At 38.1% G+C, this 106,599-nt stretch carries 87 protein-coding genes, 8 tRNA genes and 2 pseudogenes; 50 read left to right on the top strand and 47 right to left on the bottom strand.

Annotation, left to right across the window (positions count from 1 at the left end; translation table 11 throughout):
- Positions 1–64: 64 nt before the first annotated feature.
- Positions 65–1,221, top strand: a pseudogene (locus tag GQR44_RS13210) (IS3 family transposase).
- The gene (locus GQR44_RS20060; protein WP_166372220.1) at positions 1,214–2,497 is read left to right on the top strand and encodes a methyl-accepting chemotaxis protein; all 1,284 of its coding nucleotides are present in this window, start codon (positions 1,214–1,216) and stop codon (positions 2,495–2,497) included. Before GQR44_RS13210 ends, GQR44_RS20060 begins: the two are co-directional and overlap by 8 nt.
- 321 nt (positions 2,498–2,818) lie before the next feature.
- Here GQR44_RS20060 and GQR44_RS13200 read toward each other — a convergent pair whose 3' ends face one another.
- Complete coding sequence (locus GQR44_RS13200) at positions 2,819–3,136, bottom strand: hypothetical protein (RefSeq protein WP_166372219.1); 318 nt, start codon at positions 3,134–3,136, stop codon at positions 2,819–2,821.
- Positions 3,137–3,601: 465 nt separating this feature from the next.
- Between GQR44_RS13200 and GQR44_RS13195 the strand changes: the two genes are divergently transcribed.
- From GQR44_RS13195 to GQR44_RS13175, 5 genes are all read left to right on the top strand, one after another.
- Complete coding sequence (locus GQR44_RS13195; RefSeq protein ID WP_166372218.1) at positions 3,602–4,588, top strand: tripartite tricarboxylate transporter substrate-binding protein; 987 nt, start codon at positions 3,602–3,604, stop codon at positions 4,586–4,588.
- A gap of 279 nt (positions 4,589–4,867) precedes the next feature.
- Complete coding sequence (locus GQR44_RS13190; protein WP_166372217.1) at positions 4,868–5,356, top strand: tripartite tricarboxylate transporter TctB family protein; 489 nt, start codon at positions 4,868–4,870, stop codon at positions 5,354–5,356.
- A 14-nt stretch (positions 5,357–5,370) separates the two neighbouring features.
- The gene (locus GQR44_RS13185) at positions 5,371–6,879 is read left to right on the top strand and encodes a tripartite tricarboxylate transporter permease (RefSeq protein WP_166372216.1); all 1,509 of its coding nucleotides are present in this window, start codon (positions 5,371–5,373) and stop codon (positions 6,877–6,879) included.
- A 338-nt stretch (positions 6,880–7,217) separates the two neighbouring features.
- Positions 7,218–8,831: a sensor histidine kinase gene (locus tag GQR44_RS13180; RefSeq protein WP_166372215.1), complete on the top strand. Its 1,614-nt coding sequence runs from the start codon at positions 7,218–7,220 to the stop codon at positions 8,829–8,831.
- An 11-nt stretch (positions 8,832–8,842) separates the two neighbouring features.
- The gene (locus GQR44_RS13175) at positions 8,843–9,526 is read left to right on the top strand and encodes a response regulator (RefSeq protein ID WP_166372214.1); all 684 of its coding nucleotides are present in this window, start codon (positions 8,843–8,845) and stop codon (positions 9,524–9,526) included.
- A 166-nt stretch (positions 9,527–9,692) separates the two neighbouring features.
- Here the strand turns inward: GQR44_RS13175 and nfsA are convergent, their stop codons facing one another.
- Entirely contained in the window at positions 9,693–10,415 is a 723-nt protein-coding gene (gene nfsA, locus GQR44_RS13170; RefSeq protein WP_166372213.1) for an oxygen-insensitive NADPH nitroreductase, read from the bottom strand.
- Positions 10,416–10,697: 282 nt separating this feature from the next.
- Between nfsA and GQR44_RS13165 the strand changes: the two genes are divergently transcribed.
- Positions 10,698–11,621: an HPP family protein gene (locus GQR44_RS13165; RefSeq protein WP_166372212.1), complete on the top strand. Its 924-nt coding sequence runs from the start codon at positions 10,698–10,700 to the stop codon at positions 11,619–11,621.
- 181 nt (positions 11,622–11,802) lie between these two features.
- Here GQR44_RS13165 and GQR44_RS13160 read toward each other — a convergent pair whose 3' ends face one another.
- The 3 genes from GQR44_RS13160 to GQR44_RS13150 are packed head-to-tail and all read right to left on the bottom strand — an operon-like array spanning position 11,803 to position 14,961.
- Positions 11,803–13,881, bottom strand: coding sequence for an FUSC family protein (locus GQR44_RS13160; RefSeq protein ID WP_166372211.1), 2,079 nt, complete (start codon positions 13,879–13,881; stop codon positions 11,803–11,805).
- 10 nt (positions 13,882–13,891) lie between these two features.
- On the bottom strand, positions 13,892–14,752 hold the full coding sequence (locus GQR44_RS13155; protein ID WP_166372210.1) for an HlyD family secretion protein: 861 nt from the start codon (positions 14,750–14,752) through the stop codon (positions 13,892–13,894).
- A gap of 5 nt (positions 14,753–14,757) precedes the next feature.
- Entirely contained in the window at positions 14,758–14,961 is a 204-nt protein-coding gene (locus tag GQR44_RS13150; protein WP_166372209.1) for a DUF1656 domain-containing protein, read from the bottom strand.
- 592 nt (positions 14,962–15,553) lie between these two features.
- On the opposite strand from GQR44_RS13150, the gene GQR44_RS13145 reads away from it, so the two are divergent.
- Complete coding sequence (locus tag GQR44_RS13145; protein ID WP_205963072.1) at positions 15,554–16,330, top strand: haloacid dehalogenase type II; 777 nt, start codon at positions 15,554–15,556, stop codon at positions 16,328–16,330.
- 140 nt (positions 16,331–16,470) lie between these two features.
- On the opposite strand, the gene GQR44_RS13140 is transcribed toward GQR44_RS13145, so the two are convergent.
- On the bottom strand, positions 16,471–17,013 hold the full coding sequence (locus GQR44_RS13140; protein ID WP_166372208.1) for a carboxymuconolactone decarboxylase family protein: 543 nt from the start codon (positions 17,011–17,013) through the stop codon (positions 16,471–16,473).
- Between the two features lie 113 nt (positions 17,014–17,126).
- On the opposite strand from GQR44_RS13140, the gene GQR44_RS13135 reads away from it, so the two are divergent.
- From GQR44_RS13135 to GQR44_RS13110, 6 genes are all read left to right on the top strand, one after another.
- On the top strand, positions 17,127–17,714 hold the full coding sequence (locus tag GQR44_RS13135; RefSeq protein WP_166372207.1) for a TetR/AcrR family transcriptional regulator: 588 nt from the start codon (positions 17,127–17,129) through the stop codon (positions 17,712–17,714).
- A 566-nt stretch (positions 17,715–18,280) separates the two neighbouring features.
- Positions 18,281–19,465 (top strand): RNA-guided endonuclease IscB, encoded by a 1,185-nt coding sequence (gene iscB / locus GQR44_RS13130; RefSeq protein WP_166372206.1) that lies wholly within the window; start codon positions 18,281–18,283, stop codon positions 19,463–19,465.
- Positions 19,458–21,764, top strand: a complete 2,307-nt coding sequence (gene mrcB, locus GQR44_RS13125; protein WP_166372205.1) for a penicillin-binding protein 1B — start codon at positions 19,458–19,460, stop codon at positions 21,762–21,764. The genes iscB and mrcB overlap by 8 nt, the downstream gene beginning before the upstream one ends.
- Before the next feature lie 22 nt (positions 21,765–21,786).
- Entirely contained in the window at positions 21,787–22,191 is a 405-nt protein-coding gene (locus tag GQR44_RS13120; protein ID WP_166372204.1) for a tetratricopeptide repeat protein, read from the top strand.
- Positions 22,192–23,022: 831 nt separating this feature from the next.
- The gene (locus tag GQR44_RS13115) at positions 23,023–23,706 is read left to right on the top strand and encodes a DUF2982 domain-containing protein (RefSeq protein ID WP_166372203.1); all 684 of its coding nucleotides are present in this window, start codon (positions 23,023–23,025) and stop codon (positions 23,704–23,706) included.
- Between the two features lie 579 nt (positions 23,707–24,285).
- The gene (locus GQR44_RS13110; RefSeq protein WP_166372202.1) at positions 24,286–26,529 is read left to right on the top strand and encodes a phospholipase D-like domain-containing protein; all 2,244 of its coding nucleotides are present in this window, start codon (positions 24,286–24,288) and stop codon (positions 26,527–26,529) included.
- A gap of 305 nt (positions 26,530–26,834) precedes the next feature.
- Here the strand turns inward: GQR44_RS13110 and GQR44_RS13105 are convergent, their stop codons facing one another.
- The 8 genes and pseudogenes from GQR44_RS13105 to GQR44_RS13070 all read right to left on the bottom strand — a co-directional run bounded on the left by GQR44_RS13105 (position 26,835) and on the right by GQR44_RS13070 (position 35,396).
- Complete coding sequence (locus tag GQR44_RS13105; RefSeq protein WP_166372201.1) at positions 26,835–27,782, bottom strand: metal-dependent hydrolase; 948 nt, start codon at positions 27,780–27,782, stop codon at positions 26,835–26,837.
- A 188-nt stretch (positions 27,783–27,970) separates the two neighbouring features.
- Positions 27,971–28,183: a hypothetical protein gene (locus tag GQR44_RS13100; RefSeq protein WP_205963071.1), complete on the bottom strand. Its 213-nt coding sequence runs from the start codon at positions 28,181–28,183 to the stop codon at positions 27,971–27,973.
- A gap of 127 nt (positions 28,184–28,310) precedes the next feature.
- Positions 28,311–30,272, bottom strand: a complete 1,962-nt coding sequence (locus GQR44_RS13095; protein ID WP_166372200.1) for a MacB family efflux pump subunit — start codon at positions 30,270–30,272, stop codon at positions 28,311–28,313.
- Positions 30,272–31,474, bottom strand: a complete 1,203-nt coding sequence (locus tag GQR44_RS13090) for an efflux RND transporter periplasmic adaptor subunit (protein WP_166372199.1) — start codon at positions 31,472–31,474, stop codon at positions 30,272–30,274. Before GQR44_RS13090 ends, GQR44_RS13095 begins: the two co-directional genes overlap by 1 nt.
- Before the next feature lie 585 nt (positions 31,475–32,059).
- Positions 32,060–32,191, bottom strand: a pseudogene (locus GQR44_RS13085) (transposase); the annotation flags it as partial.
- A 157-nt stretch (positions 32,192–32,348) separates the two neighbouring features.
- Entirely contained in the window at positions 32,349–33,269 is a 921-nt protein-coding gene (locus GQR44_RS13080; RefSeq protein ID WP_166372198.1) for an FRG domain-containing protein, read from the bottom strand.
- A 124-nt stretch (positions 33,270–33,393) separates the two neighbouring features.
- Positions 33,394–33,723 carry a hypothetical protein gene (locus GQR44_RS13075; protein WP_166372197.1) on the bottom strand — a complete coding sequence of 110 codons (330 nt, stop codon included), beginning with the start codon at positions 33,721–33,723 and terminating at the stop codon, positions 33,394–33,396.
- A gap of 647 nt (positions 33,724–34,370) precedes the next feature.
- Positions 34,371–35,396, bottom strand: coding sequence for an IS110 family transposase (locus tag GQR44_RS13070; RefSeq protein WP_166372196.1), 1,026 nt, complete (start codon positions 35,394–35,396; stop codon positions 34,371–34,373).
- Positions 35,397–35,965: 569 nt separating this feature from the next.
- Here GQR44_RS13070 and GQR44_RS13065 point away from each other — a divergent pair.
- The gene (locus GQR44_RS13065) at positions 35,966–36,136 is read left to right on the top strand and encodes an acetyltransferase (RefSeq protein WP_166372195.1); all 171 of its coding nucleotides are present in this window, start codon (positions 35,966–35,968) and stop codon (positions 36,134–36,136) included.
- Positions 36,137–36,191: 55 nt separating this feature from the next.
- Positions 36,192–36,503: a type II toxin-antitoxin system death-on-curing family toxin gene (locus tag GQR44_RS13060; protein WP_166372230.1), complete on the top strand. Its 312-nt coding sequence runs from the start codon at positions 36,192–36,194 to the stop codon at positions 36,501–36,503.
- An 823-nt stretch (positions 36,504–37,326) separates the two neighbouring features.
- On the opposite strand, the gene pnp is transcribed toward GQR44_RS13060, so the two are convergent.
- Positions 37,327–39,435, bottom strand: a complete 2,109-nt coding sequence (pnp, locus tag GQR44_RS13055; RefSeq protein ID WP_166372194.1) for a polyribonucleotide nucleotidyltransferase — start codon at positions 39,433–39,435, stop codon at positions 37,327–37,329.
- A gap of 264 nt (positions 39,436–39,699) precedes the next feature.
- Between pnp and GQR44_RS13050 the strand changes: the two genes are divergently transcribed.
- Positions 39,700–40,386, top strand: a complete 687-nt coding sequence (locus GQR44_RS13050; RefSeq protein ID WP_166372193.1) for a glutathione S-transferase — start codon at positions 39,700–39,702, stop codon at positions 40,384–40,386.
- A 145-nt stretch (positions 40,387–40,531) separates the two neighbouring features.
- Here GQR44_RS13050 and GQR44_RS13045 read toward each other — a convergent pair whose 3' ends face one another.
- Entirely contained in the window at positions 40,532–41,197 is a 666-nt protein-coding gene (locus GQR44_RS13045) for a TenA family protein (protein ID WP_166372192.1), read from the bottom strand.
- A gap of 280 nt (positions 41,198–41,477) precedes the next feature.
- On the opposite strand from GQR44_RS13045, the gene GQR44_RS13040 reads away from it, so the two are divergent.
- Entirely contained in the window at positions 41,478–41,858 is a 381-nt protein-coding gene (locus GQR44_RS13040) for a VOC family protein (protein WP_166372191.1), read from the top strand.
- A gap of 96 nt (positions 41,859–41,954) precedes the next feature.
- Here the strand turns inward: GQR44_RS13040 and GQR44_RS13035 are convergent, their stop codons facing one another.
- From GQR44_RS13035 to GQR44_RS13010, 6 genes are all read right to left on the bottom strand, one after another.
- Positions 41,955–42,758 carry an ABC transporter ATP-binding protein gene (locus GQR44_RS13035; RefSeq protein WP_166372190.1) on the bottom strand — a complete coding sequence of 268 codons (804 nt, stop codon included), beginning with the start codon at positions 42,756–42,758 and terminating at the stop codon, positions 41,955–41,957.
- Complete coding sequence (locus GQR44_RS13030) at positions 42,755–43,660, bottom strand: ABC transporter permease (RefSeq protein ID WP_166372189.1); 906 nt, start codon at positions 43,658–43,660, stop codon at positions 42,755–42,757. Before GQR44_RS13030 ends, GQR44_RS13035 begins: the two co-directional genes overlap by 4 nt.
- Positions 43,661–43,672: 12 nt before the next feature.
- A complete protein-coding gene (locus tag GQR44_RS13025) occupies positions 43,673–44,632 on the bottom strand; it encodes an ABC transporter substrate-binding protein (protein WP_166372188.1) in 960 nt (319 codons plus the stop codon).
- Between the two features lie 443 nt (positions 44,633–45,075).
- The gene (gene rpsO, locus GQR44_RS13020) at positions 45,076–45,345 is read right to left on the bottom strand and encodes a 30S ribosomal protein S15 (protein WP_028870486.1); all 270 of its coding nucleotides are present in this window, start codon (positions 45,343–45,345) and stop codon (positions 45,076–45,078) included.
- 355 nt (positions 45,346–45,700) lie between these two features.
- Positions 45,701–48,118, bottom strand: coding sequence for an FtsX-like permease family protein (locus GQR44_RS13015; RefSeq protein WP_240923656.1), 2,418 nt, complete (start codon positions 48,116–48,118; stop codon positions 45,701–45,703).
- A complete protein-coding gene (locus GQR44_RS13010) occupies positions 48,115–48,801 on the bottom strand; it encodes an ABC transporter ATP-binding protein (protein WP_166372186.1) in 687 nt (228 codons plus the stop codon). The genes GQR44_RS13015 and GQR44_RS13010 overlap by 4 nt, the downstream gene beginning before the upstream one ends.
- Here GQR44_RS13010 and tesA point away from each other — a divergent pair.
- Positions 48,800–49,402, top strand: a complete 603-nt coding sequence (gene tesA / locus GQR44_RS13005; protein WP_166372185.1) for a multifunctional acyl-CoA thioesterase I/protease I/lysophospholipase L1 — start codon at positions 48,800–48,802, stop codon at positions 49,400–49,402. The two genes, GQR44_RS13010 and tesA, sit on opposite strands and share 2 nt — an antisense overlap.
- Before the next feature lie 363 nt (positions 49,403–49,765).
- Positions 49,766–50,641, top strand: coding sequence for a DMT family transporter (locus tag GQR44_RS13000; protein ID WP_205963069.1), 876 nt, complete (start codon positions 49,766–49,768; stop codon positions 50,639–50,641).
- 222 nt (positions 50,642–50,863) lie between these two features.
- Here the strand turns inward: GQR44_RS13000 and GQR44_RS12995 are convergent, their stop codons facing one another.
- The 10 genes from GQR44_RS12995 to grpE all read right to left on the bottom strand — a co-directional run bounded on the left by GQR44_RS12995 (position 50,864) and on the right by grpE (position 61,425).
- Positions 50,864–51,556 (bottom strand): PEP-CTERM sorting domain-containing protein, encoded by a 693-nt coding sequence (locus GQR44_RS12995; protein WP_166372228.1) that lies wholly within the window; start codon positions 51,554–51,556, stop codon positions 50,864–50,866.
- 972 nt (positions 51,557–52,528) lie between these two features.
- Positions 52,529–52,614, bottom strand: a tRNA-Leu gene (locus tag GQR44_RS12990).
- A gap of 11 nt (positions 52,615–52,625) precedes the next feature.
- Positions 52,626–52,699: transfer RNA gene (locus tag GQR44_RS12985), tRNA-Cys, on the bottom strand.
- 8 nt (positions 52,700–52,707) lie between these two features.
- Positions 52,708–52,783: transfer RNA gene (locus GQR44_RS12980), tRNA-Gly, on the bottom strand.
- Between the two features lie 161 nt (positions 52,784–52,944).
- Positions 52,945–53,499, bottom strand: coding sequence for a CDP-diacylglycerol--glycerol-3-phosphate 3-phosphatidyltransferase (gene pgsA, locus GQR44_RS12975; RefSeq protein WP_166372184.1), 555 nt, complete (start codon positions 53,497–53,499; stop codon positions 52,945–52,947).
- A gap of 540 nt (positions 53,500–54,039) precedes the next feature.
- Complete coding sequence (uvrC, locus tag GQR44_RS12965) at positions 54,040–55,872, bottom strand: excinuclease ABC subunit UvrC (RefSeq protein ID WP_166372182.1); 1,833 nt, start codon at positions 55,870–55,872, stop codon at positions 54,040–54,042.
- A 112-nt stretch (positions 55,873–55,984) separates the two neighbouring features.
- On the bottom strand, positions 55,985–56,629 hold the full coding sequence (uvrY, locus tag GQR44_RS12960; RefSeq protein ID WP_028868868.1) for a UvrY/SirA/GacA family response regulator transcription factor: 645 nt from the start codon (positions 56,627–56,629) through the stop codon (positions 55,985–55,987).
- Positions 56,630–57,259: 630 nt separating this feature from the next.
- Entirely contained in the window at positions 57,260–58,381 is a 1,122-nt protein-coding gene (gene dnaJ / locus GQR44_RS12955) for a molecular chaperone DnaJ (RefSeq protein ID WP_166372181.1), read from the bottom strand.
- 103 nt (positions 58,382–58,484) lie between these two features.
- Entirely contained in the window at positions 58,485–60,404 is a 1,920-nt protein-coding gene (gene dnaK / locus GQR44_RS12950) for a molecular chaperone DnaK (protein WP_166372180.1), read from the bottom strand.
- A gap of 412 nt (positions 60,405–60,816) precedes the next feature.
- A complete protein-coding gene (gene grpE, locus GQR44_RS12945) occupies positions 60,817–61,425 on the bottom strand; it encodes a nucleotide exchange factor GrpE (RefSeq protein WP_166372179.1) in 609 nt (202 codons plus the stop codon).
- A 140-nt stretch (positions 61,426–61,565) separates the two neighbouring features.
- Here grpE and nadK point away from each other — a divergent pair, with 140 nt between their 5' ends.
- The 8 genes from nadK to ychF all read left to right on the top strand — a co-directional run bounded on the left by nadK (position 61,566) and on the right by ychF (position 70,022).
- The gene (gene nadK / locus GQR44_RS12940) at positions 61,566–62,465 is read left to right on the top strand and encodes an NAD(+) kinase (protein WP_166372178.1); all 900 of its coding nucleotides are present in this window, start codon (positions 61,566–61,568) and stop codon (positions 62,463–62,465) included.
- A gap of 334 nt (positions 62,466–62,799) precedes the next feature.
- Positions 62,800–64,479, top strand: coding sequence for a DNA repair protein RecN (gene recN, locus GQR44_RS12935; RefSeq protein ID WP_166372177.1), 1,680 nt, complete (start codon positions 62,800–62,802; stop codon positions 64,477–64,479).
- 437 nt (positions 64,480–64,916) lie between these two features.
- Positions 64,917–65,531 carry a lipoprotein insertase outer membrane protein LolB gene (lolB, locus tag GQR44_RS12930; protein ID WP_166372176.1) on the top strand — a complete coding sequence of 205 codons (615 nt, stop codon included), beginning with the start codon at positions 64,917–64,919 and terminating at the stop codon, positions 65,529–65,531.
- An 8-nt stretch (positions 65,532–65,539) separates the two neighbouring features.
- Positions 65,540–66,400, top strand: a complete 861-nt coding sequence (gene ispE, locus GQR44_RS12925) for a 4-(cytidine 5'-diphospho)-2-C-methyl-D-erythritol kinase (RefSeq protein ID WP_346774355.1) — start codon at positions 65,540–65,542, stop codon at positions 66,398–66,400.
- Between the two features lie 81 nt (positions 66,401–66,481).
- The gene (locus tag GQR44_RS12920; protein WP_166372174.1) at positions 66,482–67,429 is read left to right on the top strand and encodes a ribose-phosphate pyrophosphokinase; all 948 of its coding nucleotides are present in this window, start codon (positions 66,482–66,484) and stop codon (positions 67,427–67,429) included.
- 258 nt (positions 67,430–67,687) lie between these two features.
- Positions 67,688–68,314 carry a 50S ribosomal protein L25/general stress protein Ctc gene (locus tag GQR44_RS12915; RefSeq protein ID WP_166372173.1) on the top strand — a complete coding sequence of 209 codons (627 nt, stop codon included), beginning with the start codon at positions 67,688–67,690 and terminating at the stop codon, positions 68,312–68,314.
- Between the two features lie 2 nt (positions 68,315–68,316).
- Complete coding sequence (pth, locus tag GQR44_RS12910) at positions 68,317–68,907, top strand: aminoacyl-tRNA hydrolase (protein WP_028866982.1); 591 nt, start codon at positions 68,317–68,319, stop codon at positions 68,905–68,907.
- A gap of 23 nt (positions 68,908–68,930) precedes the next feature.
- Complete coding sequence (gene ychF, locus GQR44_RS12905) at positions 68,931–70,022, top strand: redox-regulated ATPase YchF (RefSeq protein WP_166372172.1); 1,092 nt, start codon at positions 68,931–68,933, stop codon at positions 70,020–70,022.
- Positions 70,023–70,155: 133 nt separating this feature from the next.
- Here ychF and GQR44_RS12900 read toward each other — a convergent pair whose 3' ends face one another.
- From GQR44_RS12900 to sbcD, 4 genes are all read right to left on the bottom strand, one after another.
- A complete protein-coding gene (locus GQR44_RS12900) occupies positions 70,156–71,034 on the bottom strand; it encodes a diguanylate cyclase (RefSeq protein WP_166372171.1) in 879 nt (292 codons plus the stop codon).
- Between the two features lie 178 nt (positions 71,035–71,212).
- Positions 71,213–71,998 carry a DeoR/GlpR family DNA-binding transcription regulator gene (locus GQR44_RS12895; protein ID WP_240923655.1) on the bottom strand — a complete coding sequence of 262 codons (786 nt, stop codon included), beginning with the start codon at positions 71,996–71,998 and terminating at the stop codon, positions 71,213–71,215.
- Positions 71,999–72,160: 162 nt separating this feature from the next.
- On the bottom strand, positions 72,161–75,880 hold the full coding sequence (locus GQR44_RS12890; RefSeq protein ID WP_166372170.1) for an AAA family ATPase: 3,720 nt from the start codon (positions 75,878–75,880) through the stop codon (positions 72,161–72,163).
- Positions 75,877–77,085, bottom strand: a complete 1,209-nt coding sequence (gene sbcD / locus GQR44_RS12885; protein WP_166372169.1) for an exonuclease subunit SbcD — start codon at positions 77,083–77,085, stop codon at positions 75,877–75,879. Before sbcD ends, GQR44_RS12890 begins: the two co-directional genes overlap by 4 nt.
- Before the next feature lie 245 nt (positions 77,086–77,330).
- On the opposite strand from sbcD, the gene GQR44_RS12880 reads away from it, so the two are divergent.
- The 6 genes from GQR44_RS12880 to GQR44_RS12855 all read left to right on the top strand — a co-directional run bounded on the left by GQR44_RS12880 (position 77,331) and on the right by GQR44_RS12855 (position 79,109).
- Positions 77,331–77,407: transfer RNA gene (locus tag GQR44_RS12880), tRNA-Met, on the top strand.
- Positions 77,408–77,417: 10 nt separating this feature from the next.
- A tRNA-Leu gene (locus GQR44_RS12875) sits at positions 77,418–77,502 on the top strand.
- 184 nt (positions 77,503–77,686) lie between these two features.
- Positions 77,687–77,761 (top strand) — tRNA-Gln (locus GQR44_RS12870).
- Between the two features lie 83 nt (positions 77,762–77,844).
- Positions 77,845–77,919: transfer RNA gene (locus tag GQR44_RS12865), tRNA-Gln, on the top strand.
- A 6-nt stretch (positions 77,920–77,925) separates the two neighbouring features.
- Positions 77,926–78,010: transfer RNA gene (locus GQR44_RS12860), tRNA-Leu, on the top strand.
- Between the two features lie 721 nt (positions 78,011–78,731).
- Positions 78,732–79,109: a DUF2237 domain-containing protein gene (locus tag GQR44_RS12855; RefSeq protein WP_166372168.1), complete on the top strand. Its 378-nt coding sequence runs from the start codon at positions 78,732–78,734 to the stop codon at positions 79,107–79,109.
- A 183-nt stretch (positions 79,110–79,292) separates the two neighbouring features.
- Here the strand turns inward: GQR44_RS12855 and GQR44_RS12850 are convergent, their stop codons facing one another.
- The 4 genes from GQR44_RS12850 to GQR44_RS12835 form a co-directional block, all read right to left on the bottom strand.
- Positions 79,293–79,877 carry a DUF938 domain-containing protein gene (locus GQR44_RS12850; protein ID WP_205963066.1) on the bottom strand — a complete coding sequence of 195 codons (585 nt, stop codon included), beginning with the start codon at positions 79,875–79,877 and terminating at the stop codon, positions 79,293–79,295.
- 1,046 nt (positions 79,878–80,923) lie between these two features.
- Positions 80,924–81,961, bottom strand: coding sequence for a glycosyl hydrolase family 8 (locus GQR44_RS12845; RefSeq protein ID WP_166372167.1), 1,038 nt, complete (start codon positions 81,959–81,961; stop codon positions 80,924–80,926).
- A 747-nt stretch (positions 81,962–82,708) separates the two neighbouring features.
- Positions 82,709–83,626 carry a type II CAAX endopeptidase family protein gene (locus tag GQR44_RS12840; protein WP_166372166.1) on the bottom strand — a complete coding sequence of 306 codons (918 nt, stop codon included), beginning with the start codon at positions 83,624–83,626 and terminating at the stop codon, positions 82,709–82,711.
- Positions 83,627–83,788: 162 nt separating this feature from the next.
- Positions 83,789–84,967: a cystathionine beta-lyase gene (locus tag GQR44_RS12835; RefSeq protein WP_166372165.1), complete on the bottom strand. Its 1,179-nt coding sequence runs from the start codon at positions 84,965–84,967 to the stop codon at positions 83,789–83,791.
- 174 nt (positions 84,968–85,141) lie between these two features.
- Here GQR44_RS12835 and GQR44_RS12830 point away from each other — a divergent pair, with 174 nt between their 5' ends.
- Entirely contained in the window at positions 85,142–85,645 is a 504-nt protein-coding gene (locus GQR44_RS12830) for a YcxB family protein (RefSeq protein WP_166372164.1), read from the top strand.
- A 25-nt stretch (positions 85,646–85,670) separates the two neighbouring features.
- Here the strand turns inward: GQR44_RS12830 and GQR44_RS12825 are convergent, their stop codons facing one another.
- Positions 85,671–86,540 carry a LysR family transcriptional regulator gene (locus GQR44_RS12825; RefSeq protein ID WP_166372163.1) on the bottom strand — a complete coding sequence of 290 codons (870 nt, stop codon included), beginning with the start codon at positions 86,538–86,540 and terminating at the stop codon, positions 85,671–85,673.
- Positions 86,541–86,641: 101 nt separating this feature from the next.
- On the opposite strand from GQR44_RS12825, the gene GQR44_RS12820 reads away from it, so the two are divergent.
- Complete coding sequence (locus GQR44_RS12820) at positions 86,642–87,853, top strand: MFS transporter (RefSeq protein ID WP_166372162.1); 1,212 nt, start codon at positions 86,642–86,644, stop codon at positions 87,851–87,853.
- Between the two features lie 30 nt (positions 87,854–87,883).
- On the opposite strand, the gene GQR44_RS12815 is transcribed toward GQR44_RS12820, so the two are convergent.
- From GQR44_RS12815 to GQR44_RS12795, 5 genes are all read right to left on the bottom strand, one after another.
- Complete coding sequence (locus tag GQR44_RS12815; RefSeq protein ID WP_240923654.1) at positions 87,884–88,219, bottom strand: NGG1p interacting factor NIF3; 336 nt, start codon at positions 88,217–88,219, stop codon at positions 87,884–87,886.
- Positions 88,220–88,239: 20 nt separating this feature from the next.
- Positions 88,240–88,566 carry a hypothetical protein gene (locus GQR44_RS12810; RefSeq protein ID WP_166372161.1) on the bottom strand — a complete coding sequence of 109 codons (327 nt, stop codon included), beginning with the start codon at positions 88,564–88,566 and terminating at the stop codon, positions 88,240–88,242.
- A 148-nt stretch (positions 88,567–88,714) separates the two neighbouring features.
- Positions 88,715–89,548: a hypothetical protein gene (locus GQR44_RS12805; RefSeq protein ID WP_166372160.1), complete on the bottom strand. Its 834-nt coding sequence runs from the start codon at positions 89,546–89,548 to the stop codon at positions 88,715–88,717.
- 2 nt (positions 89,549–89,550) lie between these two features.
- Positions 89,551–90,483, bottom strand: a complete 933-nt coding sequence (gene truC / locus GQR44_RS12800; RefSeq protein ID WP_346774353.1) for a tRNA pseudouridine(65) synthase TruC — start codon at positions 90,481–90,483, stop codon at positions 89,551–89,553.
- A 1-nt stretch (position 90,484) separates the two neighbouring features.
- Complete coding sequence (locus tag GQR44_RS12795; protein WP_166372159.1) at positions 90,485–90,841, bottom strand: YqcC family protein; 357 nt, start codon at positions 90,839–90,841, stop codon at positions 90,485–90,487.
- Positions 90,842–91,206: 365 nt separating this feature from the next.
- Between GQR44_RS12795 and GQR44_RS12790 the strand changes: the two genes are divergently transcribed.
- The 13 genes from GQR44_RS12790 to GQR44_RS12730 all read left to right on the top strand — a co-directional run bounded on the left by GQR44_RS12790 (position 91,207) and on the right by GQR44_RS12730 (position 105,368).
- Positions 91,207–91,869, top strand: coding sequence for a GntR family transcriptional regulator (locus tag GQR44_RS12790; protein WP_166372158.1), 663 nt, complete (start codon positions 91,207–91,209; stop codon positions 91,867–91,869).
- Positions 91,870–91,873: 4 nt separating this feature from the next.
- Positions 91,874–92,746 (top strand): methylisocitrate lyase, encoded by an 873-nt coding sequence (gene prpB / locus GQR44_RS12785; RefSeq protein ID WP_166372157.1) that lies wholly within the window; start codon positions 91,874–91,876, stop codon positions 92,744–92,746.
- Between the two features lie 90 nt (positions 92,747–92,836).
- Positions 92,837–93,985, top strand: a complete 1,149-nt coding sequence (prpC, locus tag GQR44_RS12780) for a 2-methylcitrate synthase (protein WP_166372156.1) — start codon at positions 92,837–92,839, stop codon at positions 93,983–93,985.
- Complete coding sequence (gene acnD / locus GQR44_RS12775) at positions 93,982–96,618, top strand: Fe/S-dependent 2-methylisocitrate dehydratase AcnD (RefSeq protein ID WP_166372223.1); 2,637 nt, start codon at positions 93,982–93,984, stop codon at positions 96,616–96,618. The genes prpC and acnD overlap by 4 nt, the downstream gene beginning before the upstream one ends.
- Positions 96,611–97,816 carry a 2-methylaconitate cis-trans isomerase PrpF gene (gene prpF / locus GQR44_RS12770; RefSeq protein ID WP_166372155.1) on the top strand — a complete coding sequence of 402 codons (1,206 nt, stop codon included), beginning with the start codon at positions 96,611–96,613 and terminating at the stop codon, positions 97,814–97,816. Before acnD ends, prpF begins: the two co-directional genes overlap by 8 nt.
- Before the next feature lie 216 nt (positions 97,817–98,032).
- Positions 98,033–99,940 carry a propionyl-CoA synthetase gene (locus tag GQR44_RS12765; protein WP_346774354.1) on the top strand — a complete coding sequence of 636 codons (1,908 nt, stop codon included), beginning with the start codon at positions 98,033–98,035 and terminating at the stop codon, positions 99,938–99,940.
- A gap of 557 nt (positions 99,941–100,497) precedes the next feature.
- Positions 100,498–101,169: a PEP-CTERM sorting domain-containing protein gene (locus GQR44_RS12760; protein WP_166372153.1), complete on the top strand. Its 672-nt coding sequence runs from the start codon at positions 100,498–100,500 to the stop codon at positions 101,167–101,169.
- A gap of 335 nt (positions 101,170–101,504) precedes the next feature.
- Positions 101,505–101,909, top strand: coding sequence for a hypothetical protein (locus GQR44_RS12755; protein ID WP_166372152.1), 405 nt, complete (start codon positions 101,505–101,507; stop codon positions 101,907–101,909).
- Positions 101,910–102,249: 340 nt separating this feature from the next.
- A complete protein-coding gene (locus GQR44_RS12750; RefSeq protein ID WP_166372151.1) occupies positions 102,250–103,368 on the top strand; it encodes a DUF3549 family protein in 1,119 nt (372 codons plus the stop codon).
- A 13-nt stretch (positions 103,369–103,381) separates the two neighbouring features.
- Positions 103,382–103,702, top strand: coding sequence for a DUF3301 domain-containing protein (locus GQR44_RS12745; RefSeq protein WP_240923653.1), 321 nt, complete (start codon positions 103,382–103,384; stop codon positions 103,700–103,702).
- 12 nt (positions 103,703–103,714) lie between these two features.
- Entirely contained in the window at positions 103,715–104,059 is a 345-nt protein-coding gene (locus GQR44_RS12740) for a hypothetical protein (protein ID WP_166372150.1), read from the top strand.
- Positions 104,060–104,061: 2 nt separating this feature from the next.
- Positions 104,062–104,838 (top strand): Zn-ribbon-containing protein, encoded by a 777-nt coding sequence (locus GQR44_RS12735; protein WP_166372149.1) that lies wholly within the window; start codon positions 104,062–104,064, stop codon positions 104,836–104,838.
- A gap of 35 nt (positions 104,839–104,873) precedes the next feature.
- Positions 104,874–105,368: a CreA family protein gene (locus GQR44_RS12730; RefSeq protein WP_166372221.1), complete on the top strand. Its 495-nt coding sequence runs from the start codon at positions 104,874–104,876 to the stop codon at positions 105,366–105,368.
- A 215-nt stretch (positions 105,369–105,583) separates the two neighbouring features.
- On the opposite strand, the gene GQR44_RS12725 is transcribed toward GQR44_RS12730, so the two are convergent.
- On the bottom strand, positions 105,584–106,534 hold the full coding sequence (locus GQR44_RS12725) for an IS1595 family transposase (RefSeq protein WP_166372148.1): 951 nt from the start codon (positions 106,532–106,534) through the stop codon (positions 105,584–105,586).
- Between the last annotated feature and the right edge of the window lie 65 nt (positions 106,535–106,599).

The raw sequence follows: 106,599 nt of genomic DNA, 5'->3' as shown, positions 1-106,599 counted from the left end.
TATTCTGGTCTAATTGAACTGGACACTTTAATTTTGGATAATACTATCCACTAAAGAGGTGAACATGAATACGAGAAGACAATACAAAACTTATACCAGTGAATTTAAAACTGAAGCATTGGCATTAGTCAGTGAACAAGGCTATAGCGTTCAAGAAGCTGCTTCTGCTTTAAACATCACGACTAGCTTGCTTTACAGTTGGAAACAAAAAGCAGAGCAACATGCTAACTCAACTGTAGATTCAGATGAACGTGCTGAATTACTTGCCTTACGCAAAGAAGTTAAACGACTGCGTATGGAGAAAGAAATATTAAAAAAGGCCAGTGCCTTCTTCGCAAAAGAAATGAAGTAAAGTATCGGTATATTCGAGCGAGTCGCTCTAAATATCCCATAAAATTGCTTTGTAATGCATTACAAGTGAGTCGTAGTGCATTTTATGATTGGCTTGAACGCCCCGCTAAAGTCATCCGTGAAGAAGAGCTGAACATGTATCGAGCAGCACGACAGTTATTCAAGCGAAGTCGCGGTAGCCTGGGCTCTCGCCAGTTATGCAAGAAATTAAGAGAAGCGGGCTTTAAGGTGGGTCGTTATCGTACACGTAGTATCATGCGCAAGCTAAAGCTTGTCGTCGTACAGCGCCAAGCATATAAGGTAACAACAAAGCGTAAACATACAGATAGTGTTGCTGATAACCTATTGGGTCAGCAGTTTAACCCTAAACAAGAGAATCTAGTGTGGGCTGGCGACGTCACCTATTTGAGGACCAATCAAGGTTGGATGTATTTAGCCATTGTCATGGATTTATACTCTCGTCGGGTTATTGGCTGGTCTATATCTGGCCGCATGACGGTTGATTTAGTTGAACGCGCATTGCAAATGTCGATTAATATCAGGCAACCTAAAGCGGGTTTGATGTTCCACAGCGATCGTGGTTCTCAATATACTAGTGGGCGATTTAATCGATTATTGAGTAAGCATAAAATAATAGCCTCAATGAGTAGCGTGGGAGCTTGTTTAGATAATGCAGTTGTTGAGCGGTTCTTCGGCAGTCTTAAGAATGAATGGTTATTAAATATTGTTCACTTAACGCGTGAAACGATGAAGTTAGATGTTGAAGAATATATCCGCTATTACAACCATGAACGGCTTCATACAACACTCGGAGATCTAACTCCGATTAACTATGAAAAATTACAAAGTCAGGTGTCCAGTTGTGCTTGACCAGAATACTCCAATCAAAAATAAACAAGGCGAAGTTTTTGAGTATCAATCTATCAGAACGAAACCAGATCGAGAAGTTGTCGACCGTGCTGAGCAGGTTTATAAAAAAATTAATCAGGGTAAATTGCCTTTCCTTTTAAAATTCACTATTGACCTTACGCTATGGTTTCAAGTCTTTTTTATCGCCTTCTTCCTATACTCTTTATATATAGTCGCTTTAACTGAAATCAGCTCACTTATTAGCCTGCCAATGTTATGTATTTCAGGCATATTAACAGCGCTTTTTTATAATTGGCGTAAAAAATTCAAAAAGTTAATCCAACAAGCCAAAAGTGTTTTTGACAATCCCTTAATGAGCTACATTTATGCAGGCAATAATAATGCAATCAGTGCAATTACATTGGCATTAAACATGCGAGAAGCTGAACTGAAAGCGATTGTAGGAAGAGTTTGTGATGTTTCAGATGAAATTACTAAAACGGCCAAAGAATCAGAACAATCAGGCGCCAATATTTCAAAAATATTATCGCAGCAAAATAATGAAACAGAGCAAGTCGCTACGGCGATGAATGAAATGTCTGCAACGATACAAGATTTGGCTTTGGTCATAGATCATTCTGCTCAATCTGCAAAGCAAGGACTAGCAAGTAGTCATCAAGGGCAACAAATAGTTGAAGAAAATATCAATGCGAATGATTTGCTAGCGAAGCAGTTGAATGAAGTAGATCGAGCGATATTAAGGTTAGTTAATGCATCACAATCTATTGAAACAGTATTGAATGAAATTAGTGGCATTGCCGATCAAACAAATTTATTGGCACTCAATGCAGCAATTGAAGCTGCTCGAGCAGGTGAACACGGACGAGGTTTTGCAGTGGTGGCTGATGAAGTGAGAGCACTTGCAATGCGTACCCAACAATCAACATCTGAAATTAATAAATTGTTAGGACAATTACAATCAGAATCTAAACTTGCAAATACGGCAATGAAAAAAGGAGCCTTACTCTCAGATAATTGCGTGCAACTTTATGGTAAAACGGGCGAAGCATTAGAAAATATAACGTCGCAAGTCAATGAGCTATCTAACTTAAATATACAAATTGCAACAGCGATAGAAGAACAATCTTTAGTTTCTGAAGAAATAAATCGCAACATCGTGGCCATTTCTGACATGTCCAGAAATACCGAAATAGAAGGCCAAAAGTCTGTACAACTATCGACTAGACTATTACTTAAACTTGAGCAACAACAGGTTCTAGTGACTCAATTTATTTAAAACGGTAGCATTACGATCCAAATAAAAGTTTATTTTTATCATATGAATAAGCTTTTGCTAATTTAATATCTATCTCGTAAATGACATAGAATGGTTAGTTACAATTGAATTAACTGGGTTATGGTTGTGGGTTGTGGGTTGTGGGTTGTGGGTTATGGGTAAGGTTAAAGTGAAAATTAAGTGATATAAACTTGAACCTAATCACTCGTTTATTACACACCAGCATTAGCAAAATAAGTTTGATAATTATAATGTTATTCAAAACATTGTTTGAATAACATGATCAGGGTTAACGATCTCCATATACAACACAGCTCGTTATTAATAACTCTTTCTTTGGGGATCTGTTCCCTCACGAAATTCATCGGATAGTTCTGTTAATAACGTTTGGTCAGCAAGCCCTTCTGAACGAATCGCTAACAACTGTGGCCAAGCCCTTGAACGGCTATGTCCATCAAATAATGCAGCCATCTTCTCATCTCTTTTTTGTAGCAACTTATAGATCAACAAGTACTTGTTATGTGCACTTTCATCTTGCTTCGATATTACCGTTTGTGATTCCTCTAAGACTAAGTTGCAATATTTTTCAATAGCAATCTCTTTAATAGATTTGAATATTTCCCAGTCAGATTCTTTCAAATTACAGTCCCATATTATAAATATGCCGATTCAATAATTGTACAGAATAATTTCACCTTAACAGTAAAAATCCACAATAGAATAACTGTAATTTGAACTCGGTTATGACTTATTCAATTCCACTACAACAACTTACTCTCTATTTGATTAAACACTAAAAAAAATAAGTCATTGTTTTAAAGGGAAATAATAACTTAATTTAAAAATATTGTTAATTAACACCATAAAAACCATAAGCACCATTTATTCGTGACGTTAAATAGCTTCTGCTCACACTTACTTATTAAACCGATCAGTATGCTTACAACCTCAGTTAATTCAGTTAACAAATAACACACACTTTATTAACACAGAAATAAAGCAGAGGTTTTATAAACCCTGCTCTGAGAAAGAAAATAAAGCCGGAATGGGCAGCTACTAGCTCAATACTTATTCTATTTAAGAAGCAAGGAAGGATGTAAGTTAATGATGAAATTAAAAAAACTATTCACTGGCGCAGTAGTTGCGACCGCAGTACTTATCTCAACTAATTCTGCTATTGCAGCAGATTATCCACCTCATACTATTAATATGGTAGCGCCTTCAGGTGCAGGTGGTGGTTGGGATTTAACTATTCGTACCGTGGCTAAAACATTAAAAGATACCGGTATTGTAGAGTCCAACATGCCTGTAGTGAATCGCCCTGGTGGCGGTGGTGCTGTGAACTTAGCTTACATGCAAACGCAAAAAGGAAAAGGCGATCTTATTTCAGTTTATTCGCCACCTATTTTATTAACTAACTTAACGGGTTTAACTCAATACAGTTATAAAGATACAACCCCTATTGCACGTTTAATCACTGATTATGCGGCTTTTGTTGTGCCAGAAAATTCAAAATACAAATCGATTAAACAGATAATGGACGCACTTAAAGCAGATCCTAAATCAGTCAAAATTGGGGGTGCTTCTGCTGCGGGTTCAATGGACCACATTCAATTTTTATTAGTGGCTAAAGCTGCGGGTGTTGAGAACCTTCGTCAAATTGATTATATCTCTTTTCAGGATGGTAGCTTAATTGCGCAAGCTTTAGGTGGCCACGTTGACATCATTTCAACAGGTTTAGGCGATGTTGCAGGACTTGTTGAGAGTGGAAAATTACACGCATTAGCACAAACTGCCGACAAACGAATTGGCACTGGCTTAATCGCTGAGATTCCAACTGTGAAGGAAGAAGGCATTGATGTCACCTTTGAAAACTGGCGTGGTCTATTTGGTCCAAAAGATATGCCTGAAGAAGCTGTAAATTACTGGCGTGATGCGTTACAAAAAATGGTCGAAACGACAGAATGGAAAGCAGCATTAAAACGTAATGGTTGGGACAATGCTTATCAAGATAACCAACAATTCACTACCTTCTTAGCAGATACTAACGAGCAATATAAAACCTTAATTAAGGAAGTATTTGGTCGATAACTGCTGCACTTAAATTCTGTATTTTCAATTAGGTACTTAAGCACCGTGTTTAAGTGCCTAGTTTAAGTACCAAGTTTAGTTATTAAGCTTAAGTAATAAGTGAAAGCAATAAGTTTAAATACAGGGCTAAATCAATCGCAGCCTCGCTTTAAAATATAATGAAGCTTTGTGTAAAACGCAAAGCTTACTCCCTTAAGATTATGCACATAAACAAAACCATAATAGGCAACATTATTGGTTAAAAAGCATAACTTAATCACTCGATTTTTTAGGTGTCATATGTCAAATATAAAATACAATTGGGATGGCCTTACAGGGTTATTTAGCATCGTATTTGGGCTTGCCTACGGTGGGTATGCATATAGTTTACCTCAACCAATGTTTGGCAATCCATTAGAAGCCATCTTTCTACCACTTGCCGTTTCAGCTATTTCTATTTTTATTGGTGTACTACTTATCCTCACCAGTGGTTTCACGCCTTCACTATTAGCTATTAAAGCGTTATTAAATGAAAGCCCACAACGTAAAAGTGATCGCAGAAAAATAGCTATTACATGTATCATTTGTGTCCTTTATGCAATGTTATTTGAACATGCCGGATACGTAATCAGTACTTTCCTATTCATGTTTTCCATGCTGACAGTGACATGCGGTAAAACATTCTGGAAAAAAAGCGCTTTAATTTCAATCATTTTTGCGGGTGGTATTTTCATTACTTTTAATGAAATGCTGTCAGTTAATCTTCCTCCATTCCCATTTTTTAATTAAAAGAGCTCATTACCATGGATATTTTAACGAATTTAATGAATGGCTTTGGCGTCGCTCTTCAGCCTTATTACTTATTTTTAATCTTAGTTGGCGGTATTTTAGGGACGGTTATTGGCATGCTTCCCGGCCTAGGGCCTGCAACTGGAGTCGCCATTTTATTACCCATGACCTTTTCAATGGGCCCAACAGCGTCACTTATCATCATGATGGGGGTTTATATTGGCGCCATGTTTGGCGGATCACGTAGCTCAATTTTAATCAATACCCCAGGTGATGGTGCAGCACTTGCCGCCACTTTTGACGGCTACCCCATGGCAATGAAAGGCCGTGCTGAAGCGGCGCTCGCGATCTCTGCAATTGCTTCATTAATCGGCGGCACCATTGCTGCAGTATTAATGACATTAATGGCCGAGCCAGTTGCTGGGTTAGCAATCAAATTTGGTCCTGCTGAATACTTTCTATTAATGGTCGCAGCACTTTCTATGACCGTTTCTATGTCCAAAGGTAATATGCTAAAAGGCTTTTTATCGATGTGTATCGGTTTAGCGATATCGACCGTTGGAATTGATGGACAATCGGGCTTACAACGCTTTACTTTTGGTGTATTAGAACTGCAAACTGGAATCGATTTCTTAGTCGTCATTATCGGTATTTACGCATTAGGTGAAGTATTTAAAAGTTTCCGTACATTGAGTGAAGGCACTAAAAAAGCACAAACTAAATTTAAGAAGATTTGGATAAGTAAAGAAGATTGGCAACGTTCAAAATGGCCAATCCTTCGCAGTGCGCCAATTGGCTTTATCATTGGTGCACTTCCTGGCGCCGGTGGCACCATGGCATCGCTTATGTGTTATAACAATGAAAAGCAATTATCTAAAAATAAAAGTGAATTTGGGCATGGTGCCATTGAAGGATTAGCAGCACCAGAGTCAGCCAATAATGCAGCATCTATTGGCGCGATGATCCCAATGCTATCACTTGGTGTACCAGGGTCAGGTACTACAGCTGTAATGATGGGTGCGTTATTGATGCTAGGTATTCAACCAGGTCCTTTATTATTCGCTCAACACCCAGATACAGCTTGGGGCTTAATCGCGAGTATGTTTGTTGCCAATGTGGTACTTGCTATTGTTAATATTCCACTTGCTGGTGTGCTGGTGCGCTTATTAGCCATTCCGCCTAAAGTACTTTATCCAATTGTGCTTAGCTTAGCTTTTGTCGGTTGTTATGCGATAAGTGCTTCCGTTGTTGATTTCTATATATTGATAATTTTAGGTGTTGCAGGTGTGATCATGGCTCGTGTAGACATCCCTACTTCGCCAATGATTTTAGCGGCTATTGTCGGTGGACAAATGGAACAGTCATTCCGTCAGGGATATAGAATTTCGAATCAAGATTTAAGTACTTTTATGGATTCTAGTATCGCTCAAGGGTTACTAGTGGTTACATTACTGTCGGTACTGTTACCTATTATTGGTGCGATTCGCGCTAAAAGAATCGAAAAGAAAATCGTGACTCCTTAAATTAATCATTCAGCGCTCATCACTCATCTGTATAAAAGGTATAAGATAAAAGATGAGAGATGAGATATGTCTGTTATTAAATAATGCTCTATGAAAAAGAGTACTCTGCAGCATATTTCACCATCATGATTCTTTAATCCCAAATAATGTAAGTTACAATGGCTTGCGTTATTTGGGTTGTTTCATTATAGACTCCTAAATTATTGGCTACGTAACAAATTCAATGCCTTCTTTTACCAACAAAAAAGACCTAATGCTAATCAAGCGGATGCTCTCAATGCTTAATTTATAGGAAATAAAACACCATCAACTCTTTACACGCAAATCGACTAGCCTTTATGAAAAGAAACCTTTCTTCTTTATCTAAATTAACCTTTCGTATAAAAGTATTCTTATTACTGTTTGGGCTGTTAATGCTGCAAATGTCTGTCATGGTATGGCATTTCGACAGCACATTATACGAATCGATTAAGCATCAAGTTGGCACTCGGGCGCTCGTTCAGGCTAAAGAAATTGCCAGTGATCCCGTACTAATCAAACAAATTCAAGTAAAAGATCTTGCTTCCTTAAAAATAAATATCGATCGATTATCCACCATATCCGATGCCAGTTTTATTGTGATCGGTGATAAAAATGGCATTCGATTAACACATCCAGTAGAAGAACGTATCGGCCTGCCCATGACAGGCGGTGATAATGCCGGAGTATTAGAACGTGGCGAATCTTATGTCTCGTTAAGGGAAGGCAGCTTAGGTTATGGCGTGCGAGGCAAAACGCCTATTTTTGACAGTAATCATAATGTTATTGGGGTTGTCTCGGTTGGTTATTTATTGAATCGTTTTCAACAATGGCTTGATGTGTATATGACACCGCTTCTTATCGAAGTATTTAGTATTGTTGTACTGACTTTGTTTGCTGCATGGGGGTTCTCTCGCCATATTCAAAAACAAATGAATGACATGGAACCAGAGCAAATTGCACTTGCGCTTAACTTACAAAAATCGATTTTAAGTTCAGTTTACGAAGGCTTAATTGCCATCGACCGTGAAGGTTATTTTCTGACCATTAACAAATCGGCACTTCAACTATTAGGTATTGAACATCAAATTAAGTACCTAAAAACTAGGCAAATTATTGAATTTGTTTCAAACTCAGAGTTCTTTTTTCGCCACCCTCTGAATGAAAATATCAAAGATGAAATGATCCGTTTGAATGAACACGCTTTAATCGCCAATCGAATTGCTATTTTCAAAGAGGATCAACTCATTGGCTGGGTTGTTAGTTTTCGACAAAAAAGTGATATTGACTCCCTCACCACCGAGCTTACCCAAGTTCAACAACACAGCGAAAGCCTACGTGTATTACAGCATGAATTTTCTAATCGCTTAGCGACTATTTCGGGGCTAATTGAAATGGGCAGATTAGATGAAGTTAAACAACTTATTGCGCAAGAAAATAACAGCAAACAAGAATTATTAGATTTTATCCACCAGCATATTCACTTGTCTCAAATCGCGGGATTATTGCTGGGTAAATCTTTACGCGCCAAAGAGTTGAATATATCATTGCGTTTTGATCCTACTTGCCAGTTACATCGACTTAATTCAACACTAAGCGAAACTGAACTTTGTGCAATACTCGGCAATTTAATTGATAATGCCTTTGATGCAACTCAGCAGAACCTTTCTAGCAATCGTATTATTGAAGTTTTAATTACTGACTCAGGAGACGATTTAGTGATTGAAGTAACTGATAACGGCACCGGTATAAAGCCTCACTTAATCGATGACATATGGAAAAAAGGCATTACCAATAAACAAGACAGCCACAATCATGGTATTGGCTTATATTTAGTTCAGCGCTATGTCACTCATGCCAATGGCTTTATCATCGTCGATAATACTGAACCTCAAGGTTGTATTTTCTCTGTTTTTATCCCCAATAAACGTTAAAGGTAAATAAAATGGACTTAATTGATGTATTAATTGTTGAAGATGATGCAAAAATTGCACAGATTCACAGCCAAATTTTACGCCAAACTCCGCGTTTTAATCCCATTGGGATAGCAGAAAACCTGCAAATGGCTAGAACCATGGTAAAAGTACATAAACCAAAGCTAATCATTTTAGATAACTATCTACCAGATGGCACCGGTATCGATTTATTCCGAGAGATAATTGCCGATAAAACGAGCCACAAAACAAATGTTGTATTAATTACTGCTTCAGATGAAATTGAAACCGTTAAAACTGCAATGAAACTGGGATGTTTTGATTACCTACTTAAACCCGTTTCATACGAACGATTACAACAAACACTTAATCGTTATTTAACCCTTAATACAGCGATGAATGCATACGATAATCTTGAGCAAAAACACATTGATGAACTCTTTAATATTCAACTGCGTGACAAGTACCAGCAATTACTACCCAAAGGTATAGAGAGCATCACTTTAGAAACGATTAAACGTGTGTTTTCTCAAAATGTGGGTGTCAAATTTACTGTTGATCGTTTAGTCCAAGAGACAGGTATTAGCAAAACAACCGCTCGTCGCTATTTAGAATACTGCTCAGCCAATGGTCTATTAAGAGCAGAAAATGAATATGGAAAGGTCGGACGACCAGAAAGAGTGTATGTGAAGTGATTGACAGAGTGTGGATAATCATAATCACCAGCGCCACTTTCAACCTAACAGCCCTATTTCAGGGCCGCACTTAAAGCTGAAGGTTAAACCTTATATCAATTCACAATCTGCAATCACTTCAATCACTTCAATCACTGAAAACAACAACGTCCAATTACGTTAAAACCTAACGCTTTGTAAGCCCTTTTTTATTCAAATATGGCAGGATATGTGGGCGTGACTCTTTCGATAATTGTCCAGTGACTTGCTCAGACCAAGTACTTTGCTTTTGGTTACTCGAACGGCTTGCATAATAATCATGTATCACCTGGTCATAATCTTTAATATCATCCATCTTCAGTGGCTGATATTGATTTTCGTGCATAATAACATGAGCAGGTAAACGGGGTTTAATTTCAGGGTCTTGCGCTGGGTAACCTAAACACATGCCAAATAATACCGATGTATTTTGAGGTAATTCAAGTAACTCATCCACCAATTGTATTTGATTACGTAATCCACCAATATATACACCACCTAATCCTAATGATTCAGCGGCTAATAAACAGTTTTGTGCCATGATGCCACTATCAACTGCACCAATAAGCGTAAGCTCAGTAAAGTCGGCTTGCACATCTGGATTAATCGTCGCATGGCGTTGATAGTCAATACAAAATACTAAAAATTCAGGCGCGTTTTCAACGTAGGGTTGATTACCCGCATACTCAGCTAGTAATTTACGTTTACTTTTATCTGTCACCCTAATGATAGAGACAACCTGTAGCATACTCGAGGAAGAAGCGGCTAATCCAGCTTGAATAATACTGTCGAGTTGGTTTTTCTGTATCGGCTGTTGCGTATATTGACGAATCGAACGATGGTTTAACATCGTCTCAATAGTTTTGTTCATAAATCAGTAATCCTTGTCGCTATAATTGAAGTTATAAGATGCAATATAAGATTGTAATATGAGGTTGTAATAAAAGATGCAATGTACTCTTAATGGATCGAGTAAAACATTAAAATACAGATAATAGAATACCATTAAGTATCAAAACACTAACCGCCCATTAATAATTATTTTGCTGTAGGCAGCTTGAATGATTTACTTTATCATCTAGCATGAAATTTTTCGGCTTAATAATCGAGAAATAAAATGCTAAATTTACATAAATTGTATAAGCGATAAAAAATGATTCAAATAGTTATTCGATTTTTAGGCTTTCAAAGTAGCGTAGTTAATTCTGAAAAGACGGTGGCAACAATTGGTGGAATGTTAGCCATTTTTTGTTGTTTTTATACAACAATCTATTTTACTGGTGCCGCAGGTTCTGTGGCTATCTTACCCTCAATGGGTGCTGCAGCGGTATTGCTCTTTGCCGTTCCCCACGGTCAGCTTTCCACGCCTTGGGCTTTTTTAGCAGGAAACCTTTTCTCAGCGATTGTAGGTGTAACCTGTGCAAAATTTATAGACGCTACCTTTTTAGCTGCCTCATTAGCCGTCGCTTTATCTATTTTGGTCATGCATCTCACGCGAAGCTTACACCCTCCAGGTGGTGCAACAGCCTTAGCGGCTGTAATAGGAGGACCCGCCATACATGACTTAGGTTATTGGTATGTGATTACGCCAACATTAATTAATTGCGCTATATTGCTTTCCGTGGCGATGCTTTTTAATAATCTATTCCACTGGAGGCGTTACCCACAAAGCTTTATGCACTATCAAAGTGTGGGGTATCATCCAGATACTCGCCGTATCAAGATGCAGCATATCCATGAAGCAATAAGGCGTTCAGATCTGGTTATTGATGCAAGTGATGAAAAAATAAAGCATATTGTTGATTTAGCCGACGCTATTTATCACGAAGAATTAATCACGCAGTTTGTGCTCGAACTCGGTGCTTTCTATACAAATAGCAAACCAGGAAGACAGTGGTCTGTACGTCAAGTCATCGACCAACGTGAACATGCAGATCCTTCTCTGCATCTAGTCATATATCGCATTGCAGATGGTGAAAGAAAAGGCTCGACAGATAGTTGCACTTTACAAGAATTTGCAGAGTGGGCGAATGAAAAAATGCGACCTAAACAAAAAATACTCTCAAAGAATGTTTGAGAGCTATAGAACACAATAACACTTACCTACTAATTCCTTGTGAAGAGTAATATTTCAATAGTAGCTTTTGGCAGTACTGCTTTAGAAAATAGTACATTTAATAAAGGTAGCATTTAGAATTTTTGTATAAATGCTACTCAGACTTACACCACCAATGCGAGAAATGTTTAAATTTCTGCAACTACTTTATTTTACCGGCACTTCTTTCTAAGGTGAGATTAATACGTATAAACATGCCTTTAATCGCGTCTATTTGAGCAGAATCATGCCCTTCAGCAACAAGCTCTTGGTGCAATAAATCAGAAGCTTGTTTAAAATCGTCATTACACTTGCCTTGGCTCGCTAATAAAAAAGCATCTGCTAATTTGTATTGCCATTTTTTAAGATACTTTAATTTTTTGCCTACTAATCTTTCGTTCACTAAGTTTTTTCTGACTGATTTTTTGCCCACTAAGTTTTCACATATTGATTGCACTCGAACCATTGCATGACCTAAATTAAGCCCAGTTAAAGCAAGATCGGTAATGGCACGAGAATGAGATCCTTGATCGTAATTAATTAACCTTAACAATCTATCTGACATTCGACGGTTGTACCATATGGCTGGCATTTTCTGATTATCTATCTCCATTAAATCTTTATGCGTCGCTTTAAAAACTCGGCTAACTAATAACTGAATGCTCGGCCCTGTAAATAAGTGAAAAATCCAAAACAAAATACTAACACCAGCAAAAATAGCCATCGCAGCACTTAATGTATAATCGATTGTAAAAGCTAAGCTCATGTCAGTGCTGGGGCGAACTAAAATTGAAAATGGAATGCAAAACCCTAAACCGTAAGGTAGTGTTTCGCGATCAGCGATTAGCAAAAGCCCTAAAAAGTAGGGTCCAGCTAACACCAATAATAATATTTCTAACTGCCCACCGCTCTGCGCGAGTAAATTAAGAGCGTAAAAGATAGTGACCACAGAAGCGGCAACTACCCCAACTAACAAGCGTTTTATAACCACACGTAAAATAGCCAAAGGTATTCGCGCTAACATAATAGAAAATATGACGGGTAAAATCATGATCATCAATGCCGCCGATGAACCTGTACTTATCCAAATACAGGCACCAATCACAAACACTAATGAAGTTCTAAAGCCAACAATAATACCCGCTAATGGGTCTCGGTAAGTCAACATACTCGGCGCATTCAACAAGGTTTTATCACGCTCTTGTAAGGCTTTGTAGGCACGCAATAAAATGGTTAAGTCCCCTGTTATGTCTAAAGCAACATTAAACATGTGAGATTCAAAAGGGGCTTCAAAGGCATTATTTACTCGCCATTCTGTCAGTTCCCTACGAAAGGCTTTAACCTCCTCAGCACAAAACGCATAGTTGTCAGATGCAGCAATATTAGCTAGCACCTGTTTTAATCGGTTAAACAATTGTGCTAAATCAGCAGTGATGAGATCAGAGTGATTACGTTGCAAACGACCAAATATTTGAATTAAAGCCAGTAACGACAATACTTTTTGCGCAAGTTGATTTGCCGCTCTTGATCGCCCTGGACCTTTTGGGCCTTCGTAACGCACAGCACTTGAATCATCATTGATAACCCCTAAGGTAACCATTACGCCATCTATTTGTGTATGGCGTTTTTCATGTGTTCCTTTAGTGTCTAGCTCAGACACTAAATAATCTAAGGTTTGGTTGATCACCGATCTAGCTTGAATTTGTAACGAGTTTTTTATTTTTACTGGCCAGAATAGATGGCTGACAATCCCAGCACAAATAGACCCGATGATAATCTCACTCATGCGCGCTTGTGCTATTTCAAATATACCTGCACTACTAACAGTTGTAGGACTCACCATCACTAGAAGAACAATAATTTCCGCAGTCACAGCAGCCATTGCAAAGGCATAAACAAAGTTTGCTTGTCGTACCATAGCGGATAAAGCAGAATTTAAGCCTAACCAAATGGCCAATACACCTAATGCTAAATAAGGATATGACATCAACTGGCTTAATAATAATATGCCAAATAAACCACCGATAATGGTGCCTACTATTTGGCAAAGCGCTTTTTCAATCACCAGACCACTTTCTGGGCGCAACTGTAAAAAAATAGCAGAAACTAATGCCCAATACGGACGGTCAAGGTTCAGCGCCATTGCAATCGATAATGCCATCGACATCGCAATCACACCTTTTATCGCAAAAATAACGGCCTGTTTTTTAGGAAAAAACAAATTACGTAGCACCACGCCCAAGTTATTCCCCTTAGTCTGTCGTGAGATGAATAGTCACTGTCATACCGGCACTCAGCTGAATATCTTTTGGTAATGTGTCTAATTGAATATCAATGGGAATACGTTGTGACAAACGTACCCAATTAAACGTTTGTTGAACTTGCGGTAAAAGTTGGCTGTTACTTTGTGTATTGGTATTAGCAATCGCTTTGCCCACACTCACAACATGACCAGTTAGTTTTTTGCCACCACTGAGCAATGCTATTTGGGCTTCTTGATTTTCATAGATAAGCGGCACTTTAGTTTCTTCAAAATAACCTGTCACATAAAATGAATCAGATTTTACAATCGCAAAAACAGATACTCCCTGTCCGATATAATTTCCCTGACGTAAATTTAAATTAATGACTTGGCCTGATACTGGAGCAACAACTTCTGTTCTATCAACGTTTAATTGCGCTAAAGCTTGCTCTGTTTTAGCCAAGTCATAATTCGCTTTGGCAATATTTCTATTGATACGCGTTAGCTCTAACCCTTCTTCACTAATTGCTTTTTGATTGTTTAATGCTTCGCGGCGATTGTATTTATGCTTAGCTAGTTCCCACGCTAACAATGCACCTTCGGTGTTCGCTTTGCTTTTTTCTAAAGCAGCTTGGTAACGTTTGTTATCAACACTAAACAGTAATTGGCCTTTTTTAACTAATTGACCATCTTTAACATTGAGTGTTGTTACCCACCCTGAAACATCAGCTGCGACGGTAACAATATCAGCTCGAACACGTCCATCGCGAGTCCAAGGTGTATGCATATAATCAGTCCAAACCCAACGCCCTGCAAATACCGCCATGATCACAACAACAAGGGTAAAAAGAATACGTAGATATTTTGTCATAATGTTTATCTTCCACTCAGTAAATATACAGTTAAGGCGAAATAGCATACAAAAAGAGATACTTCAAACCAGGCGACTTTCCAAATACGATCATGCCAATCTAGACGGTGTAAAACAAAACGAGTTAATGCAGATAAGATAAAAGCAATCGGAATATAGATAACCAAAGGGCTAAACTCCATTCCACCTAACACTACAGTTTGAAGCATAAATAAATACCCTATTATCACATTGATTAAGTATTAAATTGGTTAAGTACTAAATTGGTTAAGTATTAAATTGGTTAAGTATTAAATTGGTTAAGTATTAAATTGGTTAAGTATTACATTGATTAAAAAGACTATCGTAAAAATGAAGACCTGAATAGTTTATTAGCAAGACAGTTTAAAAACATCACTCCTTGATTCGCACAAAGTTTGATAAAACCCTCCCCCAAATGAAATTGTTCGTTACCAACAATTTAAATCAAGTTTACTAATAAATAGCCTCATTTAAAAGTATCTAAATACGTTTTAGTTTTAAATAGACACCCGTTTTAAGTACGGTTTTTTCATACAAATACTACCTTTAAACCTTTGATCTGTATAAATAAATAACGTATTTTTTATTTATAAAAAAATTTGAAATTTAAACGTATATTCAGTGGTCTGTTGGTGACGGCCTTTACTTTTTCTTTTTGTGTGTAAAACCGTTTTCGTTTATTAAGGGGCTATAGGCCCAGTTATAGACTCAGTTATAAACTTCTTAGATTCAAATAAGAAGTGCATAACTTTAACAATTTAACTTTACAGGTATTTTATAATGATTCGCTTTAAAAATTTTATGATTGGCTTACTAATATCAATGAGCTTAACGTCAACTTTTGCATACTCTCAAGATTCAGTCTCAAATCAACCAATAAAACCAAAGGTCATTTTCTTTGATGTTAACGAAACACTCCTAGACTTAGGTAATGTAGGTAAATCAGTTTCTAAAGCCTTAGGTGGACGAGATGAACTAGTCCCTTATTGGTTTACTACCATGCTACATTACTCTTTAGTTGGCAATGTGACAGGTGAATATAATAGTTTTGCTGAAATAGGCATCGCATCATTAGAAATGATTGCAAACCAACAAAATATTAAACTAACACCTGAACAAGCGCGTACAGCTGTACTAACCCCCTTTAGAGACCTAGCACCACATAAGGATGTAGTTGAAGGCTTGAAAAAGATACGTGCTCTGGGTTATACCATGATCACATTAACCAACTCCTCTGATGCAGGCATTGCAGCTCAACTTAAAAACTCAAATCTAGCACAATATTTTGATGGATCATTAACCGTTCAAAACTTAAAAACCTTTAAACCGGATTTAAAAGTGTATGACTGGGCACAAAAAGAAATGAAAGTTGCACCTGAAGATGCGATGTTAATAGCCGCACACGCATGGGATTTAGCAGGAGCAGATAAAGCAGGTTGGAAAACCGCATTTATTATGCGTCCAGGTAAAGCGCTCTACCCTCTTGCCGCGAAGCCAGATTTAATTGGCCGAGATCTTATTGAGATAGCAAACCAGTTAGAGGCAAATGCTAAGTAGACTTTGTATTTAGCATTTAACCTTTAACCTTAACCTTAACCTTTAATGAGTATTGGTTAGGTTTGGGTGTTGTTGATCTTTTATAAACACAAAAGGCAGCCGAAGCTGCCTTTTTTATATCACTTTTTAAAAGTCATAAACTATTTCATGAATTTTTTAAACGGTGCATCAACTGGAGTATCTGCAAGGTGGTTTGTATAGTTACTCATTACTTTTTGAGATAAACCAACAATAATTTCCAGTAGTTGCTGCTTGCCATAACCTGCAGCAAAGAACTTCTCGATTTGCTCATCACTAATAACACCGCGGTCACGCGCCATAGCCAATGTAGTTTCACGTAGCGTTTCTAACTTAGGATTAGCAAGCTCTGTTTTGTTCACAAGCGCATCAACAATATCTTGGTCTACTTTCATTGAAGCCGCAATTGCACTGTGTGCCGGAACGCAGTAGTGACATTCGTGCTCAACGTTAATTGATTGCCATACCACTGTTAACTCTTCAGCGTTAAACGATGTTTTTTGGAATAGGTCATGCAGTACTTGATAGCCCTTTAGTAAAGTTGGTGCTTCAGCCATTACTGCGTGTAAGTTAGGTAGCATGCCAAATGCGGCTACTGAATCAGCCATTAAAGGTTTTGATTCTTCAGGTGCGTTTTCTGCTGTGTATAAAGTAAATTCTGTCATGTTTAGCTCCAATAAATAATGGGTTTTAAGTAACTTCAGGACACATACTAGTTGATTTTGAGCGATTGCTCAAGCTAAAATTGAGCAAGTGTTCAAATAAATTGAGAAATAACATGGCTAACAAAATAAAGTTTGAGCGAGAGTCGGTTGTGCGCCTTGCAAGTCAGCTCTTTTGGCAAAAAGGTTTTCATGCAACCTCAACCCGTGACTTACAAGAAGCTATTAACATGAGACCGGGCAGCATTTACTCTGCATTTGGATCTAAAGAAGGGCTATACAGCGAATCGTTAAAAGATTACACCTTACAAATGAAAGCCCAAATAGAAAGCTTTTTATCAAACGCGGATAGCGTATTAGAAGGTTTACATGCCTTTGTGGAACATGTGATCATTGAAACAAAAGATTGCAGCCCCAGTGCTATCTGTATGTTGGTTAAAGCAAACAGTGAATTTGCCGAAAAGGATGCTAATTTATATGAGTTAAGTTTAAATCAAGCAGCTGAATTTGAAGTTTATTTAACACAATTATTTGAGCAAGCAATAAATAATGGTGAATTAAATAGTTCGCTGACTGCTCTTGAATATGCACGTTTTTTTCAAGTTCAATTTACCGGTTTACGCGGTTACTTTAACCGCCCCGACGTAACACAACTAGCTCAACCAATGATCGAGCAAATGTTTTTGCTGATCAAAAAACTATAAAGATAGATTATCGTTCGTCCTCAAATAGTTATCTAATCGAGCACTGAATAGAGAAAACCACACGATTAAAAGGAACTTTGGTGATAATTATTAGTCAAGGTTGTTGGGTGGTAAGAACTGGTTCAATCAGAACAAGGTCTATCAAGTTTTCTGCGTAAAACACTGCCCCTTTTTTAGAAATTAATAGGTTAACGTCTCTGTAATAACGTGATTGCCAGTTATTATTCTTTTTTATTTTTTATTTTTTATCTTCATAAGGCCTTGCTGTGCTTCATAAATACATGTCTATTCGTCAACTACCCGTGGCTAAGCCAACGGGCTTGAGATGTGAGTATCGAGATAGGTCTTCGGACTGAATAGGTGATTAGTCTAAGTTCTTCGAGAACTACGTTGTTTAAGTGACGATACCAGTGAATGCCTCCCAAGTTTGCTGCCCTATCGCTTAGTATTAAAAGACCTCAACGGGTCGGTGTGCTAAGTGTAAAAAGCTTTTACAACATTGACGATGGGAATCAACCTCGTGAGAGGATTAGTTAATTTTACTAACTAAATATGTTAAGGATATTATGCGCGTTTTTGTCATTAATAAGCATGGTGAATCATTGATGCCATGCCGCCCAAGAAAAGCAAAGATACTGATCAGAGAAGGCAAAGCAACGGTTATTAAACGCAATCCGTTTACCATACAGCTAAAATTTGGATCTGCGGGCTATAAACAGCCGCTGACGCTTGGCGTTGATACAGGTCACGGCGAAGTCGGTATATCTGTCCTCTCAGATACGAAAGAGGTTTTTTCGGCTATTGCGACTATGCGCAATGACATTTCAGACAAAATGACGACACGCAAAATGTACCGCAGACAGAAGCGCAACAAGTTACGTTACAGAGCGCCACGCTTTTTAAATCGAGCAGCTAGTACCAGAAAAGGCCGACTAGCCCCATCCGTACAATGGAAAGTGGACGCTCATGTAAGATTAATTAATCAGTGCAGATCATTAATGCCGGTCACTAAAACTGTTTTGGAAACGGGTACGTTTGATATGGTAAAGATGAACAATCCTAATATTTCAAATGAACAGTATCAACAAGGTGTTCAGTATGGTTTTGAGAATGTTAAAGCCTATGTATTAGCGCGTGATAACTACAAATGCCAGAGCGGCAAAAAAGGCTGCTGTGATAAGCTTGAAGTTCACCATGTAATATATCGTTCACAAAGCGGCTCTGATGCGCCAAGCAACCTAAAAACGCTTTGTAGTAAGCATCATAAAGCACTGCATGATAATAAGTGGTCGTTAACGAGTACAAAGCAAAAGAGCTTAAAACCTGCCACAACTATGAATATTATACGCGCTCAATTACTAAGCATTTTTCCTGACGCGATAGAAACTTTTGGCTACGTGACCAAGGCAAACCGCTATCACCACAATATTGAAAAATCGCACAGTAATGATGCATTTGTGATCGCAGGTGGGTCAAACCAAGAGCGGAGTACTGAGCGTAAAATAACATTTAAACGTAAGAATAATAGAGCATTACAAAAGAATCGAAATGGCTTTGCGCCATCTATTCGTAAACAGCGCTATACGATACAACCACAAGATATTATTGAGTGGAACGGTATTAAGTGCATCGCCAAAGGAATACAAAACAAAGGCGCATATCTTGCTTTTATGCACGGTACTAAGCGATTAGTTAAAAACATCAAAACAATCAGATTAGTATTTCAAAACAAAGGTATTGTGTATGCGTAACAAAAACGATGAAATTCATCCCTCCGCTAAAGCACAGGGTATTCTTTCACCAAAGGGTGATAAAAGTAAACTATGGACTGCATTATTAATATTAATAATGATCGCTGTCGGTATTCTCATCTACTTAGATTCCATCGTTAATTCGACTTTTAAAGATAAACAGTGGTCAGTTGCATCAACTGTTTACGCGCGACCTCTAGAGATATACGAAGGATTGCCACTCTCATTGACTGATTTACGTGAAGAAATGACCATGCTTGGATATCAGTTTGTGGGCAACGTTAATAATCCCGGTGAGGCATTAATTGAACAAAATAAAGTAACCATTTTCATCCCTCAATTTCAGTTCAGTGACGAATTAGCCGCAGCACAAAAAATAAAAATCACCCTAAATAATGGCTTTGTATCAAAGCTAGAAAGTAAAGATAATAAAGCGTTAGTACGTTTACAGCCCTTGGTGATAGGCGGTATTTATCCTTCCCACAATGAGGATAGATTATTAGTTCAACTTGCTGAAACGCCAGTTTCTTTACAAGCAATGCTGGTTGCTGTTGAAGATAAGAACTTTTACGGCCATTTTGGTATTTCGCTACGCGGTATCGGGCGAGCAATGGTTACCAACATTAAAGATGGTGGCTTCTCACAGGGAGCGTCGACACTGACACAGCAATTGATTAAAAATTATTACCTCACGCCGGAGCGAACATTAATTCGTAAAGCGCAGGAAGCGTTGATGGCGGTGCTATTGGAGTTACATGCAAGCAAAGCTGATATTTTAGAAGGATACATGAATGAAATATACCTTGGTCAAGATGGACCACGGGCTATTCATGGCTTTGGTTTAGCAAGTCAGTATTATTTCAAAAAAAATATTATGGACTTATCGCTGTCGCAACAAGCACTGTTAGTTGCACTAGTGCGCGGTGCCAGTTATTACAATCCATGGCGTAACCCTGAACGTGCATTAAAACGCCGCAATTTAGTATTAGATATTGCAGTCAGAGAAAAACAACTTGATGCAGACCTTGCTGAATTAGCTAAGCAAGAACCACTAAAAGTGGGTGAGCGCAGCGTTAGCAGTGGTAAACGTTATCCTGCTTATTTAGACCTTGTGCGCAGGCAATTACAAAATGATTACAAAGCTGAAGACTTAAGCTCCGATGGCCTGTCTATTTTTACCCATTTTAATCCGTTAATTCAACAAACTGCTGAGACTAGCTTGGTTAAAATGATGGCTAGTAATAAAAAATCTGAGCCTAATGCGAATTTGCAGGGAGCGATAATTGTTACGCAACCGAATACAGGCGCAGTAACGGCTATTGTTGGCGGTAGCGACACGCGATATGCGGGATTTAACCGCGCAATTGATGCCCGTCGACAAATCGGCTCGTTAATGAAACCCGCCGTATATTTAACAGCCTTAGAAAAAAGTGAACAATATACGTTAGCGACTTTAATAAGCGATGCAGCCTACGAAAAAAAATTAGATAACGGCGATACTTGGGCCCCTAAAAACTACGATTTACAAGATCATGGCGATGTACTTTTATATAGAGCATTAGCACGTTCATACAATCAGGCAACGGCGCGTTTAGGTAATGACTTAGGCTTAGATAATATCTTATCAACAGTAAAACGACTTGGCGTTGATAGTGACATTCCAGCACTCCCTGCGATCACTTTAGGCGCAGCGGAATTGAGTCCGCTTGAAGTAGCTCAAATGTATCAAACCATTTCCTCAGGTGGATTTTATACACCGTTATTGGCGATCCGCTCCGTTGTCGATCCGCGCGGAGAAGTACTAACAAGTTATCCTATTGATATTGAAAAACGCTTTAGTTCTAGTTCGATTTATACGTTACGCCATGCTTTACAAGCTGTTACGCACGAAGGTTCAGCTAAAGCATTACAATGGTTATTACCTGATTTTGCTGTTGCAGGAAAAACCGGAACAACCAATGATTTGCGAGACAGTTGGTTTGCAGGTTTTTCAGATGATATGCAAGCGGTTGTTTGGCTTGGTCGTGATGATAATAAAACAACAGGATTGACCGGTTCAAGCGGTGCACTTCGAGTCTGGGCTGATATTTTTAAAGCGCGAGCTCAGCAACCTTTGCAGAACTTTCCACCAAAAAACATCACCCTAAGTTGGGTTGACAGCGAATCAGGCATCGGTAGCCAAGATCGCTGTGATAATACAATACAATTGCCTTTTGTGAGCGGTACTGAGCCAAAGGAAGAAATACGTTGCGGTACAACTGATAAAGTCATCGATTGGTTCCGTAATTTAACCAACTAAACCAACTAAAGAGATCATCATAATGAATCATTATAAAATTGCTGTTGTTTGTTTATCTAGTTTTTTATGGGCCTGTAGTACAAAACCTGTTACATCGCCAACGACTGAGCCCACCACTCCAAGTTCAGTTAGCACGCCAACTGACGATATTGATAATACAGTGAAGGGAAGCGCTGCCTTAGACTCATTATTTAGTCTTGCTGAGCAGCAAGAAAGCAAGGGTAACTTGCGCGGTGCAACGGGGATTTTAGAACGTGCGATCAGGATATCTCCACGTAATCCTGAAATCTATTTACGCCTAGCAGAGTTGAATTACCGCCAAGGTAAAAATGCACAGGCACAGTCTTTTGCTGAGAAAGCACTTAGTTTAAATCCGAATAAAGCAATAACGGGTCAAGCTGAATTATTACTAAAAAAGCTGTATTAGAAATTTTAATTAGGAAACTGCATTAGAAAAGCTTCCCTTCAAAGAACAGGTTAACCGCTTCATTAAGTAAAGTTTTTATTGAGGGGAATTGCAGTGTATCAATCAATACAATTTATCGGGTCAACACTTTCTCATCGGTATTAATAAAGTTGATTGAGGCTAGAAGCTTTAAAAGGTCATCGGGATGTTGATGACCTTTCATTTAATCTTTATTTAGCTAAAAATCCAACTTTTGATTTTTTAGCTATTTTTAATGTTCTTTTTTCTTTTGCAGTCAAAATCGGTTTTTTCTTACCGTCTTTTTTGCTGTCTTGGCCTTTACTCACGATGCTTTCCTTTATTAAGATAAACAACTAATAACCCTATGACTAACGTTACACTATGACTTTAAATGATCTGGTAACAGCGAGATTATGTTCCTAAGAATTAATAATAGATAGCAATATTTATCGTAAAATTGAAAATAATTTAATCCCAATTTAGAGCATAAATTCAGGTGATAAAAAGTAGAATTAAAAGGATGAGTAGCAAAGACTTAGTGCCTAAAGTAGCCTAGATTGAATCATAATAATTCAGCACAGAATAGTGTAAAAGGTACTACTTAAAAGCTACAGAGCCCTGCTTTTTCAAATAAGCTTGCACCAAGTAAGATAACCTGTTTCCGCACAAAGTTTACAACCCTTGGCACTTTTTCAAATATTATTTTTGTTTAAAATGATTTTTTACATTTACTATATGATTTTTATAGGTTTGCATTTACCCTAATAATATATTTATCGTTGCTATTGATAAGCAATTACTCGAGCGACAAAGTTTTTAAGGAAGGTTAAATTGGATAATACAACCGATAGAGTTATTACCATTCACCCTAATTCAAAACGTTATACGCATACATTTATATGGCTTGGATGTATCTCGCTATTTGTTTTTTGGATTTTGAGCTTATTCCTTTGGCAAATCTTTAAAATTCAATTAATTTTCCTCATATCAGCTACGTTAGTGCTTATTTTAATAGGTGTACTTAAGTATTTAGAGCCCGGAACCAGCCTTTTTATCACCCCAAAAACGATTAGATATTGTCATCGCCATGGTCAGTGGGCACTACCATGGCAAGATATTATACGTTTTGGTGAACTTAAAGCAGATGTCCAAGGTGAGCATATACAATTACCCTATGTCGGCATCAAACTAAATAATTTAGACCATATAGCTAAAAGTATATCACCAAGATTAGCGAACAAATTAATTCACGAACAACAAGAATTGCTCATTTTAGCGATCGCTAATAAAGAAGTTGATTTTGAAGGTAGTCTGATTAATTTTGAGCCCTATACGTTAAATGAAGTTATATATAAAGGCCCAATCGCAGCATGGTTACATCGTAGTGAACAACTCGCCAAGGCATATGGTTATCACCTCTTTTTACCCGAAAGCAGTCTGGATCGAAATCTAAACAGCTTTTTAAAATTATTAAAAAAATGCCATGATTACACCATTGTAAATGGACCTAATTAGGCTGATGCCAATCAGTTAAAAAACCTCGTTTTTTTCTTATTTTTTCTGCATACCTTTAGCTTAGCCTTAACTACCCTAGAAAAATTCCTTTCTCACCGTTGCAGTAATACAAGTGTACCGAGATCTTTAGGCCATATATTTAGCTGTTGGGCATCCATAAACGATAAGGGATCCTTTTATTTTAATGATAAGAGTTCATACCAGTTCACCCTTACTATTAACTGTTTCACCCTTAGTTACTTCATTTTTATGTGACTTAAAGGCGATAGTTTGTTTTTTAAAAAAGAGATTTTGGCTGAACACTTGAATAACTCATTTTTTGCCTATATGGTGGATTTTTAGTCATTTATAAGTTACTGGCTTGATTGTAGTTATTAATTTATGTTGCTTGTTAATTCATGTGACTTATTAGTTTTAATTGCCCTTTAAGAGACTAACAAAAATCCACCTATATTTATGACCGGTTCAATTAACTACAACATATAATCAGTTAAAGAGTTCAATCAGCTAAAAAATTCAATGCTAGATTTAACAACAATTATTTCAATGATCATTTAGTAATAATACAAGGAATCAGTAATGCGACTAACCAAGATTGGTACTAAATTATTTATCTTAATTGGAATATTTACAGTTAGTGCTTGTGCGACTCGAGAGCAAGTAGCATTAGATGATGCCTTGTTAACTCAGTATGCATCTACTGGCAATTTACCAATAAAATCCGCCACGGTGATCACCGATAATGATCAAGCCTTTGCCAGTAAACTGGCTTTGATAAATGCAGCTGACACCCACATTGATCTTGCTTATTATATTTTTTCTGACGACCACACCTCTTCCGTATTAGCCCAAGCTCTTATAAACGCTGCAAAACGAGGCGTAAAAGTCAGGTTATTATTAGATTACCTCAGCACCTACAAAGATTTAGACCGCCTCAGTTATTTGCAACAAGCAGGAGGCGGCTACATTCAAGTTAGGCTGTACGGAAGACCTAGTCAAAATATCGTTAAAGATGCAGTCTATTTAACCTTAGGCTGTGGTCAATCAAGCAAAGCAGACGCCGCTTGTAATCAAGACAAGTATGCTGAAATTGAACAACTCTTTGATAATGAAAAAATCAATAATCGCTTAGCTTCAGACATTGGTATTTCTAATTTATCGACTCCTATGTCTGCTCTTTTCCTGTCTGGCTTATATGCCAAAAACCCCGAGTTAATGGCTTTTTCCCTTGAACATGGCCAGTCAATAGATGTAGCTGCATTATCCGCTTCAACGGATGCTGACAGTGCGGATACCCAAGCTCAGTTAAAAAAATTAGGTAAATTATATTATCAAGCTAATTACCAAGGTGGGTTAGCATCGTTAACAGCAAAAATAAAATTAGCGACAGCTACATTAGTATTAGGCGATCAAATTAACCCAGTATTAAATTCCGTTAATAGCTTTTTACCGACCAATCGAGAAAACAACTCCATTGCCCGCAGAGATTGGGATTATCTCACTGAATTTTTACATCATAAATTACTCTTAGTTGATCAACAGACCATGCAATTAGGCGGTCGTAATGTTGAAAACTCTTATCACATGAACCCGAGCCCCTTAGCCAGTAAATACATTTTTATGGATACCGATGTACGATTAGAATTTAATGCGCCTGATCCACAAGTAACCTCTACTTTTGACCGACTCTGGAACTTTACTACAATGGTGGCCTCGCTTGATGAAACCCGCGAACATGCTCCCAATGACTTTTTAATGAATTTGGATATTTACAAACAATCACAAAAATTTTGTACTAACCAAAGTACCAACAATCCAACTTGTGTTGACCAATATTATCAACAACACTTTGTTAGTTTAGATCAGCGCTTAATAAAAGTTGAGCAATCCATGACTGAAATGATTGCTAGTTATAACAACAACTATCTTCCATCGACCAAGGGAGTCAGCCAATCTTTTGCTTTAGATGATTCAGCTCAAGTTTACTACATAGAAAACCTGCCCTTCTTTGAAAGTAAAAGAGGTTATGGGTCTATTGATGGCAAAGAAGCTGATTATGGAAAAGCGATTCACGCAACTTGGCTAGCGTCCTTGAAAAAGACCTGTGAACAGGCAACTGCAAATGACCCACAGCAAGTTATCATCCATAATGCTTACTTCTTTATGCCCGGCAACCTACTCGCCGCTCTAGGTGCGATGGTTGACGGCAGTTGGGACTGTACACATGTAAGCTTGCAAATCATCACCAACTCTATTGAAACCACCGATTTAAATGTAGTGAATCTACTTGCAATGTGGCAAATGAAAGCATTTGAAGACTATAGAGCGGAACAAACGGCAACAACAGCTGCAACGTTTAACTACAGTGAATATCAACAAGCGAATGAGAACGACACCAGCACCTTATCTTTACACTCAAAAGTTATGCTGTTTGGCGATGATTTATTTATTGGTTCAGCAAACGCGGATGTTCGTAGTTACATGCTGGACACCAATAATGGGTTAATGATCATCAATGCACCCAACTTTGTGAACCAGTATAAACAATGGCTAGCGGCTGAGATTGATGCGAGACCAAGCATCGCCGAAAGAACCCAACAAATAGGCATTTCCCAACAAAAACTTAAAGTTAAAATGAATCATGTAATGGATTTATTACTAGCTAAATACGACAAAAATAATCGAATTGATCATCAACAAGCTGAAAATTTTAAAGAAAAAGTTCAAGGCGTTACACAGCGTATTTATAATTTATCAACTAAGATTTTAAATGGTGATAACAAAGCCCAAAACGAATTTAATAGTTTGTTTAAAACCATTTAATACTTTAATGCAGTTGATTACATCGTCAACTCGCTTTTACGTTTTAATTACTCTTTTGTTTTTATAACAGAGAAATAAAAAGCGTATGAAATACAGTTATTTTATACGCTTTTTAAAAAATTATATTTAACCTATTTATATTTAACGGATAGTTTTGGCCACTTTACCAATAGAAGGACAAAACTTTCCAAGTTGAACGGGTATTGTAGGAGTTCTGTTATAGAACAGTGGGCAACTTGGACAAACGAGAACTTAAAATAGTAGGTGTCCAAAACTCGCTTCCTTGCAATCGACGATGATGACTTTCATAACCTCAATGGTGATATTTCCTTCCAACCATCATTTTCCTTCGTCGCTAATGCAAACTTAAAAGCATAATCTAACTCGCCTGTTTTCATTCTCAGGTCTGTTGCGACTAATTGGCCTTCAAACTCTTCTAAACGAATAAAACCATTTGTAAACCAATCAAGTGAAGTGAATGCAGGCGGATAAACATCTAGATGATTATGCCCTAAATCTTTTTTTACCGACAACACCAAGCTATTTGTCAGTACATTGATTTTTACATCGTAATAAACGCCTTTATCAATAACGATAGCCCACCACCAATTAAGACTGGGATAAAGTGGAGAAATAAATAGTTTATCCTGAGCGATATTGTTCATTTGTAAAACAGACTCAACTTTTTTTTGCATCTGCATTTGTAAGAGCAAACCTAATAATAGATAACCGCTGCTCAGTATCAAGCCAATATTGTTAACCTTTCTTGCCTTATATTTTTTATCATCTTCACTGTTTCGCCATAGATACACGCAACCAATTAACAAAGGTAATGTGTATAAAGGATCAACGGCAAAAATTGAAGCGATTGAAATTGGAGGAATAGCTAACGGCCAAAATAATTGCGTACCATAACTAGTAAAGGCATCAAGCATTGGATGTGTTACTAAGGGCAAACAACACAACCAAAATAAACGCTGATTAGAGATAACTTCTGTGCTTAACTTCACTTTAAAACAGTATCTTAAAAGAGCAAAGCAGATAAGAGCAAAGGGAAATAAAACAAACAAAGAGTGAGAAAAACTACGGTGTTCAGTAAAACGAGTAACAGCATCTGTTGCTGATAGAAAAACATCTAAATCAGGTAATGTAGCCAATACACCGCCAATGGCTAATGTACTACGGCCAAGTTGCTTATGCGCAATAGCAGCAGCAATGGCACTACCTAATACAAGTTGAGTCACTGAATCCATAAATATTCTTTTGCCATACGAGGGATAAAACGAATAAGAAGCCGTTTTGATCTTCAGTGTTTTACTAAAAACACATTGATAGAGGGAGAAAAAGAATACCTCTAACAAATAACGATATAAAAACTGTATAAAAAGACCGACAGTCCCCAATAAAAATTTCGTAAGCTAAAGAAGTGTAGAGCTCAATCTTAAAGATTGAACAAGGTAAAGGTTGAGCAAGGTAATGCTAAAGAGAGATGTGAGTTGATACATGCGCTCAACCATCCCTTGACGGTAATGTTCAAACGATTGGCTTGTATATTATCTTCACCACACAAATAAGCGCGGCGAACACAACGGGAAATACAGTGATAGTAAGGTGTATCAGATAACGATACCTGGGATTGGCGAGACTGTGTCATAACAACTATCTCTTAGCATGTAAAAATCACATAACTAAAAGATAGAAGAGTAATTATGACTCGTCAAAGATGATGGGTGTCCTCGATCTTTCCTATTAACTATTAATGTCACGCCGTTTAATGCTTTCTAGCCTCTTGATAACGCCTCAACAGGATTTAACCTTGCCGCATTACGAGCAGGTAAGAAACCAAATAAGACGCCAATAGCAGTAGAGAAAGCAAAAGCAGCAATAATAGACGCTAATGAATAAACCATGGTTAAACTACTGCCCGCTGCAGAAAGAATAATACCAATTAAATACGCAAAACTAATGCCTAATGTGCCACCTAAAATACAAATCAAGACCGCTTCAATTAAGAATTGTTTTAAGATATCGGATTGTCTTGCACCAACGGCCATGCGAATACCAATTTCTCTAGTACGCTCAGTGACTGAAACCAGCATAATATTCATCACGCCAATCCCGCCAACAACAAGAGAAATAAAAGCAATAGCAGAGATAAGCAAAGTCATCGTCGATGATGTTTTTTCAATATTTTCTTTCACTGTATCGGTATTAATCGTAAAGAAGTCTTCAACACCATGGCGCATTTTTATTAAGTTAATAATCGCTTGTTCTGCTGCTGTACTTGATACCGTATCGCTGACACGTACCGTAATATCATCAACGTTATTTTGACTATAAATACGTGCATTCACAGTGCTGTATGGTAACCAAACATTTAATGAATCACTATTACCAAAGGCCATTTCTCGGGGTGCCGTCACCCCTATAATCCGAACCGGTAAACGCCCTAGAAAAATAACTTTACCCAGCGCATCTCCACTAGGGAATAAGTCTTTGAGCGTATTATTGTCAATAACGGCTACTTGCTCTAAATCTGTCACACTATCTTCTTCAAATAACTGCCCTTGAGCTAATTCAAAGCCACCCACTCTAAAATAATCCGGGCCAACACCTTGTATTTCAGCGGTCACGGCTTCGTTGCCATAACGCACTGCGACATTAACGCGTACCGTTGGGGTAACACTATCCACAAAAGAGAGACTACTCAATGCTGTTGCATCATCTGCGGTTAAGGTTTGTACTCGTCCCGCTCTCCTATCACCATAACCAGATCCCGGTTTTATCACTATGCTATTGGTCCCCATTGAAGCCATACTTTTTAACACAGATTCCTGAGAGCCATTACCGATAGCCACTACTGAAACAACAGAGGCGATACCAATAATAATGCCCAACATGGTTAAAAATGTTCTTAATCGATGACTTGCCATCGACTCTATTGCCATTTTTAAGGTTTCGCTAAAACTAAACCAAGCACTGATCTTTTTTTGTTTTTTAGGATCTAAGCGATTACCTTCTGTTAGCTGTTTTTCTTCTGATATCGCAGAAGATTGGCTCGAAGGTTTATCGCTAATAATATTGCCATCAGCAATTTCGATGATACGATCAGCCGTTGCAGCAATTTTAGGATCATGGGTAACAAGGATGATCGTATGCCCCTGCTGATGTAACTCCCTTAATAAAGCCATCATTTCATGGCCACTTTGGCTATCCAACGCTCCAGTCGGTTCATCCGCTAAGATGATATTCCCGCCATTAATTAATGCACGCGCCACACTTACACGTTGTTGCTGACCACCACTCAACTGGCTTGGTTTATGATCTAATCGGTCGCCTAACCCCAATCTTTCTAACAGACTTTGCGCCCTTGCTTGACGAGAAGCTTTATTTTCCGCTGAATAAAGTGCTGGTATTTCTACATTCTTAAGCGCGGTTAAATCTTCTAACAAATGATAGCGTTGAAAAATAAAACCAAAATAATTACGACGTAATTGAGCTAATTGTTCAGGCCCCATAAGCGCAGTGTCTTCACCATTAACTTGATAACTCCCTTCACTGGGTTTATCCAAACACCCTAATATATTCATGAGTGTTGACTTACCTGATCCAGATGCCCCAATAATGGCAACCATTTCCCCTCGGCGAATGGTTAAATCAATATTGTTAAGTACCGTTAACTGTTGATCACCTGCAGGAAAATGACGACTTAACTGATTAACTTTTAAGAGTATATCTTGCATTATGGACGTCTGCCTCCACCGGGTTGTTTATCATTTGATTGAAGTGCAGATCGGGTTCTCACCTCTTTGACACTTGATTGCCCAACAATGACTTGATCACCTTCGTTTAAGCCACTTAATACCTGTGCTTGCACTTTATTATTGATGCCAATCTCAACCTTTCTTTTTTCTACTTTTCCATCCACTAAAATAGACACTCTATATTGATCATTTCTTTCTGATTTACTGGTCAGCACTTGTGAAGGAATTAATAATGCCTCTTCCGCAGAACCTAAAACAATAGAGACTTGTGCTGTCATGCCAACACGTAATAAATTCTGCTTATTTTCAACATCAAATAACGCGTTGTAATAAATTGCATCACTATCCCCAATAGCGAGTTTACTATCGTCACCCGTTAACAAGGTTGGGCCAGGCTCAATAGAGCGAAGTACCCCCTCAAACTTTTTATTAGGGGCGCCTAAAATGGAGAAATACACTTTTTTCCCAGCTTGTACATTAATAATATCCGCTTCAGAAATTTGCGCTTTAACCGTCATTACATCTAACTGTGCAACTTCAATAATCGAAGGAGTTGATTGATTGGTGTTCACGGTTTGCCCTTCTTCAACAGAAACGTAAATAACCGTGCCATCAATCGGTGAAGAGATGGTTGTATAACCAAGATCTATCTCGGCATTGTTAACACTAATTAATGCTTTCTCTTTTTCTGCTAACAGTTGCTCTAACTCCGCTTTATAAACTAACAGCGCAGCTTCAGCAATATCATAATCAGCCTGTGAACTAAGCTTTTGCTTGAGCATTTTCGCTTGGCGTTCAAATGCTAAGTTTGACTCATGTATTTGAGCTTGTTTTGCACGGTATTGCGCATTAATGTTATTAAGAGAAGCTTGCGCTTCTTGAAGTAGATTTTTTTGCGTCAGGTTATCAATTTGCGCAATCAAATCACCTTGTTTGATCGTATCCCCAAGATTAACTGCAATTTTTTGTAGCTTCCCCGATACCTGAGCCCCAACATTAACCATTTTATAGGGATATAAAACGCCGTTGCTTAATACAGTATTTTCAATATTTCCAGTCACCACAGGTTGAGTCGAAAAAGTGACCTCAGGCTCTGAGTTTTTAACATAAAAATAGGTGGAGGCTCCTGCTATCAAGACGATAACAAGTACAATACTCAATGTTAGCTTTAAGTTTTTCATTATGATGTTTTACCTTTATTTTTAACTTATTGGATCATAACGAATAAATGTGTAGAAAATTTGAAGAAAACAAAAATAAAAGAAATTTAATTTACTGAATGATAGGTAAATGAGTAAGGAGTTGATGAGTGGTTCTAATATGGCACATTAAATTATCGAAAAAAGTAAAAGGCTGTTGATTTAAAGTCATCAAATCAAGGTTACATAGAATTATTTACAGAGTCATCAAGCATTAACAGTCTCATACTTGCTTAATAATGTTGTTTTAAAAAGTGGATAATATCTCGAGACTCATACAACCACTGAGCACTTTTACCCTTTTCACAAATCAATAGACAAGGTACTTGGACTTTACCGCCGCCCGCCATTAACTCGTTTGCAAAATGGGCAATGCCCCATGTGATAAAGGGTTAGTTCCATGATACTTCCTTTCAAATAAGTGAGTGTTTAACATGACTTAAACAGGGATTAATTAGAATATAAATTCTTGTTAGAAATGATGACCAAAGAGAATATCAACTTAGTTTATTAACCAAATGAAATGGCTAAGTTCAATGCTTGAGTGTCCATAATTTATCGACACTGACGTCGATGCTCAAAAGACTTTTCTGTGTATTTATCCTGACCACACAAATAAGCGCGGCGAACACAACGGGAAATACAGTGATAATAAGGTGTATCTGATAACGATACCTGAGATTGGCGAGACTGTGTCATAAAAACTATCTCTTAGCATGTAAAAACCACATAACTAAAAGATAGAATAATAATTATGACTCATCAAAATTGATGGGTGTCCACGATCTCAACCACGGGTTAAAATCATAGCAAAACTAAACGTAACCCACTGTTTTAGTTCTGTTTAAATGCATTGTCAAATGCCTAACGAGAATTTTATATTAGGTGGCGAATAATCTTTTATTGAAGATATAAACTCTTGCTTATCTAAGCCAAAATCATTTTTTATAAATTGTGCAACCATATCTATTTCAGGAAATAGTTTTGCTTTTGAAATTCCAATGCTAGCTAATTGTTTTAGTATTTTTGGCTTATCCGCAGACTTTATAATTATTCGAGATTCATTAACCCTTACGACCCAGTTTTCTGGAATTTTAGCAGGATTATGTTTATTGCCATCAATGCCGAATAATAAAAATACTCCCTCTTGCCTTATTATTCTTGGATTGTCTAATTGAGGCTTTACACAAACAACTGACTGTATATGTTCTGGCTTTATTCTTTCTCTAAAGTGAGGTTTTTCTTGTCGAATATCATGCATAAGTTTTTGTGCATGAATATTATTTTCTTTATGGAAGGTTTTCTCAGTATCAAATGGTTTCTTAATTTCGAAATCTGGTTTTGCCCATGCAACATTTGACACAACACTTACTGTATCACTGTCGAAATATCGTATTTCTTTTTTAGGGATTTTAAAGAAAATTATTTCCCCATCATTTCCTTTATCACTTTCACCAACACATGCAAAATAAAGTGCTACAAGTGGATTTTCAGTTAAGTCTAATAATCTTGTAGGTAAATCGTAATGTTGCATTTTTACAAGCTTTTCAAAACAAGTTTTCATACTACTGAAATCGGAGGGACATCTAATGAGTATTTCCCGTATCATTTTATCTTCATTGCTATACCAACTTTCATCTCGATATAATGAAGGATCTAGTAAATATTTTTTATTTGCATGACCTCGAAAAAAGATCGAATGGTCTTCAACACTCAATTCTGATATTTTTTTTAATAGTGTATTCACACTGCCACATTGAGATTCTTTAATTTCCATTATATTACAAACTCCGAATGGCATTTAACGCCCGCATAAACTGCGGAACATGTTGGACGCTTTTTTGCGTCATTTTTTTAAGAAAAAAATCGGACGATATGTGACGTCAGATTTGATGCGCTTGTTATGTTTTTGTACCAAAATAAGGACCAAGGAACTGCCACACAACAAGTATAAATACGCCGGCTATAAAAGATGAAATTATAGGATGTTCAAAAAAGATGGTTATAAAACCTTTTGATGATTTACCAGTAGCCCCACCTAAAACACTCTGTAAATGTGATATTGCATCTTCAACTTTTTGAGGTGTTCCAGATTGCTGGCTTACAGTCTTAGATTTGAAATATAAAAAGCCTTCAAGCAATTCTTTTGCACGATTTTTTGATAACTCAGGATCATAAGCCTCTTCTAAACACTTCCAATACTGATCCGTTTTTTCAATTTTAAATCCCACTAGATACTCCAATTACCCCGAGAAACATAACATCTTATTAGATGACAAAAAGTCATATTCCCAGCGGAAAGATGGCAAACATCTAATGATTAATAATAGACTTAGACTACTGTAATTATTATTTTAATCAATAATTTAAAATAAAAGATGAAATATAAATCATGTAGAAATATGACAAAATGCAGTATTTACGACGGAAAGATTGCAAAATCCTAGAGGAGAAAAGTATGGGACATATATGGTCACTCCTTGTAAATCAAGGTTAAACTGTTTTTTCTTTATTTTTTAATAATTGATATCGTGCAAAAGTACGTCGCCACTTAAATACAAAGGGCTAAATTTTCTGGTTAAACGTGTTTTGCTCTTTATCGTTTTATTCGATAGTTCACCTTTCCTGAACTGCTTTTAACACTAGTGAGATAACGGTTTCTTGACATATATCCGGCGTCTTAATGACTCTTTATGGGGAGTCGCGCCCTCCTGAATTCCAGAAGAAGTCTTACTCGCCTTTGCACCCATTATGCCTTGATGGCAGAAGTCCAGCGGAGGTTCCAAGTAAGACAAACCGTTTTAAATCATCAATGCATATTACCGTTTAGGGTTGTAGTTTGATTCTTTCATGACTAACATTTCCATTTTTTTGCTGCTTATGCACAGGCTTTAGCAATATTAAAAGGTTGTTTACTTGAGAGTACCGACCAAATTATCCGTGCTAATTTATTGGCTAATGCAACCACTGCTTTGCATCCATGCATGCGTTCTTTGAGTTTTTTTAGCCAGCAGCTTAAGACATCATCTTTTTTGTCACACCAATTTAATACGGTGCGGGCGCCATGGATTAGATACTTTCTGAGCGTGCTATTTCCTCGTTTGGTAATTTTACCCATTCGATTGATTTCTCCACTAGCGTATTGAGAAGGCGTAAGTCCAATCCAAGCAGCAAGTTGTCTGCCATTTTTAAAGGCGTTTGCATCACCGACTGCGGCCATTAATGCAGCGGCAATGACGGGTCCAACACCTGGTACTGTTAATAGTAATTTGTACTCATCCTTATCTTTCACTAGCGCGTTTAGTTGCGTTTTTATTTCATCAATCTGTATGGTAGTTCTTTGTATATTACGATATAAACGACGAACAAAAGTACGTGCAGTGGCGGTTAACTCATTGCTTGCATCTTCAATAATATCGGGAATTGCTTTCATTAACGTAGGAACACCAAGCCCCACAACCGTGCCATATTCAGATAATAATCCTCTTAGTTGGTTAACGTCACCCGTTCTGACTTTTATCATACGTTCGGCAATGCGTTGCAATGATTGAATATCTTGTTGCTCATTTGATTTCACTGCAACAAAACGCACTTTAGGCCTTAATGACGCTTCTGCAATCGCCAGTGCATCGTTGGCATCATTTTTATTACCAATCACAAATGGCTTCACAACAAAGGGCGGAATAAGCCTCACTTCATGGCCTAATTTTTCGATTCGTCTACCCCATGGATTAGAGCTGTAACAAGCTTCCATCACCACTAGAGAAGGTTCAAACTGTCTTAATTCATGAATTAGCTCTGAACGCTTAACTTTCTTGTTAAAGAGTACTTGGCGCATTTCATCTAATGCACAAATTTGGAATATATTCTTTGCTAGGTCGATGCTAATTACGTTACATTTCATATTGGTCACTCCATTTGTTAGATTGATTTGCTGAACACTTATCCAATCTTGGCACATTTTGATGCCTTCGTGGAGTGACCATCTCAGCACCCAATAGTTGAAATTAATAAAAAAGTATGGGACACCCAATAGTTGAAATTAATAATATCAATTAGTTAAGATAAAACCTTACCCAATGCGGCTACCCCCTCACCGTAGAGCTTTCCCAACAAATTAAGAACTTTCAGCAACAGCAAACAGGACGTTTGCTGTAAGTTCATTTAGCACATGGATGTGCGTATGAACTGGTGCGTTCAGAAAGTTATTGGTTGGTTGGATTAGAAAGCGATTCGCTATGCCTTTTTCTTTCATGAGTTTCTTTTAACAAAAAGTAAGTGACTTACTATAAGAGAAAAACAATATAAGTAATTAATTAAAAATACATTAACTAATATAAAAAATAACGATAAACTGAGCTGTTAACAGTAGTAATTTACTAAGAACCTAAATTGTCATTAGCGCTTAAAGATATTTCTGTATAATAAATTGTTAGCTTTACGCTATAATCAACTTTAATATTAGAGGTAATTATGAATAAAAAAATTGAAAGATATGGTGTAAATGCTGTTGAAAGACCTTCAATTAAAGCGACGAAAAACCTTGATTTATCGGGTGTATATGGTCAGCAAATTGTAAAATCTGAAACTAAACTAGCACTTAGAACACATAAAAAAACCTTTCAAAAGTTGGCTAATATGTAATGGATATTATTTGCTTTCCATTTGAAAGAGTAATTGAAATCAACAATATCATTTTATCAACCGAGATGTAGCTAAGTTACAAGGTGCACTTGGACGCGTAGATAACGCAATTGTTTACCAAGGTCTTGATGATATTTTTGAAATAGCTGCCAAGTACACTGTTAGTATTTCTATTTCCCATGCCCTTCCCGATGCAAATAAACGAACAGGTCTAGCTGTAGCGCTAGAATTCTTATCTCTCAATGATTATGAACTCACTACTGATAATGACCTTTTTGCTGAAGCGGTCCGAGATTTAGTTATTGATGAGTTAACTGAACTAGAGTTTGCTGACCTTTTATATTCCCAATATATAAGCGAGCAATAATCTTAAGCGCATCACTATAGATATGTAGTAAGTCATCTTTTTTCTCTAGATATTCTCTTCAGACATAAAAAAAGCAAGCCGAGGCTTGCTTAATAATATCTAGATAGAGCTTAGAAAAAGTTACTCAGCTGCTGGAGCTGCTTCAACTTTATCTGCTGCTTCTTTCATAGAAAGACGTACGCGACCTTGGCGACTTATTTTAAAACCATGGCTTCTAGTACTTTAACTTTAACAACTGACCTTCTTTATTTTAAATAAATAAGAAGCTGCTAATAATGAGTAACCGAAACGTAGTTTCGCAGTGCGAAGAAGGAACTGATACTTTTTGAACACGCTCTTCACCATTATTTGAGGCATAGGTGAGATGTGAACTAAGCCGTCTTTTTCTTACCGGTATAAAAAAAGCAAGCCGAAGCTTGCTTATAAAGTTAGCGCTAAAGTGTCTTAGTCTTAAAGAAAAGACACCTTAGAAAAAGTTACTCAGCTGCTGGTGCTGCTTCCACTTTATCTGCTGCTTCTTTCATAGAAAGACGTACGCGACCTTGGCGCTTATTTTAAAACCATGGCTTCTAGTACTTTAACTTTAACAACTGACCTTCTTTATTTTAAATAAATAAGAAGCTGCTAATAATGAGTAACCGAAACGTAGTTTCGCAGTGCGAAGAAGGAACTGATACTTTTTGAACACGCTATTCACCATTATTTGAGGCATAGGTGGGATGTGAACTAAGCCGTCTTTTTCTTTATCAAACAATTTTCTTACAGGTATAAAAAAAGCAAGCCGAAGCTTGCTTAATAATATCTAGATAGAGCTTAGAAAAAGTTACTCAGCTGCTGGCGCTGCTTCAACTTTATCTGCAGCTTCTTTCATAGAAAGACGTACGCGACCTTGGCGATCTACTTCTAGTACTTTAACTTTAACTTCTTGACCTTCTTTCAAGTAATCAGATACTTTTTGAACACGCTCTTCACAGATTTGTGAGATGTGAACTAAGCCGTCTTTACCAGGAAGAATATTAACGAAAGCACCGAAGTCAGCTAGACGTACAACTTTACCGTGGTAGATAGTACCTACTTCAACTTCAGCTGTAAGTGCTTTAATGCGGTTGATTGCATCTTCAGCTTGCTCGCCAGAAGTTGCAGCAATTTTAACTGTACCGTCATCTTCGATTTCAATAGTTGTACCTGTTTCTTCACAAAGAGCACGGATAACTGCGCCGCCTTTACCGATAACATCACGGATTTTATCAGTGTTGATTTTCAGTGTGTGAATACGTGGAGCAAACTGAGAAATGTCAGAACGACCTTCAGAAATAGCTTCATCCATAACAGTAAGAATGTGTAAACGTGCAGCTTTTGCTTGGTTTAAAGCAATTTGCATGATTTCACGTGTGATACCTTCGATTTTGATATCCATTTGTAAAGCAGTGATACCGTTAGTTGTACCTGCTACTTTAAAGTCCATATCACCAAGATGATCTTCATCACCTAAGATATCAGAAAGAACAACGAACTCTTCGCCTTCTTTAACTAGACCCATCGCGATACCCGCAACAGATGCTTTAAGTGGAACACCAGCATCCATAAGCGCTAGAGAAGAACCACAAACAGAAGCCATTGAAGATGAACCGTTAGATTCAGTGATTTCTGATACTACACGTACTGTGTATGGGAATTCTTCAACAGAAGGCATTACCGCTAATACACCACGTTTAGCTAGACGACCGTGACCAATTTCACGACGTTTAGGTGAACCAACAAAACCAGTTTCGCCTACACAGTATGGAGGGAAGTTGTAATGTAATAAGAAGTGATCTTTCTTCTCACCCATTAGGCTGTCGATGATTTGTGCATCACGTTGTGTACCAAGCGTAGCTGTAACTAATGCTTGAGTTTCACCACGTGTAAATAGAGCAGAACCGTGAGTACGTGGTAAAACACCAGTACGTACGTCAAGTGCACGAATGCTTTCAGGATCACGACCATCGATACGTGGCTCACCTTTAATGATGCGCGTACGTACAACAGTTTTTTCTAAATCATGTAGGTATTCGCCTACTTGTTTAGCTACTAATGCTTCGTCTTCAGCTAATAATTTTTCTTTAACTTCAGTAGTGATAGCTTTGATTGCGTCGTAACGCTCGCCTTTATCACTGATTTGGTAAGCTTGTTCAAAACGCGCTTGTGCTTCAGTTGCAATCGCAGCATCTAATGCTTCGTTACGAACTGGTGCAGACCAATCCCATTTAGGACGTGCAACTTCTGCAGCGAACTCTTTGATTGCTTCAACAACTACTTGTTGCTCATCGTGACCGTATACTACAGCGCCTAACATTACGTCTTCGCTTAGGATAGCGGCTTCTGATTCAACCATTAATACTGCGTTGTCAGTACCAGATACTACAAGGTTAAGATCACTTGTTTCTAATTCTGTTTTAGTTGGGTTAAGTAGGTATTGACCTTCTTTGTAACCAACACGAGCACAACCGATAGGACCGTTAAAAGGCATACCAGAGATAGACAGTGCCGCAGATGTTGCGATCATAGCAACGATATCTGGGTTAACTTCTGGGTTGATTGAAACAACAGTTGCAATCACTTGTACTTCGTTTTTGAAACCAGCTGGGAAAAGAGGACGTACTGGACGGTCAATAAGACGTGCAATTAACGTTTCTTCTTCTGATGGGCGGCCTTCACGTTTGAAGAATCCACCTGGAATTTTACCAGCAGCGTATGTTTTTTCTTGGTAGTTAACAGTCAGAGGGAAGAAATCACGCTCTTGATCATCAGCATTTTTACCAACAACAGAAACGAATACACACGTATCGTCCATGCTACACATTACAGCCGCAGTTGCTTGACGTGCAATTACGCCGGTTTCTAGTGTTACCGTATGTTCGCCATACTGGAAACTTTTTACAATAGGAGTCATTTTTTTTCCTTTAATAGTATTATTTTCATTTTGCTTTTTATCGCGCCGACAGTATACGTCAAGCAACGCGCTTTTAAAATTTTTTAGATGAATATTTTAAGATAAACAAACCTATAGAATCAAAAATTAACAGACACGGATTAAATGTATTAAAAAGTGTACAAATAAGTGAATACAACACCGACTTTATTTTTCGATACTAGCTCAGCTAACAGAGTACAGGTAATATATGACCAATTTACGTCTGTTTAATTGAGCCTATTAATGACCACACAATTATCCAACATGCCGATACTTTATTCACTGCAACATTGCCCTTATGCAATGCGTGCACGTATTGCGATTTTTAAATCCAAACAACCAGTATTGATACGCGCGATTAAATTAAACAACAAACCACCTGAAATGCTCGCACTATCAACTAAAGGCACCGTGCCGATGTTGGTTTCTCAAGTAGATGGAATAGACACAGAAGTAGTCGAAGAAAGTCTCGATATTATGTTGAAGGTACTAAAGGACAACGACCCAAATCATTTATTATCCTCTCAAGGTAACGAGCCTCTTGCAGAAGTTATTACAATTATTAATGACTTTGAAAAACACTTTTTTGTAGCGGTTGAAGCCTATAAATGTGCCAAACGTTATCAAGAAACCAATATCATTGAACGCCGACAAGCCTGTGAAGTGTATCTTCAAAAATTAGAAGTACGTTTATCTCAACACGCTTTTTTAAGCTCTGAGCACGAAGGTTTATTAGATATTGCCTTGATGCCTTTTGTTCGCCAGTTTTCGAAAGTAGAACGTCAATGGTATCAACAATCACCCTACCCCAAACTTCGCGCTTGGTTAAATCAATATTTACAAAGCCCGATGTTTACCAAAGTAATGGCAAAGCATGAGTTATGGGTTGATGGCCGTCGAGATATTATTTTTGGTGATGTGAAGAAGTAAAAGCTCACTATCAATATTTGGACATTGAGCTTAATGTAAAGTGTAAGACCAACACACCTAGACTATGTATTGGTGGCTATTGTTGATAGCTATTGTTGATGACTGTTTTTTGATGACTATTATTGAAAATAATTATAGATAGCTATTATTTATAGCAAGCATCAAAAAACTGTTTTTCTAATAACACCGCTTGTTGAAAGTAATCTTGCATTGTTTGTTGTTGCTCTACATCTACATTATTAAATGCTGTATCTAGTTGAGAACGTAAATGCTCAACTACCGATTCAAAATATTCACCAGAATGTAAGGCAACCCATTCTCCAAAATAGAAGGGTAATGTTTTAATCAATTCAGCATAATCTGTACGTTCAAAAACAGGTTGTGCCCAACTTAAGTACACCCACTCGGCAACACACAATACTGCGATCATATTTCCGTATTCACCACTGTTAGCCGCTTTTAGCATTAACGCTTGAAAATCACGGGTTGGTTTTAATAATTCAGGCGTGACTCGTTCAGATTGAGCCACCTCCAACATATCAAATGAACGTTGAAAATAGGTATTCTCCGGACCTGCGATATTCCCTAGAAAATGGGCTAATGGCAAACGGTCAGGAAGAGTTGGAGCATGGTGAATAGCAGAAGCCGCTAAGCGTACAAAGTTATCAATGAAAGTATAATCTTGAGCTAAATAAATTTTCATTTTATCTAATGGCAGACTGTCATCTGCAAGTTCAGCACAAAAAGCATGGTTTGTTGCTGCTGACCAATCGTCAATACACGTTTGTTTTAATTGTTCACTTGGGCGCATTACTCTTCCTAATTCAATTTATAATGATTAAAAGAAACAATATTACTAGTTTCAATTGATTATGTTCATATTATATTTAATCCATTACCTATAACGTCATTACCTATAAAGTCTAGAAATTGAATTTTTGTCGTCACCCTCTCTTTAAACCAGCCTAAGTTTACATAAAGTATATCCCTTGCTTGTTAGCCCTTGTTCGCTGTTAGCCTTTGTTGGTTATTATTCAGGTTATCCATTACGCTAATTTTTTAGAAAGTAAATTATCACTAAGGAGAAAAGTATGTCCATGAATCCTGTCGGTTGGTTTGAAATTTATGTCGATGATTTAACCAGAGCTAAAACATTTTATGAGGCTGTGTTTGAGGTTAATTTAGAAGTACTAGGTGATCCTGATGACTCAAGCATTCAGATGCTGGCTTTCCCTTCTGATATGGAAAAATATGGTGCTACTGGCGCATTAGTTAAAATGGAACATGTTATTGCAGGCGGAGGAGGCACCCTTGTTTATTTTGCGTGTGATGATTGTGCTATTGAGGCTGAAAGAGCAAAAGCCGCAGGCGGTTCGATACAACGGCCTAAAATGGATATAGGTGAGTACGGGTTTATTTGTTTAGTGCTAGATTCTGAAGGTAATATGATTGGTTTACATTCAATGACGTAATTCGAATCTAGGTTATGGAAATCTAGGATTGGTAAACTATTTTCCTATAAAAAAAGAGCCCTTAGGCTCTTTTTACGTTACTGGAGTTCAGAGAACTTAAGCGCCTAACAATAATTTATCATCATCTAACTCTTCGCCATCTGTACGTGCTTGGGCAAATAGATTTAATAAATCTTTCACTTCGTAATTAGCGCGTTGCTCACCGGCTAAATCAAAGATAATTTTGCCTTCATGCAACATGATTGTACGAGAACCGTGGTCTAACGCTTGACGCATTGAATGGGTTACCATCATCACGGTTAATTGCTTTTCAGCAATGATTTGTGAGGTGATATCCATGATTAATGCCGCTGTTTTTGGATCTAATGCTGCGGTGTGTTCGTCTAATAACAGAATAGTGCTTGGCTGTAGAGCCGACATCAATAAGCTCACCGATTGACGTTGACCACCAGATAATAACCCCATCTGACTTTCTAGACGGTCTTCAATGCCTAAATTCAAACGCGCTAACTGTTCACGAAAAATTTCTCGTGTTTTAGTGTTTAGTGCAGGTGAAAGACGTCCTCTTTTGCCGCGGCCATAAGCTAATGCCATGTTTTCTTCAACGGTTAAATCACCACAAGTTCCTGCTAATGGATCTTGAAAAACACGTGCAATATCTGCAGTTCTTCCCGTTGCAGGTACTTTAGTTACATCACGCTCACCAAATAGAATTTGCCCTTTGGTACTATTGATATCACCAGCAATTGTATTTAACAGTGTTGATTTACCAGCACCGTTAGAACCAATAACAGTAACAAATTCACCTTGCGGTATGGTTAAGTCAATACCACGTAATGCTAACTTTTCAGTGGGTAAACCACGATTAAACGTAACGTGTAACTCTTTACAACTAATCATGCTTCTTTCCTCGCTGCTTGTTTAGCTTTCCATTCATTACGTAGCTTAGGAAAGATCAATGCCAAGGCAACTAGTACTGCCGTGATCAAGTTTAAATCTGACGCACTAAAACCTAAGAAATCAGCATTAAGTGCCATAGAAACAGCTAGTCGATACAATACAGAACCAACAATACAGCTTAATACGATCACATACATTGAACGACTAGCAAACAATGATTGACCAATTATTACTGCGGCTAAACCAACCACGATGGTACCAATACCCATAGTAGAATCGGCAAAGCCATTGGTTTGAGCAAACAATGCGCCAGCTAATCCCACTAATCCGTTGGAAAGTGCTAATCCAGCATAAACTTTTTGCTTGACCACAATACCATTGGCTTGTGCCATACGCTTATTAGAGCCTACAGCGCGCATTGCTAATCCATATTGTGTTTTTAAGAACCAAGCGACTAATAACCCGCCAATCAACGCACAAACAGCTACAAATATAACGCGCATATACATATCAGGCAGACCAAATATGCCTTCGAAAGGCGTTAAAATGGTCGGTTCCATGATTAATGCTACGTTTGGTTTCCCCATTACTCGTAGGTTAATCGTATACAGAGCTGTCATGGTTAAAATACTGGCTAACAAATGTAGAATGTCAAAACGTAAGTTTAACCATGCAGTGACTAACCCTGCACATGCGGCTGCGATGGTGCCAGCAACAGTTGCTAAAAAAACATTAACGCCCATTACAATCAGGGTTGCTGTCACAGCAGCCCCGAGTGTAAAACTACCGTCAACCGTTAGATCTGGAAAATCTAAGATACGAAAAGTAAGGTAAACCCCAATAGCGACTAAGCCATAAATGAGGCCAATTTCTAACGTACCTAAAAATGAAAAAAGTGACATATTGTTCCGTTCTTATTTAATAACTTTAGTTGCACGAGCAAGTACAGCAGCAGGTACTTCTATACCCATTTTTGCGGCCATTTTAGGGTTAACATAAAGGTCAGTTCCTTGCGCCATTTTGACATCAATTGAGCCGGCTTTTTCACCTTTCAGAATACGCACAACGATATCACCCGTTTGACGACCTAAATCGAAGTAGTTGTAACCAACAGCGGCAACAGCACCACGCGCTACGGTATCTGTATCACCTGCAAACACAGGGATTTGCGCATCGATACCCACTTTAATAACGGATTCAACAGCACTAATGATTGTATTGTCGATTGGGCAGTAAATAGCATCTACTTTACCAACCAGTTGTTTTGTTGCGATCATTACGTCCGCAGATTTTGGCGCTGCAGATTCAATCACTTCAATGCCCATTTCCGCTGCTGCAATTTTTAATGCAGCGACACTTGATACTGAATTTGCTTCACCTGGATTGTAAGGTACACCGACTGTTTTTAAGTTAGGCACAAACTCTTTGATCAAGGCTAAATGTTGTCTCACATTCACCATGTCAGATAAACCCGTAACATTACTGCCAGGCTGTTTTAAAGTAGGTACTAATTTAGCACCAATCGGATCCGTTACAGCAGAAAATACAACAGGGATATTACGACTTACACTCACAGCTGCTTGCGCTGAAGGCGTTGCAATAGCGACAATCACATCAGGTTCATCACCGACCATTTTACGAGCAATTTGTGCAGCAATAGCAGGTTGACCCTGAGCACTTTCGTAAGTGAATTTTAATTCGTCACCCGTATAGCCATTTTCTTCTAATACTAATTTAACACCGTCTCGAACTGCATCTAGTGCAGGGTGTTCAACAATCGCTGTGGTTGCAACATAAACAGGTTTAGCTTGCAAACCTGTAGAGATGACTGCAGCAGCCAGTAAAGTACTTTTAATAATTGAATTTAGCTTCATAATTTAATCCCTTAGGTAATAGCAACCATAATAAATAAGTATTCTATTTATGACTAGAATCACGAATTTAATATAATCGATATAAGCTTTGTGTATAGAAGAGTTGATGTCATACCAATCAATAAACTTAAGATATTTATTTTCATTTGGCGTTAATATATTGAGCTTAACGGTACCAGTTAACTTCAATATTACCAAGTACCTATTGAAATACCTATGGGTAAAATGGTTAGTAGATCACTGTAATATTCTAATGTTCTTGTTAAGGCTAAGTCGACCGTTTTATTGTCTTAATTTAAGATCAAAAATATCTATGTTGATCATAAAAAATAGGACTTAAATTTTATTTATTTGATAACAGATAAATTTATCTATCAATTTACCTGAACACAAACAAAAAAAGAGCCCTTAGGCTCTTTTTGAAATCAGTGTTTAAGTCGAAATTAACGACGTAGACCTAATTCTGCGATTAATGCTGTGTAAGCTGCAACATTTTTACGCTTTAAGTAGTCAAGTAATTTACGACGTTGACTAACCATGCGTAATAGACCACGACGGCTGTGGTGATCATGGATGTGCTCTTTGAAATGGCCTTGAAGGTGGTTGATTTGTACTGTGTACAATGCAACTTGAACTTCAGGTGAACCAGTATCGCCTTCTGCGCGACCAAATTTTGCTACAATCTCAGCTTTCTGTTCTGCACTTAGTGACATAACGTACTCCGATATTTTGTGGTTATGTGAATAACCTATTTTAATTATTACTGCCGATCACTAATTCAGCAGTAAAGTGAAGGCCGAAGTTTACGGACTTTTCAACTTAGGTGCAACTATAAAACACGCTTATTTTAGTGCAATGATCCTTTATTAAAAAATAACTTCAACTCAATACAATGAAAGCCCTTCATGAGATTAATTTTTGCCGTATTGCTAGAAAAAATGTGCAACTAATCAGCAGCCGACTGGTAGCCAGCGATGATTTTTCTCAGTAATACTTGTACAAATAGCCACGCTGTAAATATAACCACACTATAACGCTCATAATGTGGCTATATATTGCACGCTAAACCTATCTTAAAGGTTTCAATAGCTCTTTAATCACTGTACTTAAACTTAAAAATACAATTAATACCGCTAAAAGAGGAAGAGTTAACCACATACTCGGATGGAGTTGTATCGGTAATTCAAATCCCCAGGTCATTAAACTTGCTAATATAATCTCTGCAGCAATAGCGGCGACAAAACCAGCACTAACCGCTAACAAACCATACTCAGCCCATAAGGTATGGCTAATGCGTTTTTTGCTTGCGCCTAATGTACGATATAAGGTGATCTCTCTTTTACGTTCGCTCAAGCTTAGACGCAATAAGGTAAAGATTAATAAGATCCCCGCCATCACGCCTAAAGCAGCAAGGCCAGTTAAAGACCATGAGATTTGTCTTAATAACCCCTGTATTTTATCGGCCATGGTACGCAGATCTAATAACGTCACCGTTGGGTATGAACGTGCAAGTTCATTAACTAATGGCGTTTGATCTTGTCCGGCTCTAAAGCTCACCATCCACGTAGTTGGCAAATCAGCAATCACGTCTTCGCTAAAAATAAACACAAAGTTAGGTTTTAAACTTTGCCACTCCACCGCACGAATAGAATTAACCGTCGCCGTAAAGGGTTGGCTATTTACTTCAAAAGTAAGCTTATCACCTAAGGTAACCCCTAATTCACTGGCAACCTCCTGTTCAATAGAAACGGTTTTTTCTCCCGTCCATTCTCCAGCAATCACTTCGTTATAGACCGGTAACTGTTTCGCCCAAGTAAAATTAATTTCACGTTTTAGAATACGCACATCTTTATTTTGGTAAATAGCGAGCTCGGTAGTGCTGACTTCGTTGATATCCGTAATTCGGCCTCTAATAATTGCAAAAGCTTCACTACGTGGTAATTGCAGTTGATCGATCTGTTGTAAGTAACCTTGCTGTTGTTCAGGGCTAATGTTAATAGCAAATACATTGGGTGCATCGGCAGCTAAAGTCTGCTCCCAGTCCCCTAATAGGTCACTTTTAATTAACCAGATTAATGCCACCAGCATCAATGAACCCGATAAAGCAGCCAATTGCATCATGCTATTTTTAGGTGAACGGTTGATACGACTTAACGCTAAACTAAATGCAGCACGCCATTTCAATTTACCTAGCGCTTTTAATAACCCGTAACTGAGTGATGCGAGTAAAACAAATAACACCAATAAACCAATTAACACCATCCATACTAATTTATTACTACCGTAAAATACCACCAAGGCTGTGATCGGTAATAGTAGTAACCACCAACTCGTTTTTGAATAACGTGTGGTCACCTGTTGTTGAATAACATTAATTGCAGGTGCATCTAACAGACGAGTTAAAGGGATCAATAATGCAGGTAAACCAATACAGAGTGCCACACCGATAGCAAACATAAATGGTTGTAGACCAACAGTTGGTAATTGTTTAGGTAAAATATCAACCAATGGTAGGCGTAATAAGAACTCTAATAATAATCCAGCAGCACTACCAACAACAAAAGCAACAACAAACATGATCAGCACTTGTGTACTTAACCACACTCGTAACCAAGCGCGACTAGCCCCCATACTTTTTAACATGGAGACGGTTTCGCTACGATTTCGAGCATAATGTAAACAAGTTAGGATCAAGGTAACGGCAGCCATTAAGATCACCATCAAGATGGTTAATGATAAATACTGCTTAGCTTTTTCCATTAATCCGGCAGCACGACTTTCTTTACTCTGATCAACCCAAGATTCACCCGCTTGTAATTCATAATCCTGTTGCAATTTGGCTAGTGTGGTTAAGTCTCCGTTAATAAATAACCGGTAGCGTACACGGCTCCCGACCTGCACTGCGCCCGTTTTATCCAAATCGCTGGCATGAATAAATAGATTAGGAATGCTGTTAAAAGGGTTATAAGCTAATTCAGGCTCATCTTTAATTAATCCGGTAATAGTTAAATCTGCATCACCAATGGCTAAGGTATCACCTATTTCAGCATCTAAAAGAGACAGTAAACGTGGCGCGATCCATAATTCTCCAGGGTTCACATGATGCGAGATATCATTACTTTTATTGGATAAATTTAATACTCCTCGTAGTGGATAACTAGCTTCAACACTTTTAACTGTTACCAGCTGCATTTTCAGATCACTAAATGCCATAGTCTGGAATCGACTTTGCGATGAAACCGTTAATCCTGCTTGATTGGCCTGTTCTACCAAGGTATCGGGAATAGGATTAGAGGAACGAAATACGAGATCTGCAGCTAATAAAGAGCGACCTTGGTTAGTCATCACTTTTTCAACACGTAGCGCCAGTGTTGATAAAGCAACCACACAGGCAATAATGAGTGTTAATGCGACCATTACTGGCCATAATTGCCCAAACCAGATCTCTCGCCAGCTCCAGCTTATTATCATTTTATTGGTTTTCATGCACTTTCCTGACATTGCCCATCGTTAATAATCAGCGTGCGTTGGCAACGCTTAGCGAGGTTTGCATCGTGGGTCACTAAAATCAGTGTTGTCCCCTGCTCTTGATTCATTTTAAACAACAGCTCAATAATATTTTGTGCGGTTTGTTGATCTAAATTGCCCGTAGGTTCATCGGCAAAAAGAACTTTAGGCTCCGTGACAAAAGCACGCGCCAAAGCTACACGCTGTTGCTCTCCACCTGAAAGCTGTGTGGGTAAGTGAGTTTCACGACCTGTTAAGCCAACTTCTTTTAAAAGTTGTTTGGCTTTCTGATTATTACTGCTTTCATCTTCACTACCACGTAATACCATGGGTAGAGTGACATTTTGTAATGCATTCAAAGAGGGAATGAGTAAGAAGTTCTGAAACACAAAACCAATTGATTCACTGCGAATTTTAGCTCTTTGTTCATCGTCCATAGCTGAAATTTCTGAATCTAATAGAGTAATTGAACCTGATGTAGGTTGGTCTAGCCCTGCAAGTAAACTCATCAAAGTTGACTTACCTGCACCCGAGGTTCCCATAATAGCAACCGATTCACCGGCATTGATGTTAAAGGAAATCCCCTTTAGGATAGATAGTTCGTTATCATTACTTATTACTGATTTAGTAATATTCTTAACACTTATAATGGATTGACTCATGATTAAACTCGTTTCCTTATTATTCTCATTGCTATTTTCGTCTTTGGTTTACAGTAACACGTTACTGATTGTAGGAGATAGCCTAAGTGCCGGTTACCAAATGCCAGTGGAGAAAAGCTGGCCAGTGTTATTACCTGAACAATTAAAACAAAAAAATCAAGAAATTACCGTTGTAAATGCCAGTATTTCTGGAGATACAAGCGGTAATGGATTAGCACGTATACCGGCTTTATTAAAAAAGCATCAACCTGATTTTGTTTTAATTGAATTGGGAGCAAATGATGGATTACGTGGTTTTTCACCCACTATTGTTAGTAATAATTTAAGCATTATTATTGATAATATCCAAGCACAAAATGCACAACCCATTTTAATGCAAATTCGAGTCCCAACTAATTACGGCAAACGCTATAGTGAGGCTTTTTCTAGTATTTATCCTGCCTTAAGCGAACAGAAAAATGTACCTCTGATGCCCTTCTTTTTAGAGGATGTGATCACTAAACCTGAATGGATGATGCGTGATGGTTTACACCCAAAAGTGATTGCTCAACCTTGGATAGCAGAATTTATTGCAACCGAACTAGGCAAAATCATTAAATAATACTCAGCTAGCTAACAATAAGATCACTTAGCTAGCGATATTACTATACCCGTTATCATCCAAGGTGAAAAAATCAGCAAGCCCAAATGTAAAGGTATTATAAATTTGAAAAGAAGTGGTAACGGATCTTAATAAATAAGTGAAAACATTTGACTAATCAAAGCACTAAATAAAAGTAACAATAATTTAACAAAAAAGTGTTCAAAATCACAAGGTTGATTTTAAGTTATTCAAAAGTTTAGTTTTTTAAAGTAAAAGTAATTTGAAATTAAAATGAGGCGGGAATAAAAACTTTCAAATTAAAGTCTCTCCGTATTAATACCATCAAATGTCTAACAGAGGCATCCCATAGAGTAACCCGCCATGATCAAAAACCAAAAAACCGCCACGCTATTTGCGCTACTTGCAGTATTAATGTGGTCGACAGTTGCCACTGCGTTTAAGATAACTTTAACTTACTTTAGTGCATTACAAATGCTACTTGTAGCCAGCTTGGTCAGTAGCTTAGTTTTGCTGTTTATTTGTTATCGACAACATAAAATCACTTTACTTAAAACGAGTTTTTTTAAAAGACCCTATTTCTATCTTTTAATGGGTGCAATTAATCCATTTTTATATTATTTACTGCTTTTCCAAGCCTATGATTTATTGCCTGCGCAACAAGCACAATCACTAAATTATACTTGGGCGATCACCCTCTCGTTATTAGCCGTGCCAGTACTAGGGCAAAAATTACGTAGAAATGACATTATCGCCATTACCTTAGGGTATTTAGGAGCATTGGTTATTGCCACCAAAGGCAATCTATTAGCGCTTGATTTTGAAAGCCCTACAGGTGTTGTTTTGGCTTTATTAAGCACTATACTGTGGGCCTGTTATTGGATATTTAATAGTAAGAATGATGCTGACCCGATGATTGCTTTATTATTATGCTTTTTATGCAGTTTACCCATGGTATTACTAACAGTAATAATATTCGATGATATTAATATCACTGCTTGGCAAGGTTGGTTAGGGGCAACTTACATCGGTCTATTTGAAATGGGTCTGGCTTTTGTGGCTTGGTTAACCGCACTTAAATACGCAGAAAGCACTAGTAAAATAAGTAATTTAATTTTTATCTCGCCCTTTGTTTCTTTACTGCTATTAAGTCAAATCATTGGAGAAACTATCTATCCTGCAACTATCATTGGGTTAGTCTTGATAATCACAGGGCTACTGATCCAGAAAAAGGCTTAGCCGCGCAAATACATCGCAAAAACTAAGTTTATGTTATGTCTGCAATTAATGTTTTTTTAAGAAACCTCAACACAAAAGAAAAACGAGCTAAAACAAAAAAAGCACCAATCACAAGGATTGATGCTTTTTTAAAAGGCTATTTTATTAAACGACTTAATTACATTAGCTAATAATATCTAATAGTAATAATACCTAAAAATCGATCTAGGTATTGATTAAACATTATTTTTTCGCTTTACGTGATAATGAAAAACCAACTAACGCTAAGCCGAGAATAGCAATAGTGCTTGGTGCAGGCACATCAACAACTAATGATGCGTTATTAAATCCAGCGCCTTGGAAAACAGGCTCTTCACCAAAAAGAACAAAACCATTGTTTTCTGAGTCGCCGTTTACCCAACCTTGGATAATACTAGTAACATCAACACTGTAAGTGCCAAATGAATCTGTTTTAACGTTACCTAGAGCAACAGATTGGCTAGTTGATGAATTTGCGTATTCAAACAAAGGTAAAGAACCAGAAGCATCGCTCCATGCACTTTCAACTTGTCCTAATAAAACACTTAAGTCATTAATAGTGTTAAGACGAGAAACAAAATCAATTTCAAACAATGCAGAGAACGTTGAAGCATTAACGATATCTGACGTTAAATTACTTAAATCAAAATCAATAAAAGTCGCAATACGTAAGCCTTCTTGAGATTCATCAGCTCGTTCACGTGAAATAATTTCAGTATTAGATAATGAACCACTATTAACAGAACCAGCAGAATTAAGGTCACCGTCTAATGAAACACTAACGATAGTATCTGGTGTTGAAGTAATCAAAGAAGCTTGTGCCGTTGTCGATATTAATGCTGACATTAAGCAAAAACTAGTTGTTACAGCAATCAATAATCTTTTTGAAGTTAACATATTATATTATCCTTTTAATTATTACCGTCATAAGTAGGTAATGCATACACTATTTATTAGGTATCTCTAAAAGAGTATTATGCATAATTCGTGCCGTTATATATATCTGTTTATTTTCAATAAGATAATTAAATCAACTCGTTGAGATTAACTTATATAGTAAAATAATCCGACACCTATTTCGGGCTATTTTTCAATTTTATGCAATAAAAACTATATTAAACCTGTTTTAATGTAAAAATAATCGACACTATGTGACTAGATAAAGCAACTGATTAACTACCAACTTACCTTCCAAGCGCTAAAGCCTTGCAAAAAAACATATTGCCAATAACTTACTTAATAAAGTGAACAAAACTGCTTGAGATCTATTTAAATAACCCAATCAGGGCATTTAAACCAACAACAACGAATTGAGTTAGATTGATGAGTTATTAATATTATTTAAGGAGCTCAAAATAAGGAAGAGAGTAAAAAAGACAATAAATTAGGAGCTTGAATTTTAGATAAAGAAGAAGCTTAAATTTTAGATATAGAAAAATTAGCTTTAAGCTTGTTCTTTTATGAAAATTCTTTCTTGGAATGGACTTGAACCGTCATGACCAGAATTAGATGCGGGGATTTTAATATCAAAGAGCCTATATATTAGAGACTCAAATTTTAGATATAGAAAAATTAGCTTTAAGCTTGTTCTTTTATGAAAATTCTTTCTTGGAATGGACTTGAACCGTCACGACCAGAATTAGATGCGGGGATTTTAATATCAAAGAGCCGATATATTAGAGACTCAAATTTTAGATATAAAAAAACCAGCTATAAGCTGGTTCTTTTATGAAATTGGTGCCCGGAGACCGACTTGAACCGTCACGACCAGAATTAGATGCGGGGATTTTAATATCAAAGAGCCGATATATTAGAGACTCAAATTTTAGATATAAAAAAACCAGCTATAAGCTGGTTCTTTTATGAAATTGGTGCCCGGAGACGGACTTGAACCGTCACGACCATAAGTCGAGGGATTTTAAATCCCTTGTGTCTACCGATTTCACCACCCGGGCAAAGATTGTAATGGAGGCGGAACCCGGAGTCGAACCGAGGTGGATGGATTTGCAATCCACTGCATGGCCACTCTGCCATTCCGCCAAAACATTTGGAGCGGTACACGAGACTCGAACTCGTGACCCCGACCTTGGCAAGGTCGTGCTCTACCAACTGAGCTAGTACCGCATCACTATGTTTATCTCAAGAAGAAGCAGTAACTGTTTCCCCTCTCGATGTGTGCGCATTCTAATGATTCTTCACAATGAGTCAATAGATATTATCGACTTTTTTACTTCTTTTAGGTTGTTCGACGTTTTTTTAGACGAAGCGTTTAGATATTCAGCAATTTACAGCTCATTACTCTTTTTTAATAAAGGCCATGCCGCTGCAAGATAAACAATCATCGACCATAGCGTTAATGCCGTTGCCACATATAAGAAAGTAAAGCCTACCCATTCCATTTCTATCGAGTGTTGCCAAATTAACAAAAATAACGCTAACATTTGCGATGCGGTTTTAATTTTACCAATAGATGAAACAGCAACACTTGCTCGCTCACCCAATTCAGCCATCCATTCACGTAATGCAGAAATAATAATTTCGCGGCCAATCATAATCATTGCAGGCACCGTTATCCAAATAACTGAGTAGTGCTCAACAATCATCACTAACGCAACGGACACCATGATTTTGTCTGCAACGGGATCTAAAAATGCGCCAAAGGGGGTTTGTTGATTTAAACGACGCGCTAAATAACCATCTAACCAATCTGTTACGCCTGCGAGCCAAAAAATAAAGGTGGCAAGGGGGGCTGACCAAGATATTGGTAGATAAAAGATAACTACAAATACAGGGATCAGAAGAATTCGAAAACAGGTTAATAAATTGGGAATGTTGAGCATTAAAATATCCTTTAAGGTAAGCCTGCTTATTTTTGCATTTTATGGTTTACATTTGCAAATGCTTAACTCATAAAGTAGGCAATTAATAGCAATATATTTCAGCTTACAAAATGAATCACCTTCATCTGCATTGATAAAGAGAGATAGATCAAAAAATACGGTGCATTAAATACATTACAGTAATAATGAAGCTCGCACTTCATATAGGAAATCAATCCCAGTATTTTCATTGGAGTGTATCGCGATGATGTTGCAAAATGATGTTCAAAAGTTAAAAGCTCTTGATTAATAGTTAAGAGCTAAGCCTACTTAATCTAAAACCTTTAATGCTTCTGCCCCTCATCAAAATTCACTATTAAACAATCAATACTAATGATGCAAAACATCATGAATCGTTTCGGCCAAACTTTTGCTTATTCCATTTAACTTAGCTAACTCATCAATACTCGCAGATTTCACTCCCTGTAAACCGCCGAAATGCTGAATTAAACCATATAGTTTGGCATTTGGCGGCGTTTCACAGCTATTTACGAATCATGCCTAATGATGCAAAACTTCATGAATCGTTTCGGCCAAACTTTTGCTTATTCCATTTAACTTAGCTAACTCATCAATACTCGCAGATTTCACTCCCTGTAAGCCACCGAAATGATTGAGTAACATTTGGCGTCGTTTAGCGCCTACGCCAGCAATTCCTTCTAGCGTACTCGTACGCCTTACTTTATCTCGTTGCTGACGATGCCCCATGATAGCAAAGCGATGAGATTCATCTCGAATCTGTTGAATCAGGTGTAAGGCAGGAGAAGTACTGTCTATCTCTAATATTTCATGGCTATCAGCCAAAATAAGTGTTTCTTCACCCGCTTTACGTGCAACACCTTTAGCGATACCGATCAACAGCGGATATTTATCGGGGAAGTTATGCTCCAGTGAGCTAACAATTGTTTCAGCTTGGCTCAATTGCCCTAAACCACCATCAATAAAAATAACATCAGGCGTTGTTTCTGCACTTTGTAAATCTTTAAAGCGACGTGCTAATACTTGCCCCATTGCCGCATAATCATCCCCAGGAGTGATCCCAGTAATATTAAAGCGACGGTAATCAGATTTTTTAGCACCTTCACGGTTAAAGACAACACAGGAAGCCACTGTTTTTTCGCCCATCATATGTGAAATATCGTAACATTCCATACGTTGAATAGGTTCGGTCAGTTCTAGTTTTTCTTCGAGCAAGTTATAACGTTGTAAGATAGATTTTTGCTGACTCAAGTGCGTGCTTAAGGCCACATTCGCATTGGTTTTAGCTAATTTAGTAAAGCGTAAGCGCTCACCACGCATCACTATTTTAAGTTTAGTTTTATAACCACTATGCTCTGAGAACAGTTCTTCAAAAATTTCGCGGTCACTAAAATCATCACTTAATAATATTTCACGGGGAATAGCACGACCATTTTGCCCAGATAGGTAAAATTGACTCAAAAAGCTACTAAGCACTTCTTCTTCAGAGCTATTTTTGGGCACTTTAGGAAAGTAATTACGACTACCTAATACACGCCCCTGTCGAACGAATAACATATGAATACTGGCAACACCATGCTGATAGCTAAAACCTAATACATCTAATTGTTCAACTTCACCGCTCACCCACTGTTGCTCTTGTACTTTTTTCAGGGATTGAATTTGGTCGCGTCTTACGGCGGCTTTTTCAAACTCTAGTGTTTGGCTCGCAGTCTCCATCTCATTCACTAATTCTTCAATTACATGCTGACTTTTACCCTGTAGAAAAGCGGTCGCTAAATCGACCTGATGCGCATATTCCTGCTCAGGCATCGCATTCACACAGGGCCCTAAACAACGCTTTAATTGGTATTGTAAACAAGGTCGAGAACGGTTTTTATAATAGCTATCTTCACATTGACGGATCGGAAATAACTTTTGCATTAAATGCAAACTTTCTCGTACCGCCCCACCACTTGGATAAGGACCGAAGTAAGTACCTTTGCGCTTTTTATTTTGCGAACGCACTAGGGTTAACTGCGGGTGTTTATGGTCACTTAAAAATAGATAGGGATAAGATTTATCATCACGCAGCAACACGTTATATTTAGGTTTATGCTGTTTGATGAAGTTATGCTCAAGGATCAACGCTTCCGTTTCGGTATGCGTGATAGTGACTTCAATACGAACAATATGACTCACTAAAGCCAATGTTTTAGGGTGTTTTTGAGTTAAGCTAAAATAACTGTTTAAACGTTTTTTAAGATTTTTAGCTTTACCAATGTAGATGATTTGATCTTTATCATCGAACATACGGTACACGCCAGGCTCAGTGGTCACTGTTTTTAAAAATGCATCTGAATTAAATTTGCTCATAAGCAGAATGTGGCTCACCGGTAAAGTTTAGTCGCTGATTAAGTGTAAACTGAGGATATAAAAAAGCACCTTATATTAAGGTGCTTTTTGAATTTTTTAACAAAGTATCTGTTTATAGTGTATCCGCATCCAGCATTCCATAACGAATAGCCAAATGAGTCAACTCTACATCTCCATGTACTCCTAATTTATCAAATAGACGATAGCGATAACTATTGATAGTTTTAGGGCTGAGACTTAATTGCTCAGAGATATCAACAACACGTTGTCCCTTGGTGATCATGATCATGATCTGTAGTTCGCGTTCAGACAACACACGAAATGGATCTTCATCATTAGGTGACAACTGTGATAATGCCATTTGTTGTGCGATTTCAGGCGTTAAATAACGCTGTCCTGAATGCACGATACGAATTGCATTTAACACTTCTTCAGGGCAAGCCCCCTTACTTAAATAACCAGCTGCACCTGCTTGCATTACTTTGGTTGGAAATGGATTTTCAGTATGCATGGTTAACATAATGATTTTAATATCTTCATTGATGCGCAAAATTTTATGCATCGCATCAAGTCCGCCAATACCTGGCATATTAATATCCATTAAAATTACATCTGGTTCATTACTACGGCACCACTTAACAGCGTCTTCTCCGCTTTCAGCTTCGCCAATTACTTTCATGCCTCGAACATCATCAATGATACGGCTTATCCCTGTACGAACTAATTCATGGTCATCGACCAGCAGGATATTTATCACTAAACTTCTCCGTATGAGTAAAGAATTACTCATGATACTAATATGAGCTAATACTAATTGTAATAATTAAACGTGCTATTTTAGTTGTTAAAATAGCTTACTTTTTGGTGGTAAGTTAAATAAAGGAAATAACCCTTTATAGCAACCTACACCGCAAACTAAACTATCTTTCCGCATAAAATTTAAAACACATACTTAATGCAATCGGCATAACACTGATTTAACGTGCGTCATATTACCCAAGCTAAAACATATCGTATAAATAAAATGTACGATTTGTTAACCACTTAACAATTGTTACAATAGACAAGTGGCATTCGCTGCATTATATCAAACGATTTAAAGACTTAACCTGATCTTGCACCATTATGTATGCAGTTATTTTTGTCACTTGATTATTCATCTTTAGGTTAAGGAATAAAACCTAGCGCAAAAATAAACAATCAAAATAGCGAACATTATTACAGTCTTTAAATCGAATGGTAGCCAATACTACTAGCATAAGATCGCTAAATAAAGCGCTTACCATTTGCTACTTTTTGCTAAAAACCAGCACTTTTTCTGTTAGATAATTTATTATCAGGAAAAAAAAAGGCCGCTCGAAAGCGACCTATCCTATCATAAAATAGGTTATTTACTTATATCGTCAAAAAATGTTTTTAAGCTATTCAAAAAACCTTCAGACTTAGGCTGGTGCTTTTTACTACTACCTGAACCCAATGAGTTTTCAAACTCTTTTAATAATTCACGCTGTTTGCTTGATAATTTAACTGGTGTTTCAATAGTCACTTTACACATTAAATCACCTGTAGAGTGACTACGCACTGATTTAACGCCTTTATTACGCATACGGAACATACGTCCTGTTTGCGTTTCTGCAGGTATTTTTAGTTTCACGCGGCCATCTAAAGTAGGGACTTCAATTTCCCCGCCTAATGCAGCTTCAGTAAAGCTAATTGGCACTTCACAATATAAATCATTACCGTCGCGCTCAAACACATCATGCGGACGTACATTCATCTGTACATACAAGTCACCAGCAGGTGCACCTTGCTCTCCCGCTTCACCTTCGCCGCTTAAACGGATACGGTCGCCAGTATCAACGCCGGCTGGAATTTTAACTGATAAAGTTTTACTGCGCTCGTAACGGCCTTCACCGTGACACTTGTTACATGGGTCAGTGATAATCTTACCTTTACCACGACAAGTAGGACACGTTTGATTAACTGCAAAGAAACCTTGACGCATTTGCACCTGGCCTTGGCCATGACAAGTGCCACAAGTCTTAGTATCTGTGCCTTTCTTAGCGCCAGAACCATTACACTGTTCACAATGTACTAATGTTGGAATTTGGATTTCTTTAGAGATACCTTTAACGGCCTCTTCTAATGTTAGCTCCATGTTGTAGCGTAGGTCTGAACCTTGTTGAGGACGCTGCGCTCCGCCACGGCGGCCACCACCAAAAATATCTCCGAAGATATCGTCAAAACCGCCACCGCCGAAACCACCACCGCCTTGACCTTGCTGATTAACACCATCGTGACCATATTGATCAAATGCGGCTTTCTTTTGGGGATCGCTAAGAATTTCGTAAGCTTCTTTTACTTCTTTGAATTTTTCTTCTAGCGCATCATCACCTTTAGTACGATCTGGGTGGTACTTCATCGCTAAGCGTTTATAAGCTTTTTTAACTTCTTTCTCTGACGCATCTCGGCTTAAACCAAGTACCTCATAACAATCTCGTTTAGACATGGTTATTTCTCAAATCTCTGTTTATTGAAAACAAACACGCGGATTATAGATAAATCCATAACCCGCGAGTTGAAACGATCTTACTTATTTAGGGGTTACCTAATTATTTTTTCTCGTCTTTTACTTCTTCAAACTCAGCATCAACGATGTCATCATCTTGCTTAGCTTGTGCTTCTGGTTGTTCTGCACCGGCTTCACCAGCTTGTGCTTTTTGTTGAGCAACTTCAGCTAGTTTTTGTGATGCTTCAGCTAGCGCTTGAGTTTTAGTTTCAATTGCTTCTTTGTCTTCGCTTTTAATTGCAGCTTCTAGTTCAGTTAACGCAGCTTCGATTTTTTCTTTATCATCAGCTGGTAGTGCGTCGCCTGCTTCTTCAATTTGTTTGCGAGTGCTGTGTACTAATGCATCACCTTGGTTACGTGCAGTTACCATTTCTTCGAACTTTTTATCAGCATCAGCATTTGCTTCTGCGTCATTTACCATTTTTTCAATCTCTTCGTCAGATAGACCTGAGCTTGATTTAATCGTAATTTTTTGTTCTTGGTTTGTATCTTTATCTTTAGCAGATACATGCAAGATACCATCAGCATCCATATCGAATGTTACTTCGATTTGTGGTGCACCACGAGATGCAGCACGAATACCTTCTAGGTTGAATTGACCTAAAGATTTGTTATCCGCAGCACGTTTACGCTCACCTTGAAGAATGTGGATAGTTACCGCACTTTGGTTATCTTCAGCAGTTGAGAATGTTTGTGACTGTTTAGTTGGGATAGTTGTATTTTTATCAATAACTTTCGTTAATACGCCACCCATTGTTTCGATACCTAAAGATAACGGTGTAACGTCTAATAATAATACGTCAGTTTTGTCACCTGAAAGTACAGCACCTTGAATCGCCGCGCCCATTGCAACTGCTTCATCAGGGTTAACATCTTTACGTGCTGCTTTACCAAAGAACTCAGCAACTGCTGCTTGTACTAAAGGCATACGAGTTTGACCACCAACTAAGATAACATCATCGATGTCACCAACAGATAAGTCAGCATCTTTAAGTGCAATACGTAATGGCTCAAGTGTTGCTTTAACCATATCTTCAACTAAAGACTCTAATTTAGAACGAGTTACTTTAATGTTTAAATGTTTAGGACCTGATGCATCTGCAGTGATGTATGGCAGGTTGATATCAGTTTGTTGTGCAGAAGAAAGCTCTATTTTTGCTTTTTCAGCAGCTTCTTTAACACGTTGCATCGCTAGTGGATCTTTAGTTAGATCGAAGTTTTGCTCTTTTTGGAACTCTTTAACTAAGAAGTTGATTAGACGGTTATCGAAATCTTCACCACCTAAGTGCGTATCACCATTAGTTGCTAATACTTCAAATGTTTTTTCGCCATCTACTTCGTCGATTTCAATGATTGAAATATCGAAAGTACCACCACCTAAGTCGTATACAGCAACAACGCTGTCGCCTTTAGAATTGTTAACACCGTAAGCAAATGCAGCAGCCGTTGGCTCATTGATGATACGTTTAACATCTAGACCCGCGATACGGCCAGCATCTTTAGTTGCTTGACGTTGAGCATCGTTAAAGTAAGCAGGTACAGTAATTACAGCGCCAGATACTTTTTCACCTAGGTAATCTTCTGCTGTTTTTTTCATTTTTTTCAAAACTTCAGCAGAGATTTGTGGAGGCGCCATTTTATTGCCGCGTGCTTCAACCCATGCATCACCGTTATCAGCTTTTACAATTTTGTAAGGCATGATTTTAATATCGCGTTGTACTTCTTCATCTTCAAAGCGACGACCGATAAGACGTTTGATAGCAAATAAAGTATTTGTTGGGTTAGTTACAGATTGACGTTTAGCAGGTTGACCTACTAAGATTTCGCCATCTTCTGCATAAGCAATGATTGAAGGAGTAGTACGTTCGCCTTCTGCATTTTCAATGATTTTAGCTACATCGCCATCCAGTACAGAAACACATGAATTCGTAGTACCTAAATCAATACCGATAATTTTACCCATTTTAACTCTCTCCACACTTGTTAATGTTGTTACTTGTTTAGTTGACTAACTGCACGCTGGCAGTGTCTGTTCGATACTTTATATATAAGGGGCTATTTTTTTGTTTCAAGGGCTACAAGCAAAAAAAATGACTTTTTTTTAAATAATGCTTATTGCAGTAAATCACTAAGCTGCTCTATTGCTTAAAATCAATGATTAAAGCGCTACATTTTTATAAAGCAACAAACAACCGCTCACTTGTCTCTAGGCACAATATTGAGTTAATCAAAATTATTTAAAGCAATGCCTTTAACCGCCCCTGCCTAACATTTAATAGTTAGGGCGATGTAGTCATAAAAAAAGGTGCTAAAGCACCTTTTTATTCATTTTTATTTTAGCCAATACTTTTACAAGCTTTTAGCTTTCAAAAAATTTATTCTGCAGCTTTTGAAACCACAACCATTGCTGGACGAATAACTTGACCGCCATTTAACTCATAACCTTTTTGCATAACAGCAACAACTTGGTTAGGCGCAACACCTTCAACCACTTGCATACTCATTGCTTGATGCTTTTCAGGGTTTAATGTTTCACCAATTGGATCGATTTGTTGAATACCGATGCTTGCAATCGCTTTCAATAGTTCAGTTAAAGTCATTTCAACGCCATCAACCATAGGTTTTAAGGTTTCATTCTCTTTATCTGCGTGTTGAATTGCTAGTTCTAAGTGATCAACAACTGGCGTTAATGCATTAGCAAATGTTCTTAAAACAGATTTACGACGGTTTTCAGCGTCAATACCTGCTTTACGGATTTCATTTTGAGAGAAAGCTTGAGCACGGATCACAAGATCTTTTTGCTCTGATAATGCTTCTTCAGCCAACGCTAATTTTTTAGTTAACGTTTCAATTTGAAGAGCTTGCTCATCAACAACTTCGACAGCAACATCTTCAGTTATTGTTTCTGCATTTTGCTCGGCAGCTTCTTCGCCTAAAACGGTTTCAATTGCTTCTTCAACAGTCTTTTTTTGTTCTTCGCTCATAATTCAATCCTACTTAATATTATTTGGGTCAGTTTTATAAGCTCTATTATGGGGATAGTAATAATAGTTTCAAGCCTGTTAATAAAAACATTTATAACAGGTATACTGAAAGTCATCGTTTTTTCGCAAGTAGGCATTCTATGAGTCTGGATAATCAGCAACAATCTGAATTTAAAACCATTGGGTTAATCGGCAAACCACAACACAGTGAAGCGCTACAGACACTAACTAGCCTGTATTATTTTTTAGAAGCTCGTGGTCATTCAATCATTGTTGACCTGCGTTTAGCAGATGATTTAGAGCTACCACAAATACGCTATGAAGATTTAGTGGGGATTGGCCAAAAATGCGATTTAGCGATAGTCGTCGGTGGCGATGGATATATGTTAGGGGCTGCTAGAGTGCTAGCACGATTCGATATTTCAGTGATTGGTGTAAATAGGGGTAATTTAGGTTTTTTAACAGATTTAGACCCTGATAACTTTGAACAACCACTTAGTGAGGTATTAGAAGGTAACTATCAAACTGAACATCGTTTTTTATTAGAAGCACAAGTGCATAGCCACGGCCATATGAAAAGCAGTAGCACAGCGGTTAATGAAGCAGTGTTACATCCCGATAAAATTGCACATATGATCGAATTTGAAGTATATGTTAATGATAACTTTATGATCAACCAACGTGCAGATGGTTTGATCCTATCTACTCCAACCGGTTCAACAGCTTATTCTCTGTCAGGAGGCGGCCCAATTTTAACGCCAAAACTGGATGCGATTAGTTTATTACCGATGTTTCCTCACACCCTTAACAGCCGCCCTATTGTTATTGATGCCAATAGTATTGTGCGATTAAAAATGGCACAGTCTAATACGATAGAAATGCAAATCAGCTGCGACAGTCATGTTAATTTATCAGTGTTACCTGGCGATGAAGTCATTATTAAAAAGACGCAGCATAAATTGCACTTGGTGCACCCTCATAATTACAACTACTTTAACGTGCTTCAAACTAAATTTGGCTGGGGTAATAAACTGTTTTAATATATTTAACTGACTAAAAACCAGTACAGACTACCCAAGGTTTGTATTGGTTTAAGTGTTCCCCTAACCATTACCATTCAATCTCCCCTTTCAACACGTATTTGTTATTAACCAAAACAACATTTCTATATCAATAAGAAAATGAACAGTATTAATAAATTAACGAAAATTAGACAAACAGCACTTTACTGTTTAAAAAAACAGTATTAAACTGCAATCATAAACTGTTTATTTAAACAGTACTTTTAAAACGAGTGTTTTAAACTACTGCTTTTAACTAATGGTCATTTCGTTGTTAATATAATCGTTAAGATAATCATAGGATATCTATTTTATGCTAAGCCAATTAACTGTTCAGAACTTTGCAATTGTGAAATTTCTAGAGCTTGATTTTCACCAAGGTATGACCACAATCACAGGTGAAACAGGTGCAGGTAAATCAATTGCTATCGATGCATTAGGCCTATGTCTTGGTGACCGCGCGGATGCAAGCATGATCCGCCAAGGTACAGATAAAGCAGAAGTGAGCGCTCGCTTTAACCTGAGTGACACACCAAATGCACTTGCATGGTTAAGTAATAATGATTTAGAAAATAGCCTGAGCGATAACCCTAACGAATGTTTATTACGCCGAATTATTACTAAAGAAGGACGTTCGCGTGCTTACGTTAATGCAACCCCTGTACCGCTTTCTCAGTTAAAAAGTTTAGGCCAGCTATTAGTTAACATTCACGGTCAACATGCACACCAAAGTTTATTACGTCCTGATATACAGCTATCGATTATTGATGAATATGCCAACCATCAACAACTAGTACAAAAAGTAAAAGACACTTACCAAGGCTGCCACTTTCTAAAAAAACAATTACAGCAACAACAGTTAAGTCAGCAAGAAAAACAAGCACGTAAACAGTTATTGGAATACCAAATCATTGAATTAGATGAGTTTGCATTAGCAGAGGACGAGTTTACAGAAATAGAGTCCGAGCATAAAAAATTAGCCAACAGTGGCGCGCTCTTAGAGAACACACAAATCAGTTTAAGTTTATTAACGGATTCAGACGACGTTGATGCACTAACACTATTACAGAAAAGTATTTCATTACTTGAATCACAAGTTCAGCACGATAGTAAGCTTGAAAGCATTGTCACTTCGTTACAAGAAGCCGTGATTCAAATTGAAGAAGCAGGCTACGAATTACGCCAATACAGTGAACAACTAGAACTGGACCCAGAACAATTTGAGCAATTGGAATCACGTTTAAGCCAAGCGCTGACATTAGCAAGAAAGCACCAAGTTCAACCAGAAATGTTATATACGTTCCACCAAAAACTTAGCAAAGAATATCAACAACTTAATAATAGCGAAGCACAAATAGAGAAACTGACGATTGATCTTGATAGCGCAAAACAAGACTATATTAAACATGCACAAAAACTCAGTCAAAGCCGTCAGCGTTACGCAAAAGAATTAAGCAAAAAGATTACTCAAAGCATCCAGAAACTTAATATGGAAGATGGTCAATTTGAAGTTGCAATGACTCAACACGGTGCTGATAGCCTTAGCCCTCTTGGTATTGATGGCATCGAATTCCAAGTTGCAGCAAATGCAGGGCAAGGGTTACAAAATTTAGGTAAAGTTGCGTCGGGTGGGGAATTATCACGTATCAGCTTAGCGATTCAAGTGATCATCAGCCAACGCGTTTCAACACCAACGTTAATTTTTGATGAAGTTGATGTAGGTATCAGTGGGGCAACGGCGGCAGTGGTTGGTAACTTATTACGTCAACTTGGTGAAAGTACACAAATATTTTGTGTTACGCATTTACCGCAAGTAGCAGGTAACGGTCATCAACATATGATTGTTAATAAACATAGTGACGGTAAAAGTACCAATACTAATATGCAATTATTAGATGAATCAGAACGTATTCATGAACTCGCAAGGTTATTAGGCGGAGATAGTATTACCGAACATACATTAGCTAACGCAAAAGAATTGTTAATTTCATAAATGAGTTAATTGGTTAATTTCATAAATGAGTTAATTGGTTAATTGGTTAATTGGTTAATTGGTTAATTGGTTAATTGGTTAATTGGTTAATTGCCCGCCCCCATTATCAATCAAAATGCATTACTCATTCAAGGTAATGCATTACCTACCACCTAACTATTAAGCCTTGTTCCGCCTTAACCTATTTTTTGCAATAAAAACTGATTAAGTCCAGCTTGTAGGTAATATCAATTCTCACGCTGATCATGGAAACTAGGTGTAATGATACTGCGCAGAATAACGAAACCACGCAAAGCAATAACCTACCTCACAAAACAAAGCGGCGCTAAATAATCTATTAAATGTTTAATGCGGTTAGTGAGACAAAACCAAAAGAACAAAGCGGTCACTAAAATAGTTTGATATATTAAAACCACTTTTCTCGACTGGCTTTAGCAATGAAAAAATTACTTTCACTGATATTTATTATTACCCTCTCTGGTTGTTCTCAATTTAATAACTCAGATTCTGAAGACAATACGCTATTAACAAATCAGACTTGGGAACAGCAACAGCAAGCATTACAACAACTTGATCACTGGACACTCACCGGTAAGCTGGCTATTTTCCTTGAGTCGGATCGCCAAAGTGCCAATATTTATTGGCAACAACAAGGTGATGATTATTCAATTCAATTAACTACTTTTATTGGTACTCGTATTCTACAAGTCACTAAAAATGAACAAGGAGTTGAGATTATCAACAATGATGATGAAGTGTTTACAGGACAAGATGCCAACACTTTAATTAAACAACTCTCCCCTGGTTTAGATCTTCCTATTGCTGCCTTACAACAATGGATCAAAGGTAATCCTGCGAATGCCTCTTACCAACTCAATGATCAACAGCAAGTCAGTGAACTAGTGGGTTTAGATGCAAGCCAAAATATTTGGGAAGTTGACTTCCAACAATACCAAGTTTTCTCTGGCACCCTTTTACCCACCAAAGTAAATCTTAAGCGCGATGATATCCGCGTCAAAATAGCTATTAATCAATGGAAAGTAACAAACTAATCGAGTTTATTATGCAAACTGAATCTATTCGCTGGCCTGCACCTGCGAAGTTAAACCTTTTTTTATATATCACCGGACAACGTGCCGATGGTTACCACGAATTACAAACCTTATTTCAGTTTATTGATCGCTGTGATCACCTCACCATAACTGCGAATAACAGTGGCAATATTAGCATCAGTCCTGCTATTGAAGGTGTGCCACTGGAAAGTAATCTTATCTATAAAGCTGCGATGTTATTAAAACAACATACAGGTTGCTCATTGGGTGCGCATATTGATTTAGAGAAAAACCTCCCGATGGGTGGTGGCTTAGGCGGCGGTTCATCGGATGCAGCGACAACACTAGTCGCACTCAATTACCATTGGGATTTAGATTTAAGTGAACAGACCTTAGCTGAGCTAGGTAAATCATTGGGCGCAGACGTACCTATTTTTATTCATGGAAAAGCTGCAATTGCAGAAGGCGTGGGCGAAATTTTGCATTCCGTTCAGCCGAAACAAGCTCATTATTTAGTAGCGGTACCAGATTGCCATATTTCTACCCCTGAAGTCTTTAAAAATCCATATTTAAAAAGGGATACAAAAAAGCTTCAACATGAGCAACTTATGAGCAACAAATGGACAAATGATTGCGAACCTTGCGTCAAAAAACACTATCCGGTGGTTGCTAATACCATCGACTGGTTGCTAGAATACGCCCCGACTCAAATGACTGGGACAGGGGCATGTGTGTTTAGCACATTTGACCATGCTAATGAAGCTGAGTTATTAGCACAACAAACGCCAGAATGGTTGAATTGCTTCACCGCGGAAGGCTTAAATACTTCACCTCTACGTGAATTATTATCTACAAAAAAATCAGACTAATTAGTTGAAATTTCAATTAATTACACTTGTTAATGACATTGCGTCATTGACTAAATCAACAGGATGAAAGAGGTCCTCAAAGTGCCAAACATGAAACTATTTGCAGGTAACGCAACACCCGATCTAGCTCAGAAAATAGCAGATCGTCTTTTCATCAAATTAGGAAGCGCAGACGTAGGTCGTTTTAGTGATGGCGAAATTCACGTGCAAATTAATGAGAATGTTCGTGGTGATGATATTTTCATCGTGCAATCTACTTGTGCACCAACGAACGACAACTTAATGGAATTGATTGTAATGATCGATGCACTTCGTCGCGCATCAGCTGGTCGTATTACAGCTGTAATCCCATACTTTGGTTACGCTCGCCAAGATCGCCGTGTTCGCTCAAGCCGTGTTCCAATTACTGCTAAAGTAGTTGCTGACTTCCTTTCAAATGTTGGCGTTGACCGTGTAATGACTGTTGATTTACATGCTGAACAAATTCAAGGTTTCTTCGATGTACCTGTTGATAACGTATTTGGTAGCTCAGTGCTATTAGAAGATATGTTAGAGAAAAAACTAGAAAACCCAATGATTGTTTCTCCAGATATCGGTGGTGTAGTTCGTGCACGTGCACACGCTAAACTATTAGATGATGCTGATCTAGCAATCATTGACAAACGTCGCCCTAAAGCAAATGTTGCTCAAGTTATGCATTTGATTGGTGATGTTGAAGGCCGTAACTGTATTATCGTTGATGACATGATCGATACCGGTGGTACATTATGTCAAGCAGCTGTTGCTCTTAAAGAACGTGGCGCATTATCAGTTTATGCTTATGCAACACATGCTGTTTTCTCTGGTTCAGCACTAGAGAACATTAAAAACTCTGTAATTGATGAGTTTATCGTAACGGATTCTATCCCATTAACAGATGAAATCCTTGCGACTGGTAAAGTTAAGCAACTGACTTTAAGCGGAATGTTAGCTGAAGCTATTCGCCGCGTGAGCAACGAAGAATCAATTTCTGCGATGTTCCATTACTAGGTTTCATGTTTTACTTTTATAACTAAGGAAACAACGAGATAGTTACCCTCTCTTTGTGTTCTATTTTGAGAAGCGCTTATTTGTTATAAATAAGCGCTTTTTTTATGCATTTAATTTGTACAAAAGCGTTTACTGAGTTACTATGGCGCGCCTTTTTTATACACCCTAACGGGGAAAAAGGCGGTTATCGCTGGTCGCAAACGATAATCTATTTTAATTTGAAAAGACATTTTGTTTTTTCAACAATGGAGTTTTACCATGTCAATTACATTAGTAGCAACAAGCCGTACAGATTTAGGGAAAGGTGCGAGCCGCCGCCTACGTCACACAAACCAAACACCTGGTGTTGTATACGGTTCAGGAAAAGATCCTGTATCTCTTACTTTCGAACACAAAGAATTAATGAAAGTTGAATCTATTGAAGCTTTTTACTCTTCAGTATTGAACTTAGAAATTGATGGTGTTTCTGAGCAAGTATTGCTTAAAGCTATTCAACGTCACTCTTTCAAAGAGCGTATCCAACATTTAGATCTTTTACGTGTTGATGCAACACATAAATTACAAACAACTGTACCGCTGCACTTCTTAAACGAAGAAACTGCTACAGCTGTTAAAAATGGTGGCGTTATTGCTCACTTAGCAAATGAGTTAGAAGTAACTTGTTTACCAGCTGATTTACCTGCGTTCATCGAAGTTGATATCGCAAATGTTGAAATTGGTGGAACAGTTCACATCTCTGATATCACATTACCTAAAGGTGTTGAGTCTGCTGAGCTTGCTAAAGGCGAAGAGCATGATTTACCAGTACTAGCTATCACAGCTAAGAAAGTAGCTGCTGAAGGCGAAGAAGAAGAAGCAACAGAAGCAGCTGACGCTGCTGAGTAATCGTGTCAACTACGATTAAATTGCTTGTGGGCCTGGCTAATCCAGGCCCCGAATATGCAAATACTCGACACAATGCCGGACAATGGTACATACAACAACTCGCCTCACAAGAAAACATTCAGCTAAAACCTGAAGCAAAGTTTTTTGGTCTTACCGGTCGTATTCAGTTTGCGGGTAACGACATTCGTTTATTAGTTCCAACTACATTTATGAATCTTAGTGGTAAAGCTGTTATCGCAATGGCAAAATTCTACCAAATTAAACCAGAAGAGATTTTAGTAGCCCATGACGAGTTAGACATTTCCCCAGGAGTAGCAAAGTTTAAACTGGGTGGCGGTCATGGTGGGCATAATGGCTTGCGAGATATCATTTCCAAGTTAGGCAATAATAAAAATTTCTACCGTTTACGTATCGGCATCGGCCATCCGGGCGATAAAAGTCGTGTTAGCGGTTATGTACTTGGTAAAGCAACAAGTACTGAACAGAATTTGATCGAGCAAAGTATCGATGAAGCTGCCCGTTGCACACACATTTTAGGTGTTGACGGCATAGAAAAAGCGATGAATCGCTTACATAGTTTCAAAGCACAATAACAGTTAATTAATAGGATAAAATCATGGGTTTTAAATGTGGTATCGTTGGTTTACCCAATGTTGGTAAATCGACCCTTTTTAATGCATTAACAAAAGCAGGCATTGAAGCGGCTAACTTTCCTTTTTGTACAATCGAGCCAAATACTGGCATCGTTCCTGTACCTGATCCACGTTTAGATCAACTGGCTGCGATTGTAAATCCGCAGAAAGTTTTACCAACGACCATGGAATTTGTTGATATCGCCGGTTTAGTTGAAGGCGCATCAAAAGGTGAAGGTCTTGGTAATAAATTCCTAGCAAACATTCGTGAAACAGATGCTATCGGACACGTTGTGCGTTGTTTCCAAGATGACAATATCGTTCATGTTGCGGGTAAAATAGACCCACAGGAAGATATTGACATCATCAACACTGAATTAGCACTAGCCGACTTAGAAAGTTGTGACCGCGCTATTTTACGCTTAGGTAAAAAAGCCAAAGGCGGCGATAAAGACGCTAAATTCGAATTACCTATTCTAGAACGTATCAAAGCACATTTAGAAGCTGACGGTATGGTTCGTGGTTTAGAACTTGAAAAAGAAGAACGTGCAGCAATAGACTACCTAAGCTTTTTAACGCTTAAACCGACTATGTACATTGCTAACGTTGCTGAAGATGGTTTTGAAGATAACCCATTCTTAGACAAAGTACGTGAAATTGCAGAGAAAGAAGGCGCGGTAGTTGTACCTGTTTGTGCTGCGATTGAATCTGAAATTGCAGAATTAGATGATGAAGACAAAGCTGAGTTTTTAGAAGGTATTGGTCAAAGCGAACCAGGTCTTAATCGAGTTATCTACAGCGGTTACGAGCTATTACACCTACAAACTTACTTCACAGCTGGTGTTAAAGAAGTACGTGCTTGGACAGTGCCTGTTGGCGCAACTGCACCGCAAGCAGCTGGTAAAATTCATACTGATTTTGAACGTGGTTTCATCCGCGCTGAAATTATTAGTTTTGATGACTTTGTTGAATTTAAAGGCGAAGCCGGCGCAAAAGAAGCAGGTAAATGGCGTTTAGAAGGTAAATCTTACGTCACTAAAGACGGCGATGTGATTCACTTCCGCTTTAATGTTTAAAGGCTAATCTGCTTACTAAATATCAAAAGGCAACTTCGGTTGCCTTTTTTGTTTTTACTTTTTAGCTTTTTTCTTTTTTCTTTTTTCTTTTTTCCCTGCACAGTTAAAAACGATAAGCTAAGAAAAACCTAAATTAAGCAATTTCTAACCTGTTTCTACCATTCTTTTTCGCCTCATATAAAGCATCATCGGCACGTTTTAAAAAGCGTCCAAAATTTTCATCTTGCTCTGATATTTTTGCCATACCGATACTGATAGTGACATTAATATTGTGCGGGTTAAGTGATTCAATCGCATCCAATAAACCCACGGCTTTATTAAATGCCTCTTCATCTTCACAGGGATCAAATAGGATCACAAACTCTTCACCACCGGAGCGAGCAATCAAATCTTGATCGCTACAATCCTGCGCTAATGTTTCTGCTACTGCTTGTAAAACAACGTCACCCACTGCATGGCCATGGGTATCATTGATCTTTTTAAAATGATCAATATCTATCATTAAGACCCAAAGTGCAAAGTGATGACGTTTTGCAGTCAACACCTCTCTTTCTGCAATATCCATTAAATAATGACGATTATATAATCCAGTTAATTGATCATGAAAAGCCATTTGGTTGAGCTTATCTCGTTGCAATTTAAGCGTTAAATGTGTTTTAACACGAGCGACCACAATTGCAGGTCGAACCGGTTTAGTAATGTAATCAACGGCGCCAATTAATAAACCTCTTTCCTCATCTTTCTCAGCGTCTAAACCAGTAAGAAAAATCACAGGGATCGCAGCAGTCAGGGGGTTTTTCTTAAGCTGCTCGCAGACTTCATAACCATCCATATCCGGCATAGTGACATCTAATAAAATAAGATCAGGTTGAGGATGTATTTGAGCTATTTGCAAACATGCTGCACCATTAGTCGCAATTTTAACTTGATGCAAATCTTTTAGACATGAGGCTAATATTTTTAAGGTGACATGTGAATCATCAACAATCAACACCGATTCATTTTTAGACATAACTTTCTAAACTTCCCTATGTTTCGAATGCTGTTTACTGTTATTCGCTTAAAAATATAGCATTTTGACTTTATTCTATTTACCTAATATTCCAGTGACTCATATTTCATTGGCTAATATTGCAGTTTATTAGCCTGTATAGCGTAGCTAACTTGGTATTGTTTGCAACTCATCGAGGTTAATCAGCGCAAATTTTAATATCAATCCCTTGCTCTGAAAATAAGGCTAATAGCTTAGGGTCTGAGCTTGAATCTGTTACTAGGCAATCAATTTTGTGCGCATCACAAACTTTATGTGTCGCCATTTTTCCTAATTTCAAATAGGACGCTAAGGTCACCACTTGCTCTGATTGCTCAATAATAGTGGATAATGTTTCTGCTTCATCAATATGATTAATGCTTAACCCTTGGCTTGGATGTAACGCACACACCCCTAAAAAACTACAGTCAAAATGAATCTTTCTTAACATAGCATTAGTGGTTGCACCAAGTGCCATCACCGAAGGTTTGAATATTTTCCCACCTAACAAAATCAACTCAATATTATTATGGTGGATAAGCTTAGTGGCCACCAGCGGACTTGGCGTAACCACGGTAAAATTAAAATGCGTCGGTAAATTCATTGCAAGTTGTAGGCAAGTACTTCCCGAATCAATCAGAATCGTTTGCCCCTCTTTAATTAACGGAATAGCAGCTAGTGCAACACGTTGCTTTAAGGGGTCGATTTCTTCATGGCGTTGGCGATACTCTTGGCTTTCATGCTGCAAAGGTAAAGCGCCACCATGCACACGACGTAATTGCTTAAGTTCATCTAATAATTTTAAATCTCGGCGTACCGTATCTTCAGACACACCTAATTGCAGGCTCAATTCAGTTGCATAAACACGGCCCAATTGACTTAATAATTCAAGAATTTTGCTGTGCCTTTGTTGTTGTAACATATTATCCCCTGCGGTTTTTTTCATGATCTTACTTGATTATGCCGTAATATCTATTAATTATTCAGAGTGTTGTGCGCGAAAATACCTGCTTAAAGCGTTAAAGCGCACTTTGTTTGCATTGGCGCATCACCGTTAGATCTTTAGTTTATGCCTACAACCTTTTATCTAACGGATGTCCTGCACCTTTTACGTACCAGCTGAATCATCCGCAGCATTCGAATCTGCGGAAGCAGTACTACCAATAAAATGATATTCAGGGGCTAATTGACTAAATCCGGCTGACGCACCTTTAGTCACGTGAATTTGATGATTAATACGCTCTTTTAATGCATCCACATGGGAAATAATACCAATCAGCTTTCCAGAGGCATTAAGTCTTTCCAACGCCTCTAATGCGACTTCTAAGGTGTTTCCATCAAGCGTGCCAAAGCCTTCATCTAAAAATAACGATTCTATCTGTGTTTTATGGCTCACCAAGTTTGATAACGCTAGCGCTAACCCTAAGCTCACTAAAAAGCTTTCACCGCCCGACAATGTTTTCACATCCCGCACTGTATTTGCTTGCCATAAATCCACTACTTGTAACGCTAGTTTGTCTTCTTGATTACGCTTTAATTGATAACGTTGGTGTAAATTACCCATCTCTTGGTTAGCTAATTGCACTAGGTTATCTAAAGTTAGCCCCTGTACAAACTCTCGATACTTATTGCCGTCTGCAGCGCCGATCATCGTATTTAAAAGTTGCCAATATTCCGCATGTTCCTTACGTTTTTGTTGCTCCGCAATAATGCTAGCTTGCTTCTGTTGATTCACTTTATCGCTACTGAGCGTTGCTTTATCCGTTAACCATTGCTGATTAATCTCTTCATTTTTCTGCATATAAGTCGCGAGTTTTAACTCTAATTCAGTGAGCGAGTCTTTACTCACTTGCTGTTTAAGATGTGCTTGATGGCGATCAGTTAAAGCCGCTAATTTACTTCTATGACTTATTAGCTGTTCATTGAGTGTCGCTTGTAATGTCTGTAGCTGATTGATTTCTAATTCTGTTAACATCGCACTCTGCAACGCTTTTTGGTCATCAAAATCACTGGCTGCAAGTTTTTCAGAAAACAGCGTTTGTTGACGTTCCTTTTCTAACTGTTGTTCTTCAAGTTGCGTGTTAAGCGATGATAGCTGACCAGATGATTCATTTTGCTTGTTCAATAATGTTTGTTGCACAGACAACGCCTGATCGCGCTGTAGTTCCGCAGCAACTTGCGCTTGTTTGCTCTCATCCACTAATACTTGCTGTGGTTTATCACCAAACTGATCAAAACGTTGTTGTTTATCTTTTGATAACTGCTCATCAATCAAGGTCAACGCAGCACTTAATTCACTTGAAGTCGCTTTAATTTGATTTAACGCTTGCTCCTTTAACAACACACTTTGATTAAGTTGCTGTATCTCTTCAGATAAGGTTTTTACCTGTTGTTTATCCTGTTCAAATTCATTGATTTTTTGTTGTTGTGTGGTTAACCAAGTTTGCGGTGCGGCAAATAATTGTTTCGCCTCTTCTTCGCTCAATAAAGCAGTGATACTTTGCTTTTGCGCCGCTAATAACTCATCCTCTTGCGCTAACAGATGTGCATTGGCATTAATATCAGCTTTTACACTGGCGATGTTTTGCTCACAACTGTTGAGCTTTTGTTGCTGTGCGCTTAGCTGTTGCTGTAACTGCTGCGCTTCATTCTGTGCTTTTTGTAATTGTTCATTAAATTGTTGTAACGAATTTTGCACATCGCTAAATTTCTCTAGCTTTTGTTTTAATTCAGGCAATTGCTCACGTAATTGATTTAAACTTTGCTCAAGGTAAGGTTGTTGATAGCCAGCTTGCCACTCTGCTAATAAAGCTTGTTTGGCGGTGTTCAGTTCCTCTAATTCATTAGTTAAATTAGAAAGTTGCACTTGTTGCGCTTTATAATCTGATTGTATTCCCGCGTAATCACTGCGTGCAGTAATTAACTCTTCTTCTTTATTTTGCAAACGCCTTTCAGTATTACCATCATCCACAGGTTGATAGTTTTCTAGCGCGGGATGATCTAATGACCCGCATAAAGGACAAGCTTGATCAGGTTGAACCTGTTGCTGTAAACCCGACAAGCTTAAGATAATTTGTTCCTGTTTAAGCAAACGCTTTAAATCAGCAACATTCTGCTTAAGGATTAATCCTTTATCTTTTAAGCCCTGTAACGTCAACGCCGTTTCCTGGTGTTGCGACTTTAATAGATTAACCGCCTGCATTTTCTTTGCATTAGCGTCACCATTCAACTGAATTTTTTCTGCTAATTGAATTTGCAAAGAAACAGTCTGTTGTTCATTGTATAACTGATTAATAGCGCTATTAAGCTGGCTTGAATCAGTTAACTGATGCGCTAAAAATAATTGTTCAATTTGTTGTTTTTTATGGCTAACCAACTGCTCAGCTTGTGACTGCTGTTGTACTAATAAAGCGCCTTTTTTTTGCTCTTCAGAGTGCAGGTTCTGCTGCGTAGTTAAATGCTCAGCTAATTTTTTATCTTTATTGTTAAGCGTTAATTGATTGTGTTGATGCTTGATGAAATCACTTATCTGATGCTCAACTAAAGGCAAGTTCTTCTGTAACTGCTCAAGCGCTGGCTGTGCAGCATTTTTCAACTCCAGAGCTGTTAATGTTTTCTGCTTACCGCTTAAACTCGATTGTTCTGCTAGCAATGCGCTTTGCTTTTCGTCTATCTGCTTAGCCAATAATGTAGCGTCATGCTTTTTGTCTACTAAGCTTTGCTGCGTTGATTTAATGCTCAGATCCAGCGGGATCAACGACTTATTAATCTCAGAGAGCTGTTTTTCACTACTTGTAAAAACCTTCTCTTTGGCTTCAGAAAGGTCAGAAACCTTAAGCGCTTGTAACTTTATTTCTTCTGCTAATTGATCCGCTTGTTGCTGTCTAGTAGTGAGCGTACTTTGTAACTGCAGGCATTTTTCAGTCACTGCCTGCAAATATTCAAAGCTTTGTTTTAAACGTTGTGCTTTTTCAGCTAGCTGCAAACGCGCTTTATCTACTTCAAAATCATTCACCGCTGTTTGCGCAGAATCGAATTGTAGTTGTTGCACGGTTAACTCGTCGGCTAATGACTGTGCCGTTTGGTGCCAACGAATAGCTAACTCTAATGCTTTAACGGATTTATCATTCTCTGATTTTTTAGTCTCTAATAATTCAATATTTGCCTGTAACTGAGTAACCTCTTCTTCACCGAGTAAGGTCAATACTTGAGACTGGGCACTTAACACTTTCAACTCTGCTTGCACGATTTTATTTTGCTCAAAAACTTGCCTTGAGATTTGCGCGTAAATCTCTGTGCCCGTTAACTCTTCTAATAATTCGCCACGCTCCTTGGCCGGTGCATTTAAAAAAGCAGCAAACCCACCTTGTGCTAACAACATAGACTTTGTAAAACGAGAGAAATCTAATCCTGTTATTTCGACCACTTGCTTTAAAACGTCACTGACTTTACTGGCAATAATTTTTCCGTTGTCATCGGCTAACTCAGCAAAGGGAGGTTGTAACTTACCCAAAGCACTTTTTCTAGCTCGGCTTTGTCCCCAAAAAACACGATACTTTTTACCTTTAACGGCAAACTCAACCTCTGCTTCACAATCCCCTGTGCCACGAGTCATTAGCTCATTTTTACTGTGCGTTATTTTATCTAAGCGCGGAGTTTGTTGGTATAAAGCCAAACATAGCGCATCTAAAATAGTACTTTTACCTGCGCCCGTTTGCCCTGTGATAACAAATAACCCATTATCGACAAAAGCTTGCGATTGAAAATCTATTTTCCAATGGCCCTTTAATGAATTTAAGTTTTTAAAGCGTAAGCTACAAATTCTCATGATTGCGCCTCCACATCCGCTAACACTTGTTTGTATAACAAGGTTAATTGTTCCTGCTGAACGTCGCTGAGATGTTCTTCGCTGCTTAACCTGTATTCAAATAACTGCGTAGGTGTTAAGGTTTCAAGCGTCACCCCTTGCTGTTCGCTCCATTGGCTGGACTCATTCACCTGCGGACTACTCACTTTTAAAATCTCAATACCACTATCAACCACGATTTCATTCAATACCGACTGTAAATCTATCTCCACATAAGCTTGCTTTAATTTCACTTCAGCCCAAATTTCATCATCCTTTGACTCATTAACTAGCGCCGTTAATTGCTCACTTACTTGTTTTAAATCCCCCGTGATCACCATCAATGGCTGAAAACAAGGAATTGGATATTCATTAACTGTTAACTCTTCCCCATCAGCTTCAATAATAACCACTTGTTTTTGGTGCTTACTTTCATCAAAACTTAAAGGGATAGGTGAACCTGAATAACGAACCGTATTATTTTTTTGCACCATTTGAGAACGATGAAGATGACCAAGCGCAATATAATCAAAGGCAGGAAATAAGGTTGATGGGAAAGCCGTTAGGGTACCGATATAAATATCGCGAACAGACTCAGTAACGGAACACCCGACAGCGGTTAAATGACCAGTTGCCATTACTAGTTGATGTTGCTCAGTTTGTTTTTGTTTTGCTAACTGATAAATGTCTTCATAGGTTTGTGCGATACCCTGTTGAAGGTTCATCTGCTTTTGTTTGGCAGATAAACCATGCTCGCCACTCATCACATCCGTTGCGCGTAAAAAAGGTAAAGCACAAACCAGCCCTTTCTCACCTTTACTGTTACTTATTTCAATTATATGGTCGTTTAAATTTTCACTTAAACCAGCAAGCACAGCGACATTTAACGCGTTTAATAAAGATTTACTTTCATTTAACACCGCAACGCTGTCATGGTTACCTGAAACAATCACTAACTGCGAACAATAACTCTGCTGTAATTGCACCACAAAGTCTGCATACAACTTACGCGCATAAGAAGCAGGCGAAGCACTATCGAAAATATCACCCGCGACAATCACAGCATCTACCTTTTGGTCATTCACTGTTTCAATTAACCAGGATAAAAATTGCTGATGTTCTTTTTCACGCGTTTTCATCATAAAATACTGGCCAAGGTGCCAATCTGAGGTGTGTAATATTTTCATGTTTCACTTTTCTTGAATTAAATGAGAGCCAGTTTATCTTTTTCAGGCATATAAAACTCTATTCAGCGTTGTTTTTGATTATGTTTGCACAAAATAAAAACAACTTGATTAGCAATTAAGCAAAAAAACAAAAAAACGTTTTTTTTATTAAAAAATAGTTGACGAGGTTCACTGATATCCGCATAATGCGCCCCATCGAAACGACGTACTGTTCTGCAGCGGTTGTTAAGATTAAAGTAAAAAATGGCTACATAGCTCAGCTGGTTAGAGCACATCACTCATAATGATGGGGTCCCAGGTTCAAATCCCGGTGTAGCCACCATTTACTTTACGCGGAAGTGGCGGAATTGGTAGACGCGCTAGATTTAGGTTCTAGTATCGTAAGGTGTGAGAGTTCAAGTCTCTCCTTCCGCACCATTCTTTATTCAATAAAGAATCCAATCAGAGAAGTTCAACTCTTTAAAAAAACAATTCGGCGCAAGCCAAGAGATTAAACTCTTAAAAATAGTAATTGGGATATCGCCAAGCGGTAATAAACCGCAGGATTTTAATATAGGATCTCGGCATGTTCTTAAGAGAATGAACTCTTTAAAATAACGATTGGGATATCGCCAAGCGGTAAGGCACCGGGTTTTGATCTCGGCATTCAGAGGTTCAAATCCTCTTATCCCAGCCACATTCTCTAATTCGTTTTTAACGGATTGGAATCCTTGAAGAAGGCTAAACTTGAAAGAGAATAAACTCTCTAAAATTTACAACTGGGATATCGCCAAGCGGTAAGGCACCGGGTTTTGATCTCGGCATTCAGAGGTTCAAATCCTCTTATCCCAGCCAAATTTTGCGGAAGTGGCGGAATTGGTAGACGCGCTAGATTTAGGTTCTAGTATCGTAAGGTGTGAGAGTTCAAGTCTCTCCTTCCGCACCATTCTTAACCACACCAGTTAAGAAATAAATTAACCAGCTTATTAGCTGGTTTTTTTATGCCTAAAATTTGAGAAATTGCAAAAGACTCTCAAATTTAAACTTACGAAAGTGGCGTAATTGATAAACACACTAGAATTAGGTTCAGCTATTAATACCAATGTAGTTAACTATCTAACCTACCTTACTGGTTAAAATCAAAACTACCTGCGTTGTTTTCAATCCCAATAGCTAGCTATTACTCAATCAAACGCCTTGCTACTTTTTATTTTTCCTGCGTAATATACGGTCATCTACTCAACTAGATTGGTATAGAACGCGTAAGGTGTGAAAGCTCAAGTCTCTTCATTCCGCACCATTCTTAACCACACCAGTTAAGAAATAAATTAACCAGCTAATTGCTGGTTTTTTTATGCCTGAAATTTGAGGAATTGCTAGACGCACCAGAATTAGGTTCAGCTAATCCCAAAGAACGCGTAAGGTCTGAGAGCTCAAGTCTCTTCATTCCGCACCATCTATTTTTGAATAAAGAATAATTAAATCAGTTTTTACTCCTGAAAATAAAACAGACAACAGAGGCTTGAATCTTCTGTATTTTCGTTATGAATATAGAATATTTCTATTGTTTAATTTTTTTAAACTTTATTAACAACTTTAACTAATTGATTTATTGTTTCAGACAGGTATTGTTCTATGGAATTTAAATAAATTAAAGGTATTGCGATATGGGAATGGATGAATCTATAAATGTATTTGGTGAAGCACTAGAAGTTTGTTGTGGGGACCCAATTACTGGTTTTTACCGTGATGGCAAATGTAATACCAATAAAGATGATGTTGGTTCACATACTGTCTGCATTAAAGTAACAAAAGAGTTCTTGGAATATTCAAAACTTAGAGGAAATGACTTATCTACTCCTGTACCTGAATTTAACTTTAAAGGTTTAAAGCCTGGAAATTGTTGGTGTTTATGTGCAATGCGGTGGTTGGAGGCAGAAAAAGCTAATATGGCCCCCAGAATTCATCTCACAAGGACTCACATTAAAGCGCTAGATATTGTGTCAATGGAATTACTAAAAAAATACGCAGTGGACCTAAATTAAGGCGTAAAAAAATAACTAGTTTATCGCGCATATAGCCAGCAACTTAGTAAAGTCTATCAAAGCGCTCCTTTATTAAAATTTAAATATTATCGTATAGCTATTTTAATTGATTTACTTAACTTTGTAGGTATTTCTAATTTTTATTGCGAATTTAAAAATCCTAATGCTAGTAATTTCTTTAATTTAAATAACCCTCCATACTAATAAAAAGTTATTCGCTGGCATTGGTACTTTATAAGCGAGCTGCATGCCAATCGCCCACTCTGTTAGCTCTTCGATATCTCGAATTCCACCGCAATCACTCTCAGCAAGGTGTTGATCAAAAGATCGGTTACCGTCACTTGTGTATTCACCATTAACATTAAAAGGACCATATTGACAAAACACACCGCCACTAGGTAAATGGGTTGCCACCATTTCCATCATCAACTTAGCTTCTTCACGTTGCATAATATGCGTTGTATTAGCGGTGAAAATTGCATCGATATCTAAATCTGGCCAATCATTTTTACCAAAGTGAAACTCGATAGGATCAACAATATTCTTTACCTCCTCATCTTGCTTCCATGCTTTAATACTCTTGTGATTATCAAGCATATCACTAGTGTTCCATATTAAATGCGGCAGAGATTGCGCAAAAAACACAGCATGTTGTCCTGTACCCGAGCCTATTTCAAGTACTTGTTTACTATCTTTAAAATAAATAGAAAGTTGCTCTAAGATAGGTTGCTGATTGCGTTCACAAGAAGTAGAAAAATCTTTCGACATAATAAAGTCACCAATGAAAAGAATAAAAATATTTTTAAGTTAATGTTATAAAGAAGAGCCTAATAGTAAATTTATGACCTTAGAGTTACTGTCTCGATATTAAAATTAATGTAAGGCGATCGCCTAGACAATGTAATCAAAGGAAATTATCAGCCTGCTCCTCACTTTAGCTAACACTTCGCATTAAACTGAGGAGGTTAAACTATTTTCCCGTTTAAAAATCATGTCAACAATTATGCTTATTTAAACTACACTCTGGTTTTATTAAGCAGCTAATAAAGCGAATGAAGTGTGGTCATGGGATATCACTTATTGCCACTCAAAAGTGCGGGGTCAATATTATTATCTGTACATCGACAAAGTGTTGGACACCCATAAACTTTAATTAAGATTAATACTTTATTAACAACCACTTAACTTGCTATAAAGTTAATTACCTAACCTTCTTTACCCTTCGTGTCTTCGTGGTTAATCGGCTTTTTATCTTTCTTTTGCTCTTTAAAGAATCAAGTAATCACGAAGCGAGAAATTAGTTATATTGAGCATAATAAGTATCATCGGCCTCAATATACTATGAGGGTGACTTATTTGCTTCCCCTCTACAAAATCGATTGAAATAAACAAAAAGAGCAGGACACCCACAAACTTTAATCAATATTTATACTTTACTAATAACGACTTAACGTCGTATGAAGTTAAGTACTTAACCTTCCTCACCCTTTGTTGTTGCTTTGACTTTAAAAATTAAAGCAACCACGAAGCGCTACGCTTCACGAAGAACACGAAGTAAAAACCTTAAGGTGCAAAAAATAATTATTTTGATCTTACCTTCCCCCCTCTTCGTGCCTTCGTGGTTAAACAGCTTTTGACTTTAAAAATCAAGCGACCACGAAGCAAGGCTTAAAAACATAAAAGTTATTGTTATGACCTAACCTTCTTACCCTTCGCGCCTTCCTGGTTAAAGGGCTTTTGACTTTATCTTTCTCAACCTTCAAACCTTCCTAGTTAATCAGCTTGTGATTTTAAAAGTGCAAAACCCAACAACGTTACTTTTTCACAATTGGAAGCTGTGATAATAAAATCAAGGTCGCAGAGTCATAGTCTGTTTCTGCTGTTACTTCGGGCAATGGTTTAGCTTCTGTATTATTCATTCTGGCTTCTGTGAGGGCTTTAATCGCCTGTATTCCACTATTAGCCGTTTGCAATGAAGCTTGGCCTGTTAGTAAGTTCATCGAGGCAGGTAAAGGGTTCTTAGCCCAAAAATTGATAAATGGAGTTATTAATTGTGTTTGATAATCTTGCGCTAACATTAGATAAAGCGGTAATTTACTCGCATTATCTCCATATTCAGCAGAGATAGCATCTTGTAAACTTACTTTATCATCTGACAGAATCATCCAATCCGCAGGTAAGTTCCAATCACCAAAGCGAGCTGTTTCCAACAGTGATGTTCCTGATTTATAGACTTCAGCCCAAATAGGATCGCCTGTTACTTCAGTAAATAGATTTAAAGCGGGGAATACCCAGTAGGATAAATTGAGCTGAATGCTGTCAGCGGGTAATTCAAAATCTGTTTCACTTGGTAAGATCAGCTGATAACCGAATTTTTGACGAATAAGTTTAGTTTTAATAGCATCTAACACTCGCAACCCTTCAACAAGATAAATTTGACGATCCCATTTATTTTCTGCCGCTAATAAAGCCCACGCAATAATGATATCGCCATTGCTTGCATTGCTTTGAGCAGAGATACATTGATTATCACACAGCCCTTTTTCGGTAGCCGTATATTGTTGGCGGAATAAGTGATCTTCGCGCTGCATATTTTTTTGTGTCCATGCCCACATCTCTTGAAACTGATCTCTATCATTAGAAAATACGGCAAACAATAATGCAAAACCCTGTCCTTCGCTGCTTGAGATATTATTGTTCTCACCATCAAGCGCTCGTCCGGACTCGATGAATTGTTGTTTGTAAGTAATCCAATTTTTTTGAAATGGCGTTCGCTCAAAAGAAAGAAATTTTGGTAAAAATGATATTGCAATCAACGACACAATTATTGCGATGAATATAGTTTTCTTCATTTTCCGAGGGTTCCTTAGGCTTTTTTAAGATAATGCGGTATAGAAAAACAAGTCGCCATGATAAAGCTGAACATAATAAAAAGCACCCATAATAAAAACCTTCCCCACCCTTCGAGTCTTGGCGGTTAACACGCTTTTGACTTTAAAAACTCAAGCAACCACGAAGCGCTACGCTTCACGAAGAGCACGAAGGAAAAATCTAGAAAATAATTATTTTTATCTTACCTTCTTCATCCTCCGTGCCTTCGTGGTTAAATCGCCTTTGATTTTAAAAAAATAAGCAACCACGAAGCGCTGCGCTTCATGAATAACACGAAGAAAACCAACACAGACCAACCAAATAAATATTTGAAATTTTTTGACCTTACCTTCTTCACCCTTCGTGCCTTCGTGGTTAAATCGCCTTTGATTTTAAAAATAATAAGCAACCACGAAGCGCTGCGCTTCACGAAGAGCACGAAGGAAAACAACACAAACCCATTAAATATTTAAAAAAGCTTTGGACCTTACCTTCTCCACCCTTCGTGCCTTCGTGGTTAAATCGCCTTTGACTTTAAAAACTCAAGCAACCACGAAGCGCTGCGCTTCACGAAGAACACGAAGGAAACCAACACAGACCAACCAAATAAATATTTAAAAAAGCTTTGGACCTTACCTTCTTCACCCTTCGTGCCTTCGTGGTTAATTAGCTTTTGACTTTAAAAAGCTTTTAATTTAACCATTTTTTACTTTTCGTGGTTTGCTTACTTATGCTTGAAGCTTAATCATCGGATAAGTGAATAAAAAGAAGTGACACACATTTACTAACCAATGACATAAGATTGCCCACTCTAAACGCTGGGTTTTATAAAAAATATAACCATAACCAAACCCTGCCACAGCTGAAACCAAAATGTAATTAACCCCGCCCATAAAGTGCGCCAGCGCAAAAATGCAGGCAATAATGATAGGTGCGAGTATTGCAAATCGAGCTGATATGATTTGTTGTGAAAGCTTAGTTTGCAAAAGTCCTCTAAATAAAGCCTCTTCTGCAACGCAGGTAAAAAGTAAATTGATCGCAATAAATGCCAACCAAAAATCAGGTACTTTAGGGTTAAAGCTGACAATACCAAGTAATAAAGCCACAATAAGTGTAGTTAAAATAGTGCCGATAATTATTAAAACAGGTTGTTTTAAAGCTAGTTTTTTTGAAGCTAAGCTTTTTGAGTCTATGCTCTTTGAATCTATGCCCTTTGAATCTAAAGTTCGCTGTCGTTTTGGCGCTAGCGTTGAAAAGTAGTAAGCGCTCAATAACAAACCCGCAATAGCCTTATCGAAGTTAGCGTAAAGCGTATAAGCGATAGCATCACTGCTAATTTGCTCATTAACAACAATCGGTAAGTTATTAAAACCAGGTACATAATGCAGTGCAAGACCCAATGCCGCACCTATAAACGCGATGGTTATTGCTTTGTTTATTATTGGCTGTTTTATATTGAGTGTGCCGTAATATAAAGCAACATAAAACGTAATAACCACCAGCCCAACTATATTGATATGACCTTCGAGTGCAGCACTGAGTACACTCAAAATCAATAACCATAGCCAAATTGGTTGTTTGAAGAATGTTATTTTGCAGAACGGAAACACAGATAAAATCGCTAGGCCTAAAATATAAAAAGTCATTCTATTGTGCTCATTTTTATTTTCTTGTTAATCGGCTTCAGAGTTGAATTCACTCAATGTGATAAATAGCGAATGCTAAAACACAAAAGGAGCCAAATGGCTCCTTCTTTCGATTCACTAAATAAGCATAAACTGATTATGCGAATTTAAGCTAGTTACTTACTATTTATTTAGCGCAGCATTAAAACGATCAAAACCTGCTTCTAAATCGGCAATTAAATCATCAGGACTCTCTAAACCAATATGAACACGGATCAAAGGTTTACTGCTATCCCATTTGGTCACAGTTCTAATCTTATCGATGCCCGATACACTTAAAATTAAGCTTTCAAATCCCCCCCATGAAAAGCCCATTTTAAAATGATGCATATTCTCGACTAAAGCCGTTAAAGCATGACTATTACCTTCTTTTAACACAAAGGAAAATAATCCATTTGATGCGCTAAAATCACGTTTAAAGAACTCATGCCCAGGACAAGATTCAAAAGCAGGATGGCGAATATGATCCACTTCTGGACGTGTTGCTAACCAGTTGGCAACTTGTAATGCATTCTTTTCATGCTGCGCCATTCTCACACCTAATGTGCGCAGGCCACGACTGGCAAGGTACACATCATCCGGTGACGTACATTGCCCCATCAAATAACTGTTTTCACGTAACTGTTCCCAATGTGCTTCATTCGAGGTCGCAGTCCCCATCATCACATCGGAGTGTCCTACTATGTATTTGGTAGCCGCTTGAATAGAAATATCAACGCCCATATCAAATGGACGAGAGTTAATTGGTGAAGCCCAGGTATTATCTAACATCACTACCACACCGTGCTCGTGGGCGATTTTACTTAATGTCGGTACGTCTTGAATTTCCATGGTGATTGAACCTGGAGATTCTAAAAATAATACTTTGGTATTGTCTTGAATAAGGTCTTTAATGCCAGCACCAATCATTGGGTCATAGTAGGTGGTTTCGATACCAAAGCCAGCGAGTAAAGTGTCACACAATGCCCGCGTTGGTTCATAAGCACTATCAACCATTAATAGATGGTCGCCAGATTTTAAGAAAGATATAAGTGAATTACTAATTGCTGCAGACCCCGATGGATATAAAGCGGTACCTACGCCACCTTCTAATTCTGAAATGGCAGCTTGAAATGCAAAATGTGTTGGTCCACCACGGCGACCGTAAAACAATGAACCGTTTGCTTTATTTTTTGCAGCAAAACGCATCTCTTCCATGGTTTCAAATGTCATGGTAGACGCACGCACTACCGGTGGATTAATGACGCCATTTGCCCATTTTTTATCACGGCCTAAAGTTACTATCTGCGTTTCTTTTTTCATTTTACCAACCCATCCCATTATTAATAAAGCATTGAAGAATATGATTATATGTTACCACTTCAAATGAAGATAAACAGCGACAAAATTATCATAAGATAGTCTCGATAAATTAGCTTACGGTGGAGAGAAGAAGGTATAATCGTTATTTATATTTTTAGACAAGATAGGTTAAGCATGCAGTTTGAAACGCACTTTATATTAGACCGAGCACATTATGGCGAATGCTTTGACCAATCGATGTTATTAAAAGGGCCACAAAAGCCGCGTTTTGTGTTTATGGCAGGTTTAATTTTAGCTGGTTTGTTTTTTTTGTTTGCAACTGAAGTGCAAGGTTTACTGGCATGGTTTTTCTTTGGCATTGCAGTATTAGAATATTTTAGCTTTAAATACCGTCGTTCATGGTGGTTAATGCGACAAATGATGAGTAAAAACGCAGGTAACAAAATCACCCTTATTTTCGATGAACAAGGTATTGAAAATAAAAGTGTTTACATCAACAACCAATTATCTTGGCAGTCTATTAATAGTTTTTGCGAAACAGATGTGGGCTTTATGCTGAATTTAGAGCAAGGTGGACAACAATATTTGAGTAAATCTTGTTTAGATGCACCTATTCAAGATTATATTCAAAAGCAGTTAATTGGTAAAAAGATGACTGCCCCATCGCAAATTAAGTAATCAGTTATCTATCACACAGGCCCCTTTAGTGATTTTGTTTTACAAACTCTAGGAAGGTTCGGTCAGCTATAGATAAGTAGCCTTTCTTCCTCCATGCAATGGAAATATCAAGGAAGATAGGCTCTTCAAAAGGAATGGAAATAATATCGGGCTCTTTTTCAGTCGCGAGTTCAAGTAAGGCTGAAATGGCAAAATCACGTTTTACAATCTTCAGCATAACCGCCAGTAAATTAGTCTCAAAGGAGAAGTTAGCCGTTAATTTTTGTTGCCGGCAAATATCATCTAATATTTCACGGTGAAAGTACCCCTGCTTAAACATGATTAATTCTTGAGAAAAGAATTCTGCAAAGGAAAGTGACTTTTTATCGGCAAACTCATGTTCAGTATGCACCACAGCTACCATTTGTGAACGGATCAGATGTTCTGAATCCAATGCTTCCGGCAAGTTACGCGCTTGAATAATCCCTAGGTCAATATCGCCATCGAGTAACATTTTTTGTATCGACTGCGCGCCTGCTTCAATCATCACCAGTTTTAATTTAGGATAGCGGCTTTTAAATGCCATTAGTACATCGGGAAAATAATAGGAGCCCATGATACTGGGCACACCTAAGCGCACTTCCCCCTTCTCTAGCCCTCTTAATTCTTTCATGGCAAGCGTTGCATCATCTAATTGTTGAATGATCTGTTTTGCATGACCCAGCAATATTTCACCTTCATGAGTAAGCGTAATTTTTCGTTCATTACGACGAAACAGATCCAGCTCTAGTTGTGCTTCTAATTTTTTAATTGCAACACTCAAAGCAGGTTGTGCGATATGAAGCGCCTTAGCGGCATGGGTGATATTTTGATACTTTGCTACTGCGGCAAAATAGGTGAGAAGTCTTGTATCCATACTATAACCAAAAACTATTGAAGTGATAATTATTATATATTTTCACTATTCCAAGTAACTTGCTACTGTTTTGCTCTTGTTTCCTATTGGTGATCACGTTGATGATTGAGTTTCGCAGTAAAGCCTATTATAAAGTCAGTGCCGCACTCGCTTTTGGTTCATTTTTAGTATTTTGTAATCTCTATTTATTTCAACCTATGTTACCCGTTTTAGCGGATCACTTTGCTGTATCGGCTACCCACATCAACTGGTTATTAGCTGCGGGCACCTTGACCCTAGCATTAATGTTATTACCTTGGGCCTTTGCCTCTGAACGAATAGGCCGCCGCAAAGTGCTGCTAATTAGTTTGTTTTTATTACCCGCCATTGGTTTAACTTCATTATTGACTGACAGTTTATTATTACTGACCATTAGCCGTGCTTTAATGGGCATGGCACTGGCTGGGTTCACCGCTGTTGCTGTTGCTTATATGGCTGAAGAGTTTTCAGCAAAAGCTTTTAGTCACGGCATTGGTGCGTATATCAGTGCCAACTCTCTGGGGGGAATTTCTGGGCGTTTGTTTGGTGGCATGCTCACGGACTATTTCGACTGGCAAACGGCGGTGGCTTGTATGGCGCTGTTAAGCTTAATTGGTGCGGTAGTGGTTGCTTGGGTGTTACCTCAACCTAATCAGCAAAATACAATACAAAGCAGTCCTTTATCTCAATACCATCATATTATTATTGAGCATTTAAAGAATAAAAAAATCTATTTTGCGATGTTAATTGGGGGTGTCAATTTTGCCATATTTATTAATTTATATACGGTGACAGGGTTTCGCTTGGTCAGTGAACCTTATGCGATGCCTGTTAGTATCGCGGCGATGATTTTCTTATGTTACTTATCGGGAACGGTCAGTTCTCGCCTAGTGGGGATATGGTGTCAACGATTTAGCCCTATTACAGGTATGTTAGCTGGTGCAATAATGGGTTTATTAGGCATGCTAGTTGCTAGCCATGATTCCTTAGTGGTCATTTTTATTGGCTTAAATTTATTAAGTTTTGGGGCTTTCTTCACCCACTCTTTAGCTTACGGTTGGGTTAGCCAACAGGCAAAAAGATCTAAAGCCACAGCGACTGCGTTATACCTAGTGCATTATTATGTTTCCGGCAGCTTAGGCGGTTTCTATCTTATTTACTGCTGGCAACATGGTGGATGGACGCAGGTAGTGATTGGGGCGGGGTTATTATACGCAGTTGTATTTTGGTTATGCTGGCGTTTAGGCCATTTTGTGCATGACAAAAAAGAACACACCTTGCAGGCGGTACAGTAAGTTATTTACGTTATTGATTAAGGTTATTTATTAGGAGCCTTTATTAAAGCTATCTAAGGTAACAATAGGTAGCGCACCATAGGCGACTTCTTGATAAGGATGCGCCTTGATTAATGCGCTCAATGCGGCTTTAAGTCGATTTTCTTTACACACCATTTCAACTCTGTATTCGTTTAATTTGCTTAACTGATCTGGCTGTCCAATATGCGGAGTCGCATTTTCTGATGGCTTAAATTGTCCTTGCCCTAAGATTTGCCAAGCACATTGTTGATATTCGCCAAGGTCACCCGCTCCCGCATCAAACATCGCTTTTTTCACGGCATCGAGTGCATTTTCAGGTACATAAAAATAAATTTGATACAGCATATATTCCCTATATTTTTACGTTAGCGAGTTTTAGCACTTGCTCGCTTAGCAATGATAAAGCCCCCCCAGCAAGGCAAACAAACGATCATAGTTGAGAGAATATCAAACCATGAATGGTAGTGTAAAACGGTCATCAACCAGCCATAAATGAGGACACTAAGCAATGCATAAAACCCGACACTATAACTAAAGCTTAATAGCGCACAGGCTATCACCATTACCGCGGCGGTATGGGAACTAAAGTTAGCCCCCATTGCTAACCACCATCCAAAATGAAACTCTATGAAAGCGAAACCATAAACAGCCAGATAAGCAATGATAAAAGATAACGCTAAACTTTTACTCATCTTTGTTCTTAAATAATACACACAAAATAGCGCTAATAGAGGCGAATACAAATCGGCAATAATCGCTAACATATTAAACTATCTCTAGTGTACTGAGGCTGTGTTTTAATTATAGAGTCTGGCTGCACTTTAGGTCTCTGGCTGTACTTTAAAGCTCGGCTTTAGCTTTAGAATAATCAACAGTATGATCGCAATTACCCTGTTGTTCACAATCATTAACACCGTCATGGTCAAGGTCCCAGCTTTCATGGATCGCGGTAATACGTCTAAAGGTCGCATTCTTATCATCCTTCGGATCTAATGCCACCAGCTGTAATGTTATTTCATTTTGTTGTGTTGGGTATTGTGCTGCCATTTGATCTGGGCCTAGACTTTTAAAGTTAACCTGGATTGAGCCTTCTTGTACAAATACATTATTTTTCACCACACTACTTTCTTTTAATGTAATTTTTTCTTCTTTAATGCGGTTCCCCAATAACACAGAACTTAGGTGTTTGGCTTGCTGGCTAGTAAAATCATAAGAAAAAAGTCCAACATAAACAAACACACTATTCCCAGCAGTATTGATAATAAAAGGTGCTGCAAAATAAGTAAGGTCTTTGGTGTGCTTATCTAACAATGTTAATTTGCTGATATTGAGGTAAACAGATCCACGATCATAAACGGCCTCATTACCGTCGCTAGCCGCTTTTACCAAGGTTTCATAATGACCGCGAAAATAAACGTAATCCTCTATTTGTTCAACTTTATCCAAGCTAACTAAGCGTTCGCTGTCAGGGTAAACAATAGCAACCGGATGAGGTTTAGATAAAGATTGGAATATCACCTGTTGTGTTGGGGTTTTACACACGGCTTCTTGTGCATCCCATAATCCATCAATATTGGCACAGGCTTCGGGAGTGTTAGCGCGATTTTGCAAAAAATAAGCAACTATCATAATCAACACTAGGCCGAGTAATACTTTATTCAAGGTTGTAAACATAGTTATTCTCTAAACTTATAAGGTAAATTAATATCAGACAACACGCGTAAAAAGTCACCGGTTATTGGCGCGTGTACCTCAATTTTTTGATCTGTTTTAGGGTGAGTAAAACTCAAGTATGCAGCATGTAATAATAAACGATGGATAGCAAAGTTCTCTCTGAACATAGTATTGTGTTTACCATCTCCGTGCGAGGTATCACCAACAATAGGGTGACGCAAATGCTTCATGTGTCGGCGTAATTGATGTTTACGTCCGGTTTTAGGTATTAGCTCCATCAGTGCATAACGAGAAGCGGGATAAGGGCCAACAGCAATTGGGATTTCAGTTTTAGCTAAACAGCGGTATTCAGTCACGGCCTCCTGCGGAGGTTTGGTCATATCGGCTTTTTTATCTGCTATTTTATCGTACTGATATTTCAGGGGGTAATCTAAAATCCCTTGGTCGAGATGACCTCGAACCACGGCAAGATAATTTTTCTCGGTAGTTTGATCGATAAACTGCTGCATTAAATGCCTTGCACTGTCTTTGTCTAATACAAATAACAATACACCTGAAGTCGGTCTGTCTAAACGATGTACTGGATAAACGTGTTGACCGATTTGGTCACGCAGCTTTTGCACAGCAAACTCGGTGGCGTGGGTATCCAACCAACTACGATGTACTAGCAAACCAGAAGGTTTGTTGATCGCAACGACATAATCATCTTGATATAAAATTTCTAACTCAGGTGTATTGCTTTGCACACTAATATCCTGTTGCTCAGCAACCGTGGCTAACATGCCCTCTATATTATCTAGGTTGTCTAGATGGTCAAAATTGTCAGTTTTTTCAAGGTTTTCAGGCTGTTCCAGATTGTCTGATTGATCAAGGGTGTCAGGCTGTTCAAGGTTGTCTGGGCTTTCAATGCCTGCAGTTACTTTTTGTTGCGTCATATTATTCACTTACTAATAAATCGATTGTCGACAATAATTTAAAAATGGCTACGTCGTTAGGCAACACCTGAGCCGCCATCGGCGCAATACAGAGTGTCGATGGTAATGTTGATGGCTGTTTTAGCATCTGTTTAAAACGCACTAAAAAAATAAACTGCAGCCATTGTGGAAACGTCAAAGTATCAATTGCAAAAGGTTGAACACTGGCTAATTGTTGTTGGCTGGGCGCTTCATCTTGCCAGTATCCTCGATGCTTTAACAGGAGAGCGAGTTGCTCTAATAAGTCCAACAGTTGGTGCGATTTTAGCAGTGCAGACGTTACAGGTAGCGATTGATTTAGTGTATTTGCAGTTGACATGATTTAGGCGCCTATATAATAAGCGGCTAATATACCCGTGATACCTCAAGATGCAAAGTCAGCGCGAAAATTAACATTCACTCTACCAACCCATCTTATTAATAATATTCCCCAACTGTTCACTCCATGTTGTCGTTTCTTTTTACCCTTCGTCAAATTTATCATTGATGCAGCATCTTTTAGTTATGTTCTAGATGATTAATGTTTTATATAAAAAAGACTATTGTCCGTTTTGTGATCAACTAGATTCTTTTAAAATCAAATCAGCTAAAAAACCACAATTGTTGACAATATTGTTGATAATCATATTTAAAGGGTTACTATTTACGCATAAAACACAAATAGTGTTAACAATAAGAAGAGTTATGATAGAAAACAAAGACCCAATAAAATCAGATAATTTAACGGCTCGCTTGATAGAAGCAATCGTCAATGGTGAATATCCGCCGGGAAGTAAAATATCTGAACCAGAGTTAGCACGTGTCTTTGACGTGAGCCGAGGCCCTTTGCGTGAAGCAATGATGCGTGTTGAATCATTAAATTTAGTGGAACGCGTTCCTCATGTAGGTGCTCGCGTTGTCACACTGAGCTTAGACAAACTAGTAGAAATTTATGCAGTACGTGAAGCACTAGAGGGAATGGCGGCGAATCTTGCTTGTAAATATATTACCGATGCTGAAATAACAGTATTAGAGGATTTATTAAATCGCCATCAATCACATATAGAACAGGTTGATGGTGCTTCATATTTTTATCAACAAGGCGACTTTGATTTTCACTACTTGATTATTCAAGCCAGTAAGAATCACCAATTGATCGCACTATTATGCGACCAGTTATATCACCTAGTGAGAATGTATCGTTATCAATCGCCTCGTTCGCACGCTCGCCCTGAAAAAGCCTTATACGAACATTTTGCTATTTTGAACGCAATCAAAGCACGCGATCCGGAATTAGCGGAAATGTTAATGCGCAGACATATTAAAAACAGTCGACTATTAATTGAAAACGAATTGTTAGAGGAGTAACACCATGAGTCCAGGTAAAAAATTTAGACAAGCCATTAGCAATAATAAACCACTGCAAGTAGTGGGCACCATTAATCCATATTGCGCAATGATGGCAGAGCAACTTGGTCATCAAGCGATTTATCTTTCAGGTGGCGGTGTCGCTAATGCCTCTTACGGCTTGCCTGATTTAGGCATGACCTCTTTAAATGATGTGATTGCAGATGTGCAGCGCATTACGTCAGCCTCTAGTTTGCCTCTATTAGTGGATATTGATACTGGCTGGGGCGGCGCATTTAATATTGCAAAAACTATTCGTGATATGGAAAAAGCAGGTGCAGCAGCGGTTCATATTGAAGACCAAGTAGCTCAAAAACGTTGCGGACATCGTCCTAATAAAGAGATTGTTTCAACGCAAGAGATGGTTGACCGAATTAAATCAGCCGTTGATGCTCGTACTGATAAAGATTTCTTCATCATGGCGCGTACCGATGCGTTCGCTCAAGAAGGGTTAGAAGCAGCCATTACACGAGCACAGGCTTATGTTGCTGCAGGCGCCGATGGCATTTTTGCTGAAGCGATAAAAACTGAAGAACATTACCGTGCATTTGCAGCCGCATTAGATGTGCCTATTCTCGCCAATATTACTGAATTTGGTGAAACTGAATTATGGAATAAACAGCAGTTAGGTGAATGGGGTTGCGCAATGGTGTTGTACCCACTGTCAGCTTTTAGAGCGATGAATAAAGCCGCTGAATTAGTCTATAAAACACTATTAGCAGACGGTGACCAAAAAGCAGTGATCGATACCATGCAAACACGCATGGAGCTTTATGATTATTTAGGTTATCACGATTACGAACAAAAGTTAGATGCCCTCTTTTCTAGTGAAAAGTAGCAATTAATAAATAATAAGTAACAGATAACAAATACGGCGAGTTTATATAGACGCAATAAGTAAGTAATACCAACTATTAAGGAAAATATGATGAGTGATAAAAATATTGGCGGTGCAGGATTACGTGGTCAAAGCGCTGGCGAGACAAAGTTATGTACAGTCGGACAGTCTGGAAGTGGTTTAACTTATTGCGGTTATGATGTGGCTGATCTTGCTGAGAATACTACCTTTGAAGAGGTCGCATATTTATTATTTAATGGCGAACTACCAACCCAAGCGCAACTCGATGAGTATAAAAAAACATTATTTGCAATGCGTGATTTGCCAGATGCATTAAAAACAGTATTAAAGCTGATACCAGCCGATACACACCCGATGGATGTAATGAGAACCGGTTGTTCATTTTTAGGTAACCTAGAGCCTGAACAGGATTTTTCTCAACAGACACATGCCGCTAACCGTTTATTGGCGGCTTTCCCTGCGATCATGTGTTACTGGTATAAATTCTCACATCAAGGGATTGAAATAGATTGTGTCACTGATCAAGACAGCCTGGGTGGACATTTTCTAAAATTGCTTAATGGTGAAACTGCCTCTAAGCAACATCAGCGCGTGATGGATGTTTCCCTCATTTTATATGCGGAGCACGAATTTAATGCATCTACCTTTGCAGCTCGTGTTTGTGCATCAACGTTATCAGATCTATTTTCATGTGTGACAGGTGCTATCGGTACCCTACGTGGCCCCCTTCATGGTGGAGCAAATGAAGCGGCAATGGATATGATTGAAAAATTCAGTTCGCCACAGGACGCTAAAGTAAAAATGGCAGAAATGTTAGCTCGCAAAGAGAAAATTATGGGCTTTGGCCATGCCGTATACAGAACCTCAGATCCACGCAACATCATTATTAAAAAATGGTCTGAAAAACTCGCTCAAGAAAATGGCGACAGTAGCTTATATGATATTTCCGTCGCCTGTGAAGAGTTTATGTGGGACACCAAAAAACTATTTTGTAATGCCGACTTTTTCCATGCTTCAACTTATAACTATCTCGGCATTCCTACTAAATTATTTACACCTATTTTTGTTTGTTCACGCTTAACAGGATGGGCAGCTCATATTATGGAGCAACGTTCAAATAACCGTATTATTCGTCCAAGTGCAGATTATACGGGCAGTGAACCACGCGTCGTCACTCCTATTGAAACACGTGAAAAAGCAACCGTAATGCAAGGATAAATGTGATGAACAATACTCAATATCGCAAACCGCTAGCAGGCAGCAATATAGACTATTTTGATACGCAACAAGCTGTGGATGAGATTAAACCTGGCGCTTATCAAAAATTACCTTATACCTCACGGGTATTCGCTGAAAATTTAGTTCGCCGTTGTGATCCTAAGGATTTGCATGATGCGCTATTACAGCTAATAGAACGTAAACAAGATTTAGATTTTCCTTGGTACCCAGCGCGTGTTGTTTGCCATGATATTTTAGGTCAAACAGCCTTGGTTGATCTGGCCGGTTTACGCGATGCGATTGCAGCAAAAGGTGGCGATCCCGCTAAGGTTAATCCAGTAGTACCGACTCAACTGATTGTGGATCATTCATTAGCAGTTGAGCACGCGGGCTTCGAAAAAGATGCCTTTGAAAAAAACCGAGCGATAGAAGATAGACGAAATGAAGATCGCTTTCATTTTATCAATTGGACCAAAAAAGCCTTTGAAAATATTGATGTGATCCAACCCGGCAACGGCATTATGCATCAAATTAATTTAGAAAAAATGTCGCCGGTTATTCAAAGCCGAGACGGTGTTGCTTTCCCCGATACACTAGTAGGCACAGACAGTCATACACCACATGTTGATGCACTGGGTGTCATTGCAGTGGGTGTGGGAGGCTTAGAAGCAGAAAGCGTTATGTTAGGTCGCCCTTCTTATATGCGCCTACCTAATATTGTAGGCGTCAATTTATTTGGTAAACGCCAAGAAGGCATCACAGCTACCGATATTGTTTTAGCGATCACAGAGTTTCTACGCCAACAAAAAGTAGTATCTTGTTATTTAGAGTTTTTTGGTGAAGGTGCAGCTGATTTAACGTTAGGTGACCGAGCAACTATTTCCAACATGACCCCTGAATTTGGGGCTTCTGCTGGCATGTTTTATATCGATCAGAAAACTATCGATTACTTACGCCTAACGGGTCGAGAAGAAAAACAGGTACAACTCGTTGAAAATTATGCAAAACAAACAGGTCTTTGGGCTGATGCATTAAAAGAAGCGCAGTATGAACGTGTACTGAACTTTGATTTATCTGCCGTTGGACGCAATATCGCAGGACCTTCTAACCCGCATCGTCGTGTTGCCACTGCAGACCTTGTTAGCAAAGGTATTGCAGGTGTAATGGATAAACATGAGGATGGAAGTACTAAGATGCCCGATGGTGCTTGTATTATCGCGGCCATTACCAGTTGTACTAATACCTCTAACCCACGCAATGTGATTGCGGCAGCGTTGTTAGCAAGAAATGCCAATAAGTTAGGATTAACCCGCAAACCTTGGGTTAAAACCTCTTTAGCACCGGGTTCAAAAGCGGTCCAACTATACCTTGAAGAAGCAAATTTATTAACTGAATTAGAGCAGCTTGGTTTTGGCATTGTTGGCTTTGCTTGTACGACTTGTAATGGTATGAGTGGCGCGTTAGATCCTAAAATACAGCAAGAAATTATTGATCGAGACCTGTACAGCACCGCGGTGCTTTCCGGTAATCGTAACTTTGATGGACGTATTCATCCCTATGCTAAACAAGCATTTATCGCCTCCCCTCCCCTTGTAGTGGCTTATGCGATTGCAGGCACGATACGTTTTGATATAGAAAAAGATGCGCTAGGTGTTGACGCTCAAGGTAATAACATCACTTTAAAAGATATTTGGCCAAGTGATGCTGAAATTGATCAAGTGATTAAAGAAAGTGTTAAACCGGAGCAATTTAGAGCCGTCTATGAGCCGATGTTTGATATTAAAGTTGATTACGGTAATGACGTTACCGCTATTGACCCACTTTATGATTGGCGACCTCAAAGTACCTATATTCGCCGCCCTCCATATTGGGAAGGTGCATTAGCAGGTGAGCGCGCTTTAAAAGGCATGCGCCCATTAGCTGTGCTCGGAGACAATATCACCACGGATCACTTATCGCCTTCTAATGCCATTATGTTGGACAGTGCAGCGGGTGCTTACCTCGATAAAATGGGATTACCTGAAGTAGATTTTAATTCCTATGCAACTCATCGAGGTGACCATTTAACAGCGCAACGTGCCACCTTTGCTAATCCTAAATTATTTAACGAAATGGTTACTAATAATGGTGAAGTAACACAGGGTTCACTGGCACGTGTTGAGCCTGAGGGTGAAGTAAAACGTATGTGGGAAGCGATTGAAACCTATATGCAACGTAAACAACCTTTGATCATTGTCGCCGGTGCAGATTATGGACAAGGTTCTTCTCGCGACTGGGCAGCCAAAGGGGTTCGTCTAGCTGGTGTTGAAGTGATTGTTGCTGAAGGATTTGAGCGTATTCATCGTACTAACTTAGTGGGTATGGGTGTGCTTCCAGTAGAGTTTATTAATAATGAAAATCGCCATACCTATGCCATTGATGGTACTGAAACCTTTGATGTAATTGGCGACCGTAGCCCTGGCGCGCAACTTACTTTAGTGATTAACCGAGTTAACGGTGACGTTGTAAATGTTCCAGTAAAATGTCGTCTTGATACCGCTGAAGAAGTGTCTATTTACGATGCGGGAGGCATTTTACAACGTTTTGCCGAAGATTTTCTGCAGTCATCGCAGCAAGGAGCGGAACATGAGTAATACGTTAACAAGCGCTGCAAAAACATTTCAACCTCAGATCAAAATAGCAGCGACTTATATGCGTGGGGGCACCAGTAAAGGATTATTTTTTAATCTGCATGATCTTCCTGAAGTTGCACAGCAAGCAGGACAAGCACGCGATGCATTGTTGTTGCGTGTTATCGGTAGCCCAGATCCCTACGGCAAACAAACAGACGGCTTAGGTGGAGCAACATCTAGTACCAGTAAAACGGTCATTGTTTCTGAAAGTGATAAAGCCGATCACGATGTTGATTACCTATTTGGGCAAGTTGCAATTGATAAAGCCTTTATCGACTGGAGTGGTAATTGCGGCAATTTGTCTGCTGCCGTGGGTGCATTTGCTATCCATGCGGGCCTGATTGAACCGGCTAATATTCCTTACAATGGTTTTGCAGTGGTACGAATATGGCAAGTTAATATCAGTAAAACTATTATTGCGCATATCCCTATTTGTAATGGCCAAGTACAAGAAATTGGTGATTTTGAATTAGATGGCGTGACCTTCCCTGCTGCGGAAATTGTAGTGGAATTTGTCGATCCCTCAGATGCGGACAATTCTATGTTTCCAACCAATAATTTGGTGGATCAATTACATGTTCCTGATATTGGCACTTTTGATGCGACCATGATTAACGCAGGTATCGCTACGGTATTTTTAGAGGCCAAAGCTTTGGGTTATCTCGGTACTGAAGGACAAGATGTCATTAATTCTGATCCCGATGCACTGCAAAAATTTGAAACGATTCGTGCCCATGCGGCTTTGAAAATGGGCTTAATTAAGCACTTAGATGAAGCGGCTTCACGTCAACATACGCCAAAAATAGCATTTGTCAGCCCTGCTCATGATTATGTTGCTTCAAGTGGCAAACAGATCAGCAAGGCGCAGATTGACCTCAATGTACGAGCGTTATCAATGGGTAAATTACACCATGCGATGATGGGAACAGCTGCCGTAGCAATTGGTACTGCAGCTGCGATACCTGGCACATTAGTGAATATTGCGGCAGGAGGAGGCGAGCATCAATCAATCACCTTTGGACACCCTTCGGGGACTTTAAAGGTAGGAGCCAAAGCGACCCAACAACAGGGTCAATGGATTGTTGAGAAAGCAACAATGAGTCGTAGTGCTCGAATATTAATGGAAGGTTGGGTAAGAGTGCCTGCATCAACAATATAAAAGGCGCTTTAGCATCAATCGACTGCTAGCCACTATCAATAATGGCTGGCATGCAAAGGAAACGTATCAACAGAAAATTAGGCCAGATAAAAGAGGTCGTTGTCATCACTATCTGATGTTAATGACTATTGCGTGGTTAATTTATAGCTATTGAATAGTTATTGATGATAACGCAACCACAATACCTCTTTATCATGATTAATTAAAAGGAAGATAATTATGTCTGCATATCAAAAAGAATTTGAGCAAGCGAAAAATAATCCAGAAAAATTTTGGGAAGAGCAAGCAAAAGCAATTGAATGGTATAAGTTTCCAAAAACTATCTTACAAAAAGATGAAAACGGCATCGACCGTTGGTATGCAGATGGCCAATTAAATACCTGTTTCCTTGCCTTAGATTATCACGTAATTAATGGTCGAGCAGAGCAAACAGCCTTGATCTATGATTCGCCGGTCACTGGGAAAAAGCAACATTACAGCTATCAACAATTAACCGATCAAGTGGCTCGTACCGCAGGTATGCTTGCTGATCTGGGTGTTGTTAAAGGGGATCGCGTTATTATTTATATGCCAATGATCCCAGAAGCTGTAATGGCGATGCTTGCCTGTGCCCGCTTGGGCGCAATACATTCAGTGGTATTTGGTGGTTTTGCTGCAAATGAATTAGCGATTAGACTCGAAGATGCAGAGCCAAAAGTGATTATGACCGCGTCCTGTGGAATCGAAGTACAAAAAATCATTCCTTATATGCCAATGGTCAATAAAGCGATCATGGACAGTCGCTGGAAACCTGAAAAAGTGATCGTATTGCAGCGTGAACAATGCCCTGCTGAGCTTAACAGCAACCCAGGAGTAGAAGATCGTGATTTAGATTGGTCCTTACAATTAGAAAAATCCATGGCACATGATTGCGTGCCCGTGAATGCAAACGATCCGCTTTATGTATTATATACCTCTGGTACAACCGGAAAACCGAAGGGCGTGGTACGTGAACATGGCGGACATGCAGTCTCAATGAAGTACAGTATGTCGACAATTTATAACGCAAAACCGGGGGACGTATTTTGGGCGGCTTCGGATGTTGGTTGGGTAGTAGGACATTCTTATATTGTTTACGCTCCGCTTATTCACGGCTGCACCACCGTATTGTATGAAGGAAAACCAGTTAGAACACCTGATCCAGCGGCTTTCTGGCGAGTGTGTGAAGAACACCATGTTAATATTTTATTTTCTGCTCCGACTGCATTTAGAGCGATTAAAAAAGAAGATCCTGAGGGCGAATTGATTAAGCAATATCCGATGCCTGCATTACGTACCATCTTTATGGCCGGCGAGCGTTTAGATCCACCCACTTTAAAATGGGTAGAGCAAAAAACGCAGCGACCAGTGGTCGATCATTGGTGGCAAACGGAAACGGGTTGGGCTATTTCAGGCAATCCCCTTGGTTTGGAAAAATTTCCATTGAAACCTGGTTCTTCGACTAAACCAACCCCAGGTTTTGATGTGCAAATTTTAGATGAACTAGGTGATCAAGTTCCCGTTAATACACAGGGCATTATTGTTATAAAATTACCCTTACCACCGGGTTGTTTAGCAACGGTTTGGCGTAACCATGATCGCTTTCAAAGTGGTTATTTAACACAGTTTCCTGGTTATTATGTTTCCGGTGACGGTGGCTATATTGATTCCGACGGTTACTTGTTTGTGATGGGCAGAACCGATGATGTAATTAATGTGGCAGGGCATCGTTTATCTACCGGTGAGATGGAAGAAATCTTGAGTGCTCATGATGATGTCGCCGAATGTGCCGTAATTGGTGCGCATGACGAATTAAAAGGACAGATCCCCTTTGGCTTTGTAGTACTCAAAGATGGCCACTATTCAGTAGATGGTAATGTGGAAAAAGAGTTATTACAAAAAATGCGCGATGAAATAGGCGCGGTGGCGAGCTTTAGAAAAGTAGTGATTGTTAATCGCTTGCCTAAAACACGCTCGGGGAAAGTATTACGTCGAACAATTAAACAGGTTGCTGATGGAGAAAAATACGTCACGCCATCAACCATTGACGATCCAACTAGTTTGACTGAGATAGAGAATGTGTTTAATCAAAACAGACAAATTTAGATTCACGTAAACACGAAGAAAAACTAAACAATAAACGCTGTAGTAGTTGCTATTATATTTATTGTTTAGAGCTTATCTTCTTTACCCTTGGTGCCTTCGTGGTTCATTGCCTTTTGACTTTAAAAACTCAAGCAACCACGAAGAACACGAAGCAAAAAACTAAAAATAATTCCCTTGTATTTATTGTTTTGCTCTTACTTCTTTACTCTTCGTGCCTTCGTGGTTAATTTGCTTTTTATTTTTGATTTTAAAACACCGAAGAGCATAAGCAACCACGAAGCGCTGCGCTTCACGAAGAGCACGAAGAAATCCTAAAAAGAGTAAAAATTATTGTTTCGACCTAACCTCCCCACCCTTCGTGCCTTAGTGGTTATTTGGCTTTAAAAGTAAAAAATACCGAATATGACCATCAAAAAGTGTCAGTTATTTTTACACTATTACTAATACTTAATATAAAGTTAAATTTAAACTCATAAAATCATACGCTTAAAAAACAGGAACAATAATTGCATTAGATATTACTATTAGGGTAGAAATTAAAGCCAAGGAATTAAAATATGAATAAAATTATAAGCATGTTTGTTTTGTTATTTGCTAGCATAACCGTTAATGCAGGCATTTTATTAGATACGGGTGCACCAAATTATGACTCTGAGCAATGTGTAGCACAAGGCTGTAATGGTGCAGAGCAATGGTGGGCAGTATCTGCTTTCACAGCATCTACTGACTGGACAATAACTGGTTTTGAATTTTTTGCAGTTGATACAAAATCGGTAGGCAATGCAAATTATCAATCAACAACATGGAAAATATTTGAAGCCCAAAATACAACAGGTCAAATAGAATCTAACGCTGATTTAGGTGCGGTAACTTATGAAGCAACAATAGAGGCATCAACATCTCAGTATCAAATAAATGGTATACTTGGTGATCTTGATATAATTTCATTTTTAATTTCAAATTTAGATATCAAATTATCTGAGGGCAATTATTTTTTAGCCCAACATCATAACTTTTCACAAGCAACGAACTTGACTATTGCAGGGACAATAATTCCTTCAGCTTTTTATAATACTGACTTTGCTGGAAATCCGTCTCAAGTGAATTTTGGCATAGCACAAAAAATATTTGGTAAAGTATCGTCGATTCCTGAGCCTGCTTCAATTGCTTTATTTGGTATGGGTTTACTTGGTTTAGGCTGGTCTCGTAAAAAAAAGCAATCTAAATAAAACTGAATTTATTATGCGAATCTAGAAATTAATAATATTATTTAGCCTCGTTAATTAACGGGGCTTTTTTATGTCTACTGTTTAATATAAAAAGCTCTCGCCTTATCTTGCTTTATCCACGAGTCTAAAAAAATATTTACAGAGCAATTGTAGTCTTGAACTCAAGCTTAGCTTCAAGTAACAAGCGCAACCAATTCTGAAATAATAATTTGAAAGTAATAACAATGTAAATTACTCTTTGTATATGATTTAGGTTTACACTTAAGCTGATTTAAAATCATAACTATATCCCTAGTATCGATAACATAAAGAACAAAATAAAAAGGAAATAAACAATGAATGGAGCAGGAGGAAACTCTGGTGGTATCGGGCATTTTTTTATTGGCTTAATCATGATGTGTGGAGGCTTTTATATGTTACTTAATGCAATCACTGTCTCATCAAATTTTGGCTTAAGTTCGCGCATTTATAGTCTACATAGTTTCGGCAGTGGCATAGGCATTACCGGCGGAACGATTATGATCCCTTTTATACTAGGAATTGGCATGATCTTTTATAATGCTAAAAACATCCTAGGCTGGTTACTTGCCATAGGCTCTATCACCGCTTTAATTTTTGGTGTTATTTCATCAATTCGCTTTAGTTTACATAGCATGTCATCTTTTGACCTGATCGTAATTCTAGTGTTAGCGGTCGGCGGTTTAGGCTTGTTTCTTCGTTCTTTAAAATCGCTCTCTTAATTTAGATTTCATATCCATATTAATATTCGTAAGCCGGCAACAATCAACTAACAATAATATGGATAGCAATATTCTAAGTTAATACTTTTACCTAGCATTTAGTCCATAGCCCAATTAATAGAGCCCTTCAATATAGGCGAATAAATATGCATATTTAATCCTTTATTTGAGTGAAATATTTACTAGTATTAATTAACGATACTGGTTCATGATAGTGAATAATGGTATTGATTGTCTGCCTTTTTATTTCAAATTACGGAGAGTTAGACATAACGGCATAGAGGTCTTGTGCAGACCTGTATATAATCATCCCTCCATTAATTACTAAGATAGCCTTTCTATGAGCATGAATACACTGACTGATTTTTTAGAACAAGCCCAATGCCAATATCGAGCGTATGATTTAGGACGTATTGTGCAAAAAATTAATAACAGCGAATTCCAAAAAATAGCTAAAAATGAAATGGCCTACCCTTTCCCGATTCAGCAGCATGCTTTCATTGCATTAACATTTTGGCAAGTCGCGGATCAAAAAGAACATTTTATTTGGTTTTTAAAAATGCCTTTAGACGAACAAGGACTAATAAAAATAACCGCGCAGACAAGCTTTATTCGAATGGTCGTTGAAGCGATGGGCGAAGACCTTACGGCAGATGTTAGTGATAAATTACAAGAAAGGCTGGCTAGTAACCCTTTTGTATTTAAACCAAGCGCTGAAAAACTTGCCATTTTCAATGCCAATATAAATAGCGCCTTTATTCGTCCTGCGTCGTCTTTTTATGCACCTATCCAACATTATTTTTCAGGACAAGGTGACTGGCAGGATTGGCAAAACTTAGGTTTACAAGGTTTTGCTGATTTAGCAGCTCGTTTAGATCATGATAATAACCAGCAGAAAATAATTGATGCCTTGGATTATCTACCTGAGCAACCTCTACAAACTCTATCTTTGTGCCTTGAAAATCAAACACAGATAAGCAATGACCTGGCTATCAGCATTGCACAGCAGGCAAATAAACGCTTGCAACAAGGGCAAGAAACTAGTGCTATCTTATTATTAAGAGCGTTAGCAAGCAGCACAGCAAGTGCTACAGAAAATAATCTAGAAAGTGACATAGAAAGTAGCTCTGCAAGTAGCTTAGAAAATAAAAATGAGCAGGCGACTATTAAACAGCTTTTAAATGATCAGTTTTCATCGCAATTAATACATCAAGCAGATTGGTACATCACAATAGCAGGACGCTGTTGGAAACAATTAGAAGATGAAACCTTATTAAACCGATACTTTGAATCGTTAGCGAATCACCATAAAGCACTATTTCCACAACTTTTTGCTGATTTGGTCGCTATCCCCTCATTAAGAGATAAAGTATTAAAACAATTACGTTTAACTGCCCGTTCGCCTGCGTTATCAGAGGCTATTGGTTTATTATTTTCAGGCCTAAAAGCAAACACTTAAAAGCGAGTTAAGAATGATTATGTGGGATTTGTTGTTTATTCTTGGCATGGTGTTGATTGGTACCACCGTATGGCGGTTGCGCCAACAATCTGAGCTTGCTAAAACGTTAATAGAACAACACTGTAATAAACTTGATTTACAGCTTCTTTCCGTCGCTCGTTCTCGTTTTAATTTCAAATTAGGCAGCGATTTCTTACAAGCGAGTTTCATTTTTGAATTCAGTAGCGATGGAACCGATAGCTACCAAGGTACATTAACATTGAATGGTTTAGTGAAACCGCGCTTTCAACTGCCCGCTTATCGTTTTGTAGACGATGAAAATACATTATATTAAAAAGGTCACTTCATGGATCGCATTATCTTAGTTGCCCAACAACTTGCTAAAGAAGGCAAAACACCTAATACCGCTTTAATTAAAGCGCGTTTACCTAAAAACACCCCCTTGCCTGCAATTATACAAGGTTTAAAGCTATGGCAAGATAACCCTAATAAACAAATAGATATTCCTACTGAACCTTCCTTAACGGGAGCAACTTCTCAATCCGTAAATGGTAGTATTGATGAGATTATCAACAGTAAAATAGCACTGGCAATTAACCCGCTCAAAGAAGAGATCAATACGTTAAAAGTACAAATTGACACACTCAAAGAGCGTATCAAAAATACTTCTGATATTGCGATGGAAGAATAATAGTGTTTATTAAGGAATTAAGCTTTGAATGTTACCAGGATACGCAATATGCAAGTGTTGAACGGGCCATTAATAATTATTTAGACATGTTACGGTATAATGGACAAATTCTCGGTAGGGAGTTTCCTGTTGCCATGCAAGGCGCAATATTTACCACACGATTGGTTTGCCCAGAGGAACAGAGTTTAAGTGCCCGCTTTAATAGCCCGCAGGTTAATCACGCATTAGAGGGTCTCACCAAAGCAGGTTTACTTTCACCTAAAATAAAAACCATTGCCGAAGATTTAAACTCGCAACAGTGCGCGACTAACTTTACCCCTAGTTGGCAGATTTTATATACCACTTTTTTAGATACATGCTCACCGATTCGCTGCGGTGAAACATTAGCCCCTATTCCACTTTACCGAACGCCTGAAGAAATTAGTAATGGCGACCGTAAAAGCGCGATAAAGTGGCAAGAAGAGTGGGTGAATTTAGATGAATTACAAATGAATGGCTCTGCAGTTTCTAGTGCAGCCTTAAAAGAATTAGGTGACATCAGTAGTAAATTTTTCCATCGTGGCAGCAATTTATGCAAACGCATTCAATATATAACTAAAGTACCTACTTATTATTATTTGTACCGTGTTGCAGGCGAATCTTTAAAGCAAGAACAAGAAAGACCTTGTCCAAGCTGTGGTGGAGAGTGGCGATTAAAAATACCGTTATTTGATATTTTTGATTTTAAATGCGATCAATGCCAGTTAGTATCTAATCTATCTTGGGATTTCAAAAAATAGGAAATAATATGTTAAAAAAATTAAAAATAGTGGCAATGATAATAGTGCTGATCGTGGTCGGTTTCTTTGTATTACGAGGCTGCTCGCAAGATGAAGTCGGTGATGTCAGCTTAGGTTTATTCACTACTCAAGATATTAAACTCAATATGTTAAAAGATCCTATTGTTACCGGAGTGACTTGTCATGTTGCGTCAATAGAAGCGGACCTGAGCTTTTCAGACCCAAGTGATAGTTCGATAGCATGTAGACAAACGGGTCCTATCACCTCAGCAATGATCGCTGAAATAGATAAAAGTAAATCGGGTGATGTTGTGTTTAAAAAATCAAAAAGCATCTTTTTCAAAACCATGAAAATTAGACGTGTATATGATCCAGAAAACCAAACCCTAATGTATGTTTCTTACTCTACTAAGGAGACATCAGGCAGTTTCAAACATAGCCTTTCAACTGTGCCGTTATGGGGTACAGATGCTTACCAAATGACAAAAGAAGTGGCGGCAAAACAAGAGCCAACAGAAAAAGCACTATAACAATATACAAGAACAAACCTTAGAAATACAAAAACCTCAATGAGCGACCACTCATTGAGGTTTTTTATTAGTGTATTATTTACGAGTACTTTTATTAATGCAGTGTTTACAACTTAGTGGGTAATGCTTGTTACGATTTAACTTTTTTTATTAACAAACACTTTTTATTTAAACAAATAAATACTAAAAAATGGCTCTGTTCCATTACACTGTTGTCACCTATAAGCGGCGAGTAAAATTTGTTGAAAATCATACTTTGCGCTACTTTCTCTAAACCAAGTTAGATAATGCGGTAAATACTTAGTCGCCACCCCTTTCATTTTGCCTACCACCCAACTCTTAAAGTGAGTGATTGCACCATTAACGGTTTGGATGTGGTAAATGTTTTCTATTACTCTATTTTTCCCATTGATTAATCGTTTATGAACACAATTCTTGTGCTCTGCAATATTCACATAAGGCCATGCACCATCACTACAAAGTACGGAGTTACTTAGGATATGTGGTTCGAAATTCGCTTCTATTTCTGAAGCTGTATCCGCTGCTAACACCTTATTAACTATATGTTTACTGCGATCAATTGAAAGTAATATCGCAACTTGATCATCCTTTGTTCTTTTATCTGCATCACCTCCGCGTTTCCTCGCTTTTCGCCCTCTGGTTAGCTTTTTAGAGCCTTTTTCAGAATACGCCATAAAGAATTCATCAACTTCAATTATTCCTGATAATTTATCTTGTGTTTTAGCTGTATTAGCCATTAAAAAGCGATGTCGCCATAAGAAAGCAGTTTTTAGATTAATGTGACAAATAGAAGCTGCTTGACGAAGTGTTAACTTTAGCTCCATACAGCGTGCATACTCTTCCCATAGATGACATTTTCTTAATCTAGCTAACGGTGTTTTTGTCTTAATATTAAAGGTCTTAGCACAATGATTACATCGATATCTTTGTGTTTCTCCTGACTTCCCCCATTTTCTTAAATGTGTTGAAGTGCAATGAGGGCAAGAAGAAGAGGTATCAAAAATAGGTTGAAATAGTTCATTGGTGGGTAATTCGACTTGAGATTCTCGAATTGATTGATGAACTACCTCTCTTTGCGCTGGTGTCATGGATATAAGTGCTGCAGTTATTTGGTTAAGGTTTTGAACGAACGATTTAGTATTCATAGTCTTTACCTTTAATACGTTATGATCACTTATAAGTATAGACAACAATTAACAGGAACAGAGCC

Source organism: Psychromonas sp. SA13A (assembly GCF_011378715.1).
In the GTDB taxonomy this organism is placed as follows: Bacteria; Pseudomonadota; Gammaproteobacteria; order Enterobacterales; family Psychromonadaceae; genus Psychromonas.
Note: the sequence above shows the minus strand (reverse complement) of the source record. Positions and strands in the feature narration are given on the sequence as shown.

What these genes read in the sequence shown, in the direction of transcription:
- GQR44_RS13195 (WP_166372218.1), top strand. Translation starts at nt 3,602, where the DNA reads ATGATGAAATTAAAAAAACTATTCACTGGCGCAGTAGTTGCGACCGCA.
- GQR44_RS13190 (WP_166372217.1), top strand. Translation starts at nt 4,868, where the DNA reads ATGTCAAATATAAAATACAATTGGGATGGCCTTACAGGGTTATTTAGC.
- GQR44_RS13185 (WP_166372216.1), top strand. Translation starts at nt 5,371, where the DNA reads ATGGATATTTTAACGAATTTAATGAATGGCTTTGGCGTCGCTCTTCAG.
- GQR44_RS13180 (WP_166372215.1), top strand. Translation starts at nt 7,218, where the DNA reads ATGAAAAGAAACCTTTCTTCTTTATCTAAATTAACCTTTCGTATAAAA.
- GQR44_RS13175 (WP_166372214.1), top strand. Translation starts at nt 8,843, where the DNA reads ATGGACTTAATTGATGTATTAATTGTTGAAGATGATGCAAAAATTGCA.
- nfsA (WP_166372213.1), bottom strand. Translation starts at nt 10,415, where the DNA reads ATGAACAAAACTATTGAGACGATGTTAAACCATCGTTCGATTCGTCAA.
- GQR44_RS13165 (WP_166372212.1), top strand. Translation starts at nt 10,698, where the DNA reads ATGATTCAAATAGTTATTCGATTTTTAGGCTTTCAAAGTAGCGTAGTT.
- GQR44_RS13155 (WP_166372210.1), bottom strand. Translation starts at nt 14,752, where the DNA reads ATGACAAAATATCTACGTATTCTTTTTACCCTTGTTGTTGTGATCATG.
- GQR44_RS13150 (WP_166372209.1), bottom strand. Translation starts at nt 14,961, where the DNA reads ATGCTTCAAACTGTAGTGTTAGGTGGAATGGAGTTTAGCCCTTTGGTT.
- GQR44_RS13145 (WP_205963072.1), top strand. Translation starts at nt 15,554, where the DNA reads ATGATTCGCTTTAAAAATTTTATGATTGGCTTACTAATATCAATGAGC.
- GQR44_RS13140 (WP_166372208.1), bottom strand. Translation starts at nt 17,013, where the DNA reads ATGACAGAATTTACTTTATACACAGCAGAAAACGCACCTGAAGAATCA.
- GQR44_RS13135 (WP_166372207.1), top strand. Translation starts at nt 17,127, where the DNA reads ATGGCTAACAAAATAAAGTTTGAGCGAGAGTCGGTTGTGCGCCTTGCA.
- iscB (WP_166372206.1), top strand. Translation starts at nt 18,281, where the DNA reads ATGCGCGTTTTTGTCATTAATAAGCATGGTGAATCATTGATGCCATGC.
- mrcB (WP_166372205.1), top strand. Translation starts at nt 19,458, where the DNA reads ATGCGTAACAAAAACGATGAAATTCATCCCTCCGCTAAAGCACAGGGT.
- GQR44_RS13120 (WP_166372204.1), top strand. Translation starts at nt 21,787, where the DNA reads ATGAATCATTATAAAATTGCTGTTGTTTGTTTATCTAGTTTTTTATGG.
- GQR44_RS13110 (WP_166372202.1), top strand. Translation starts at nt 24,286, where the DNA reads ATGCGACTAACCAAGATTGGTACTAAATTATTTATCTTAATTGGAATA.
- GQR44_RS13105 (WP_166372201.1), bottom strand. Translation starts at nt 27,782, where the DNA reads ATGGATTCAGTGACTCAACTTGTATTAGGTAGTGCCATTGCTGCTGCT.
- GQR44_RS13100 (WP_205963071.1), bottom strand. Translation starts at nt 28,183, where the DNA reads ATGACACAGTCTCGCCAATCCCAGGTATCGTTATCTGATACACCTTAC.
- GQR44_RS13095 (WP_166372200.1), bottom strand. Translation starts at nt 30,272, where the DNA reads ATGCAAGATATACTCTTAAAAGTTAATCAGTTAAGTCGTCATTTTCCT.
- GQR44_RS13090 (WP_166372199.1), bottom strand. Translation starts at nt 31,474, where the DNA reads ATGAAAAACTTAAAGCTAACATTGAGTATTGTACTTGTTATCGTCTTG.
- GQR44_RS13080 (WP_166372198.1), bottom strand. Translation starts at nt 33,269, where the DNA reads ATGGAAATTAAAGAATCTCAATGTGGCAGTGTGAATACACTATTAAAA.
- GQR44_RS13070 (WP_166372196.1), bottom strand. Translation starts at nt 35,396, where the DNA reads ATGAAATGTAACGTAATTAGCATCGACCTAGCAAAGAATATATTCCAA.
- GQR44_RS13065 (WP_166372195.1), top strand. Translation starts at nt 35,966, where the DNA reads ATGAATAAAAAAATTGAAAGATATGGTGTAAATGCTGTTGAAAGACCT.
- pnp (WP_166372194.1), bottom strand. Translation starts at nt 39,435, where the DNA reads ATGACTCCTATTGTAAAAAGTTTCCAGTATGGCGAACATACGGTAACA.
- GQR44_RS13050 (WP_166372193.1), top strand. Translation starts at nt 39,700, where the DNA reads ATGACCACACAATTATCCAACATGCCGATACTTTATTCACTGCAACAT.
- GQR44_RS13045 (WP_166372192.1), bottom strand. Translation starts at nt 41,197, where the DNA reads ATGCGCCCAAGTGAACAATTAAAACAAACGTGTATTGACGATTGGTCA.
- GQR44_RS13040 (WP_166372191.1), top strand. Translation starts at nt 41,478, where the DNA reads ATGTCCATGAATCCTGTCGGTTGGTTTGAAATTTATGTCGATGATTTA.
- GQR44_RS13035 (WP_166372190.1), bottom strand. Translation starts at nt 42,758, where the DNA reads ATGATTAGTTGTAAAGAGTTACACGTTACGTTTAATCGTGGTTTACCC.
- GQR44_RS13030 (WP_166372189.1), bottom strand. Translation starts at nt 43,660, where the DNA reads ATGTCACTTTTTTCATTTTTAGGTACGTTAGAAATTGGCCTCATTTAT.
- GQR44_RS13025 (WP_166372188.1), bottom strand. Translation starts at nt 44,632, where the DNA reads ATGAAGCTAAATTCAATTATTAAAAGTACTTTACTGGCTGCTGCAGTC.
- rpsO (WP_028870486.1), bottom strand. Translation starts at nt 45,345, where the DNA reads ATGTCACTAAGTGCAGAACAGAAAGCTGAGATTGTAGCAAAATTTGGT.
- GQR44_RS13015 (WP_240923656.1), bottom strand. Translation starts at nt 48,118, where the DNA reads ATGAAAACCAATAAAATGATAATAAGCTGGAGCTGGCGAGAGATCTGG.
- tesA (WP_166372185.1), top strand. Translation starts at nt 48,800, where the DNA reads ATGATTAAACTCGTTTCCTTATTATTCTCATTGCTATTTTCGTCTTTG.
- GQR44_RS13010 (WP_166372186.1), bottom strand. Translation starts at nt 48,801, where the DNA reads ATGAGTCAATCCATTATAAGTGTTAAGAATATTACTAAATCAGTAATA.
- GQR44_RS13000 (WP_205963069.1), top strand. Translation starts at nt 49,766, where the DNA reads ATGATCAAAAACCAAAAAACCGCCACGCTATTTGCGCTACTTGCAGTA.
- GQR44_RS12995 (WP_166372228.1), bottom strand. Translation starts at nt 51,556, where the DNA reads ATGTTAACTTCAAAAAGATTATTGATTGCTGTAACAACTAGTTTTTGC.
- pgsA (WP_166372184.1), bottom strand. Translation starts at nt 53,499, where the DNA reads ATGCTCAACATTCCCAATTTATTAACCTGTTTTCGAATTCTTCTGATC.
- uvrC (WP_166372182.1), bottom strand. Translation starts at nt 55,872, where the DNA reads ATGAGCAAATTTAATTCAGATGCATTTTTAAAAACAGTGACCACTGAG.
- dnaJ (WP_166372181.1), bottom strand. Translation starts at nt 58,381, where the DNA reads ATGTCTAAACGAGATTGTTATGAGGTACTTGGTTTAAGCCGAGATGCG.
- dnaK (WP_166372180.1), bottom strand. Translation starts at nt 60,404, where the DNA reads ATGGGTAAAATTATCGGTATTGATTTAGGTACTACGAATTCATGTGTT.
- grpE (WP_166372179.1), bottom strand. Translation starts at nt 61,425, where the DNA reads ATGAGCGAAGAACAAAAAAAGACTGTTGAAGAAGCAATTGAAACCGTT.
- nadK (WP_166372178.1), top strand. Translation starts at nt 61,566, where the DNA reads ATGAGTCTGGATAATCAGCAACAATCTGAATTTAAAACCATTGGGTTA.
- recN (WP_166372177.1), top strand. Translation starts at nt 62,800, where the DNA reads ATGCTAAGCCAATTAACTGTTCAGAACTTTGCAATTGTGAAATTTCTA.
- lolB (WP_166372176.1), top strand. Translation starts at nt 64,917, where the DNA reads ATGAAAAAATTACTTTCACTGATATTTATTATTACCCTCTCTGGTTGT.
- GQR44_RS12915 (WP_166372173.1), top strand. Translation starts at nt 67,688, where the DNA reads ATGTCAATTACATTAGTAGCAACAAGCCGTACAGATTTAGGGAAAGGT.
- ychF (WP_166372172.1), top strand. Translation starts at nt 68,931, where the DNA reads ATGGGTTTTAAATGTGGTATCGTTGGTTTACCCAATGTTGGTAAATCG.
- GQR44_RS12900 (WP_166372171.1), bottom strand. Translation starts at nt 71,034, where the DNA reads ATGTCTAAAAATGAATCGGTGTTGATTGTTGATGATTCACATGTCACC.
- GQR44_RS12895 (WP_240923655.1), bottom strand. Translation starts at nt 71,998, where the DNA reads ATGAAAAAAACCGCAGGGGATAATATGTTACAACAACAAAGGCACAGC.
- GQR44_RS12890 (WP_166372170.1), bottom strand. Translation starts at nt 75,880, where the DNA reads ATGAGAATTTGTAGCTTACGCTTTAAAAACTTAAATTCATTAAAGGGC.
- sbcD (WP_166372169.1), bottom strand. Translation starts at nt 77,085, where the DNA reads ATGAAAATATTACACACCTCAGATTGGCACCTTGGCCAGTATTTTATG.
- GQR44_RS12855 (WP_166372168.1), top strand. Translation starts at nt 78,732, where the DNA reads ATGGGAATGGATGAATCTATAAATGTATTTGGTGAAGCACTAGAAGTT.
- GQR44_RS12850 (WP_205963066.1), bottom strand. Translation starts at nt 79,877, where the DNA reads ATGTCGAAAGATTTTTCTACTTCTTGTGAACGCAATCAGCAACCTATC.
- GQR44_RS12845 (WP_166372167.1), bottom strand. Translation starts at nt 81,961, where the DNA reads ATGAAGAAAACTATATTCATCGCAATAATTGTGTCGTTGATTGCAATA.
- GQR44_RS12840 (WP_166372166.1), bottom strand. Translation starts at nt 83,626, where the DNA reads ATGACTTTTTATATTTTAGGCCTAGCGATTTTATCTGTGTTTCCGTTC.
- GQR44_RS12835 (WP_166372165.1), bottom strand. Translation starts at nt 84,967, where the DNA reads ATGAAAAAAGAAACGCAGATAGTAACTTTAGGCCGTGATAAAAAATGG.
- GQR44_RS12830 (WP_166372164.1), top strand. Translation starts at nt 85,142, where the DNA reads ATGCAGTTTGAAACGCACTTTATATTAGACCGAGCACATTATGGCGAA.
- GQR44_RS12825 (WP_166372163.1), bottom strand. Translation starts at nt 86,540, where the DNA reads ATGGATACAAGACTTCTCACCTATTTTGCCGCAGTAGCAAAGTATCAA.
- GQR44_RS12820 (WP_166372162.1), top strand. Translation starts at nt 86,642, where the DNA reads ATGATTGAGTTTCGCAGTAAAGCCTATTATAAAGTCAGTGCCGCACTC.
- GQR44_RS12815 (WP_240923654.1), bottom strand. Translation starts at nt 88,219, where the DNA reads ATGCTGTATCAAATTTATTTTTATGTACCTGAAAATGCACTCGATGCC.
- GQR44_RS12810 (WP_166372161.1), bottom strand. Translation starts at nt 88,566, where the DNA reads ATGAGTAAAAGTTTAGCGTTATCTTTTATCATTGCTTATCTGGCTGTT.
- GQR44_RS12805 (WP_166372160.1), bottom strand. Translation starts at nt 89,548, where the DNA reads ATGTTTACAACCTTGAATAAAGTATTACTCGGCCTAGTGTTGATTATG.
- truC (WP_346774353.1), bottom strand. Translation starts at nt 90,483, where the DNA reads ATGACGCAACAAAAAGTAACTGCAGGCATTGAAAGCCCAGACAACCTT.
- GQR44_RS12795 (WP_166372159.1), bottom strand. Translation starts at nt 90,841, where the DNA reads ATGTCAACTGCAAATACACTAAATCAATCGCTACCTGTAACGTCTGCA.
- GQR44_RS12790 (WP_166372158.1), top strand. Translation starts at nt 91,207, where the DNA reads ATGATAGAAAACAAAGACCCAATAAAATCAGATAATTTAACGGCTCGC.
- prpB (WP_166372157.1), top strand. Translation starts at nt 91,874, where the DNA reads ATGAGTCCAGGTAAAAAATTTAGACAAGCCATTAGCAATAATAAACCA.
- prpC (WP_166372156.1), top strand. Translation starts at nt 92,837, where the DNA reads ATGAGTGATAAAAATATTGGCGGTGCAGGATTACGTGGTCAAAGCGCT.
- prpF (WP_166372155.1), top strand. Translation starts at nt 96,611, where the DNA reads ATGAGTAATACGTTAACAAGCGCTGCAAAAACATTTCAACCTCAGATC.
- GQR44_RS12760 (WP_166372153.1), top strand. Translation starts at nt 100,498, where the DNA reads ATGAATAAAATTATAAGCATGTTTGTTTTGTTATTTGCTAGCATAACC.
- GQR44_RS12755 (WP_166372152.1), top strand. Translation starts at nt 101,505, where the DNA reads ATGAATGGAGCAGGAGGAAACTCTGGTGGTATCGGGCATTTTTTTATT.
- GQR44_RS12750 (WP_166372151.1), top strand. Translation starts at nt 102,250, where the DNA reads ATGAGCATGAATACACTGACTGATTTTTTAGAACAAGCCCAATGCCAA.
- GQR44_RS12745 (WP_240923653.1), top strand. Translation starts at nt 103,382, where the DNA reads ATGATTATGTGGGATTTGTTGTTTATTCTTGGCATGGTGTTGATTGGT.
- GQR44_RS12740 (WP_166372150.1), top strand. Translation starts at nt 103,715, where the DNA reads ATGGATCGCATTATCTTAGTTGCCCAACAACTTGCTAAAGAAGGCAAA.
- GQR44_RS12730 (WP_166372221.1), top strand. Translation starts at nt 104,874, where the DNA reads ATGATAATAGTGCTGATCGTGGTCGGTTTCTTTGTATTACGAGGCTGC.
- GQR44_RS12725 (WP_166372148.1), bottom strand. Translation starts at nt 106,534, where the DNA reads ATGAATACTAAATCGTTCGTTCAAAACCTTAACCAAATAACTGCAGCA.